Source organism: Haloferax larsenii, assembly GCF_024730625.1.
Taxonomy (GTDB): Archaea; Halobacteriota; Halobacteria; order Halobacteriales; family Haloferacaceae; genus Haloferax; species Haloferax larsenii.
In genome coordinates this window covers 1681192-1792892 of record NZ_CP078063.1, presented here as the reverse complement: position 1 = coordinate 1792892, position 111701 = coordinate 1681192, and the positions used below count along the sequence as shown (strand labels likewise).

General features: G+C 62.6%; 117 protein-coding genes and 2 tRNA genes (2 of these 119 only partly in view). 59 read left to right on the top strand and 60 right to left on the bottom strand.

The window, feature by feature from the left end; translation table 11 throughout:
- Positions 1 to 550, top strand: the 3' portion of a protein-coding gene (locus KU306_RS09360; RefSeq protein WP_258301786.1) for a S1C family serine protease. It extends 485 nt beyond the left edge of the window; the window shows 550 of its 1035 coding nt (coding positions 486-1035); its start codon lies beyond the left edge, outside the window; its stop codon occupies positions 548 to 550.
- Between the two features lie 24 nt (positions 551 to 574).
- On the opposite strand, the gene KU306_RS09355 is transcribed toward KU306_RS09360, so the two are convergent.
- The 6 genes from KU306_RS09355 to KU306_RS09330 all read right to left on the bottom strand — a co-directional run bounded on the left by KU306_RS09355 (position 575) and on the right by KU306_RS09330 (position 4371).
- Positions 575 to 1006, bottom strand: coding sequence for a universal stress protein (locus tag KU306_RS09355; protein WP_258301785.1), 432 nt, complete (start codon positions 1004 to 1006; stop codon positions 575 to 577).
- Positions 1007 to 1111: 105 nt separating this feature from the next.
- Entirely contained in the window at positions 1112 to 1336 is a 225-nt protein-coding gene (locus tag KU306_RS09350; RefSeq protein WP_258301784.1) for a hypothetical protein, read from the bottom strand.
- Between the two features lie 243 nt (positions 1337 to 1579).
- A complete protein-coding gene (locus tag KU306_RS09345) occupies positions 1580 to 1777 on the bottom strand; it encodes a hypothetical protein (protein WP_007538970.1) in 198 nt (65 codons plus the stop codon).
- The gene (locus tag KU306_RS09340) at positions 1774 to 3546 is read right to left on the bottom strand and encodes a b(o/a)3-type cytochrome-c oxidase subunit 1 (protein WP_258301783.1); all 1773 of its coding nucleotides are present in this window, start codon (positions 3544 to 3546) and stop codon (positions 1774 to 1776) included. Before KU306_RS09340 ends, KU306_RS09345 begins: the two co-directional genes overlap by 4 nt.
- Positions 3546 to 4079, bottom strand: a complete 534-nt coding sequence (locus tag KU306_RS09335) for a cytochrome c oxidase subunit II (RefSeq protein WP_007538966.1) — start codon at positions 4077 to 4079, stop codon at positions 3546 to 3548. The genes KU306_RS09340 and KU306_RS09335 overlap by 1 nt, the downstream gene beginning before the upstream one ends.
- A gap of 1 nt (position 4080) precedes the next feature.
- Complete coding sequence (locus tag KU306_RS09330) at positions 4081 to 4371, bottom strand: hypothetical protein (protein ID WP_049918529.1); 291 nt, start codon at positions 4369 to 4371, stop codon at positions 4081 to 4083.
- 99 nt (positions 4372 to 4470) lie between these two features.
- On the opposite strand from KU306_RS09330, the gene KU306_RS09325 reads away from it, so the two are divergent.
- From KU306_RS09325 to KU306_RS09295, 7 genes are all read left to right on the top strand, one after another.
- Positions 4471 to 4683, top strand: a complete 213-nt coding sequence (locus KU306_RS09325) for a DUF8131 family protein (protein WP_258301782.1) — start codon at positions 4471 to 4473, stop codon at positions 4681 to 4683.
- 57 nt (positions 4684 to 4740) lie between these two features.
- A complete protein-coding gene (locus KU306_RS09320; RefSeq protein WP_258303391.1) occupies positions 4741 to 5535 on the top strand; it encodes a sulfite exporter TauE/SafE family protein in 795 nt (264 codons plus the stop codon).
- 2 nt (positions 5536 to 5537) lie between these two features.
- Positions 5538 to 8015 carry a heavy metal translocating P-type ATPase gene (locus KU306_RS09315; RefSeq protein ID WP_258301781.1) on the top strand — a complete coding sequence of 826 codons (2478 nt, stop codon included), beginning with the start codon at positions 5538 to 5540 and terminating at the stop codon, positions 8013 to 8015.
- A gap of 50 nt (positions 8016 to 8065) precedes the next feature.
- Positions 8066 to 8395 carry a hypothetical protein gene (locus KU306_RS09310; RefSeq protein WP_007538950.1) on the top strand — a complete coding sequence of 110 codons (330 nt, stop codon included), beginning with the start codon at positions 8066 to 8068 and terminating at the stop codon, positions 8393 to 8395.
- Positions 8396 to 8424: 29 nt separating this feature from the next.
- On the top strand, positions 8425 to 8904 hold the full coding sequence (locus KU306_RS09305; protein ID WP_007538949.1) for a universal stress protein: 480 nt from the start codon (positions 8425 to 8427) through the stop codon (positions 8902 to 8904).
- A gap of 117 nt (positions 8905 to 9021) precedes the next feature.
- Positions 9022 to 9462, top strand: coding sequence for a pyridoxamine 5'-phosphate oxidase family protein (locus KU306_RS09300; protein ID WP_074791858.1), 441 nt, complete (start codon positions 9022 to 9024; stop codon positions 9460 to 9462).
- A 62-nt stretch (positions 9463 to 9524) separates the two neighbouring features.
- Entirely contained in the window at positions 9525 to 12230 is a 2706-nt protein-coding gene (locus KU306_RS09295; protein WP_258301780.1) for a cation-translocating P-type ATPase, read from the top strand.
- Here KU306_RS09295 and KU306_RS09290 read toward each other — a convergent pair.
- On the bottom strand, positions 12205 to 12912 hold the full coding sequence (locus KU306_RS09290) for a TVP38/TMEM64 family protein (RefSeq protein WP_007538943.1): 708 nt from the start codon (positions 12910 to 12912) through the stop codon (positions 12205 to 12207). The genes KU306_RS09295 and KU306_RS09290 overlap by 26 nt on opposite strands.
- 76 nt (positions 12913 to 12988) lie before the next feature.
- Here KU306_RS09290 and KU306_RS09285 point away from each other — a divergent pair, with 76 nt between their 5' ends.
- Complete coding sequence (locus tag KU306_RS09285) at positions 12989 to 13432, top strand: universal stress protein (protein ID WP_258301779.1); 444 nt, start codon at positions 12989 to 12991, stop codon at positions 13430 to 13432.
- A 57-nt stretch (positions 13433 to 13489) separates the two neighbouring features.
- On the opposite strand, the gene KU306_RS09280 is transcribed toward KU306_RS09285, so the two are convergent.
- A complete protein-coding gene (locus KU306_RS09280) occupies positions 13490 to 13933 on the bottom strand; it encodes a universal stress protein (protein WP_258301778.1) in 444 nt (147 codons plus the stop codon).
- A 48-nt stretch (positions 13934 to 13981) separates the two neighbouring features.
- Positions 13982 to 14677, bottom strand: a complete 696-nt coding sequence (locus tag KU306_RS09275; RefSeq protein WP_049918526.1) for a helix-turn-helix domain-containing protein — start codon at positions 14675 to 14677, stop codon at positions 13982 to 13984.
- A 264-nt stretch (positions 14678 to 14941) separates the two neighbouring features.
- Between KU306_RS09275 and KU306_RS09270 the strand changes: the two genes are divergently transcribed.
- From KU306_RS09270 to KU306_RS09260, 3 genes are all read left to right on the top strand, one after another.
- Entirely contained in the window at positions 14942 to 15928 is a 987-nt protein-coding gene (locus KU306_RS09270) for a class I SAM-dependent methyltransferase (RefSeq protein WP_258301777.1), read from the top strand.
- A 101-nt stretch (positions 15929 to 16029) separates the two neighbouring features.
- Positions 16030 to 16102 (top strand) — tRNA-Thr (locus KU306_RS09265).
- A gap of 178 nt (positions 16103 to 16280) precedes the next feature.
- Positions 16281 to 16976 (top strand): hypothetical protein, encoded by a 696-nt coding sequence (locus KU306_RS09260; RefSeq protein ID WP_258301776.1) that lies wholly within the window; start codon positions 16281 to 16283, stop codon positions 16974 to 16976.
- 70 nt (positions 16977 to 17046) lie between these two features.
- Here KU306_RS09260 and KU306_RS09255 read toward each other — a convergent pair whose 3' ends face one another.
- From KU306_RS09255 to KU306_RS09245, 3 genes are all read right to left on the bottom strand, one after another.
- Positions 17047 to 17277 (bottom strand): Lrp/AsnC family transcriptional regulator, encoded by a 231-nt coding sequence (locus KU306_RS09255; RefSeq protein WP_007538926.1) that lies wholly within the window; start codon positions 17275 to 17277, stop codon positions 17047 to 17049.
- Positions 17278 to 17580: 303 nt separating this feature from the next.
- On the bottom strand, positions 17581 to 17781 hold the full coding sequence (locus KU306_RS09250; RefSeq protein ID WP_007538922.1) for a DUF7542 family protein: 201 nt from the start codon (positions 17779 to 17781) through the stop codon (positions 17581 to 17583).
- A gap of 106 nt (positions 17782 to 17887) precedes the next feature.
- Positions 17888 to 18430 carry a DoxX family protein gene (locus tag KU306_RS09245; RefSeq protein WP_258303390.1) on the bottom strand — a complete coding sequence of 181 codons (543 nt, stop codon included), beginning with the start codon at positions 18428 to 18430 and terminating at the stop codon, positions 17888 to 17890.
- 143 nt (positions 18431 to 18573) lie between these two features.
- Here KU306_RS09245 and dph5 point away from each other — a divergent pair, with 143 nt between their 5' ends.
- Positions 18574 to 19380, top strand: a complete 807-nt coding sequence (gene dph5, locus KU306_RS09240; RefSeq protein ID WP_258301775.1) for a diphthine synthase — start codon at positions 18574 to 18576, stop codon at positions 19378 to 19380.
- 36 nt (positions 19381 to 19416) lie between these two features.
- On the opposite strand, the gene artA is transcribed toward dph5, so the two are convergent.
- From artA to KU306_RS09225, 3 genes are all read right to left on the bottom strand, one after another.
- Complete coding sequence (gene artA, locus KU306_RS09235) at positions 19417 to 20349, bottom strand: archaeosortase A (RefSeq protein ID WP_258301774.1); 933 nt, start codon at positions 20347 to 20349, stop codon at positions 19417 to 19419.
- 182 nt (positions 20350 to 20531) lie between these two features.
- On the bottom strand, positions 20532 to 23126 hold the full coding sequence (locus KU306_RS09230; RefSeq protein WP_258301773.1) for an ArtA-dependent S-layer glycoprotein: 2595 nt from the start codon (positions 23124 to 23126) through the stop codon (positions 20532 to 20534).
- Positions 23127 to 23375: 249 nt separating this feature from the next.
- Positions 23376 to 24155, bottom strand: coding sequence for a VOC family protein (locus KU306_RS09225; RefSeq protein WP_258301772.1), 780 nt, complete (start codon positions 24153 to 24155; stop codon positions 23376 to 23378).
- Between the two features lie 135 nt (positions 24156 to 24290).
- Between KU306_RS09225 and KU306_RS09220 the strand changes: the two genes are divergently transcribed.
- Positions 24291 to 25733 (top strand): MATE family efflux transporter, encoded by a 1443-nt coding sequence (locus KU306_RS09220; protein ID WP_258301771.1) that lies wholly within the window; start codon positions 24291 to 24293, stop codon positions 25731 to 25733.
- 1 nt (position 25734) lies between these two features.
- Here KU306_RS09220 and KU306_RS09215 read toward each other — a convergent pair whose 3' ends face one another.
- Both KU306_RS09215 and KU306_RS09210 read right to left on the bottom strand, forming a co-directional pair.
- Positions 25735 to 26199 (bottom strand): TIGR04206 family protein, encoded by a 465-nt coding sequence (locus KU306_RS09215; RefSeq protein ID WP_258301770.1) that lies wholly within the window; start codon positions 26197 to 26199, stop codon positions 25735 to 25737.
- Positions 26196 to 27308, bottom strand: coding sequence for an OBG GTPase family GTP-binding protein (locus tag KU306_RS09210; RefSeq protein ID WP_008323484.1), 1113 nt, complete (start codon positions 27306 to 27308; stop codon positions 26196 to 26198). The genes KU306_RS09215 and KU306_RS09210 overlap by 4 nt, the downstream gene beginning before the upstream one ends.
- Positions 27309 to 27525: 217 nt before the next feature.
- Here KU306_RS09210 and KU306_RS09205 point away from each other — a divergent pair, with 217 nt between their 5' ends.
- The 6 genes from KU306_RS09205 (at position 27526) to KU306_RS09180 (ending at position 31580) form a co-directional block, all read left to right on the top strand.
- Complete coding sequence (locus tag KU306_RS09205) at positions 27526 to 27729, top strand: VNG_1110C family protein (RefSeq protein ID WP_258303389.1); 204 nt, start codon at positions 27526 to 27528, stop codon at positions 27727 to 27729.
- Positions 27730 to 27814: 85 nt separating this feature from the next.
- A complete protein-coding gene (locus KU306_RS09200) occupies positions 27815 to 28180 on the top strand; it encodes a DUF7541 family protein (protein ID WP_007538912.1) in 366 nt (121 codons plus the stop codon).
- A gap of 104 nt (positions 28181 to 28284) precedes the next feature.
- Entirely contained in the window at positions 28285 to 28635 is a 351-nt protein-coding gene (locus KU306_RS09195; RefSeq protein WP_007538911.1) for a DUF6684 family protein, read from the top strand.
- 107 nt (positions 28636 to 28742) lie between these two features.
- Positions 28743 to 30488 (top strand): cbb3-type cytochrome c oxidase subunit I, encoded by a 1746-nt coding sequence (locus KU306_RS09190; protein ID WP_049918544.1) that lies wholly within the window; start codon positions 28743 to 28745, stop codon positions 30486 to 30488.
- 358 nt (positions 30489 to 30846) lie between these two features.
- Positions 30847 to 31104 carry a DUF7520 family protein gene (locus KU306_RS09185; protein WP_007538909.1) on the top strand — a complete coding sequence of 86 codons (258 nt, stop codon included), beginning with the start codon at positions 30847 to 30849 and terminating at the stop codon, positions 31102 to 31104.
- A 74-nt stretch (positions 31105 to 31178) separates the two neighbouring features.
- On the top strand, positions 31179 to 31580 hold the full coding sequence (locus KU306_RS09180; protein ID WP_007538908.1) for a universal stress protein: 402 nt from the start codon (positions 31179 to 31181) through the stop codon (positions 31578 to 31580).
- Here the strand turns inward: KU306_RS09180 and KU306_RS09175 are convergent, their stop codons facing one another.
- From KU306_RS09175 to KU306_RS09145, 7 genes are all read right to left on the bottom strand, one after another.
- Positions 31581 to 32255, bottom strand: coding sequence for a thioredoxin family protein (locus KU306_RS09175; protein ID WP_258301769.1), 675 nt, complete (start codon positions 32253 to 32255; stop codon positions 31581 to 31583).
- 1 nt (position 32256) lies between these two features.
- Positions 32257 to 33000 carry an ABC transporter ATP-binding protein gene (locus KU306_RS09170; RefSeq protein ID WP_007538905.1) on the bottom strand — a complete coding sequence of 248 codons (744 nt, stop codon included), beginning with the start codon at positions 32998 to 33000 and terminating at the stop codon, positions 32257 to 32259.
- A complete protein-coding gene (locus tag KU306_RS09165; protein WP_007538903.1) occupies positions 32997 to 33755 on the bottom strand; it encodes an ABC transporter ATP-binding protein in 759 nt (252 codons plus the stop codon). Before KU306_RS09165 ends, KU306_RS09170 begins: the two co-directional genes overlap by 4 nt.
- Positions 33755 to 34921: a branched-chain amino acid ABC transporter permease gene (locus KU306_RS09160; RefSeq protein ID WP_007538902.1), complete on the bottom strand. Its 1167-nt coding sequence runs from the start codon at positions 34919 to 34921 to the stop codon at positions 33755 to 33757. Before KU306_RS09160 ends, KU306_RS09165 begins: the two co-directional genes overlap by 1 nt.
- Positions 34918 to 35886: a branched-chain amino acid ABC transporter permease gene (locus tag KU306_RS09155; protein ID WP_007538901.1), complete on the bottom strand. Its 969-nt coding sequence runs from the start codon at positions 35884 to 35886 to the stop codon at positions 34918 to 34920. Before KU306_RS09155 ends, KU306_RS09160 begins: the two co-directional genes overlap by 4 nt.
- A gap of 127 nt (positions 35887 to 36013) precedes the next feature.
- Complete coding sequence (locus tag KU306_RS09150) at positions 36014 to 37405, bottom strand: ABC transporter substrate-binding protein (protein WP_425499521.1); 1392 nt, start codon at positions 37403 to 37405, stop codon at positions 36014 to 36016.
- A 240-nt stretch (positions 37406 to 37645) separates the two neighbouring features.
- Positions 37646 to 39256 (bottom strand): long-chain-fatty-acid--CoA ligase, encoded by a 1611-nt coding sequence (locus KU306_RS09145; RefSeq protein ID WP_258301768.1) that lies wholly within the window; start codon positions 39254 to 39256, stop codon positions 37646 to 37648.
- Positions 39257 to 39452: 196 nt separating this feature from the next.
- Here KU306_RS09145 and KU306_RS09140 point away from each other — a divergent pair, with 196 nt between their 5' ends.
- The gene (locus KU306_RS09140) at positions 39453 to 39707 is read left to right on the top strand and encodes a hypothetical protein (RefSeq protein ID WP_007538898.1); all 255 of its coding nucleotides are present in this window, start codon (positions 39453 to 39455) and stop codon (positions 39705 to 39707) included.
- A gap of 12 nt (positions 39708 to 39719) precedes the next feature.
- Here the strand turns inward: KU306_RS09140 and acs are convergent, their stop codons facing one another.
- Complete coding sequence (acs, locus tag KU306_RS09135) at positions 39720 to 41714, bottom strand: acetate--CoA ligase (protein WP_258301767.1); 1995 nt, start codon at positions 41712 to 41714, stop codon at positions 39720 to 39722.
- Positions 41715 to 41875: 161 nt separating this feature from the next.
- Positions 41876 to 43576, bottom strand: coding sequence for an acyl-CoA mutase large subunit family protein (locus KU306_RS09130; RefSeq protein WP_258301766.1), 1701 nt, complete (start codon positions 43574 to 43576; stop codon positions 41876 to 41878).
- 113 nt (positions 43577 to 43689) lie between these two features.
- Between KU306_RS09130 and KU306_RS09125 the strand changes: the two genes are divergently transcribed.
- Genes KU306_RS09125 through KU306_RS09115 form a run of 3 tightly spaced genes read left to right on the top strand, consistent with a single transcriptional unit; the run spans position 43690 to position 47325 of the window.
- A complete protein-coding gene (locus KU306_RS09125; RefSeq protein ID WP_258301765.1) occupies positions 43690 to 45729 on the top strand; it encodes a NosD domain-containing protein in 2040 nt (679 codons plus the stop codon).
- Positions 45722 to 46501: an ABC transporter ATP-binding protein gene (locus tag KU306_RS09120; protein ID WP_258301764.1), complete on the top strand. Its 780-nt coding sequence runs from the start codon at positions 45722 to 45724 to the stop codon at positions 46499 to 46501. The genes KU306_RS09125 and KU306_RS09120 overlap by 8 nt, the downstream gene beginning before the upstream one ends.
- Positions 46498 to 47325: an ABC transporter permease gene (locus KU306_RS09115; RefSeq protein WP_258301763.1), complete on the top strand. Its 828-nt coding sequence runs from the start codon at positions 46498 to 46500 to the stop codon at positions 47323 to 47325. Before KU306_RS09120 ends, KU306_RS09115 begins: the two co-directional genes overlap by 4 nt.
- Positions 47326 to 47349: 24 nt before the next feature.
- Here KU306_RS09115 and KU306_RS09110 read toward each other — a convergent pair whose 3' ends face one another.
- Positions 47350 to 47994, bottom strand: a complete 645-nt coding sequence (locus tag KU306_RS09110; RefSeq protein WP_258301762.1) for an FAD-dependent oxidoreductase — start codon at positions 47992 to 47994, stop codon at positions 47350 to 47352.
- 284 nt (positions 47995 to 48278) lie between these two features.
- On the opposite strand from KU306_RS09110, the gene KU306_RS09105 reads away from it, so the two are divergent.
- Positions 48279 to 50042 carry a 2-oxoacid:acceptor oxidoreductase subunit alpha gene (locus KU306_RS09105; RefSeq protein ID WP_007538889.1) on the top strand — a complete coding sequence of 588 codons (1764 nt, stop codon included), beginning with the start codon at positions 48279 to 48281 and terminating at the stop codon, positions 50040 to 50042.
- Entirely contained in the window at positions 50039 to 50902 is an 864-nt protein-coding gene (locus KU306_RS09100) for a 2-oxoacid:ferredoxin oxidoreductase subunit beta (protein ID WP_007538888.1), read from the top strand. The genes KU306_RS09105 and KU306_RS09100 overlap by 4 nt, the downstream gene beginning before the upstream one ends.
- Here KU306_RS09100 and KU306_RS09095 read toward each other — a convergent pair.
- On the bottom strand, positions 50896 to 51621 hold the full coding sequence (locus KU306_RS09095) for a DUF6517 family protein (protein ID WP_007538886.1): 726 nt from the start codon (positions 51619 to 51621) through the stop codon (positions 50896 to 50898). The two genes, KU306_RS09100 and KU306_RS09095, sit on opposite strands and share 7 nt — an antisense overlap.
- Before the next feature lie 104 nt (positions 51622 to 51725).
- Entirely contained in the window at positions 51726 to 51938 is a 213-nt protein-coding gene (locus tag KU306_RS09090) for a hypothetical protein (protein ID WP_007538885.1), read from the bottom strand.
- A 209-nt stretch (positions 51939 to 52147) separates the two neighbouring features.
- Between KU306_RS09090 and KU306_RS09085 the strand changes: the two genes are divergently transcribed.
- Together KU306_RS09085 and KU306_RS09080 are read left to right on the top strand one after the other, a co-directional pair.
- Positions 52148 to 52930 carry an aldo/keto reductase gene (locus KU306_RS09085; protein WP_049918543.1) on the top strand — a complete coding sequence of 261 codons (783 nt, stop codon included), beginning with the start codon at positions 52148 to 52150 and terminating at the stop codon, positions 52928 to 52930.
- Between the two features lie 109 nt (positions 52931 to 53039).
- Positions 53040 to 53231 (top strand): DUF7333 family protein, encoded by a 192-nt coding sequence (locus KU306_RS09080; RefSeq protein ID WP_007538883.1) that lies wholly within the window; start codon positions 53040 to 53042, stop codon positions 53229 to 53231.
- Between the two features lie 11 nt (positions 53232 to 53242).
- Here the strand turns inward: KU306_RS09080 and KU306_RS09075 are convergent, their stop codons facing one another.
- The 3 genes from KU306_RS09075 to KU306_RS09065 all read right to left on the bottom strand — a co-directional run bounded on the left by KU306_RS09075 (position 53243) and on the right by KU306_RS09065 (position 56431).
- Positions 53243 to 54370 (bottom strand): DUF373 family protein, encoded by a 1128-nt coding sequence (locus tag KU306_RS09075; protein WP_007538882.1) that lies wholly within the window; start codon positions 54368 to 54370, stop codon positions 53243 to 53245.
- Positions 54371 to 54413: 43 nt separating this feature from the next.
- A complete protein-coding gene (gene sppA / locus KU306_RS09070; protein WP_007538881.1) occupies positions 54414 to 55415 on the bottom strand; it encodes a signal peptide peptidase SppA in 1002 nt (333 codons plus the stop codon).
- A 92-nt stretch (positions 55416 to 55507) separates the two neighbouring features.
- Positions 55508 to 56431: a coiled-coil protein gene (locus tag KU306_RS09065; RefSeq protein WP_007538880.1), complete on the bottom strand. Its 924-nt coding sequence runs from the start codon at positions 56429 to 56431 to the stop codon at positions 55508 to 55510.
- A gap of 298 nt (positions 56432 to 56729) precedes the next feature.
- Between KU306_RS09065 and KU306_RS09060 the strand changes: the two genes are divergently transcribed.
- Positions 56730 to 57155 carry a DUF371 domain-containing protein gene (locus KU306_RS09060; protein ID WP_258301761.1) on the top strand — a complete coding sequence of 142 codons (426 nt, stop codon included), beginning with the start codon at positions 56730 to 56732 and terminating at the stop codon, positions 57153 to 57155.
- Positions 57156 to 57178: 23 nt separating this feature from the next.
- Here KU306_RS09060 and KU306_RS09055 read toward each other — a convergent pair whose 3' ends face one another.
- Complete coding sequence (locus KU306_RS09055; protein WP_258301760.1) at positions 57179 to 58093, bottom strand: alkaline phosphatase family protein; 915 nt, start codon at positions 58091 to 58093, stop codon at positions 57179 to 57181.
- 140 nt (positions 58094 to 58233) lie between these two features.
- On the opposite strand from KU306_RS09055, the gene KU306_RS09050 reads away from it, so the two are divergent.
- Complete coding sequence (locus KU306_RS09050) at positions 58234 to 59037, top strand: endonuclease III domain-containing protein (protein WP_007538875.1); 804 nt, start codon at positions 58234 to 58236, stop codon at positions 59035 to 59037.
- Positions 59038 to 59066: 29 nt separating this feature from the next.
- Here the strand turns inward: KU306_RS09050 and KU306_RS09045 are convergent, their stop codons facing one another.
- From KU306_RS09045 to KU306_RS09030, 4 genes are all read right to left on the bottom strand, one after another.
- A complete protein-coding gene (locus KU306_RS09045; protein ID WP_258301759.1) occupies positions 59067 to 59963 on the bottom strand; it encodes a hypothetical protein in 897 nt (298 codons plus the stop codon).
- A gap of 207 nt (positions 59964 to 60170) precedes the next feature.
- Complete coding sequence (locus tag KU306_RS09040; protein WP_007538873.1) at positions 60171 to 60599, bottom strand: DUF7332 family protein; 429 nt, start codon at positions 60597 to 60599, stop codon at positions 60171 to 60173.
- Positions 60600 to 60661: 62 nt separating this feature from the next.
- Positions 60662 to 61045 (bottom strand): methylglyoxal synthase, encoded by a 384-nt coding sequence (locus KU306_RS09035; RefSeq protein WP_007538872.1) that lies wholly within the window; start codon positions 61043 to 61045, stop codon positions 60662 to 60664.
- Positions 61046 to 61159: 114 nt separating this feature from the next.
- The gene (locus KU306_RS09030; RefSeq protein WP_007538871.1) at positions 61160 to 63082 is read right to left on the bottom strand and encodes a beta-CASP ribonuclease aCPSF1; all 1923 of its coding nucleotides are present in this window, start codon (positions 63080 to 63082) and stop codon (positions 61160 to 61162) included.
- Positions 63083 to 63330: 248 nt separating this feature from the next.
- Here KU306_RS09030 and KU306_RS09025 point away from each other — a divergent pair, with 248 nt between their 5' ends.
- Positions 63331 to 63810 (top strand): DUF7984 family protein, encoded by a 480-nt coding sequence (locus KU306_RS09025; protein WP_258301758.1) that lies wholly within the window; start codon positions 63331 to 63333, stop codon positions 63808 to 63810.
- A 60-nt stretch (positions 63811 to 63870) separates the two neighbouring features.
- On the opposite strand, the gene KU306_RS09020 is transcribed toward KU306_RS09025, so the two are convergent.
- Complete coding sequence (locus KU306_RS09020; protein ID WP_258301757.1) at positions 63871 to 64371, bottom strand: HTH domain-containing protein; 501 nt, start codon at positions 64369 to 64371, stop codon at positions 63871 to 63873.
- A 179-nt stretch (positions 64372 to 64550) separates the two neighbouring features.
- Between KU306_RS09020 and proS the strand changes: the two genes are divergently transcribed.
- The 6 genes from proS (at position 64551) to KU306_RS08990 (ending at position 72964) form a co-directional block, all read left to right on the top strand.
- Positions 64551 to 66017 (top strand): proline--tRNA ligase, encoded by a 1467-nt coding sequence (gene proS / locus KU306_RS09015; RefSeq protein WP_258301756.1) that lies wholly within the window; start codon positions 64551 to 64553, stop codon positions 66015 to 66017.
- A gap of 160 nt (positions 66018 to 66177) precedes the next feature.
- On the top strand, positions 66178 to 70731 hold the full coding sequence (gene gltB / locus KU306_RS09010; RefSeq protein ID WP_258301755.1) for a glutamate synthase large subunit: 4554 nt from the start codon (positions 66178 to 66180) through the stop codon (positions 70729 to 70731).
- Positions 70732 to 70905: 174 nt separating this feature from the next.
- A complete protein-coding gene (locus KU306_RS09005) occupies positions 70906 to 71127 on the top strand; it encodes a hypothetical protein (RefSeq protein WP_007538865.1) in 222 nt (73 codons plus the stop codon).
- A complete protein-coding gene (locus KU306_RS09000) occupies positions 71114 to 71497 on the top strand; it encodes a hypothetical protein (RefSeq protein WP_007538863.1) in 384 nt (127 codons plus the stop codon). Before KU306_RS09005 ends, KU306_RS09000 begins: the two co-directional genes overlap by 14 nt.
- 84 nt (positions 71498 to 71581) lie before the next feature.
- On the top strand, positions 71582 to 71893 hold the full coding sequence (locus tag KU306_RS08995; RefSeq protein ID WP_258301753.1) for a nucleoside triphosphate pyrophosphohydrolase: 312 nt from the start codon (positions 71582 to 71584) through the stop codon (positions 71891 to 71893).
- Between the two features lie 81 nt (positions 71894 to 71974).
- Complete coding sequence (locus KU306_RS08990; protein WP_258301752.1) at positions 71975 to 72964, top strand: NAD-dependent epimerase/dehydratase family protein; 990 nt, start codon at positions 71975 to 71977, stop codon at positions 72962 to 72964.
- 49 nt (positions 72965 to 73013) lie between these two features.
- Here KU306_RS08990 and KU306_RS08985 read toward each other — a convergent pair whose 3' ends face one another.
- Complete coding sequence (locus KU306_RS08985; protein ID WP_007538856.1) at positions 73014 to 73703, bottom strand: HD domain-containing protein; 690 nt, start codon at positions 73701 to 73703, stop codon at positions 73014 to 73016.
- Between the two features lie 305 nt (positions 73704 to 74008).
- Here KU306_RS08985 and KU306_RS08980 point away from each other — a divergent pair, with 305 nt between their 5' ends.
- Both KU306_RS08980 and KU306_RS08975 read left to right on the top strand, forming a co-directional pair.
- Positions 74009 to 74737: an alanyl-tRNA editing protein gene (locus tag KU306_RS08980; protein WP_258301751.1), complete on the top strand. Its 729-nt coding sequence runs from the start codon at positions 74009 to 74011 to the stop codon at positions 74735 to 74737.
- Positions 74734 to 75693, top strand: coding sequence for a DUF3179 domain-containing protein (locus tag KU306_RS08975; RefSeq protein ID WP_258301750.1), 960 nt, complete (start codon positions 74734 to 74736; stop codon positions 75691 to 75693). The genes KU306_RS08980 and KU306_RS08975 overlap by 4 nt, the downstream gene beginning before the upstream one ends.
- Before the next feature lie 45 nt (positions 75694 to 75738).
- Here KU306_RS08975 and KU306_RS08970 read toward each other — a convergent pair whose 3' ends face one another.
- Positions 75739 to 76515, bottom strand: coding sequence for an FkbM family methyltransferase (locus KU306_RS08970; protein ID WP_007538847.1), 777 nt, complete (start codon positions 76513 to 76515; stop codon positions 75739 to 75741).
- Between the two features lie 135 nt (positions 76516 to 76650).
- Here KU306_RS08970 and KU306_RS08965 point away from each other — a divergent pair, with 135 nt between their 5' ends.
- Positions 76651 to 76932 (top strand): hypothetical protein, encoded by a 282-nt coding sequence (locus KU306_RS08965; protein ID WP_258301749.1) that lies wholly within the window; start codon positions 76651 to 76653, stop codon positions 76930 to 76932.
- Between the two features lie 182 nt (positions 76933 to 77114).
- On the opposite strand, the gene KU306_RS08960 is transcribed toward KU306_RS08965, so the two are convergent.
- Positions 77115 to 77187: transfer RNA gene (locus KU306_RS08960), tRNA-Gln, on the bottom strand.
- Between the two features lie 280 nt (positions 77188 to 77467).
- Between KU306_RS08960 and KU306_RS08955 the strand changes: the two genes are divergently transcribed.
- The 4 genes from KU306_RS08955 to KU306_RS08940 all read left to right on the top strand — a co-directional run bounded on the left by KU306_RS08955 (position 77468) and on the right by KU306_RS08940 (position 80074).
- Complete coding sequence (locus tag KU306_RS08955) at positions 77468 to 77866, top strand: hypothetical protein (protein WP_258303388.1); 399 nt, start codon at positions 77468 to 77470, stop codon at positions 77864 to 77866.
- Between the two features lie 69 nt (positions 77867 to 77935).
- Positions 77936 to 78184: a sulfurtransferase TusA family protein gene (locus KU306_RS08950; RefSeq protein WP_258301747.1), complete on the top strand. Its 249-nt coding sequence runs from the start codon at positions 77936 to 77938 to the stop codon at positions 78182 to 78184.
- Positions 78185 to 78256: 72 nt separating this feature from the next.
- On the top strand, positions 78257 to 79405 hold the full coding sequence (locus KU306_RS08945; protein WP_258301746.1) for an NAD(P)/FAD-dependent oxidoreductase: 1149 nt from the start codon (positions 78257 to 78259) through the stop codon (positions 79403 to 79405).
- Positions 79406 to 79414: 9 nt separating this feature from the next.
- Positions 79415 to 80074 carry a helical membrane plugin domain-containing protein gene (locus KU306_RS08940; protein WP_258301745.1) on the top strand — a complete coding sequence of 220 codons (660 nt, stop codon included), beginning with the start codon at positions 79415 to 79417 and terminating at the stop codon, positions 80072 to 80074.
- A 27-nt stretch (positions 80075 to 80101) separates the two neighbouring features.
- Here KU306_RS08940 and thrS read toward each other — a convergent pair whose 3' ends face one another.
- The 7 genes from thrS to KU306_RS08905 form a co-directional block, all read right to left on the bottom strand.
- Entirely contained in the window at positions 80102 to 82042 is a 1941-nt protein-coding gene (gene thrS, locus KU306_RS08935) for a threonine--tRNA ligase (RefSeq protein WP_258301744.1), read from the bottom strand.
- Positions 82043 to 82200: 158 nt separating this feature from the next.
- Entirely contained in the window at positions 82201 to 82653 is a 453-nt protein-coding gene (locus KU306_RS08930) for a metal-dependent transcriptional regulator (RefSeq protein ID WP_258301743.1), read from the bottom strand.
- A gap of 4 nt (positions 82654 to 82657) precedes the next feature.
- Positions 82658 to 83149 (bottom strand): hypothetical protein, encoded by a 492-nt coding sequence (locus KU306_RS08925; RefSeq protein ID WP_007538836.1) that lies wholly within the window; start codon positions 83147 to 83149, stop codon positions 82658 to 82660.
- Between the two features lie 142 nt (positions 83150 to 83291).
- Complete coding sequence (gene sufD / locus KU306_RS08920; RefSeq protein WP_258301741.1) at positions 83292 to 84500, bottom strand: Fe-S cluster assembly protein SufD; 1209 nt, start codon at positions 84498 to 84500, stop codon at positions 83292 to 83294.
- Positions 84501 to 84503: 3 nt separating this feature from the next.
- A complete protein-coding gene (gene sufB / locus KU306_RS08915) occupies positions 84504 to 85934 on the bottom strand; it encodes a Fe-S cluster assembly protein SufB (protein WP_007538834.1) in 1431 nt (476 codons plus the stop codon).
- A 12-nt stretch (positions 85935 to 85946) separates the two neighbouring features.
- The gene (locus tag KU306_RS08910; protein WP_258301740.1) at positions 85947 to 86852 is read right to left on the bottom strand and encodes an ABC transporter ATP-binding protein; all 906 of its coding nucleotides are present in this window, start codon (positions 86850 to 86852) and stop codon (positions 85947 to 85949) included.
- Between the two features lie 218 nt (positions 86853 to 87070).
- A complete protein-coding gene (locus KU306_RS08905) occupies positions 87071 to 91096 on the bottom strand; it encodes a DNA polymerase domain-containing protein (RefSeq protein ID WP_258301739.1) in 4026 nt (1341 codons plus the stop codon).
- Positions 91097 to 91226: 130 nt separating this feature from the next.
- Between KU306_RS08905 and KU306_RS08900 the strand changes: the two genes are divergently transcribed.
- Genes KU306_RS08900 through KU306_RS08890 form a run of 3 tightly spaced genes read left to right on the top strand, consistent with a single transcriptional unit; the run spans position 91227 to position 92399 of the window.
- Positions 91227 to 91412, top strand: a complete 186-nt coding sequence (locus KU306_RS08900; RefSeq protein ID WP_007538830.1) for a DUF7331 family protein — start codon at positions 91227 to 91229, stop codon at positions 91410 to 91412.
- A gap of 50 nt (positions 91413 to 91462) precedes the next feature.
- The gene (locus tag KU306_RS08895; protein WP_258301738.1) at positions 91463 to 91951 is read left to right on the top strand and encodes a DUF7322 domain-containing protein; all 489 of its coding nucleotides are present in this window, start codon (positions 91463 to 91465) and stop codon (positions 91949 to 91951) included.
- Positions 91952 to 91976: 25 nt separating this feature from the next.
- Entirely contained in the window at positions 91977 to 92399 is a 423-nt protein-coding gene (locus KU306_RS08890; RefSeq protein WP_007538827.1) for a DUF7346 family protein, read from the top strand.
- 47 nt (positions 92400 to 92446) lie between these two features.
- Here KU306_RS08890 and rad50 read toward each other — a convergent pair whose 3' ends face one another.
- The 4 genes from rad50 to KU306_RS08870 are packed head-to-tail and all read right to left on the bottom strand — an operon-like array spanning position 92447 to position 97138.
- Positions 92447 to 95128 carry a DNA double-strand break repair ATPase Rad50 gene (rad50, locus tag KU306_RS08885; protein ID WP_258301737.1) on the bottom strand — a complete coding sequence of 894 codons (2682 nt, stop codon included), beginning with the start codon at positions 95126 to 95128 and terminating at the stop codon, positions 92447 to 92449.
- A complete protein-coding gene (gene mre11, locus KU306_RS08880; RefSeq protein ID WP_258301736.1) occupies positions 95125 to 96492 on the bottom strand; it encodes a DNA double-strand break repair protein Mre11 in 1368 nt (455 codons plus the stop codon). Before mre11 ends, rad50 begins: the two co-directional genes overlap by 4 nt.
- Complete coding sequence (locus tag KU306_RS08875) at positions 96489 to 96842, bottom strand: DUF7966 family protein (protein ID WP_258301735.1); 354 nt, start codon at positions 96840 to 96842, stop codon at positions 96489 to 96491. Before KU306_RS08875 ends, mre11 begins: the two co-directional genes overlap by 4 nt.
- Positions 96843 to 96868: 26 nt before the next feature.
- Positions 96869 to 97138 carry a MarR family transcriptional regulator gene (locus KU306_RS08870; protein ID WP_007538821.1) on the bottom strand — a complete coding sequence of 90 codons (270 nt, stop codon included), beginning with the start codon at positions 97136 to 97138 and terminating at the stop codon, positions 96869 to 96871.
- Positions 97139 to 97309: 171 nt separating this feature from the next.
- On the opposite strand from KU306_RS08870, the gene pan1 reads away from it, so the two are divergent.
- The gene (gene pan1 / locus KU306_RS08865; RefSeq protein WP_074791722.1) at positions 97310 to 98527 is read left to right on the top strand and encodes a proteasome-activating nucleotidase Pan1; all 1218 of its coding nucleotides are present in this window, start codon (positions 97310 to 97312) and stop codon (positions 98525 to 98527) included.
- A gap of 144 nt (positions 98528 to 98671) precedes the next feature.
- On the opposite strand, the gene KU306_RS08860 is transcribed toward pan1, so the two are convergent.
- On the bottom strand, positions 98672 to 98896 hold the full coding sequence (locus KU306_RS08860; protein WP_258301734.1) for a hypothetical protein: 225 nt from the start codon (positions 98894 to 98896) through the stop codon (positions 98672 to 98674).
- A complete protein-coding gene (locus KU306_RS08855; RefSeq protein WP_258301733.1) occupies positions 98893 to 99582 on the bottom strand; it encodes a DUF998 domain-containing protein in 690 nt (229 codons plus the stop codon). The genes KU306_RS08860 and KU306_RS08855 overlap by 4 nt, the downstream gene beginning before the upstream one ends.
- A gap of 139 nt (positions 99583 to 99721) precedes the next feature.
- Between KU306_RS08855 and nth the strand changes: the two genes are divergently transcribed.
- Complete coding sequence (gene nth, locus KU306_RS08850; RefSeq protein ID WP_007545312.1) at positions 99722 to 100405, top strand: endonuclease III; 684 nt, start codon at positions 99722 to 99724, stop codon at positions 100403 to 100405.
- A 20-nt stretch (positions 100406 to 100425) separates the two neighbouring features.
- On the opposite strand, the gene KU306_RS08845 is transcribed toward nth, so the two are convergent.
- The gene (locus KU306_RS08845) at positions 100426 to 100908 is read right to left on the bottom strand and encodes a DUF7321 family protein (protein WP_007545310.1); all 483 of its coding nucleotides are present in this window, start codon (positions 100906 to 100908) and stop codon (positions 100426 to 100428) included.
- Between the two features lie 156 nt (positions 100909 to 101064).
- Here KU306_RS08845 and KU306_RS08840 point away from each other — a divergent pair, with 156 nt between their 5' ends.
- The 8 genes from KU306_RS08840 (at position 101065) to KU306_RS08805 (ending at position 105869) form a co-directional block, all read left to right on the top strand.
- Complete coding sequence (locus KU306_RS08840; protein ID WP_258301732.1) at positions 101065 to 101895, top strand: DUF7319 domain-containing protein; 831 nt, start codon at positions 101065 to 101067, stop codon at positions 101893 to 101895.
- An 84-nt stretch (positions 101896 to 101979) separates the two neighbouring features.
- Positions 101980 to 102636, top strand: coding sequence for a halocyanin domain-containing protein (locus KU306_RS08835; RefSeq protein WP_007545306.1), 657 nt, complete (start codon positions 101980 to 101982; stop codon positions 102634 to 102636).
- On the top strand, positions 102636 to 103022 hold the full coding sequence (locus tag KU306_RS08830; protein ID WP_007545304.1) for a DUF7318 family protein: 387 nt from the start codon (positions 102636 to 102638) through the stop codon (positions 103020 to 103022). The genes KU306_RS08835 and KU306_RS08830 overlap by 1 nt, the downstream gene beginning before the upstream one ends.
- Before the next feature lie 3 nt (positions 103023 to 103025).
- Positions 103026 to 103820, top strand: coding sequence for a cytochrome b (locus KU306_RS08825; RefSeq protein WP_007545302.1), 795 nt, complete (start codon positions 103026 to 103028; stop codon positions 103818 to 103820).
- A gap of 10 nt (positions 103821 to 103830) precedes the next feature.
- Positions 103831 to 104595, top strand: a complete 765-nt coding sequence (locus KU306_RS08820) for a cytochrome b family protein (RefSeq protein ID WP_007545300.1) — start codon at positions 103831 to 103833, stop codon at positions 104593 to 104595.
- Positions 104596 to 104634: 39 nt separating this feature from the next.
- Positions 104635 to 105021: a DUF7315 family membrane protein gene (locus KU306_RS08815; RefSeq protein ID WP_258301731.1), complete on the top strand. Its 387-nt coding sequence runs from the start codon at positions 104635 to 104637 to the stop codon at positions 105019 to 105021.
- The gene (locus KU306_RS08810) at positions 105014 to 105295 is read left to right on the top strand and encodes a DUF7314 family protein (protein WP_007545297.1); all 282 of its coding nucleotides are present in this window, start codon (positions 105014 to 105016) and stop codon (positions 105293 to 105295) included. Before KU306_RS08815 ends, KU306_RS08810 begins: the two co-directional genes overlap by 8 nt.
- Before the next feature lie 130 nt (positions 105296 to 105425).
- Complete coding sequence (locus KU306_RS08805; protein ID WP_258301730.1) at positions 105426 to 105869, top strand: DUF7313 family protein; 444 nt, start codon at positions 105426 to 105428, stop codon at positions 105867 to 105869.
- 180 nt (positions 105870 to 106049) lie between these two features.
- Here the strand turns inward: KU306_RS08805 and KU306_RS08800 are convergent, their stop codons facing one another.
- Together KU306_RS08800 and KU306_RS08795 are read right to left on the bottom strand one after the other, a co-directional pair.
- Entirely contained in the window at positions 106050 to 106820 is a 771-nt protein-coding gene (locus KU306_RS08800; RefSeq protein ID WP_258301729.1) for an NAD(+)/NADH kinase, read from the bottom strand.
- Positions 106821 to 106929: 109 nt separating this feature from the next.
- Positions 106930 to 108237 (bottom strand): M28 family peptidase, encoded by a 1308-nt coding sequence (locus KU306_RS08795; protein ID WP_258301728.1) that lies wholly within the window; start codon positions 108235 to 108237, stop codon positions 106930 to 106932.
- Positions 108238 to 108415: 178 nt separating this feature from the next.
- Between KU306_RS08795 and KU306_RS08790 the strand changes: the two genes are divergently transcribed.
- Positions 108416 to 109582 (top strand): thiolase domain-containing protein, encoded by a 1167-nt coding sequence (locus tag KU306_RS08790; RefSeq protein WP_258301727.1) that lies wholly within the window; start codon positions 108416 to 108418, stop codon positions 109580 to 109582.
- A complete protein-coding gene (locus KU306_RS08785) occupies positions 109582 to 109962 on the top strand; it encodes a Zn-ribbon domain-containing OB-fold protein (protein WP_258301726.1) in 381 nt (126 codons plus the stop codon). Before KU306_RS08790 ends, KU306_RS08785 begins: the two co-directional genes overlap by 1 nt.
- A 90-nt stretch (positions 109963 to 110052) precedes the next feature.
- On the opposite strand, the gene KU306_RS08780 is transcribed toward KU306_RS08785, so the two are convergent.
- The 3 genes from KU306_RS08780 to meaB all read right to left on the bottom strand — a co-directional run.
- On the bottom strand, positions 110053 to 110268 hold the full coding sequence (locus tag KU306_RS08780; protein WP_258301725.1) for an ABC transporter substrate-binding protein: 216 nt from the start codon (positions 110266 to 110268) through the stop codon (positions 110053 to 110055).
- Positions 110265 to 111191: an alpha/beta fold hydrolase gene (locus KU306_RS08775; protein ID WP_258301724.1), complete on the bottom strand. Its 927-nt coding sequence runs from the start codon at positions 111189 to 111191 to the stop codon at positions 110265 to 110267. The genes KU306_RS08780 and KU306_RS08775 overlap by 4 nt, the downstream gene beginning before the upstream one ends.
- Before the next feature lie 77 nt (positions 111192 to 111268).
- Positions 111269 to 111701 carry the 3' end of a methylmalonyl Co-A mutase-associated GTPase MeaB gene (gene meaB, locus KU306_RS08770; RefSeq protein WP_049918895.1) on the bottom strand. 656 nt of this gene lie beyond the right edge of the window, so the window shows 433 of its 1089 coding nt (coding positions 657-1089); its start codon lies beyond the right edge, outside the window; it ends in the stop codon at positions 111269 to 111271.

The window sequence follows — 111701 nt, the reverse complement described above, 5'->3', positions numbered from 1 at the left end:
GCCGCTCGTGGGTCGTATCGCCGATGGAGAGAGCGACCCGGCGTACGAAGTCGTCGGCGTCAACCGCGCGAAACAGGGTGACAACATCGGGTTCGCCATCTCCCCGGCAATCGCCTCGCGCATCGTCCCGGACCTCGTCGCCGAGGGTCGGTATCGACACTCCTACCTCCGCGCTCGCACCCTCGACGTGACGCCGACAGTGGCCGAAGCGAACGGTCTCGACGCGCCTCGGGGTGTCCTCGTCGTGAACGCGGTCGGGCCGGACGGCGGTGAGGCGTTCCTGAACGGTTGCCACGAGGCAGTTGCCCACCGCGGTGCCGAGATTCCCGTCGGCGGCGACGTTATCGTCGCAATCGAAGGCAACCCAGTTCGGACGCACGAGGAGTTGATGCGCTATCTCATCACCGAGACGCGGCCCGGAGAGCCCGTCGCTGTGGATGTCTACCGCGACGGCGACCCGGCGACGCTCGTGGTCGAACTCGACGAGCGACCCGTCGCTGGCGGCCGCGACCGTGACGGCGACGGTGGGAGTCGAATTCCAATCGAGTAGTCGGTCGATTCAGCAGGCCCGGCGTTACTCCCGGACGGTCAACACGGGCACGTCGGCGAGTCGGACGACTCGCTCTGTCGTACTGCCGAGGAGGGCGTGTTCTAACCCCGTTCGGCCGTTGGTCGCCATCACGACGATGTCGGGACCGGCTTCCACTACAGCGTCCAGAATCTCTCGGTGCGGGACGCCGATTCGGATTGTCGTCTCGCAGGGAACGTCGGACTCTGCTGCGAGGATGTCGATTTCTTCGACCGCCATCTCGGCAGCGTCTCTGAGGCTGGCCTGTACTCGGTCGACTGGAACGTCGGCAGACGTCCACAGGCCGAGGTCGCTGGCGTCGATGACCGAAAGGGCCTGAATCGTGGATCCGTAGGTCGCCGCGAGGTCGATAGCGCGACGGGCGGCGGCGCGCGACCGAGCACTCCCGTCGGTCGGAACGAGGACTGTTTCGTACATAGCTGAGGATTGGTCTGGCAGTGTCATTGCTGTGACGACCGAGTCGGCACCAGTCGGTGAGTCGGGTCGCGGAGAATGGAGGGTACGGACGTGCTTTCGGCGGCGTTAGACGCGGGTCCGCGGCGTCGGTGCAATCTTCGAGACGCTGGCGGCGGCCGCGAGCAGCAGCACGCCGAAGACGATGCTCACGAACAGTTCTGGCGCGATAGTCAGCCCCGAGATACCGCCGACCGTTGCGAACAGTGCGTATCCGGCGACGCCCGTCAGGACGAGTCCGATGACGACCGCAACGCCGATTCCGACCTTCATCAAGTCGAGCTTCATGGTCATCTATACGTAGTCCAGAACAACCCATATATACGCAGACTGGTTCCCAGAGTGCGGGAAAATATCGACCTTCGGATAGTTCTCATGCAGTGACTGACCGAAGAAGACAGTGGACAGCAGTCGCTGTCGGCGACTGATGTCAGAAAAATGGTCGTCTTCGACGCCAGCCCCGACTCCGCGAGGTGAGACGGGTCAGGGTGAGTCGGCTCCGGACGGGACAGAACGGAGGTCGAACTCCGAGGCCAGTTATTGAGCTGCGGGAGTTGACTTCTCGCCGTACAGCCCGTACAGGACGAACAGCAGGGCGAGGAACAGGAACTCGATTACGACGACCCCGATGAGGGGGAGGTCGTAGTTGAAGAATCCTGCGACCGTGCGGAGTTCGATTGCGACCGGAATGCTGAACGCGATCAGTATGAGCGCTTGTGCTTTGGTGAATCTCATAGTAACACCCCCGCGAGCGCGGCAAGCGCACCTGCGAGAACTGTCTTCACTAACTCTACGTCGGGGAACACCGTAACTGGGACGGGTAACCCACCGCCGAACAGTCCTCCGCCGTTTTGGATGATTCCCGCGATGGGGAGCGTGTAGGCGAGGATGACGAGGACGACGGCGATACCGGTCCACAGTCCGAGGTTGTCGAGGACGCGCGGGCTTCCCTCCGGTCCAGAGAGGGGTGCCGGGAGGAACTCGTCGACCGGGCGCTCGGACTTCTCACCGAACGCGGTCAGGAGCATGTTGAAGAGGAACAACACCACCGACAGGAACAACAGCAGCCCGCCGAAGGCAATCTGGACGCGAAGTTCGAAGATGCTGCCGATGGGCGTCACGAAGTCGAAGTTCTGGTACTGCGGTTCGGCAGTCCGGCGCGGAATACCGGCGAGACCGGCGCGGTGCATCGCGTTCGACATGAAGACCATGCCGACGAACCACAGGACGACCTGCAAGAGTCCAATCGGGCGGCTGTAGAGCTTCGTGCCCGTGAGCTGTGGGACGAGCCAGTACGCCGCGGCCATGAAGGTCAGCGCGACCGCCGTTCCGACGGTCATGTGGAAGTGGCCGGGGACCCAAAGCGAGTTGTGGATGAGGTAGTTGATGTTCATCCCGGCGTTGATCATGCCCGAGAAGCCACCGGCGGCGAAGATGAGGCCGGCGAACGCCATTCCGGCGAACGCGGGGTCACGCCACGGAAGCGCACCGAGCCAGCGGAGATAGCCCTCACCGCCACGCTGTCGCGCACCGTGTTCGATGCTCGCAACTGCGGTGAACGCCGTCAGAAGCGACGGGAGCAGGAGGAACATCGTGTTCGTCATGGCGATGAACTTGAAGCCCTCTGCGATACCCGGGTCGAGATACTGGTGGTGGATGCCGACCGGGGTCGAAAGCAGGAGGAACAACAGGAACACCACGCGTGCGAGCGGGTCACTGAACAGGCGACCGCCAGCGAGCTTCGGCAGGACAGTGTACCACATCATGTACGCCGGCATGAGCCAGAAGTACACGATAGGGTGACCGAAGAACCAAAACAGAGTTCTGGTCAAAAGCGGGTTGACGCTCTCGATGAGGCCAAGCGACCACGGGATGAGGAAGAACACCACCGACACGGCCACGCCGACGGTGGCGATGTACCACATAATCATCGTGGTCAGCACCATGAAGGCCTGTAGTGGGATTCGCTCGTCGGGGTTGTCTTCACGCCACGCGCGGTACGAGAGGAACCAGTCGGCACCCGAAAGCCACGTTCCGACGATGAACATCGCCAGTCCGATGTAGAATATCGGGTGTGCCTGTAGTGGCGCGTAGAAGGTAAACAGCACGTCTGCACTGATCCCGAGATTCGGGACCAGTCCACCGAGGATGGCGACTGAGGCGAGAATCGTCCCAGTCGTCATCAGTCCGAACCACGCCCACGAGAAGAGACTGCTCACCGCGGGTTGGTCGAGACTCCGCGCGGTCGCCCAGTGGAAGAACGCCGCGAGGCCGAAGATAGTAAACACGATGGCCAAGAGCACGCCGTGGCCGGTCAACAGCGTGTAGTAGTCTGCCGAGTCGATGATTCGGAGAATGTCGGTCCGGTGGAGCGCCTGTACGAGACCGAAGAACGCCCCGATACCGAGGGCGACGAACGCGACGAGCAGGTTCGCTTTCGCGACGGCTGCCTCGTCGGGGAACCGCTCGACGAACAGCGGTTCGTTACCAGCTGCGGTCGCCATCAGTTCTCACCCTCCTGATTTTGTTCTGCGTACCAACTGTCGAATTCACTCTGTTCCATCACGACTATGGACCCTTCCATCACGTGGTGGCCCGACCCACAGTATTCGTTACACACAATCCCGTACTCCCCCGGTTCTTCGAACCGAACGGTGAACTCGGCGACCTGCCCGGGAATCGCCATCGTGTTGGCGTTCGTCCCGACGACGTCGAATCCGTGGATGACGTCAGCAGCGGTCACGTGGAACGTGACGGTGCTTCCCGCGGGAACGCGGAGCGGTTCGGACGTTCCGGGCTCGAAGACGAACTGGCGAGCGACGAGATACACGTCGTAGCTGTTCTCACCGGTCTTCTCGATACCGGGGTCACCGAACTTCGGGTGGTCGTCGAGCGTCGCCGGGTCGACGGTGCCACCCTTGTCGTCTATCATCTCGATACCCGCGCCGGCGGCACCGTAGGTGATGGTGCCGATGAAGCCGACGATGAGCACGAGTGCCAGCGCCAACCAGAGTTTCTCGTAGGCGTGAATCTCCATCTCAGCCCACCACCGTCACGCCGCGACCCAGGAACTCGACGAAGTACATGAACACCCACATCCCCAGGAGGATGGCCATGTAGATGAGGACGAGTATGAGCGTCCCAACTGGGTCGAATTCGTCGTGCCCAATTTCGCGGACGATGCTGTCGTCGGCCGTCCCGACGATAGAATCAGTAGGCGGCTCAGAGCCGCTCTGGTCCACCACGTTTACCCCTCCATCTCCGACCAACTCGGAGTCGTCAGAGGTAGGGGACGCGGTGCTCCCCTCTGTTGTCGAATCAACGGCCATACCCGGTGTTGGGTATGACCAAGACTTCAAGATAAGACCCTATTCTCACGGTGTTAGAATCGGCGAAATCCGAAACAGTACCCACAGTAACTCACTGATATGGAACTCACTCCGCGCCGTGCCGGAACGGTCGCACTGGTCGCGCTCCTGCCAGCAATCGTCTTCGGCGTGACGAAAAACCCCCTCGCAGGGGTCGTCACGGCCATCAACGTCCTCATCATCTCTACTGTCATCTACCTGCTTATGAGTCCGACAGAGGGAGGACACGGACACGAGAGTGACCACGACTCGGACCACGAACACGCAGCCTGAGATGGCCGAGAGAATGGTGGTCGGGAGCCGCCTGTGCTCCGGGAGGGCAGGAGCATGATGGACGGTGGCATCACCGCCCCCACGTGGGTCGCAGAGTCGCCGGAAGCGGTTGCGTTCCTCTTCGTCGGACTGCTCGGCGGTGCGCACTGTCTGGGGATGTGCGGGCCGCTCGTGAGCGTCTACGCCGACAGACTGAGCGAGCGCGAGCAGACTGACTCACTCACGCTCTTTCAGGTTCGACAGCACGCCCTGTTCAACGTCGGTCGGGCGCTGAGCTACGCGGCACTCGGTGCCGCCTTCGCCCTCGCCGGAAGCCTGATTTTCGGCGCGGTCGACGCGCTTTCGCTCTTCGGAACCGGTGTTCGCGGAACGATGGGCCTGCTCGTCGGGAGCGCCATCATCCTCACCGGCGTCGGCTATCTCGCCGGGCGGTCGAGCGCGATGGACCGGTTCACGCCGACTCCCGTCACCCGTCTCTTCGGTCGCATCAGTGGGTGGGCGACAGCCCGCGTCGACCGTCTCGTCGGCGGACCGCGAATCCTCGGACTCGGTGCGATACACGGCTTGCTCCCGTGTCCAATCATCTATCCGGCGTATCTCTATGCGTTCGCGACGGGTGCGCCGGCCCGGTCGGCCGCCCTGCTCGGACTGCTCGGCCTCGGGACGATACCGACGCTGTTCCTCTACGGGACGCTCCTCGGACAGGTGTCTGCGCGGCGGCGCAAGACGCTCCACCGCGCACTGGGTGCGTCGTTCCTCGTTCTCGGGTACATCCCGCTTTCCCACGGGCTGATGCTTCTCGGCGTCGCGGTCCCACACCTTCACGTTCCCTTCTACCAACCGTTGGGGTGACGATGGCGACCAAAACGCAGCCCCGTCGGTCTGCTGGCCAGTCAGGTGACGCCGATACCGACGGCTGCGACCTCTGTGGCCTCCCGACACCGTCACCGCCGATTACGGGCGACGACGTAGACGGGGCGTTCTGTTGCCGCGGGTGTCTCGAAATCACGCGTACGCTCGGGGATGCTGCCACGGCAGACCCCGAGACGGTCGAACGCGAACTCGCCGGGGAAGAAGAGACCGTCCCCGACGGAGCCGAACGAACCTACATGGCCGTCGACGGGATGCACTGTGCGACCTGCGAGGCGTTCGTCTCCGGGACGGCCCGGAACTGCGAGGGTGTCTACGCCGCCGACGCGAGCTACGCCAGCGACATGGTTCGGGTCTCGTACGACCCGGAGCAGACCGACCTCGACGACCTCTCGTCGACACTCGCACGCTACGGGTACGGCACCCGCGACCCCGAAGAACGAGCGGCCGCCGAGCGAAGCGACAATCAGGTCGCGCGCTTCGTTATCGGCGGCGGCGTCTTCGGGATGATGGTGATGATGTGGTACGTCCTGTTTCTCTACCCGACGTACGTCGGCATCTCGCCGGTCGTCGAACTCGGCTTCTTCGATGGGATGTACATCCTCGGCAACATCTGGCTCATGACCTCTATCGTCCTGTTCTATACGGGCTTTCCCATCCTTCGCGGGGCCGTCGTCAGCCTCCGCGCGGGCCAACCGAACATGGACTTGCTCGTCTCACTCGCGGCGACCAGCGCGTACGTCTACTCGACCGCCGCTGTCGTCCTCGGTGAGAGCCACGTCTACTTCGACGTGACCGTCGCCATCATCCTCGTCGTGACGCTCGGCAACTACTACGAAGACCGTATCAAGCGCAAGGCGGCCGGTATGCTCTCGGACCTCGCGGCGTCTCGCGTCTCAGAAGCTCGCCGTCGCACTGCGGAGGGTGTCGAGACAGTCCCCGTGGACGCCCTCGAACCCGGTGACTCAGTTGAGGTCCGCCCCGGCGAGCGCGTCCCAGTCGATGGGACCATCGCCGAGGGGACCGCCGCCGTCGACGAAGCACTCGTCACGGGCGAGTCGATGCCGCGAACCAAACGCCCCGGCGACGAAGTCCTCGGCGGGACCGTCGTCACCGACCGCCCGCTGGTCGTCGAAGTCGGCGAGGACGCCACCAGCACGCTCGACCGACTGGTCGAACTGCTCTGGGACATCCAGAGCGCTCGCTCGGGCGTCCAGCGCCTCGCAGACAAACTGGCGACCATCTTCGTCCCGACGGTGCTCGTCCTCGCGGTGGTCGCCTTCGGCGTGACGCTCTACGGCGGCCAGTCGGCGACCGCGGCACTCCTCGTCGGCCTCACGGTGCTCATCGTCTCGTGTCCGTGTGCGCTGGGACTCGCAACCCCACTGGCGGTCGCCTCGGGTATCAAGACCGCTGCGAGCCGCGGCATCGTCGTCGCCTCGGAAGCCGTCTTCGAGGCCGTCCCGGACGTCGACGTGGTCGTCTTCGACAAGACGGGGACGCTGACTGACGGCGACATGGCGGTGCTGCGGGTCGAGTCCGGCGGGGATTGCGACACCGATTCTGCCCTCGAAGCGGCCGCCGCGCTGGAACGCTTCTCTGCGCACCCGCTCGCGACGGCCGTCGTCGAGGCGGCCGAGGAGCGCGAACTCGACATACCCGACCTCCCCGCAGACGCCGTGACTGTCCACGACAGGGGAGTCTCGGGCGTCGTCGAAGGGTCCGAAGACGACACGGGAACCGTCGAAGGTGCCGAGAGCGACACGGGAGTCGCCGAGAGCGAACGAGTCGTCGTGGGCCACCCGGCACTCCTTCGAGACGAGGGAATGGCCATCGGCGACGACCTCGCCGCGGCAATCGATGCCGCCCGCGAGGAGGGTGCGGTCCCCGTCGTCGTCGGCCGGGGAGACAGCGCACAGGCCGTCCTCGTGGTCGGCGACGAACCGCGAGACGAGTGGGACGACGTGGTCGCCGCCGTCGCCGACGACGGCCGACGCGACGTGGTCGTCCTGACTGGCGATTCCGAGCGCGCCGCGCGCCGCTTCCGTGACCACCCGGACGTGACCGACGTGTTCGCGGGCGTGCCCCCGGAGGCGAAAGCCGAGACGGTCGACCGCCTCCGGAGTCGCGGGACGGTGGCGATGGTCGGCGACGGGAGTAACGACGCCCCGGCGCTCGCGGCCGCCGACATCGGTATCGCACTCGGCACCGGGACGGACATCGCTGGAGACGCCGCAGACGCGGTGCTGGTCGGCCGCGACATCGACGCGGTTCCCGACGTATTCTCGCTGTCGGCCGGGGTGAACCGCCGTATTCGCGGGAATTTGACGTGGGCGTTCGGCTACAACGCGGTCGCCATTCCGCTCGCGGTGCTCGGCGTCCTCAACCCGCTTTTCGCCGCCATCGCCATGGGCACGTCGAGTCTGCTCGTCGTCGCCAACTCGTCTCGGTCGCTCGACTAACTGCCGCGAGCGCATTAGTCAAGTCACTGCGTGTCGTTCGTTCACGAACGATGACAGACGACCCCTTCTCGCTCTCGCTGCCGGAGGGGTGGACAGTCGAACTCGACGTGGACGCGAGCGTCGACGACCCCCGGTCGCAAGTCGTCTACGAGTCGCCAGACAGTCGCTTCCGTGTCACTATCACGGAGTTCTCACGCGGACTCACACTCTACTGGTGGGTCGATATCTTCGCCCGGGCGGGCGGCGAGTGGCACCGCCGCGAGACCGGGCTCGGCGATTCGTTTCGAGACCCCGAGGCTGTCGCGGCGGCCGCACAGGACGCGCTCGACCGTCTCGGTGGGTCACTGGAATCTGAACTCGAATCGTTCGCCAACGACTGACTTATCAGGTTCCTGCCGAACTAGCCGGTATGTACATCGTCGCCTACAACGGGTCACAGCTGTCGAATGCAGCGCTCCATCGAGCCGCGACCTACGCGAAGCAGACCGGCGACGACGTTCTCGCGGTCGCCGTCGTTCCCGAGGATGCAGAGTACGCCGTCGAGCAGGGGTGGATACCGTCGAAAGACGACTTCGACCGAGACGATATCGTCAGCGAACTCCACCGCACCGCGGTGAAAATCGCACCGAGAGCATCGTTTCGGTCACTCGCTGCGGGCCGATTCCCGGCCCCTGGCGAAATCGTCGGGAAACTCAAGCGAGTGGCTCACAACGAAGACGCGGATGTCGTCTTCGTCGGGAGCGAAAACGCGGGCCGCGTCGTCACGCCACTCGCCAGCGTCGGCGGCAACGTCGCGAGCGGCAAGACCTACGACGTGCACATCGTCCGACACGCACCGCCGAACGTTCGAGAGCGGCTGCCCAAATCTGACTTCTACTTCACCGACTGACGGCGACCCACCCCATATTCTCCTCGGCAGCCCATTCAGTCTCTCACTCACTCGGCAGCCGATTCGCCTCACCAACTCGGCAGCCCATTCATGTGTCGGCGGCGCGAACCGACCGGTATGGACGATATCAGGTACGTCTACACGGTCGGGTTGGACGACGACGAGGTCGCCGAGCGACTGGCGAACGCCTCGTCGGGAATTCTCTCACTCGCCGACGACGGGAGAGCCTACGGCGTCCCGGTTCACGTCGCGTACGACGCGGAGGGTGGACGACTCCTCTTTCGCCTGACCGACGACGGCGACAGCGAGAAGTTCGACTTCGTCGAGGCGACGACCGAAGCGACGTTCGTCTGTTACGAAGACGCCGGGAAGGACTCTTGGAGCATCATGGCCCGCGGGTCGGTTCGAACGCTTCCAGACGACGAGGTTCCCGACGACGCCACCATCAACGAACTGTTCGGTGGCGTCCGTATCTTCGACGAAGAAATCGACGACCTTCAGGTTCATCTGGTCGAACTCGACTTCGACGAGTTGACGGGTCGGGAGACGGCGCGGTAACTACCACAAGTCTGTGAGAATCGCCGGTGGACATACCTTCTCGCGTGTCGTCCACGTGAAACGTGCACGAGCAGGCGACGCGTGAACGACCACTCGACGGAGAGGCGACGGACGTCCCGTGGCACGCACTCGAACCAGATGCGGCGCTCTCTCGACTCGACAGCAGTGCCGATGGTCTCGACAGCGACGAGGCCGAACGCCGACTCGAACGCTACGGGCCAAACAAACTCGTCGAAGACGAGTCCGTCTCTCCACTGTCGCTTTTGGTCTCACAGTTCACCGGGCCGCTCATCCTCCTGTTGTTCGTCGCTGCGGGCCTCTCGCTTGCGGTCGGCCTGCTTCCGGGGCGCGAACCGGAGTACACCGACGCCGCGCTCATCTTTCTCATCGTGTTCGGCAACGGCATCTTCGGATTCATTCAGGACTACCGCGCTGAGAAGGCGCTCGAAGCACTCAAGGAACTCACACTGCCGAGTGCGACTGTCCGCCGTGGCGGGTCGCTTCGTGAGGTTTCCGCGGAAGACATCGTCCCCGGTGACGTCCTCATCCTCGATGCGGGTGACGCCGTGCCCGCTGACGCTCGGATTCTCGACACCGCCGACTGCCGAGCAGACGAATCGACGCTAACCGGTGAGAGTACACCCGTCGAGAAGGGACCTGCATCGGTCGCGGAAGCGACACCACTCGCCGAACACCGGAGTGTCCTCCACGCGGGCACGACAGTCGTTCGGGGGCGGGCCGAAGCGGTCGTCGTCGGTACTGCCATGGACACCGAACTCGGAGACATCGCAGACCAACTCGAAAACGTCCGGCAGCGCAAGACACCGTTCGAGCGCGAGGTCGACCGACTCGGGCGGCGAATCGGCGTCGGCATCGTCGCACTCATCGTCGTCATCGCGCTCATCCAGTTGTTCGTCACGGCGACGGACCCGGTTGTCGTCCTCCTCGTCGCGGTCACGCTCGCGGTTGCCGCCGTCCCCGAAGGGTTGCCCGCTGTCGTCACGCTCACGCTCGCACTCGGGTCGCGGACGCTGCTCGAACGAAACGCGCTCGTTCGCAACCTCTCTGTGGTCCAGAGCCTCGGGGCGGTTGACTTCGTCGTCACCGACAAGACGGGGACGCTGACCGAGAACCGAATGACGGTCACGAGAGCGTGGGTGCCGGGAAGACGGGCTGTCGAATTCGGCGGTGAATCCACCGAGATGGACCCTGCACTCAGCGCCCTTCTCGCCTGCGGCGTGACGTGTAACGACGCGACGGTTCTCGACGATGGCACGCATCGCGGCGACCCGACTGAAATCGCGCTTCTCACGGCTGCCAAAAGCGCCGGTGTCGACGGTGTCGACGACAGACTCAGCGAGGTTCCGTTCACGTCGGAGCGGCGTCGAATGACCGTCGTCGTCGACGAGTTCGACGCTCCGGGAGACGGTCCGGTCGCACTCATGAAAGGCGGTCCGGAAGTCGTCCTCGACCGCTGTGACCGCATTCTTGTCGACGGCGACATCGAACCGTTGACCGAAGAGTACCGCAGTGAAATCGAGGCTGCGACGGCCTCGTTCGCCGACGACGCGCTTCGCGTGTTGGGGTTCGCGTACGCGCCCGCGGTCGACCCCGACGCCGACGGGGAGACGCTCGAATCCGGGTTGGTCTTCCTCGGACTGCAGGGGATGACCGACCCGCCGAGAGAGGGGGTCGCCGCTGCCGTCTCCGATTGCCAGTCCGCGGGTATTCAGGTCACGATGGCCACGGGCGACACCGCACAGACGGCTCGCGCCATCGCCACGCAGGTCGGTATCGACGCCGACGCGGTTCTCACGGGCAGCGATATCGCCCAGATGAGCGAGTCAGAGCTGCACCACGCAATCGAGGAGACCCACGTGTTCGCTCGCGTCGAACCCGAGCACAAGGTCCGTATCCTTCGGGCGCTCCAAGACGTGGGTTACACCGTGGCGATGACTGGAGACGGCGTCAACGACGCACCGGCGCTCGGGAACGCAGACGTGGGTATCTCGATGGGCGAACGCGGGACGCAGGTCGCACAGGGGGCGTCAGACGTGGTCCTCCGCGACGACAACTTCGTCACCATCCGAGACGCCATCGCCGAAGGCCGGGGAATCTTCGACAACGTCCGCAAGTTCGTCAACTACCTCCTGTCCGCCAACGCCGGAGAAGTGCTCGTCGTCTTCCTCGGAACGTTGCTCGGCGCACTGTTGTTCCCGGACGTGTTCGGCACAGGGTCTGGACTCGTCATCACGCCGGTTGCCCTGCTGTGGCTCAATCTCGTCACCGACGGCTTCCCGGCGCTCGCGCTCGGTGCCGACCCGAAGTCGGGTGACGTCATGAAGCGCCCGCCGCGCCCACGAGACGAAGGCGTCCTCGACGACCGGACCATCGCGTCTATCGTCGGTATCGGCGTTGCGCTCACCGTGACCGGACTGGGCGCGTTCTTCTATGCGCTCGCGGAATCCGGGAGCCTCGTCGTCGCACAGACGGTCCTGTTTACGTTCCTCGTGACCGCCGAGTTGGTTCGCACGCAGTCGGTTAGGCTCCGCTACCGACTCTCGGTACTGTCGAATCTGTGGCTCGTCGGTGCGGTCGGTCTCTCGCTGGCGCTTCACATGCTGCTTCTCTACACGCCCATCGCAGGCGCGTTCGGCGTCGTTCCGCTCGGCCTCCGCGAGTGGGGGTGGGTTGCGGGCGCGTTCGTCCCGTTCCTCCTCGCGAACCTCGTGGTCTTCCGAGTCAACGAGTGGCTGTTCGGTCGGTGACGAGGCCGAGGAGTCGCGTCCGATAGAGGTAGCCGAACACCGACGCGGCGGCGAGGAGTCCGATGGCGACGGCGAGAAGCGGTCCGTTCGCGTCGGCCGCCGCCGAGCCAGCGATGTTCACGAGAAGGAATCCCGGAAGCCGCCCGACGGCGGCGACTGCGACGATACGCCGGACGGGGATGTCGGTCAGCCCTGCGACGAAACAGAGCGCGTCGTCCGGTAGCCCCGGGACGAGAAAGAACAGAAACAGCACTGCGAGGCCGTGGTTTGCAACGAGCCCGTCGAAGCGGTCGAGCGTGTCCGTGGCGACGACTCGTTCGACGTAGGGGCGGCCAAAGTGCCGCGAGAGTGCGACGGCGAGTGCCGTTCCGACGACGATACCAATCATACTGTACAGCGTCCCCAGCGCCGCCCCGAAGAGATAGCCGCTGGCGAAGCCGAGTGCCTGTCCCGGAATCGGGGCGACCAGAATCTGGAGTATCTGGACGCCGACGAACGCGAGCGGCGCGAGCGGACCGAAGTCAAGGAGCCACGCACGAAGTGCTCGCGGGTCGGCGAGAATCGGGACGCGCTCGACGACGAGCGACCCACCGACGACTGCCGCGGCGACGAGGACACTTACGAGGACGAGCGTCCGCCATCGGTCGCGGGGAGATTCGAAGAGTGTTGGGACACGAACCACGCGTGTCACGTCTCGCGCCACCGAGAAAAACCCAGTCGCAGGAGTGCTTTTGTGTCGAGAGAGCGTAATTACGCACATGGCAGACACCATTCTCGTTCCCGTCGATGGCTCACCACTTTCGAAGCGTGCCTTCGAGGAGGCGCTCGGCGACGCCGAATCGACTGTCATCGCCTTCCACGTCATCGACCCGTCCGACCCCGGGTACAGCGCACCGCTGGACGTAGACGTGAGTCTCGAACCACTGCATGGGTCCTCGGAGTGGTACGAGAAAGCCGAGCAGATTGCCGACGAAATATTCGAAGAACTCACCGCCCTCGCCGACGGGACCGGTGTCGACGTCGAGACAGAGACACGTCGCGGCGACCCCGCTCGGGCTATCGTCGAGTACGCTCGGGGCACCGACGTGGACGCGATTTACGTCGGGAGCCACGGACGCTCCGGAGAGACGAATCTCCTCCTCGGGAGCGTGGCCGAACTCGTCGCGACGCGCGCGCCGGTCAGCGTGACTATCGTTCGCTGACTGACTCCCGTTTGCTGACCGACTACCGCTCGCTGACTGCAGTCTTCTCGCAGTCAGTCACCTCTCGTTCGCCGCGTCGTCCTCATCGGTCGGAGGGATACACATGACCGGAACGTCAGAGAGACGAATCACTCGTTCTGCGACGCTCCCGATGAGGTACCGCTCCAGTCCGCTGGTTCCGTGGGTTCCCATCACGACGAGGTCGACGTCGCGCTCGTCGCTGTATCCCACGATGGCCTGGTGTGGAACCCCAACCCGAATCTCCGTCTCGACGGGCACGTCGTGGTCGGACGCAACGTCTGCGACCGTTTGGACCGCCTTCTGGCCGCGTGTCTGTGACTCGGAGTCGTCGAGCGGCATGTCGGCGTGCGTGGTTCGGACGTCGACGACGTAGAGGACGTGGAGCGTTGCCCCGTAGGTCGCCGCAAGGTCACCCGCGTACTCGGCCGCCCGCAGCGCGTGCCGGCTCCCGTCTGTCGGAACGAGAATGTGGTCGAACATATCGAATCAAACGCACGACTGAGCGATAAAACCGGCCCAGAATGCACGTTACTCGCCGTCCCGAAGCGAAGGCGAATCGGGTCCGGTATCGAGGTTCGACTCCGGGGCGAGCGTCGCACTGACGAGTTGGTCGACGCCTCGGCGGAGGCGTTCGGACGTGGACTGCGCCGAGATATCCAACTCGTCGGCGAGTTCCGTCAGTGAGGCCTCTCTCGGAACCTCGAAGTACCCACGTTTCGCGGCGAGTGACAGGACTTGGCGTTGTTTGGGGCTGAGTCCGTAGCCGTTTTGGTCGGTCGTGTCACCGCGGTAGATTCGGTGGACGGACATCTCTACGTCACGTTCGGCACACCGCTGCCGGTAGCAGCGCAGCGCGTCGCGGTCGGGGAATCGCATCCGGGTGTGGAGACCGTCGACGGTGAACGAGGCATCGAGTCGAGACGCCCCGACTTCGGCGTCGGTCGGAAACACTGTCGTGTCTGCATCGTCGGCGACGAACAGACGATAGAGGCGCTGTTCGGGCAAGGATTCCATCAGTGTGGGGTCGACGACTGTCTCGTCGTCGTCCAAGCCAGCCTCGAAGGCGTCGAAGTCGCCGCTGTCGGCCCAGACGAAGAGCACCGGTCGTCCCGACTCCGTGGTAATCGTCTGTTCCACGTCGAGTCGCATCTCGGGTGCTCGCTCGAAGGCTCCCATCAACGGGAGGTCCCAACTTCGAATCGTAAACTCCGCGATACAACTCATCTATTAGTATCCCGCACCCCTGGTGCGTAAAATTTCACATTTGGAACTCGAATGTCGAGAAGTGAATGCGGAGAACCGAAATGTGGACCCGGGCAAGATCCACAGTGTCAGAGGCATGCCCACTGGCACGACGGATGCCGGTCGAGTTTGTGGGCATCGAGTCGTTCACGTGCCACCGACGTATACGTGCTCCCTGATTGGTCAGGCTGTTTTATACCAGTGGCGAAGCGTCACCCTTACTCGGTGGGCACGATTGGTGAGGGTATGAACGTGCCGTGCGTCCGCGTCCCTCGGGAATCGGGTGAAGAGACGCGGAAGCAACTCGCCGACGCTGACCTGCTGGACCACGACCACCAGATTTCGGTCGTCGACGGGGACCTCTACATCCCGGTCGTCGACGCCGACGCCGTGCCATCGGAATTCGAGGTTGTCGAGTACGAAGCACCCGACCGAGACACACAGACGAACCCCGCCGACATCCTCGGATTCGAGCCGTCCTACGAGCGGCTCGGCGACGTGGTTATCCTCGACGAAGACGACGACAAACGCGCCCGCGAGATTGCAGACGCTATCGTCGCCTCGGACCTCCGCGCCGAGACGGTCGTCAACCGCGCGTCCAAAATCAAGGGCGAACTCCGCGTTCGGGACTGGGACGTGCTCGTCGGTGACTCCACGGAGACGGTCCACCGGGAGTACGGCCACGAGTTCCATCTCGACATCGCGTCGGTCTACTTCTCGCCTCGCCTCGCCACCGAGCGCCATCGCGTCGTCGAGCAGATTCGACCGGGCGAACACGTCTTCGACATGTTTGCTGGGATCGGTCCCTTCGCCATTCCCGCGGCGGCCACCGGTGCCGAGGTCGTCGCGTGCGACCTGAACGAATCGGCTATCGAGTATCTTCGGGAGAACGCCGACCGCAACGACGTCTCCGACCGCATCACCGCGATTCAGGGCGACGTGCGCGAAGTCGCCGCCGACTACGAAGGGTGGGCGGAGCGACTCGTCATGAACCTCCCGCACAGCGCAAACGAGTTCGTCGAGACTGCGGTCAAACTCGCCGCCGACGAGTGTGTCGTTCACTTCTACGATATCCAGCACGAGGACGACCCGTTCGGTCCCGGACTCGATGCGATTCGAGACGCCGCCGAACCGGCGTTCGAGGTGGAAGTGCTCGAAGAGAAAGTCGTCCGGTCGTACGCGCCTCACGAGTACAACGTGTGTCTCGACGTTCGCCTGACGAGACGGCAGTAGGACAGTCGAGCGGCGTGCTGGCGACCACCAGACACCACGGTGATTCGCAAGCCTTAATTACGTAACCGGGGTACGGAAGAATGCGTTCGAAAGCCCACCGCGCCGGTGTAGCTCAGCTGGCAGAGCGATTCCTTCGTAAGGAATAGGCCGAGGGTTCAAATCCCTCCACCGGCTCTTTCTACCGAACACAGTGAGGTTGAAGAGCCTCGCGTGGAGGGATTTGAACAAAGGAGCGACTGCAAGGAGCGACTGTGGTTCACAATCCTCTCCACCACCACCGTACTACACCCTTCAACCCAACACACCACTATTTTCAACGGAACTAATTGCCGGGCGAGAAGCAGTCCACACGATGCCCTCCACGAACGACATCGAACGACCACAGGAAGTGCTCGCAGTCGCACAGCGATATTACAGGCGCGAGCGTCTGTTGAGTACCCTCGTCGTCGCACTCGTCACGTCCTTGTTCCTCGGGAGCTACCTGCTGACGTCACTGCTGCCCGCAGTCGTCGTCGCTGCAATCTTGGTGGTCGTCGCCCGCGCGCCAATTCTACAGTCGTACGGGACGGTTCGACTCCGGTCTGACGACGCTCCGGCGACTGTCGTCGACGCGTTCGCCAGCCCGACGCCACCGATGCTCGCGTTTCAGTGGGGCGTCGCGGACGAGGTAACGACGGGAGACGGAGAGGTAACGTACACGATTTCGTATCTGTTCGGGTTGCGCACTGCCGAACTGACCCTCCAGACACAAGCGGAGCCGACGCCAGACGGTGCACACCGAGTCACCGTCGAGGTGACAGTGAACGACCAGCCGTGGGCGACGTATCTCGCGACAATCGAGGGCGACGACGGAACCAACGGCAACGATGCCAGCGGGAGCACCGACAACAGCGACGGCCAGACGACTATCGACATCGAGTACACGTCGAATCGGCGATTCGGACTGCGACGTGTCCCGCAGCAGTTCATCGCGGAGCGATACCGCGGCGAGGCGCTGTCGGTGCAAGGGTACACAGTCGTCGAGCGCGATTCACACTTCGGTCTCTGAACGGGGGTTCTGGTGCGTCAGCCTCCGGAACCGGCCGACGTTAGGATACGGCTTCAACCCCTCAGTCGGCTCACCCAAGAACGATACACGTGCTCGTCCGGCCGACGCCTTCGAACTGTTGGATGTCGTCGGAGATGAGTCCGAGTAGGTCGCGCTCCGAGTCGGCTTCGACCTCGGCGACGATATCGAATTCGCCAGCGACGATACTCGCTTTCACGACGTTGTCGAGTGTGCGTAGCTGCTCGACGACATCCCGCGCGGTTCCTGCACCGGTCTGGATGGTGACGTATGCCTCGACCATTCGTGAATGTAGCCTGTCAGCAAGTATAAATTTACGTCTGACTGTGAGCAACCATCGGATGACCCGAACACTCGCGTTCTCTCACGCCGAGTCGAACAGTCGGTCCCAGACAGCGTGGCACTCTCGGCAGAGGTATCCCGTGAACCCATCGACCGTATGCCCGGTCACCGTGGTGTCGGCTCCGCATCGTTCACATCTCATACACTCGCGTTCCACTGACTATCGTATTGTAATGAGTCTCATAGGATCCGTCCAATCGAGCTCAAAAATCGGTTGTAACGGACTAAAACGACAGACAGCAGTTCAGTAGTCGCCTAGGCCGCACACACCCGCCTCGTCACCCATCCGCTCTACGCCGGGTGCGAACCGACCCAACTTCCAGTCTGGGTCGTGGCCTGTCTCCTCTCGATGGGCCTCGATTCGTTGCCGTGCTGCGGCGAGTTTTTCGAAGGTCTCTTCGAGCTCACAGTCCGGACAGCGAACCGTCGCACGAGGAGTCGTCATTGTCCGAATAGAGCACACCCATCGAGATAATTGCGTCGAACATGCTGTTAGATGTGCGGTCTGGGGAGTTCGTCCACTAAAATGAGGTCCGACGGTCCCGCGGTCGTCAGCCCATGACGAGCGACATCCAGCGGTTCCGACGGACGAACTCCAACTCTTCGAGGTACGCGTCGACTCCGAGGATGCGGCCCGCACCGAATGCGCCGAGGCCGAACAGGAGCACCGCGTAGACCATGTGGTCGTCTACAACCCACCCGTGGGCGAGGGGCAGACCCGTGAGGAGACCGCCCTGTAGCGATGCCGCCCAGTAGAACAGCATCATCACCGCACCCCAGAACGCACTCCATCGGACGAACGCGCCAAGGATGAGTGCCAACCCGGTGAGGGTCAGCCCCCACATGTTCAGCATGTCGATAAGCGGACTTCCAGCCATCGAACTCCACAGCCCCATCAGTGGGTTCCCCGGGGGAATCGCATTCGCAAGGAATCCCGCGGCGGTCCAGTTGTTCGACGGGTCGGCGTCGAGGTACGTGACGAGTTTCGTGACGCCCCCTTGGAACAGTGTCCATCCCATCACGACTCGGAGGAGGAACAGCGAATATCCGACCCACCGCTCCGAATACTCGAACCGTACGCTCTGTCCGAACATTTCAGTCTCTAGTGTGCGACTACTCGTTGCCATACTGGTGGACGTACGACCCTCAAGCCAAAATAACGTGGCTGTCATTCTCACACATTAAGAGAGACAACGAAGGTCACGCTGTTTATCATCGCCGACGACAGAGCACCAGCATGCTCACCTTCACCGGACTCGGTCTGTACGACGAGCGGTCAATCACAGTCGAGGGGGCGGAAGCCCTCGAAGCCGCCGACCGCGCGTTCGCAGAGTTCTACACCAGTCACCTCGTCGGCGCGAGTGTCTCCGATCTCGAATCGTACCACGACATCGACATCGAGGTACGCGACCGCGCCGGCGTCGAACAGGACCCCGAGGAGATTCTCGATGCCGCCGAAGACGAACACGTCGCCTTCCTCACCGCCGGTGACACGATGATTTCGACGACGCACGTCGACCTTCGACTCCGCGCCGAAGAACGCGGTATCGAGACGAGACTCGTCCACGGTGTGACGGCCCAGTCAGCCGCAAGCGGTCTCACCGGCCTCCAGAACTACCGCTTCGGAAAAGCAGTCACGCTTCCGTTCCCCTTCGTCCACGGGGGCGACCCCGTCCCACAGAGCGTCGTCGACTCCCTCGAAGCGAACCGCGAGCGCGGCCTCCACACGCTCGTGTATCTCGATATCAAAGTCGAATGGGAGGGCCGCCGCGGCGTCGAAATCGACGACGACGAATACATGACGGCCGACTACGCAGCTGAGTTGTTCGCCGAGCACTGGGACCCCGACGCACTCGGCGTGGCTGTCTGCCGAGCCGGCAGTCCGAACCCTGTCGTCGCCGCGGACCGACTCGAAGCACTCGCCGAGCGTGACTTCGGTGAGCCGCTTCACATGCTCATCATCCCCGGAGAAGTCCACCACGTCGAAGCCGACGCGCTGATGGCTCTCGGTGGGGCACCAGCGGACCGCTTCGACGACTTCTAAAAAGGATTAGTTCCGCGAAACTCGTCGCCGCCCAGACTATGCTCGCCGGTCGTCCGGGACGTCGATGCCGAGCTCGGCGCGCAGGTCGTGTTCTTCACCAGTGATCATATAGAGGACATCTTCGATGATGGTGAGCAGTTCTGGCACCTCTCGGACGACCAAGTACGTGATTCCGATGAGTGCAACCACAGCGAGCACTTGGCTGATGATTCGGTCGGAGATGAAAAACGAGACCATGTAGGGGTCAGACGACCCAAACAAGAAGAGAATCTCGTCGACGAACAGGTGGAAGTACTGCTTGCCGACCGAGATGGTGATAAACGTCGTCCGAAGCAGGTTCAGGGCGTAGATAATGGGAACCGCAATCGCGAGACCACGGGCCTTGCGACGAATCGGTGCGTCAACTGCCGCGATGAGGCCAGCGAAGATGGCGATACTTCCGAGGCCAGTGCATGCAAGAACGACCGAGACCTCGATTCGGTGGGTGCCCTGCATCCACAAGAAGGTATTCAGATAGCCTTCGTCGCCAGTAATCATCGTCGTCGAGTAACCGAGCGATTCGATGAGGAAGTTCGTCTGTGCGGCGACGGTCTCCATCAGTACTCCACGCGGTGCAGGAACCGTCGTTCCGAGAAGCGCCAACGCGGGTATCGTCTCGAAAGGCAAGTAGACCACACCCATGGCTGCAACGGCGCGCGAGAGGACGAAGAGTGAGTCTCGTCCGCTGTAGAGGAGCCACCCAGCATAGAGCGATGCTGGAACAGCGGCGATAGTCAACAGCCCCTCGATGTAGCTCTTGTGAACGAGCGTGAAGTGCGGAATGAGTTGGAGCCAAAAGAGTGCAAAGAGAACCCACCCAGCAGTCATCACGTTGCGGCCGAGTCCGCGGTCACGACCGGTCGCAACCACACCTGCCACGAAGGTCGCAATGACCACCCAAGCGAGGATATCAGAGAGCAGTCCGGGCATACGTGTTGGGATGTCGTGCAGTCACTAAATCCCTTGTCGTTGCGTGCGCCCAGTGCGCTCGACCGGTTGGGGTGGGTGACCTTCTGTGCGAACGGAGCCTGGCGCTATCGCTCGCGAGACGAGGCCAATAAAAGAACGTTGAGGGGACCGGGGAAGTTCCCGGTGGTAGTTAGCTATCGGAGTTAGTCGCGGCGGACTGCGAGGAGTGCCGCAGCGACGAGGGCGACGAGGGCCACAGCGATACCGAAGCCAGGCGTGCTGGATTCAGTGGTCTCTTCTGCGGGTTCCTCAGTCGCGGCTTCCGTAGCGGTTGCCGTCGGCGTTGCCGTGGCGGTTGCCGTCGGCGTTGCCGTAGCGGTTTCCGTAGCGTCCGTCGTCTCTGCAGGCGTGCTGGTCGTCTGCTCAGCAGCAGCGCCAACGACGCCGTCAGCGGAGGCGTCCTCAGCGGAGCCGGAGTCGACGGAGACGGTCACTTCGAACGTGTCGTTCTCGTTCTGCTCGGAGAAGTCGAACGTGGACGAGAACGTTCCGTCAGCCTGGACGTAGGCCGTCGAGGTCTTCAGGAAGCGCGGCTGGGTGTCGCCGTCGGACTTCACGCGGATGGTGAGAGCCGTACCGGGTGCGACCGAAGCCGTACCGGAGACGGTCTGATCAGCAGCAGCCGCGACACCGAATTCGTCCTGGTCAAGGTCGAGCGTCGGCTCGACAACTTCGTACTCTGCGGAGACGGACTCATCGTCCTCGGCGAGGTCGCCGTCTTCGAGGACGGTGAACGTCGCGTTGAACGCGTCGTCGTCTTCAACAGCGAACTGGTCGGCGTTGCTGTCGTAGTAGTCCGTACGCGAGGACGAGACGTCGTCGAGGTCGTAGGCGATGAAGTACGTGTCGTTGTCGCCGTCAGCGATGACCGTGGCGCTGGAGCTGTTGATGCCCAGAACCTTCGCGTTGCGGTTCGGACCAGGGTTGGTCTGCTCGACCGTGACGTTGAACTGCGAGCCCGTGAGGGCGTCGAAGTCAGACTCGTCGAATGCGCCTTCGAGACCCGTGGCGGAGACCTGCTGGACGACGAAGTCGCCGTTAGCGACAGCGTCGGATTCCGTCAGGTTGCCGTTGTCGATGGCGTCGTAGACGTCTTCGGTCTCAGTGAGGTCTGCGCCCGTCGGGGCCGTCCAGATCTTCTGAGACGTCGTGCTGCGTTCTTCGAGGACAAGCGTGCCGACGTTGTCGGCGTCGCCGCCCGTCGAGACTTCGAGGTCGTAGTCACCAGCGTCGAGCGTGGTCGTGACGCCCGTCGTGATGTTCGCGTCCTCGATGGTGACACTGTCGTCGCTGTCGTCGACACTGAACGAGTCAGCGTCGTCAGCGTCGTACGTGTTGAACAGGAGGATAACTTCGCCGTCGTCGTTACCGTCTTCGACGGTTGCGTTCGCGGTGTAACCGAGGTTGTCGCCGCCGATCATGACGTCGACTTCGTCCGTGCCTTCCATGGTCACGGTGATCTCAGCGATGTCGCCGACCTGTTCGGTGACGACGGAGGTACCGAAGTTGGACGTGGAGTCCTTGGCCTTCGAGACCGAGACCGTGTCAGATTCGACGGTGACACCGGAGAAGGTGTCCGTCACTTCGACGGTGTAGTCGCCGGCGTCCAGGGAGCCCAGGTCGAAGTCGGCTTCACCCTGACCGTCGAGCGTGAGGGTCTGGGAAGCGCCGTCGACTTCGTCACCGTCATCGTCGAGCGCGACGACGTCGACGGTACGACCGTCGGCGTGCGCCGTGATCGAGCCTTCGAGAGCGTCTTCATCCGTGATGTTGAGGTCGTCGACAGAGACTTCGAGACCGAGGTCACGGACGTCGACGGAGGACGTCTGGCTGTCGAATTCGAACTCGTAGGAGTCGAGTTCGCGGTCGGACGTGTCGAAGAGGAAGACCTTACTGTTCGTGCCGGTGGAACCGTCGAACACGTAGTCGTTGTCTTCGTCGACTGCGTCAACTGCAACGTCTTCGTTCGTGCTGTTCGAGACGACAGCAACAGTGGAGCCCTTGTAGGCCGTGTTGTTGTTGGTGCCGCTCACGTAGACAGGCGCGAACGTGACGTCTTCGGTGCCGGAGACTTCGTTACCAGCATCGTCTTCGACCGTGTACTCAACTTCGAGGTCCTGCGTGTAGACGTCGCTGAGCTGGAAGACAACGCGACCGTTGTCGTTGATGTCTTCGCTCGTGACGCTGAAGTCCTCACCATCGGTCAGGTTGATGGAGTTGATCTTGACGTTCTCGTCGAACGCGACCTCAACCTCACCGTCAGCCTTTGCGCTACCGTTCTGGTAGTGGATGGCGGAGAGGAGGGACGGCTTGGTGTCGTCAATAGAGATGGTGACACTGCTGTCGAACGAGTTGTCACCATCATTCAGCGAAGCATTTTCGAAGGCGTGAACCGTGTAGTCACCTTCGGACAGGCCAGCAATCGACAGGTTTGCAAAGTTAACCGGGTTTGCACTGTAAGAGGAGTTGCTGACATTCGCTTCGCCAGAGTCGAAAGCGCCGTTACCATTCTCGTCAACGAATACGTGCATGGCGCCGTCGCCGGAGCCAGTCGCATCGTCTTGAACCGTTACAGAAGTCAGGTTGGTCGTGTCCGACGTGAAGGACGTCGAAGAACCAACACTAACAGACTGAGCAGTCGCAGCAGCCGTGCCCGTGAACGCGATGGAACCGGCGAAGACCGAGAGAACCATCAGCGCAGAGAGCAGAACTGCGCGAATCTGTTTGTTGCGTGTCATTGTTTAGAGATGTTTCTGCAAGCGGCGAAGCAGCTTTCGTCCCAAATACGCCCAGGGGTAGGTCAGGGCGCGGGGTTACTCGCTGGAATCACCTTGGGTAGGGGTACACCCGGACCTATCTCAAGGGGATATAAATGCTTTGTGTATTCTATTGGTAACAATACACTCCAGAGATAAATACTGTTGTCTAGATGAAAATAAGTGCCAGAGATTGTTTGGTGCCGAACGCCGGAGTGAAGCTAGTACTAGTTATTCAGGCGATTCGAAGTCCGACGGCAGAATCTCTATCTCGTGGCCGTCGGGGTCCTTCGTGAAGGCGTACCGGTCGTCACAGGACGCTGGGTCACGGTAGTCTTCGGCTTCCCGTTCCATCAGCGCCTCCCAGTAGTCGCCGAGGTCGTCGGCACGGACGGCAAGGTGGCCCCACGCGTCGCCCATATCGTAGGTTCGACCGTCGTAGTTGTACGTAAGCTCGACAGCCATCGCCTCCTCTGCGGCGTCCTTCGGCTTCATGAAGTAGTTCGCGAAGGTGTCGGACTCCCAGCGACCGGTGTGTTCGTACTCGAACTTCCGCGTCCAGAATCCGAGTGCTTGGTCGGCGTCCTCGACTCGAATCATCGTGTGGTCGAGACTCCACTTAGCGCCCTGATTCCGCTGGACGATTTCGACTTCGTGGCCATCCGGGTCTTTCACGAACGCGTAGCGACCGCCGCACGACTCGGGGTCGCGGTAGTCTTCGACGCCCTCGTCCATGAGCTGCTGGTAGGCGTCTTCGAGTTCTCCCTCGGGGACGCGAACGGCGATGTGTCCCCACGCGTCACCCATCTCGTAGGTGTGGTCGCCGTGGTTGTACGTGAGTTCGAGGACCGCACCATCCTCGTGCAGGTCTTCCGGGCCGAGATAGACGTTGGTGAACGTCTCGGCTTCCCACCGACCTTTCTCCTCGTAACCGAGGTGGGTTGTATACCAGTCGAGCGATTCGTCGAGGTCTTCGACGCGGAGCATCACGTGGTCGAGGGTTCCGGACATACCCGAGTGGTGTAACTCACTGTCGAAAAGCATACCGGACCCGGAAGCCTTCGAATGTCGTTCACACGGTGTCTAGCCGGTGGTGTGTCGCTCAAGACGTGCCGCATAAGTACCCGCCATCGGAATACCATAGTCGTGTCTGCCCTCCCCAATCCAGTGCGGCTTCTCATCCTCGGTATCGGCCTCGCCCTCTCTCGGCTCGGCCTCGTCGACCGCGAGCGAGCGGTCCGTACGACCGACCTCGCGTGGCCTCGCATCGTAACGGGCATCGCCCGCATGTCGAAGAACGCCGTGGACGTTGCGATGGTTGGGCTTGCATCTGGGACCGTCGCAATCACCGGTGTTGGATTCGCGGGACCGTTCTGGGGACTCGCATTCGCCCTCGGTGGCGGTATCGCGGGCGGGACTATCGCACTCGTCTCACAACGATACGGGGCCGACGCACTGCACGAGTTGGGGCTGGCAGTGCGGTCGAGCGCGTTCTTGACCGTCGTGGCGACACTCCCCGTCACGGCGGTGTTCTGGATGTTCCCGACCGAGCTGTTGTCGCTTTTGACCGACAAGCCTGATGCTATCAGACTCGGCGCGGAATACCTCAAAATCGTCGGACTGGGCGTTCCATTCGCGGGACTCAACCTTATCGGAAGCCGCGTCCTCGTCGGTGCCGACGACGCCTACACCGCGATGACACTGCGCGGGAGCGGGGCCGTCATCAACATCGGCATCAACGCGGTGCTCATCTTCGGACTCGGTTTAGGCGTCCTCGGCGCGGCACTGGGGACCGTCCTCTCGAACGTGGTCGTAACGAGTGCATTCGTTATCGGCTTGTCTCGCGGACGACTCCCGGGTGTCGGAGCGTTCCCAGTCACTATCGACCCCTTCGGCCAGTTTGTCGACCCGGAGACGCTCCGCGACCTCGTCGACATCGGCCTGCCAGTGATGGGACGCGGCTTGGTGTGGACCGTCGCGGAGTTCCCGATGCTCGCTATCGTCGACAGTTTCGGCCCCGACGTCGTCGCGGCGTTCGTCATCGCACGGCGTATCTGGGGCCTCATGAACACGCCCGGTTGGGGCTTCGGACTAGCGTCGTCGAGTCTCGTCGGACAAGCACTCGGGAAAGACGACGAACGGACGGCGGAAATATACGGGCACGAAGTCATCCGGTTCGCCGTGGCGACGTACCTCGTCTCCGCACTCATCGTCGCGGTGTTCGCACGAACTATCGTTCTTGGCTTCGTCGACGACCCGACGAGTTCAGCGGTCCCTATCGCGGTCGACCTCGTACACGTCGCGTGTCTCGCCGTCATTCTGCAGGGGGTGTCCGGTGGGTCGGCAGGCCCACTCGACGCCAGTGGCGACACCCGATGGACGTTTGGGAGCCAGTTCGTCGGGATGTTCTTGGGGTCGATTCCGCTTGCGTACATCGGCTCTGTCACGTCGCTCGGTCTCGTCGGCCTCTACCTCGCGTTCGTCGCCGAGACGACGATTCCGGCGACGCTCAACTACTATCGGTTCCAAACGGGAACATGGAAAGCGGTCAGTCGGGACTACCGCCCAGAGTCACCAGCGGGCGACTGAATCACCGGTCACGCGACCAGTACAGGAACCCCGCGACGGCCCACAGGAGTACTGTCCCGAGTGGCCACGCAGTTCGTCCCGGTTGCACCGAAAATCCCCTTGCGACTTCGAGTTGGGTAAGCCCGGCACAGACGAGCCCAGCGACAGTAAGCCGAACGTCTTCGCGGTCGAAGAGCAGTCCAGACGTTACTCCTGCAAGTGCGACGAGATAGCAGGCGACGCCCAGCGGCCACACGAGGATGTACTCTGGAAGTCCCCGCGTGAATCGGAAGAAGAAGTCGGTAATCGTGGTGATACTCACCGGAGACGGTGTGAAGAGTCCCCACGCAAAGAGGAGCGTAATCGACCCGGACGCGTACGTCTGGATGGACCACGGAGCGATACCGGCGAAGAAGACGAGAAGGAATCGACCGAAGCGAGAGTCGTCGAGAGCTGAAGAAGAACCGTCCGTGGTCTGGGTGGTCACCGCTGGGCGATGATGCGGAGCACGTCTTCGTCGGCCAGTTCGTGGTCGCGGCCGACCTGCTGGTCGTCGTGCTTCGCACTCGGTCCAGAGACGCGGGCGAATCGGAATCGCTCGTCGAGTTTGGCCCCGAGTTTCTGGATGGCGTCGTCGATGGTGTTTTCGCCCTCGTGGAGGACGAGTGGCTCCTCGTAGTCGACACCGCGTCCAGGTTTGTCCATATAGACGCGAATTAGTCCGAGCGCGTCCCAAACCTCCTCTTTCAGCGAATCGAGGCCCTTCTCGGCCTCGGCGCTGATGAACGTCACCTCGTCGGGGTCGAGACCGACGTCGCGAAGGTTCTCTTCGACGGTCGGGAGATAGTCCTTGTCGATGAGGTCCGCCTTGTTGACGGCGACGATAGACGGCAGGTAGACGCGGTTCTCCATGATGCCGTCGATGAGTTCGTCGATAGTCGTCTCACCGCGGAGCGTCACTTCGGCGTTGACGAAGCCGTGTTCGCGAAGGATACCCTTTATCGTGTCCTCGTCGAGGTCGACACTGTCGCTCTTTGTGACGTTGATTCCACCTTTCCCTTTCTTCTTGATAGAGAGATTAGGCGGCGTCGTGTCGAGTCGAATCTTGTTGTTGTAGAGTTCTTCGCAGAGTCGTTCGTACCGCTCGATTTCGAACACCGAGAGCATGAAGACGACGAGGTCGGCGGTGCGGACGACAGAGAGGACTTCTTTTCCGCCACCTCGGCCGCCAGCGGCACCCTCGATGAGGCCCGGGACGTCGAGTATCTGAATGTTCGCACCTTTGTACTTCAACATCCCCGGGTTGACGTCGAGCGTCGTGAACTCGTACTCGCCGGTCTCGCTGTCGGCGTTGGTGAGGGCATTGATAAGCGTCGACTTCCCGACACTGGGGAACCCGACGAGTGCGACGGTCGCGTCGCCCGTCTTCTCGACTGCATAGCCTTGGCCGCCACCCGCCGAACTCTGGTTCTCGAGTTTCTCTTTCAACTCCGCGAGTTTCGCCTTCAATCGACCGATATGGCCCTCAGTAGACTTGTTGTAGGGCGTGTTGGCGATCTCCTCGCGGATATCTTCGATCTCTTCCTCCAGTCCCATCGTCACAAGTTCCGCCGCGTCCGTCGAAAAACCCTTTCCTTCCGACCCGAGGGAGTAGCACACCCCCGGACCTGCGTTCTCCGTCCATTGCTCGCGTCGACGACGCGTGTTCTCTGTATTTTTCTTTGGCGCTCTCGCGTGTGCGCACGAATCTCAATATGATGCGAATATATTCGGCACGATTATTGTGGGTGAATTCGACGCGCCGATGAAGGCAATGCCGGACCCCAGTACGTTCCGTGACAGCACCCAGATACTCCTCCCGTGCGAACTTCTCGCAGACATTCGTGAGGAGATAGAAACCGAGTTCGTCGTCACGATTTACGAACACGCACCGGGAATGTGTAGAATCATCGGGAGTCCGGTCGAGGTTCGCGCCGTCAGCGACTTTCTCGCACGGCGTGGTATTGCGACCCCCTGAAGACTAGTCTCTCGCCCCTGTGTATCCAGCGGCGTTCGAATCACAGTTCCGAAGGGCTTGTTATCTCACAGTCCAAGGGGCGGGTATGGACGAAGCGCCGGGTCTCTCTGACCAGTACCGCACTGCCAGCCCATGGCCAGTGTTCGTCGCCCTCGGCATCCCAATCTCCGAACTCGGTCTCCTGTTCGGTGTCTTTCCCCTCGCAGTCGGCGGACTGTTGTTGTTCTGCGGGAGCATCGCGGGGATGTTGAAAGAGTCGGGGTACGTCGAGTCGACGATACGCTCGCTGGTCGTTCTCTCGGCGATTCTGTTCGCCTTCGGCGGCGCACTGGCGTTCACCGAAATTAATCTGGTTACTCGCGGATACGCGACGATTGCCGCCGCCGCGTTGCTCCTCGTCGGTGGTGTCGCGTTCGAACTGTTCGTTTGGGACAACAAACAGGCAATCTGAGTCGGGTCAGGAGGTGCAGTTGGGGTCAGGACGAGAGTACAGTTGACTCGATACCGCGCGAGAAACCAACAATCTATTTGAACAGCCTCCCCGAGAGACCCAATATGGCAACCAAGACGTTCGACAAGGACACCATCCTCGACTTGACGGTCAACATGGTGCCGTTGGCCATCATTCTGTTCTTCGTGGTGGCCTTCGCCGTCGTCAACCCGTTCGGGTTCGAATCGCTCGCCTCCGGGCTTCAGTACACGCTGCTCATCGCACCGTTCGTGCTGCTCGCGGTGCTGACGTACCTCTCTGGAAAAGCTATCGCAGGGTCCGAGAAGTCCGGCACCGTGTACCCGCCGGGGCAGGCGACAGTTCCGGGCGTTGGACCGCTGCACGAAGAAGAAGAGAAGGCAGAAGCAGCGCTCGAAGAATCGGCCGACGCCGACGCGGAAGAGACTGCTGAATAACGGGCTTAAAGCCCCCTGTAGCGCAGGGCGTTCCCGAACCTTTCATTACCCTGCACTCCTCACCCACTTCCATGGAGGTTAACGGACAGTTAGCACTGACGGTGCTCATGGGGGTCTTCCTCATCGCCGTCGCCGCGTGGCTCGCGCGGATCGAAGATTGGCGGTCGTATACCCCTCTCGCTGGTGGTGGGGCCGTCGGAGGTACCAAAGAGCAGTACGTCTCGGAGGAGAAGCCTTCAGGACTCATCCGCTGGTTGACAACGGTCGACCACAAAGACATCGGGATGCTCTACGGCGTCTACTCGCTGATTGCGTTCGCCGTGGGTGGCCTGATGGTCGTCGCGATGCGCATCGAACTGGCTGACCCCTCGATGACGCTGCTCTCGAACACGTTTTACAACTCGTTGCTCACCAGCCACGGGATAACCATGTTGTTCCTGTTCGGGACGCCCATCATCGCGGCGTTCTCGAACTACTTTATTCCGCTTCTCATCGGCGCGGATGACATGGCGTTCCCGCGTATCAACGCTATCGCATTCTGGCTCTTGCCACCGGGAGCGTTGCTCATCTGGGCCGGGTTCTTCCCCATTCCGGACATAATCCCGGCACAGACTGCCTGGACGATGTACACGCCGCTTTCGGCGGGTGTCGGCTCCGGGAACCAGATGAACGCGGGTGTCGACCTGATGCTCCTCGGACTGCACCTCACCGGTGTCTCGGCCACGATGGGTGCGATCAACTTCATCGCGACCATCTTCACCGAACGCAACGAGAAGGTCACGTGGGCGAACCTCGACATCTTCTCGTGGACCATCCTGACGCAGTCGGGACTCATCCTGTTCGCGTTCCCGCTTCTCGGTAGCGCGATTCTGATGCTGCTTCTCGACCGGAACTTCGGCACGGCGTTCTTCTCGGTCGATGGCGGCGCAATCCTCTGGCAACACTTGTTCTGGTTCTTCGGTCACCCCGAAGTGTACATTCTCGTGTTGCCCCCGATGGGTATCGTGAGCCTCGTGCTCCCCCGCTTTGCGGGTCGTCGCCTCTTCGGGTTCAAGTTCGTCGTGTACTCCACGCTCGCAATCGGCGTCCTCTCGTTCGGTGTCTGGGCGCACCACATGTTCGCGACGGGTATCGACCCCCGTCTTCGCGCCTCGTTCATGGCCGTCTCGTTGGCTATCGCGATACCGAGCGCAGTCAAGACGTTCAACTGGATTACGACGATGTGGAACGGGAACATTCGACTCACGACGCCGATGCTCTTCTGTATCGGCTTCGTGTCGAACTTCATTATCGGTGGCGTCACTGGGGTCTTCCTCGCGTCGATTCCGATCGACCTCATCCTCCACGACACGTACTACGTCGTCGGTCACTTCCACTACATCGTCATGGGCGCGATTGCCTTCGCTGGCTTCGCCGGCCTCTACTACTGGTTCCCCATCTACACCGGCCGGATGTACCAGACCACGCTCGGTAAGTGGCACTTCTGGCTGTCGATGATCGGGACCAACCTGACGTTCTTCGTGATGGTGCTCCTCGGCTACGGTGGCATGCCACGTCGCTACGCGACCTACCTGCCGCAGTTCGCGACGATGCACCAGCTCGCGACCGTCGGCGCGCTCATCCTGCTCGTCGGTCAGATGATCTTCGTCTGGAACTTCGTCCAGTCGTGGCTCGAAGGCCCCAAGGTCGAAGACGGCGACCCGTGGGACCTCGGCGAGGACAACCTCACCACTGCGGAGTGGACTTGGTTCGAACGCAAGCTCCAGACCGCTGTCACCGACGGCGGTGAGGAAGAAGACGCAGAACTCGCGACCGACGGTGGCGAAACCGTCACCGACGCGGACGACGAGTAATCGCTGCCACGAACACTTCGGTTTCTTTCTTTCGACCGCTCAGTTCCGAGCGGTCGCTATCGAATTTGGTGACGACTGGGCAGCTGGGCAAGCGACGATTCTCGTGGTGACTGTGCGCTCTGTGGGCGCTGGCAGCGACCAGCGCAGTTGCTCGTTGGACGACGAGCCGAAAACGAGTCGAGTCTCAGACGACGAGCAGAATACCCACGACAAACATCAAGAGCGCGATTCCGCCGAGGATGATGCCGAGGATGTCCGTGTCCGACATACGCGACCGTTAGTGTGTGCGAAGAAAGGTGCATCGGTGTGTCCGCAGCGAACGAAAACCGCTAACTCCGTCGCCCACACATCCGGAGACGTGAGCTCGAACGTCCGCGGTCAGCGATTCGTCATCGGGTTGTATGCGGCGCTCGTCACCGTCGCCGGTGTCGCAGGGTTTCTCACGGGGACGTTCGTCTCGGGACTTCGACCGCCGAAGTTCCTCTTTCTCGTGGCGTTCCCTGCGACTCCCCTCGGGTTCGCGGCGTACGGCGCACTGACTATCGCACTCGTGTTGGGAATTCCCCTTCTCTTGGTCGTCTACGTCTCCAGCGAGATAGACGACGTGACCGAGTAATTCGAACGACGGTGTCGAGGTCGGGGGCCGAGAATCAGCACAAACACTAATATCGGCCCGTGGGACGTGATAGTATGTATCACATCGTAATCGGCGTCGACGACGACACAGAACACGCACTCGCCTGCGTCGAGGAGGTTGTAAATCTTCCTGGAGACTCCTCCGAAAAGGAGGTGACGCTCGTCCACAGTTTCACCGACAACCCGAGCGGTGCGTCCGCGACACAACTGCACTCGGTCAGAGAAGCGAGTGAGTACCTCGAAGACAACGGAATCGCCTACGACGTGAACGAATCCTCTGGCGACCCTGCAGACGTCATCGTCGAGTTCGCAGAGAAAGAAGACGCAGACCTCATCGTCACCGCTGGGCGAAAGCGGTCGCCTGCAGGAAAAGCACTGTTCGGCAGCGTCACGCAGTCGGTCATCCTGAACTCCGACCGCCCCGTCATGGTGACGGGTGAGACGAAGCGGCCGTAACTAGTACACGCGGTCGACGAGTCGTTCGACGTCGTCGGGCGACGTTCGGCCGGACGCTGATTCTCGCAGTTCTCCGTCGCGGAAACACAGCACCGTCGGCGCTGTGTCGACGTCGTACCGTCGACAGAAATCGTCTGTCGCCTCACCGTCGAGACCAGCGACGGCAACGTCCGCTGGGACCCGGTCGAGAAACCCGTCGAGGTCGTCTTTCATCTCGTCGCACGGCGTGCAGAAGCGTCGCCAGACGGTGACGACAGCGTCCGGGTTCGATTCGAGAAACGCCTCGAACGCGTCGTCGTCGAGTTCCGAGAGTTGGTCCGGGACCGGCGACGACGGCGTAATCTCGACCAGCAAACTGGCCATGACGGTGAGCAGGTCTTGACCGACCGGAACGTCGAGGAACGACTGGGCAGCGAGATACGCAACGACGTCTGTCCGGCCGACGTCGTACGCTTCGAGGTGGGCTTCGACGGAGTCAGGGTCGACGTCGAAGAGGTCGACGACCGTCTGGTGGAACTCCTCGGTCGATACCGCACCGTAGACGTCGTGGTAGATGGCCAGTACTTTCTCGAACTCTTCGGTCGTCGTCAACGTCCCGTCGGGTGCTTCGTCGACAGCATCGGCTGCGATGAGCGTGTCGAGGGCCGTCTCCGGGTCTGGGTGTGTCGCCGACATGTTAGACACCAAGGTATCGTTCGCGGGTCTCTTCGTCGTCGCGCAGTTCGTCTGCGGTTCCGTCGAAGACGATTCCACCCTGGTCGATGACGTACGCGCGGTCGGCGAGGTTGATGGCTGCCGCCGCGTTCTGTTCGACCAAGAGGATGGTCGTCCCGTCGTCGCTAATGCGCTGGACCGCGTCCTCGACGTCCTCGATAATCTTCGGCGCGAGACCCTCGTAAGGTTCGTCGAGGAGCAACAGGTCCGTATTCTGTTTCAGCGCGCGGGCGATGGCGAGCATCTGCTGTTCGCCACCGGAGAGCGTCCCCGCCCGCTGGTCTCGCCGCTCGTCCAGTCGCGGGAACTGGTCGTACACCTCTTCGGTGGTCATCCCCTCGTGGCCGAACGAGAGCGATCGCCCCCACGTGTTGGACTTGTTGTTGACGACTTCCGCGAGGTGAAGGTTCTCCGCGACAGAGAGATTCGGGAAGATGCGCCGTTCCTCTGGGACGAGCGAGATACCGTTTACCGACACGTCCTCGGCGGGAACACCGGTGATGTCCTTTCCTTTGAACCGAATCGAGCCGTCTTGAACGTCCGGCGGCGTCGCCCCTGCGATACACCGGAGCGTCGTCGTCTTCCCGGCACCGTTGCGGCCGAGAAGCGTACAGATTTCGCCCTCTTCGACGCTCATCGAGAGGTCGCGGATGATGTGGCTCTCGCCGTAGTAGGCGTCGATGTGGTCGATTTCGAGGAGACTCATAGTTCGACACCTCCGAGGTAGGCCTCTTGGACGGCCTCGTTTCCGCGAATCTCGTCGGGCGTCCCCTCGGCGATGATGCCACCGCGACTGAGGACGACGATGCGGTCGGAGACGCTGAAGACGATTTCCATGTCGTGTTCGACGAGGACGAACGTGAGTCCGTGTTCACGTTTGACCTGTTCGATGAGTTCTACCGTCGATTTCGTCTCCTCGGGGGACATCCCGGCGGTCGGTTCGTCCATGAGGAGCAAGTCGGGTTCGCTGGCGAGAGCGATGCCAATCTCCAGTCGGCGCTTGTCGCCGTACGGGAGGTCGGTCGCGACGGTGTCCGACCGGTCGAGGAGACCGACCGAGTCGAGCGTGTCGCGGGCGACTTCGTGAACGTCGGTGAGGCTGTTTCGGTGTTTCAGGAACTCGAACCCGAACGCGCCGCGTTCCGCAGCGAGCGCCGCAATCTCGGCGTTCTCTTTGACCGTGAGGTCCGGGAAGATAGACGCCGTCTGGAACGACTTCGAGACGCCCAGTTGGACTACCTCGTGCGGGTCGAGACCGACGATAGACTCGCCTTTGAATCGGATGTCGCCGCTCGTCGGGTCGAGTCGTCGCGTGATGAGGTTGATGAGCGTCGATTTCCCGGCCCCATTCGGGCCGATGACAGAGACGCGCTCGTCTTCCTCGACGGTGAGGTTCACGTCGTCGGTGGCGACGAGGCCGCCGAACTCTTTGACGAGGTTTTCGGTCTCTAACAGGGGCATCAGCGGTCACCCCCGAGTTTGGCGGAGACGAACTCGCGGATACGACTGAGGATTCCCCACAGGCCGTCCGGAACGACCCAGACGACGACGAGGAAGATGGCCCCCAGAAGCAGGTGCCAGTAGAACCCGAAGTCCTTGATGAGCACGATGTCCGTGAAGGGAATCGTCAGCGCCTGAATCGTACTGACGATGTTCTCGACGTAGAGGTACAACCCGACGCCGAGGACGGGGCCGAACATGGACCCCGCGCCACCGAGGACAGTCATGACGACGATGTCACCGGATTCCGTCCAGAACAGCGACTGAAGCGGAACGTACGACCCGTGGATGGTAAACAGGCTGCCAGCGACACCGGCGAACGCCCCCGAGATGATGAACGCCATCAGCTTGTAGCGCCAGACGTTGAGGCCGACGAACTCGGCGCGCTGTTCGTTCTCGCGAATCGCACGGAAGACCATCCCGTACGGCGAGTTGAGGATGCGGTAGGCGACGGCCACCGCACCGACGAAGAACAGGCCGACGAAGGCGTAGAGCCACGTACCGAGGAGCATCCCGCCGAACGCGGGGATATCAGCTTCGAGGTGAATCATCCCGAAGAGACTCCCGACTTCGACGCCGGTCAGACCGTTTTCACCGTTGGTCAGGAACGCAAGTGGCGACGCCGCCATGAAGTACATCATCTGTGCGAACGCCAGCGTGAGGATGGCGAAGTAGATGCCACCGCGACGAAGCGAGAGGAATCCGAGAACCCACGCCAAGAGGACGGCAAAGAGCGTCCCCGAGACGACCATCACGATTGGGTCGCCGGAGACGTTCTTCGCGACGATACCCGAGGCGTAGGCGGCGCCGCCCCAGAAGGCCGCGTGGCCGAACGAGAGCAGCCCGGTGTAGCCTAACAGCAGATCGAAGCCGATGGCGAAGATGCCCCAGATGAGGATGAGCGTCGCGAGGCTCTGGTAGCCCTGCACGAAATCAGAGATGACCGGTGCACGGGCGAAGAGCCACGGGAAGACGGCCACGAAGATTGCCGTCAGCCCGACCACCGTACCCTCTCTGCCGCGGAGTTGCTCCCAACGCTCGGAGAGACTCCCGCCGAAGGCGGTCTCGCTCTTCGTACTCGTCGTGGTGTCTGTGCTCGCAGTCGCAGTGTCTGTCTTTTCGCTCATGGTGCCACCTCCTCGTCACCGAGGAGTCCCTGTGGCCTGGTGAGGAGGACGATAGCCGCAATCGCGTACAGTCCGACCTGCGACCACGCCGGTGCGAAAGCGACGAGAGTCGCCGTGGCGAGTCCGAAGATGACACCGCCGAGGACTGCCCCCGCGATACTGCCCACGCCGCCGATGACGACGGTGAGGAACGCGGGCACGAGGATGTTCGTCCCGATAGTCGGGTTGACGACGTTCAGTGGGCCGCCCACGACGCCAGCGATGCCGGCGAGTGCGGCACCGATACCGAAGACGACGATGTACGGACGGGTGATTTTGATGCCGAGGAGTCGGACCATCTCGGCGTCACGGGTCCCGGCGCGGACGACGAGACCGAAGTCGGTGAACTCGACCAGCACGTAGACGAGCAAGACGAGTACCGCGGTGATGCCGATAACCCACAGTCGCCACTGCGGGAAGTTGCCGACGATGGGGAGTGCAACGGGACCGGAGACCGGAATCCCTGCGAACGACCCGACCGAGAGGATGCGTTCCGGCTGCTCGAACGGAAGGCTGTTACTCCCGAAGAGGACGCGGAACAGTTCTTGGACGACGATTGCGAGACCGAACGTGACCAGAATCTGGTCGGTGTCCGGGCGGTCGTAAAACGAGCGGGCGAGGAAGCGTTCCATGAGGAGTCCGGCGACGAACACCACGAGCGGGACCAGCACCAGTGCGGCGAAGAATCCCCAGTCGAGGCCGAAACTCGTGAATCCCCACTCTTGGAGTTTTCCATTGGATAGCGGAACGCTCAGCGCGACGAACAGCCCCGCGTACGTCCCGAGGAGATAGAGCGCGCCGTGGGCGAAGTTGACGAACTTGAGCGTCCCCAAGATGATAGAGAGCCCGACAGCCAACAGAACGTATATCGCTCCCTGCTGAAGCCCGTTGAGCAGGATGACGACGATGTCGGCCAAGAGGCTCACACTTTCTCACCCCCCTTGGAGTCGTTCGAATTATGCGATTTCATGGGTGTGTTAAGCATACTCATTTACGTGTGCGCAATTGTCTGTAGTTAATTTTCATTAAGATACCAGTGTGGGAACCGAGGTCTTACTCGTAGGACCCGAGTTCACACTCGGCGGCCGGGCCTGCGTCACAGCCGTATCCGAGGTCGTCGCGACTCGTGACGTTGACAATCTCGAAGTACTTGCCGGCCTCCTGTTCAGACGCTGGAAGCCCCTGAACGACGGGCACGTCCCGTTGTGCTTGGTGGTCACACCCGCGCATGGTCTCTGCGCCCATGCCGACGTTGTCGTACTCGTAGTCCTCCAGTTGCTTGATGACCTCCGGTGGGTAGAAGGTCCCCGCACGCTCGACTGCAGCAGCGTACTGGAGCGTCTGAGCGTACGCGAGTTGTGCCGGACCGGACGGCGTCCGGTCGTACTCGGAGCTGAACGCGTCGGTGAACTCCTGAGACGGAGTGTTGTCGATTTGGGAGTCCCACGCGACGGTTCCGTAGACGCCCTCGATTGCGCCGCCTGCCGCCTCGGCCATCGGCCGGTTGTACAGCGGGACGAGAATCTCCATATCCTCGTCGATGCCCGCGTCGACGGCCTGCTGGACGGAGTTCGCACCGTCGAGACCGTAGTGGTTGAGGATGAGCACGTCTGCACCGGAGTTCTGCGCCTCCGAGAGATACGTCGAGTAGTCCGTCGTCCCGAGCGGGGTCGCGACGGATTTGACTTGCTCCCATCCAGCAACTTCGGTCATAAACTGCTCCATCGACGCTTGCTGCGTCTGCCCCCAACTGTAGTCGGCGTACAGTTGGTAGAACTTGAGGTCGCTCCCGTAGGCCTCCTTGACGACCGGTGCCAGCGCCTGCCCGGTCATGTAGGCGTTGAACATCTCGCGGAAGGAATAGCGGACACAGTCCTTCCCAGTGGTGTCGTTCGAGTGCGTCAAACAGGCCATGAACATGACCTTCTCGTTTTGACACAGCCCTTGCACTGCGATTGCAACCGCAGACGACGACCCGCCGGAAATCATGATGGCGTTGTCGCGCTCGACCATCCCGGACGCCGACTGCCGCGCTTGGTCGGCGTCGGTTGCCGTGTCGCCGTCGACGTAGTCGATTTCGTAGCCCAGCACGCCGTCACCGGAGAGGTCGTCGAACTGCGAGTCGACCCAGCCGCCACCGTTGTTGAGGTGCTTCACCGCGAGCTGATACGCTCGGAGTTCGTCTTCACCTTCAGACGCGTACGGTCCGGACTGCGGGACGTTGAATCCAAAAATCGCCTTGTCGCCTTCGATGGGGAAGTTGCCCAATGCGGGGTAGTCGTCACCACCCCCGCCGCCACCATTACCGCCTCCGTCGCCGCCATCTCCGCCGTCGCCACCGCCGCCGCCTGTACAGCCAGCCAGCCCAATTAAACCAGCCGTACCAACAGCCCCGGTCGCCTTCAACACATCTCGCCGATTGAGTGGCTTGGTATCCCGTGCCATGGCACTACCGGCGGATACTTCGTTAATAATTGTTATGTACATACCACCTACAACAATGATAACATGTGTCAAAGGTGTTGACTCATATTGGTATGATAATACTTACCACACCCAACAACATTCCCTGATAATATGTTTTCACCAGGAAATTACAACCTCTAGAACACTACCACGGTCTGCCGATTCGACATACAATCGCTGAAACGCCCGTCAAAGTCGCTTGACGGGATATGGGGACGACTACCCCTCTCCGACCATCCGACCCTCGTCTTCCCACTCGCGTTCTCGTAGCTCGTATTTCTGAATCTTTCCGGTCGCGGTTTTCGGGAGTTCCTCGACGAACTCGATTTCTTTCGGCACTTTGTAGGTCGCGATTCGGTCACGACAGAAGTCGATAAGTGCCGTCTCGGTCACGCCGGGGTTGTCCGAGTCACCACTAATCGGGACGACGAACGCCTTCGGTGACTCACCCCACTCATCGGACGGGACCGGGATAACCGCGACATCAGACACCTGCTCGTGGTCGAAGAGCGTGTCCTCCAGTTCGATGCTGGAGATGTTTTCGCCGCCGGAGATGATGATGTCCTTCTTTCGGTCTTGAATACTGATGAAGCCGTTCTCGTCGACGACCGCGAGGTCTCCCATGTGATAGTACCCCTCTCGTCGCGCAGTGAACGCCTCTTCTGTCTCTTCTGGCTTGTTCCAGTATTTGTCCATCACCTGATTGCCCGCGACGACGATTTCGCCGATTGTCTGGTCGTCCCACGGCACGTCTTCGCCGTCGTCGTCGACGACACGAACGTCGGTGCCGAGGTAGCCGATTCCCTGTCGTTTCTTGATAGAGAATCGGTCCGCATCACCGTCGAGGAAGCGCTTGGCTTCCGACGTGGTGATGAGTGGCCCCGTCTCGGTCGCCCCGTAGACGTGCATCAGTCGCCAGCCGAACTCGTCTTCGACAGTGCGAATCGTCGCCTCTGGTGGGGTCGCGCCCGCAGTCGCCGCCCGAACGGGGTTCGCCCCGGTCGTCTCGACACCGCCTTCGTCGCGGTAGTGTTTCATCAGGATGTTGAGCACGGTCGGTGCCGCACAGAGATACGACACGTCCTCGGTTCGAATCGCGTCGAGGACGTCTGCCGCCTCGACACCGCGAGTACAGACGTGTTTCGCGCCGTGTCCGGTGATGGCGTAGATGTGACCCCAACCGTTGACGTGGAACATCGGAAGCGTCCAGAGGTAGACGTCGTCGTCCGAAATCTCCTGATGCATGGAGATGAGGTACGCGTGGAGCGTCTCGGCGCGGTGGGTTCGACAGACCCCCTTCGGGTCACCCGTCGTCCCCGAGGTGTAGTTGATGGTGATGATTTCGTCTTCGGACATCTCCGGGCGGTCGTAGTCGGTCGACTCGGCGACGGCCTCGTCGAAGTCCAGCCACTCGCCGTCCACCTCGTCGGTGTCGTTGGTGATGAACACCTCCGTCGGAATCTCGTCGCGAATCTGTTCTATCTTCTCCGCGAAGGCGTAGTCCGCGTAGATGGCCTTCACGTCGGCGTCGCTCAGCATGTACTCGAAGTCGGCCGGAACGAGACGGTAGTTCAGCGGCATGTGGACCGCACCCACCTGCATCGACCCGTAGGCCGCTTCGAGGTGGTAATGCGTGTTCGGGTCCAGAACCGCCACCCGGTCGCCTTTCTCGATGCCGCGTGCCTGCAGTGCAGCAGCGAACCCGTCTGCTCGCTCACCGAGTTCGGCGTAGGAGAAGCGTTCACCTGTCGTCGCCACGACCGCCTCCTCGTCGGCGTAGTACCGACGAGCGCGGTCGAGGAAGTCGGTCACGAGAAGTGGTTTTTCCATGTGTGGGTTTTCCTTCAGTAACATTCGGGATAAATATGCAGGGTGGTTCCAAATGTCGTAGGACAACCGCCCACTAGACGATGTGAATAGTTCGCATAGGTAGCAGACAATACCCCTCGAATACCGTGGCTAGAGACTATATTTCTACAATAACTATACAAGAAAATAACTTAGTCGTGGAAGCCGTAGCCGTCGTATGGCTCTGTCGGATTACACCGGACTCACCCTCGCCGGCGACGGCGAGACCATCGTCCGCGTCGCGCCGCATCGACTCTGGCGACCGGGCGACGACCGAATCGAACCGTGCGCGTACAGCGGCGAACACATCGACCTCTCGGAGAAACACCTCATGGTCGTCCTCGAACGCGACAGCGTCCGCGAGCGACTGTACTTCCGTGACGAAACCTCGCTGTCCGCCTGGATAGAAGAAAACGAGCAGGCAGACCGCTGAGGTCTGCGTCGGTTATCTGGCGTCGGCCTTGCGCTGGATTTCCTCGACGATTTCGGGGTTCCGAAGCGTCGTCGTGTCTCCGAGTTCCTCGCCGTTCGCAATCTCTTCGAGGAGACGACGCATGATTTTGCCCGAGCGCGTCTTCGGCAGTTCGGGCGTGAACAGAACCTGTTCCGGCCGTGCAATCGGTCCGATAGCGTCTTCGACGCCTTGCACGATTCGGTCGCGCATCTCGTCGTCTTCGGCTTGCCCCTCTTCGGTGATGACGTAGGCGTAGACAGCTTCTCCTTTCACGTCGTGTTTACCACCCACGACGGCGGCTTCGGCGACGCCTTCGACGCCGACGATTGCCGACTCGATTTCCATCGTTCCGAGGCGGTGTCCGGAGACGTTGATGACGTCGTCGACGCGGCCGAGAATCGTGATGTAGCCGTCGTCGTCGATTTTCGCCCCGTCTTCGGGGAAGTACACCCAGTCGTCGGGGTCGTCGCTGTCGGTATCGGAGTACTCGCGCCAGTACTCGTCGATGAACCGCTCGTCGTTCTTGTACAGCGTCCGAAGCATCCCCGGCCACGGCTTGTTGACCGTGAGGTAGCCAGCGCGTCCGGCCTCGACCTCTTCACCGCCCGTATCGACGACCTTCGCATCGACACCGGGAAGTGGCGGTCCGGCAGAGCCGGGCTTCATGTTGCCGACGCCGGGGAGCGTCGTAATCATCATCCCACCCGTCTCGGTCTGCCACCACGTGTCCACGACTGGGCACTCTTCGTCGCCGATGTGCTTGTAGTACCACTTCCACGCACGCGGGTTGATTGGCTCGCCGACCGTGCCGAGGAGGCGCAGACTCGACAGGTCGTGTCTCTCGGGGAACTGCGTACCCCACTTCATGAACGCCCGAATCGCCGTCGGCGCGGTGTAGAAGATATCGACTGCATACTTCTCGACGAGTTCCCAGAGGCGCGACCGGTTCGGGTAGTCGGGGGTGCCTTCGTACATCACCGTGGTCGTGCCGAGTGCGAGTGGCCCGTAGACGATGTACGAGTGACCCGTAATCCAGCCGATATCCGCTGCACACCAGTAGGTGTCTTCCTTCTCGATGTCCAGCACCGCGTGAGAAGTCCACGCCGCATACGACAGATAGCCCCCCGTCGTGTGTTTGACGCCCTTCGGCTGGCCCGTGGTTCCTGAGGTGTACATCAGGAAGAGCATGTCCTCGGCGTCGCGCTGGACTGGGTCTACCCGGTCTCCCGAGTGCTCGTCCAGCAGGCCGTCCCAGTCGTGCTGATTGCCCCGTAGGTCGTGGCCGAAGCCGTCGTCGCCGAGACGGTCGACCACGACCGCCGCATCGACGCCGTGGTCGACGCCGTCGAGTCCCTCGTTCGCCTTGTCGAGGTGGTCGAGCGGGTCGCCGCGGCGGTAGTAGCCGTCACACGTGACGAGGAATCGAGAGTCCGCGGAGTTCATCCGCGTCGCGAGCGCCTCGGCCGAGAATCCAGCGAAGACCACCGAGTGCGGCGCGCCGATTCGGGCACACGCCAGCATCGCGATGGGTAACTCGGGAATCATCGGCATGTAGAGCGTCACCACGTCGTCTTCCTCGACGCCGAGGTCGCGAAGGGCAGCCGCGAACTCGTTGACCTCGCGGGAGAGGTCCTGATACGTGTACGTCCGTGTGTCTCCGTGTTCGCCTTCCCACTTGATGGCGACCCGGTTCTTGTCGCCGTTTTCGACGTGTCGGTCGAGGCAGTTGTACGAGGCGTTCAGTTTGCCACCCGTGAACCACTCGTAGAACGGCGGGTTCGAATCGTCGAGTACTTCGTCGTAAGGAGAATCCCAGTCCAGCAACGCCGCCGCTTGCTCCCAGCACCCCGGCCAGTTCTTCTCGAACTCGTCGTATATCTTCGGGTCCGAAACGTTCGCCTGCTCGACGAACTCCCGCGACGGTTCGAACTCCTCTTGTTCCACCAGCCGTGCCTCGAGTTCCCCATCTCCGTCACTGTCTACCATAGTGTGTGTTAACTAGCACTATCATACGTCATAAACCTATGTAGTACCCACCGATGTCAGGCGATTTGGGCGGGGGCAACGCGTCGAGTCGAGTCTCTCGACCAGTCGAAAAAGAGATTCAGGAGAGGTGTGTGTGAAGGCGAAACGAGCGCTACCCGACGTTACATCACGCCGATAGTCTCACGGTACGTACCGTACTCGTCGGCGAACACGTCCATGATTTCGCCCATCGTGACGTACGTCTTGACCGCGTCGACGAGGACGGGCATGACGTTCTCGCCAGCTTCGACCGCTTCTCTGAGTTCGTCGAGCGCTTCCTCGACCGCCTCGTCGTCGCGCTCGTCTTTGACCGATTCGAGGCGCTCTATCTGGCGGTCCTGTACCTCTTCGCCGACGTGCAGCACGTCGGGGCGGGTGTCTTCGTCCGACGTGTACTTGTTGACGCCGACGACGACCTCTTCGCCTTCTTCGACGCGCGACTGGTACTCGTAGGAGGCGTCGCTGATTTCGCGGTGGAAGTACCCTTCGTCGATGCCGTGGAGGATGCCGTCGCGAACCGAGCCGTCGCCCATCTCGCGAATCTCCTCGATGTAGGCCATCGCCTCTTCTTCCACTTCGTCGGTGAGTTTCTCGACGAAGAAACTCCCGCCGAGCGGGTCGATGACGTCGGCCGCCCCGGACTCCTCGGCGATAATCTGCTGGGTCCGGAGGGCGACGGTGACTGCTTCCTCGGTGGGCAGCGACAGCGCCTCGTCGAAACTGTTGGTGTGGAGCGACTGCGTGCCGCCGAGGACGCCCGCGAGGGCCTGAATGGTCACGCGAACGATGTTGTTGAGCGGTTGCTGAGCCGTCAGCGACTGCCCGGCCGTCTGGGTGTGGAACTTCAGTTGCTTCGAGCGCTCGTCTTCGGCACCGTACCACTCGGACATGACGTCGTGGTAGATTCGCCGAGCGGCGCGGAACTTCGCGACCTCCTCGAAGATGGAGTTGTGGGAGTTGAAGAAGAACGACAGTTGCGGCGCGAACTCGTCGATGTCGAGCCCGCGGTCCATCGCGTCCTCGACGTAGGCGAAGCCGTCAGCCAGCGTGAACGCGAGTTCCTGAATCGCCGTCGAACCAGCCTCACGAATGTGGTATCCGGAGATGGAGATGGGGCGGATTCGAGGCGTCTCCTCGGCCGCGAACTCGACGGTGTCGGTGACGAGTTTCAGCGAGGGTTCCGGCGGGATGACCCACTCTTTCTGCGCGATGAACTCCTTGAGCATGTCGTTCTGGAAGGTCCCGCCGATTTGCTCACGGGACACGCCGCGATTGTCGGCGAGCGCGACGTACATCGCGTAGATGACCGGCGCAGAGGGGTTGATCGTGAACGACGTCGTGACTTCGCCGATGTCGATGCCGTCGAAGAGAATCTCCATGTCGCGGAGCGTGTCGACCGCGACGCCCTCTTTCCCGACTTCGCCGTCCGAAAGCGGGTCGTCGGAGTCCTTCCCCATCAGCGAAGGCATGTCGAACGCCGTCGAAAGCCCGGTCTGGCCGTTCTCGATGAGGTAGTGGAACCGTTCGTTCGTCTCCGTGGCGGTCCCGAAGCCGGCGAACTGTCGCATCGTCCACGTCCGCCCGCGGAACATCGTCGGATACACGCCGCGTGTGTATGGTGCCTCGCCGGGGAACCCAAGGTCCTCCTCGTAATCGAGGTCCGAAACGTCGTCTGGTGTGTAGAGGTCGTCGACCTCGTGGTTCGAGACGGTCGCAAAGCGGTCTTTCCGCTCGCCACCCTTCTCCAAGAACGGGTCGCGAGTCTCCTCCTCCCACTCGTCGCGAGCCTCTCGAATCGATTCGAGGTCCTCGTCGTCGTACATACACAGGGAGTCGTATGGACGATGATTAAGGATTCGGGTATCCGACAACCCGCTTCGACGGCCAGACCATCGCGCCTATCACTGACCCCATCCCTAGAGGAGACGAACACTCGATGGCGTTCGTAACCCCGACTGCGACGCGATGGGTCGCTGGCGTGGCCGCACTCGTGCTCGTCCTCGCCAGCGTCTCCTTCGTCGTCCCAGTGTCGGGCACCGTCTCGCCCGTTTCCTTCGACGACACCGTGAAAACTGGCGGGACCGCAGTCGACGTCCAGCAAGCCAAGACCGACGGATTCGAAGTGCCGGTCGCGCAGGCGCACTTCTCCCGGTATCGGTACATCATCGGCTACTACGGTGTCGGAACCGCCGCCGCGGATGTCGCGTCACCAGAGAGCGCTCGTCAGTTCGGCGACCCGCTTGCGGTGTTCGTCAGCGACTACGCCACCGTCTCGCCGGTCCTCGACGAAGACGACTATCTTCGGACCGAACACAACCGCCATCCCGGCTGGGTCGAGGCCTCCGATGCGGTGTTCGTCGTCGATTCTGACGCCCGCATCCCATCTGGGCCAATTGTCGTTCCCTTCTCTGACCCCACGGCAGCACGGTCGTTCACCGACGAATACGGTGGAACGGTCGTCGACTGGGAAACGCTCCGCGAGCGGTCCGAAAGCTCGCTCTCGGGGCGACTCGACGCCTTCGAATCGTCCGTCGAATCCCACCACGACTGGGCCGACCAGACCACTGCTGCACGTGAACCGCTGTTCGACCGTCCGGTCTCGACTGTCGTCGGCGAGGACGCACCAACCATCGAGGCGGCCGTCGAATCCGCGCCCGAGGGAACCGCAGTCTACGTCCCGCCGGGCACCTACTCCGTCGACAGCATCGACGTGAATCGGTCGATTACGCTCCTCGGCGCTGGGAACGCGACGCACCTCGTCGGCGACGGAAACGGGACGGTGGTCCACGTTCGGGCCGACGAAGCGGCAGTCGGGAATCTCTCGATTTCCGGTGTCGGCAGCGTTGGAACCCGGCGCGTTCGCGCCACGAACGAGTCGGTCGATTGGGACACGCGCGTCCAACTCGCCTACGGCCGCGGCGACGCCGGTGTCGTCCTCGACGGAGCCACCGACTCGGCGCTCCGCAACGTCAGCATCGACACGCCCGCAAGCGGCGTCATCGTCCGCGAGAGCGCCGACAGCGTCCTCGACAATCTCACTATCCGCGGGGCCGCGACTCCCTCCGAGGGCTTCATGGGTATCGTGCTCATCGGCGAACCGTCGGTCGTCCAGCACTCGACGCTCCTCGAAGGCCGAGACGGTGTCTACACCCACCGCGCCGACGGGAGCGTCGTCCGCGACAACTACATGAAGGGCGGTCGCTACGGCGTCCACGAGATGTACACCTCGGATATGCTCGTCGCCGACAACGTCGTCCGAGACGAGCGAATCGGGGTCATCATCATGACGCGACCCGTGGGCAATCTCGTGGTCGGAAACGACATCCGTGACTCCGACTTCGGGTTCATTCCCGCCGGGAGCAACACCTACGTCGCCGACAACGTGTTCGCCAACAACGAGTACGGCATGGACGTCAGCGGTGACCGGCAGGTGTACACGCGAAACGTCGTCGTCGGCAACGATATCGGCGTCCGCGGCAGTTCGACGTTCCCGACGAACGTCGTCGTCAGAAACGACATCGTCGGCAACGACGTGCAGGTCGAATCGACGCTCGGTCCCATGCGGACGTGGACGACCGACGGCGAGGGGAACTACTGGGGCGACCTGCCACTCGCCGACGAAGACCGGGACGGTGCGTACGACCGAGCGTTCCAGCCATCCGGCCCCATAGACGCCGAACTCGGTCGCCACCCGGGAGCGCTCGTGCTGTCGCGGTCGCCCGTGATGGACGCCCTCCGAAGCGCCCGCGACGAAGTCGCCGGGCTCCGGGGGTCGGGCGTCGTCGATGCGGCACCGCGAACCGAGCCAGTGCGGCCAGCGACGCTCGCGAGCATTCTCGGGGGAGACGGCACACTGCTCGGCAAAGGCGGCACAACCCTCGACAGAGACGACACAACCGCCGCGAGAGAATCGACTGCAGCGCGAGGAACGAATACGACAGCAGAGACGACCATGACGGAGGAAGCTAATGTCTGATGGAGAGAGCGCGGTCAGTGAAGTTGCGTCCGAACCCGACTCGACAGTACTCGCCGACACAGAGTCCAAGTCGCCTGTAATCGACGCGTCCGGACTCTCGCACGCCTTCGGCGACGTGGTCGTCCTCGACGACCTCTCGCTGACGGTCGAACCGGGCGAGATTGTCGCGCTCGTCGGCCCGAACGGCTCGGGGAAGACGACGCTGCTCCAGTTCCTCTCGAAGGTTCGGGCACCGAATGCTGGGACTGTCACGGTCGGCGCAGGAGACCGAACTCGCGTCGGCTACCTCCCGCAGCGCCCCGAATTCCGCGAGGGGTTCACCGTGGCCGACACGCTCCGGTTCTACACGCAGTTCGTCGAGGAGGATGTGGACGTCGGCACCACGCTCGACCGCGTCGGCCTTAGCGAGGCTGCGGACCGCCGCGTCGAAGCCCTCTCGGGTGGGATGACGCGACTCCTCGGACTCGCCCGGGCACTCGTCGGCGACCCGGACGTGGTCGTCCTCGACGAACCCGCAAGCGGGCTCGACCCGGGGATGGTCGAACGGCTCTTCGAAATCGTCGCGGAACTCGCAGCCGAGGGAACGGCCGTCGTGCTCTCGTCGCACAACCTCGGTCCCGTCGAGCGGACGGCCGACCGCGTCGTCGTCCTCGACGGCGGGCGCTTCGTCGCAACTGGGTCGCCGCAGGAGTTGGTCGAATCGGCGGAGGCAACGGACCTCCAGACTGCGTTCGGGACGCTCGTTTCGACCGAGGAGGTAGCGGGTCGATGAGCGCCGCCGAGGACCTCACGAGCGCCGTCGACGACCTCGTCACCATCGCGACCCGCGAACTCCGGACCGTCGTTCGGACGCCTGCCGTCGTCGCGCTCTCGGTCGTGTTCGCCTTGACTGTCGTCGGCGTCGCGGCCGCCGGCTCCGGCGCTCGCGGCGGGTACGTCCCACTCGTCCTCGACTTACTCCCGTTCGTCGAGGCGCTCGTCCCGCTTCTCGGGTTCGCACTCTGTTACCGCACGGTGCTTTCGGACCGACGGAGCGGCGAGTTGGACGTTCTGCGGACGTTCGGTGTGTCCCGGCCCGCCTACGTCGGCGGCGTCTTCCTCGGCCGGAGCCTCGCACTCGTCGCCGTCGTCTTCGGGTCGCTCCTCGTCGCGGCCGCGACCGTTCCCGTGTTGTCACCGGAGAAACCGACGTTTTTGGCACTGAATGCGGCTGCCGATTCGCCGGTCGCGTTCGCCCGCTTTACCGTGCTCGCGGTCGTGTTCGCGCTCTCGACTGCATCGGTCGCGCTCGCCGTCTCCGCCGCGGCCCGAACCGCACGGCAGGCAATCGCTCTCGCCGTCGGCTTGCTCGTCGCCTTCGTCGTCGGCATCGACGCCGCGGCAGTCGCCGGACTCGCAACCGGGCAGTTCGGCATCGACACTGTCCCGTACCTGCTCGCCCTGAGTCCGAACGGGGCGTTTCGGTCGCTCGTCTTCGGTGTCGCTGTGGAGACTGGTCAGGCGACGACGCCACTGGTGGCGCTCGTGGGGCTCGGCGGCTGGCTCGCAGGGGCGCTCTTCGTGGCAGTGGTGACGGCGTGGAAGCCGGTCGAGTAGCGAACTCGGAAGAGAAGAACCCGTTCAGCCGAAGTTCTCGACCTTCGCTGCGTCGGCGTCGCCGTCCGCGGCTTCGATAGCGTCGGCGGCGGCTTCGACGAACCCGGCGAACCCGTAGACGAACACCTGTTCTCCCTCGGCACCAGTCAGCGCGTCAGCGACTGCGTCCGAAAGGTCGGCTTCGTCGTCGGTGACGACCACGCTCGCACCCTCCTCGCGGAGCGCGTCGAGGCGGTCTTCGTGCGCGGGCGCGTCGTCGACGTAGACGACCGCGGCCTCGTTGCCGTCAGCGCGCGCGGCCTCTGCGATGCCGACCGCCGGGCCGACACCCGGGCCGCCAGCGAGGACGACGACGCGCGCGTCACCGTCGTAGTAGCTGTCGCCGAACGGTCCAGAGAGGTCGATGTCGTCGCCCGCGGCGAGCGATTCGAGGTGCTGACTGAACGGGCCGCCCTCTTCGGGGTCGATGCCGACCGTTACTTCGAACGTCTCCGTGACGCCCGGCGAAGAAAGCGTGTAGAAGCGGGCGTACGACTCGCCGTCGATGGTTGCAGAGAGCTTTACGAACTGACCCGGCTCGGCATCGAATTCGTCGGGGGTCTCGAACTCGATAGCGACCGTGTCGGGTCCAACGTCGCGGACTGCGGCGACGGTGACGGTTGCGTCCATGCGACCCGGTTGGAGGCAGGGTCACAAGGGCCTTGCCTTCGTTAACGTATCAATAAGTTATGACGTATCGAAGAACCTGCTATACTTGCCGCGAGAGCCCCGAATACGAAATAATTGGACACTTGTCCACCACATGGCGATACAGTGCCGGTTCGGGTTACTGAAACTATCGAAATGTACACTCACAAGCCCCCTAAAACGGGTTTTCGTTTATGTATTGGAGTGGCGTTTTACACAAATTTTCAGAAGGCTTTTGACCCGGCTATGGGTAGATTTCAGTCAGCATGCCAGCGGACTTCAACTGGGCCATCGGCGGCGAGGCTGGCGATGGCATCGACTCCACGGGGAAGATTTTCGCTCAGGCACTCTCCCGGGCTGGACGACACGTGTTCACCTCCAAGGATTTCGCTTCGCGAATCCGTGGCGGATACACTGCGTACAAGGTTCGGACTGCCATCGACCCCGTACAGAGCGTCGTCGACAGACTCGACGTGCTCATCGCACTCACACCACGAACTATCGAGGAAAACCTCGACGAACTCCACGACGGGTCGGTCATCATCTACGATGGCGACCGGTCGACGATGGCGGACGTCGAGATTCCCGAGGGGATGGTCGGGCTGGACGTTCCCCTCAAGGCACTCGCAGAGGAAGCGGGCGGCGCAATCATGCGCAACGTCGTTGCGCTGGGTGCGGCGTGCGCCGTCACCGACTTCCCCATCGAGAACCTCGACAGCGCCCTCAAGAAGCGATTCGGCGGCAAGGGCGAGGCAATCGTCGAGAACAACAAGGAGGCGGCCCGCGCAGGGCTCGAATACGTCCACGAGGAGTTCGACCACGAGTTCGACTACGACCTCGATACGACGGACAACGACTACGTCCTGCTCAACGGTGACCAGGCAATCGGTATGGGCGCCATCGCTGCCGGCTGCCGCTTCTACGCTGGCTACCCCATCACGCCCGCGACGAACGTGATGGAATACCTCACTGGACGCATCGAACGCTACGGCGGCCACGTCGTGCAGGCGGAAGACGAACTCGCGGCCATCAACCTCGCGCTCGGTGCGGCACGCGCCGGTGCGCGCTCGATGACGGCCACGTCCGGTCCGGGTATCGACCTCATGACCGAGACGTTCGGTCTCGTCGCGACCTCCGAGACGCCGCTCGTCATCGTCGACGTCATGCGCTCGGGTCCCTCCACGGGGATGCCGACCAAGCAGGAACAGGGCGACCTGAACATGATGCTCTACGGCGGTCACGGAGAGGTTCCGCGCTTCGTCGTCGCCCCGACGAGCATCGACGAGTGTTTCTGGAAGACCGTCGAGGCGTTCAACTTCGCCGAGAAGTACCAGGTTCCGGTCTACGTCGCGGCCGACCTCGCGATGGCCGTCACGGAACAGACGTTCCCGCCGGAAGCCTTCGACATGGACGAAGTCGAAATCGACCGCGGCAAGGTCGTCGACGACGACTCCATCGACGAGTGGCTCGACGACAAGGGTCGATTCCAGCCACACGCGATTACGGACGACGGCGTCAGTCCGCGTGCGTTCCCCGGCACGGACCAGGGTGCACACATGTCGACCGGTCTCGAACACGACGAACTCGGTCGCCGGACCGAAGACACCGAGATGCGCGTCGAGCAGGTCGACAAGCGCGACCGTAAGGTCGAGACCGCGAAGAACGACGAAGACCTCTCGCCGCGTGAGTTCGGCAACCCCGACTCGGATAAACTCGTCATCTCGTGGGGCTCCAACGAAGGTGCGATGGTCGAGGCCATAGAGTTCCTCGAAGAGGACGGCGTCGACGTGCGTTTCCTCTCTGTCCCGTACATCTTCCCGCGACCCGACCTCTCGGACGACATCGAGGCAGCCGACGAAGTCATCGTCGTCGAGTGTAACGCGACCGGTCAGTTCGCCAACGTCATCGAACACGACACGTTAACCCGTGTCAAGCGCATCAACAAATACAACGGCGTCCGCTACAAGGCGGACGAACTCGCAGAGAGAATCAAAACCACCCTCGAATCCGAGGAGGAGGTTTCAGCATGAGCTCCGACGTTCGCTTCACTGACTTCAAATCCGACAAGCAACCGACCTGGTGTCCCGGCTGTGGGGACTTCGGGACGATGAACGGCATCATGAAGGCGCTGGCCAACTCCGGCAACGACCCCGACAACACGTTCGTGGTCGCCGGTATCGGCTGTTCCGGCAAAATCGGGACGTACATGCACTCGTACGCCATCCACGGCGTCCACGGGCGCTCGCTCCCTGTCGCCGCCGGCGTCAAACTCGCCAACCCCAACCTGACTGTCGTCGCCGCCGGTGGCGACGGTGACGGGTACTCGATTGGTGCGGGTCACTTCATCCACGCCGTCCGCCGCAACGTCGATATGGCCTACACGGTCATGGACAACCGCATCTACGGGCTGACCAAGGGTCAGGCCTCGCCCACGTCGCGCGAGGACTTCGAGACCTCGACGACCCCCGAAGGGCCGCAGCAGCCCCCGGTCAACCCGCTCGCGCTCGCGCTCGCCGCTGGCGGCACGTTCATCGCGCAGTCCTTCGCGACTGACCACAAGCGTCACGCCGAAATCGTCCAGCAGGCTATCGAGCACGACGGCTTCGGCTTCGTGAACGTGTTCAGTCCGTGTGTCACGTTCAACGACGTGGACACCTACGACTACTTCCGCGACAACCTCGTCGACCTCGCGGACACCGACCACGACCCGACCGACTACGACGCGGCCACCGACAAGATTCTCGACTCCTCGAAGGAGTACGAGGGCGTCATCTACAAAGACGAAAGCTCGGTCTCCTACGAAGAGAAGTTCGGCGTCACCGAGAACATGTCCGACATCCCGTCGGGCGCACCCGACGACGCCATGGACCTCGTTCGCGAGTTCTACTGAACCGCGTTCGACTCCCCGAATTCTCCCGTTCTTTCGACCGTCCCCGGATGTTCGACAGCGCTCGCTAACGCCTCGACTGCGTCCGTCTCGTCGACGTCTGCACCGTGGACGGCGATGACGACGATAACGTCGCCCTCGTGTTCCACCGTCGCGAGATGGATGCGAACGTCGACACTCCCCCCTTCGTGCGTCACCGACTCGCCATCGACAGTCGTCTCGCCGGGTTCGACGACGACAGTCCCGGCGTACGTGACGAGTTCAGTCTCCTCGCCGAGCATCGTCACGGGCCGCGAGTCGACCTCGCGGAGGCCGTTGACCTCAGAGACGTTTCCCAGCGCCTGCACATCCGAGAGGATGTCGAGACCAGCGCCGACCAGTTCGCGGTTCCCGAGACTCGCCAGCGGATTCACCGACTGACCGGCGACGCGGACGTTCGGCGACGAGATGACGGCCAGCCCGGTGACGTCCTCGTCGGCGGTCGTCTTCGAGTAGCCGGAGACCCACACTTCGACGCCCACCGTACGCGACACCGGACCGACACCGACGCGTTGGCCGAGCGGAACGAGCGTACTGTTTCCGTGGACGTACCCGTGTGATTCGTACGCCGAAGCCGGAATCGTCGCCGGTTCGGCCGTGAACGTCGTCGCGCCGCCGAGGCATCCCGAGAAGAGAACGACAAACGCGAGTGCGACGGCCGGAGCTGTTCGTTTGTGTGGCATGCTAGCATAATAGGTTCTCGACAGACATGAAGAGGTACTCTCGGCGACACAGTCGAACCGAGAGAAGTGCTCTCGGACCACTCCTACGGCGCTACAGCGACTTCCTACTCGGGTGTTGGCTCCTCGACGACGTCCACGCTGAGTCGGTAGCGCGTCCCGCATTCGAGACAGCGGGCGTCGTCCGACTCGATGAGTTCCGTCAGGAGCACCTCGCCGAACTCGCAGTTCGGACACTCGTAGACGAGTGAGTCACCCGCGATGCGGTGTGCGAACGCGTTCGTGTTCTCCTCGGTCAGTGGCTCAGATGTAGTGGACATCCCAAATCACCCAACATACTATATGCTACCACACCACATGAAAACTCTGTCGCCGACTTCTCGGGCGACGACGAGGCGACTCGGTATCGAACTCACCCACGAAGGCGGAAATCCAGTACCCTTTCGTTACCCCTTTTCAACTCGCTGCCGTGGTCACGGGTATGTCACAACAGGCGCTCTCTGCGGACGACGTGCCGATAGCCAACGGGATGCCGATGCTCGGTCTCGGGACGTGGGAGAACACGGACCCCGACGCGTGTGCGAACGCGGTGCAGACGGCGCTGGAGATGGGCTACCGTCACATCGACACGGCCCAGATATACGGCAACGAGGAGGACGTTGGCGCGGGTATCGCCGCCGCCGACGTCGACCGCGAGGACATCTTCCTCGCGACCAAGGTCTGGATAAACGAACTCGGCCACGACGACGTCATCGAGAGCACGAAAGAGAGCCTCGACAAACTCGGCGTCGACTACGTCGACCTCCTGTACGTCCACTGGCCCGCCCGGGCGTACGACCCATCGGAGACGCTTTCTGCCTTCGACGAACTCGTCGAGCGAGGGCTCACGAAGCGCGTGGGCATCTCCAACTTCGAACCCGAACAGGTCCGCGAAGCCGTCGAGCGCTCGGACGCCGGTATCTTCGCGAACCAAATCGAACTACACCCCCTTCTCCAACAGGACGAACTGCGTGAGGTCTGCGCCGAGGAGGGCGTCGAAATCGTCGCGTACTCCCCGCTCGCACGCGGGACCGTCTTCGACGTCGACGTCCTCTCCGACATCGCCGACAAACACGGCGTGAGCGAGGCGCAAGTGTCGCTCGCGTGGCTCCGCGAGAAAGGCGTCACCGCCATCCCGAAAGCGACGAGCGAGTCGCACATCCGCGACAACTGGGAGTCGCTCGCGCTCGACCTCGACGACGAAGATATCGACGCGATAGACGCTATCGAGCAGGTCGACCGCCGCGTCGACCCCGACTTCGCGCCCTGGTAAGTCGGCGCGTTATCCCCGCCGTCTGGCTGCGTTCTTCCCGCCTCGAACGGGCTTCGAAAACCAACCCGCAGCCACAACCGATTTGTTACCTGCGTACCGACGGATTCGTATGGAGTTCACCCTTCCAACGACAGTTGCACTACTCGTCGGCCTCGTCGCGCTCGGAACCGCGGCGCTCGTCGGGATGGGCGTGATGGCGACGAGTACCGTGTTGATGATGGTGACGCCAGCGATGCTCGTGTTCGGTGCGCTCACGCTCGCTATCGGTGTCAAACACGGTGAGTTCCGGGCGAGCAACTGACGGCAGACTTCTCACCCTTCGTTTCTCCCGTTGACCACCTCTTCGAGCGTCTCGTCCGAGACGGTCGCAGAGATGCGGACGCCGACGAGGCTGATGACGATACCCGCGAAGATGAACATCGTCAGCCGTTGTATCGGCGTGAGTTCGAACCGCCCGAGTAAGACCAGGTGGGCGAGTTCCGCCTGCCGTTCGAGCAGGAAGCCAGCGAAGCCGCGGACGACGAGTCCGATGGCGATGACGCCGAACGGGAGGTTCATATAGGACGTCGAGATGGATTCGCTCCCGATGAGTTCGTCGAGGAGACGCCCGGCACTGGCCGTGAGCGCGGCGAGCGCCAGCCACGGGACGCTGTGATACACGAAGAGGAGTGACGGAACCAGCACTTCGTCGCCCGCAACGTCGAGCGTCCGAATCGAGAGCGCGCCGAGAAACAATCCGACGATGGCGAGTCCGGCCGCGACGGCGTAGGTGACCACGGACACCTGCCCGGAGTAGAGGGCGTCACGGGCTTGTTCCGGGGCGTTCGACAGCACCTCGTCGATGGCGAGTCCCTTGTAGAGGAAGACGGCACCGAGAAGTGCCGCCAGACCCGCCATCGCGACCGCCGGAGTGAACTGGACGAGCAACAGCGGGACGAGAAGCAATCCGACACCGACGGGGACGAGAACCGTCGACCGCAACTCCTCGTCTGCGAGGAACTGCTTGAGCAGGTAGTACGTCGATTCGATGTCGTGGGCCTGTCTGACGACCACTCTGTCCACGGCGTCGACGCGCAGGCGACTCTCGACGACGGGGACGAGTCGTTCGTCTTCCGCACTGTCGATGACGACGACGGCGGACTCCACGTCGTATCGCTCGACCAAGTCGTCGAGTTGCTGGGCGACCGCTCTGTCGGCACCCACAGTCGACTCACTCGACCCCGAGATGACCGCGACTTCCGCAGACTCGCGGTCGTCGCGGAGTTCGCGAGTCACACGCAGCGCTTCGAGGAGGCAGTTGACGCTCGAATCCTCCGGGTCGGCGAGGCCGACGTCCGTGACGAGCGACCGAACCGCTTCCCAGCCGACGACGGGCGTCGAGAGCCCCGTCTTCCGGCCGATATCGTTCGCCCGGTCGACACAGAGGACGAGCGTTGTCACGTGGAAGCCAAATGCGACCGGGGGCTAAAAACCCTCCCGGTTGTCAAAACCTGAAGGTGAATCCGTCGTCGGCGTCGAGCGTCGAGGCGACGCCGGCACCGAACGAGTACGCGACGCCTTCGGCTCCGCCGCGAAGTCGCGCCATGAATCCAGCCTCCGGCGTGAACTCCTCGACGGTCACGTCGTCGCGGTCGAGCAGGTCGGCAAGTCTGTCTTCGACGTCGTCTCGGGTTCCGAGGTCGTCCACGAGTCCGATTTCGTGTGCCTCGTCGCCGAGGTAGACGCGTGCCTCGGTCTCTCGAATCGTCTCGGGGTCCATCCCGCGGCCTTCGGCGACGGTCTCGACGAAATCGTCGTAGTAGTCGTCGATGAGCCCTTGGAGGTACTCGCGTTCGTCCTCGCTCGGTTCCTTCAGCACGTTGCCCGCGTCTTTGTACTTCCCGGCGGCGAAACGCTCGTAGGAGATACCGAGTCGGTCCGCGAGTTCCGACGCGTTGACCGACGAGCCGATAACGCCGATAGAGCCGACGATGCTCGCGTCGTGGCTCCAGAGTTCGTCACACCCACTTGCAATCCAGTAGCCACCCGAGGCGCACACGTCGGTCGCGTAGGCCACTGTCGGCCCGTCGAAGGACTCGGCCGCGCGTCGGATGTCGTCGCTCGGGAGTACCTCACCGCCCGGCGTGTTGAGCTTGAGAAGCAGCGCCTCGACGTTGCTGTCGTCGGCAGCGGTTTCTATCTGTTCGACGATATCGTCGGCTGGCGTCCCGATAGCACCACCGGGAATCGGTCCGCGTCCACCGTCACGGGTAATCGGTCCCTCGACCGCGACTTCCGCGACGTCGTAGGAGGGAAACGCCGACGCGGCGATTCGCCCCCCGAGTTGAATCGCCACGACGACTGTCGCGATGACCAAGAGAACGCCAAAGAGGTCCGCGAGACTCCCCGGAAGTTCGAAAAAGACGATCCATCCGACGACCGCCGCGACGACTGCCGCGACGAGGATAATCGCAAATTGCAGTACGCGAGTGAGTGTGTCAGTCACGGTAAATCACGTAGCCGACGCTCGGGGCGCGGTCGTCTTAAAAACAGGGTCGTCGCAGACGCGACGAAGAGAGAGAAATAACCTGACCGGGTTTAGAGAAGCCCCGCCTTCTGGAGCTTCATCAGGTCCTCGGTTTCGAGCGTCTCGCCTTCCTTGAACTTCTGGTAGATCTCCTCGGCCTCTTCCTTGGCGGCTTCGCGTTCCTCGGCACGGGAGTCCTTGCGCTGACGCTCTTCCTTCTTGTCCAGTTCGCGGAGGCGCTTCTGGACGCGGACGAAGTCTTCGTGGTGACGGTCGGCGGCTTCCTGGGCTTCGACGAAGAGCTCGTGCATCTCGTCGGCCTTGTCACGGATGTCGTCGGCCTCGCGGTAGGCCTCGATCATCTGGTTGTGGTGCTCCTGTGCGTCGTCTGCCAGCTCGGTCACCTTCTGGTGGTGCTGGGACGCTTCGGAGCGGACCTCTTCGGCCTCTTCGATGAGTTCTTCGAGGTCACCGCTCTCTTCGACCTTGTCCTTTTTTTGGCGAAGCTCGTCGCGCTTGTTCTCGATCTTCTCGATGAGTTCGCGCTCGTCTTCTGTCGAGAGAACTTCGGTCTGCTGACGGAACTCGAGTTGCTCGATCTCCTCTTTGAGCTCGTCGATGTCCTTGCCGTCGTCGAGTTCGAGGTCGCTCTTCATCTCGTCGACCTCGTCGAACAGCTCGTTGGCCTTCGCGTTGAGCTCGTTGCGCTGCTGCTTGTGCTCCTGCACCGCAGCGTTCATCTCGTCACGCTGCTCGCGGTGCTTCTGCGCCTCGTCGACCTTCTCGCGAGTCATCGCGTTGAGGTCGTCGCGCTTGGAGGCGCGCTCAGAAGCCATCTGGTTCAGCTCGTTACGTCGGTCGCGGAGTTGACCGGCAAGTTTGATGAGCTCTCCCTTCGAGCCGCTCTCGAGTTTTTCTTCTGGGAGATCGATGTTGTTGTTTTCTGCGAGTTCCTGTACGTCGAATTCTTCTAGCACTTCCTGCTTCGTTACCATTGGTTAATCAAGCCTCGATACCATCACCACTCCGTGCGTGGCGGCTGCTCTTTGGAGTGCGACCGACCGTGGATAAGAATTCCCGATCATTCTGCGTGCTATGCCGCCGGAACGCCGGAGGCGCTCAGGTATATGTCCATACAGGCGTCGAAGTAATAAGTACTTCGGTGCTGAAACGGGTGAAAACAGTTACCACACCGCTTCTTCTCCGGGAATTCACCATGTGAGTTGTTCACACATCAATATAAAAAGGGAGCAAATCGAGGGGGCTAAACCGCGTCGTTACAGACGGGCACCCATGAGAGAGACGATTCGCGCACTCGGCCACGAACACGTCAGCGCCGAACACGCGAGTACGTTCGAGGTCACGTCGGACGACTGGCTCACCCCCGCTGGTGATTGCATCCTCGCCGTCGAGGCGGACCGGACGCCGGCGGACTTCGACGACGCGTTCGTCGAGGCGTGCCAGTCCCACGACGCGACTATTCAGGTGAGCATGGAGGTAGACTCGGGCGCACGCACGTACGAACAGGTCGTCACTGGCCGCGGCCACCCCGACCTGACGTTCGAGGGCGACCGGAGCATCGTCTTCCGAACGAGCGACTACGTCGACGACCGAACCGGAATGGTCGGCGCGGAACACGCCGCCGCGGGCTTCGACCGCGAACTCGTCGATGCGCTCGCGGATGGAGCAGAGCTAACGCTGACGATACAGGTCGAGTAGCACCCGCTGGGCGGCGTCGGCGGTCAGCGATAGCCAAGGTCGACCAAGCGCTCTTGGACGATGTCGTGTTCGACAGGGTCCTGTTCGACGTGCGACCGCGTTCCCGCGACGATGTCGCGTCGGCGCTCGTAGGGCAGTTCGACCCACGGAACTTCGACGAGTGCGGGAATGTAGTTGCTCGGCGGGTGGCCGTAGGTCTTTATCGGGACCGGGAATCCGCGTTCACCCATCGCTTGTCCGTGGTCAGAGCTGATGACGACCTTCCCGTCTATCGACCCGGCTAAGCGCTCGACTTCCGGGAGCGTCACTTCCAGCGTCTCTCTGTACGCCTGCCGTACGATTTCGTCGCTCGCTCCCTCCCGTGTCTCCCAGTCGAACGCGAGACTGTCGCCGCGGAAGTGCTTCTGGGCGGTGGGACCGAGAAACGGCGCGTGCGGTTGGATATAGTGGACGATAATGCGCTTGTCGGGGTACGTCTCGTGGGCCTCGATGGCGGCGTCGGTGACGCACTCGGGCCGAACAGTTCGGACCTCGTCGTCCCAGTTGTCCTTCCAGACGTCTATCTGGGCGTAGAACGTCACGTCGACTTCGCCGCGGTCGTACACCCCGTTGTTCAACCGATACAGTTGCGGGTTCGCCGTGACGTAGACCGTATCGAGGAGGTCTTTGTCCTCGAACGTGCCGCGGAGGAACTCGATAGTCTGTGAGCCGCGCGACGTGCGCGTTCCGACCTCAGCGTCGAACGGGTTGCACTCGCGGAGCACGTCGGCGCGACAGGCGTCGAGCAGGACGAGCGTGTCCCACTCTTCGGTGATGAAGTCGACCCCGTCGTCGTTGTACGACTTCGACCCGAACCGTGAGTTGTAGAGCCGGTTAACCTCCTCGGCGATTAACCGTGGCCTCCGCAACCCACGTGCGACCTGCGCAGCAGAATACATAGGAATGGTAACGTTTGGCAGGTATTTGTTTGTTGTTCTACTATATCTCTGCAGAGAATAACCACCATTCTGATACGTTTCGCACGCTGGCGATAGCTGCCGACAGGTCGTTTATCCCCACGGAATCGTAACTGACAGCTATGCCAGACGAACCCGACGAGAACATCAGCGGCGGTCCCGGCGGTGGCGGCCAGGAAGTCGCGGTCGACCTGTCGGAGTCGGCGACCACGCGCGCTGCTGTCGTCGTCGACCGCCTCGGCGACTTGTACTGGCAGAAAGCCTACGGCGGACAGGGCGGGTTCGAGTGTCTCGTCCGCACGATTCTCAGCCAGAACACGAGCGACAAGGCCAGTCAGCCCGCACACGACAGGCTGATGGAGCGCTTTGGCGGCGGAGACTTAGCCGAGGCGCTCGCGGCGGCCGACCGCGAGGCGCTCGTCGAGGCGATTCGCTCCGCGGGGTTGTACAACCAGAAATCGAAACTCATCATCGGCGTCGCCGAAGCGGTGCTTTCGGACTTCGGAAGCGAGGCCGACTTCGACCAGTGGGTCCGCGAGGGCGACCCCGAAACCGTCCGCGAGCGACTCTTGGAGATGAAGGGCGTCGGCCCGAAGACGGCCGACTGTGTGTTATTGTTCGCGGGCGGGCGCGACGGCGTCTTCCCCGTCGATACCCACGTCCACCGTATCTCGCGTCGCATCGGTCTCGCCCCCGCAGATGCGGACCACGAGGGCGTCCGGGAGCGACTCGAACGCGACGTCCCCGGCGAGGCGTGCGGCTTCGGACACACTGCGATGATTCAGTTCGGCCGCGAGTACTGTACGGCGCGCAAGCCCGCGTGTCTGGATGGCCCGGAAGCCTGCCCGATGGACGACGTGTGCGACAGTGTTGGCGTGTCTCCGGAGACGAGGGACGTGTGCGACCCCGCTGACGTTCGGGAGTGAGAGAGCGAAGTAACGGGCTAATTCCTCAGTCACTCGCCGATTTCGGTTCGCATAATGTCGTATTCGGCGGTCAGTTGGTCTCTGGTTTCCCGCAGCTTTTCGAGAAGCGTCTCGGTCTGGTCTCGAAGGTTCTCGTGGTCACGGAGTAACTGCTGGTATATGTCCCGCTCCGCTCTGACTGCCAGCAGTTCGTCTCGATACTCGGAGAGCAACGTGTGCTGGTACGGGTAAGACTGCTCGGCTGGGTCTGTGAGTTCAATCAGGTCCCGCGCTAGCTGTGTGGAGTGCTCGACGTCGAAATCAGCGAACACACCCGCAGTCCACCAGTCGGCCAGCTCAGATTGTTGTGTCTCCGTCCACTCGATTGCATCTTTCACGGTGTCATCGAACTCTTCTACGTCGTCGGGAACGTCCCTGTTCGCGACCGTGATGTTGGTTTCGAGTGTCCACGAGAGTGCCTCTATCGCGTCTTGCCGCGTTTCGTGGTATTTCTCTCTCAGCTCGTTACACGTGGCTACGTCTTCGGCGAAGTCAGGGTAGACGGTTCGGATGTCGAAGACGTGTTTCTGATTCGGGTCAGGAACACTGGCCACCGGAAGGAACGCGCTCGGTTTGTCGTTCGACTTGGGAGTGTCGAGTGTCTGTACATTCGCTGCTGCTCGGTCGAGAGTCGGACGAATTGTCTCTTCGAGTATCTCGTGAATGACGGGGCGCTTTCGGTCTTTTCTCCCCTCCACGACGAGTGACTGCGTGTAGATGACGTACAAAAACGTGATGACGACCAGAATGGCGGTATTGAACGCACCCGCTGTCGCACCGGATACGTAGTTGAAGTAACTAAGTGCGGGAAGCGACAGTGCGACCGCACCAACGGCTGCGATTGCCACCCACTTCTTGTTCCCACTCCGTGAGTATTCCAGATTCATGCGTGCGTTCTCCTGTCTGCGACGGACACCCGAACGTCCTATTTCACACCTCTCGGCGGCCTGCTGTCGTGAGACGAGTCAAGTCCCAGCGACTCTTTGTTAAATATTCAACAGCAAACAGGTTAAATTCTTGCCACGACTCGGAAGCACGCGTTTTTACACAGATATGTGAGTTGCCGGCGCAGACAGCGCTTCGCCTCTCTCTGACTAACACTCCGTCGTGTTCACGCCCTTCACCGGCGACCCGTCGTCTTCGTAACTCGAATCGATGCCCGACCCCGAGAACATCGGGAAGTCGAGCGAGAAGTCGTAGACGACGCTAAAGCGGGAAAACGGATTCGAGAGGAAGTCCGTCAGTGGACCGACGCCATCGAAGACGACACCGGCACGAAGTTGGATAATCTCCTGGTCGCCGATACCCCCAGCCGCTTCGAGGCCGAAGCCACCGGGACCACCGAGATTCTCGACGATGGAGAGAAAGACCACGAGGTCGATAGTGCTGCCCTCGTCACCGATGTCGAATTGGTGTCCCTCGCCGGGGAAACACGGAGATGTCGCGTTCGCGGCCGCGGCGGGGGCGGACGCCACGGTGAGTACCAGCACCGCCACCACCAGGAAGCGAAACGCAGTGTGCATACACACCACTACCGCGAGCGCTTACTTAACATTCCGCGACAATTATCAGCAGTGATACGCGGCTACGGCTGGTCGGAGAGCTGGTCGAGCAGTTCGTCGAGAACCGCGTCTGCGCTGGCGAGGTTGGTCGCCAATGGCGTGCCGTGAACGTCGCAGATGCGCAGAAGCGCCGTAATATCGGGTTCGTGCGGTTGGGCCGTCAGCGGGTCCCGAAGGAAGATAACGCCGTCGCAGGTCTCGCTGGCAATCTCAGAACCGATTTGCATGTCGCCGCCGAGCGGTCCCGACTGTTTGCGCTCGATGTCGAGTCCGGTGGCGTCGATGAGTCGTTGCCCGGTCGTTCCGGTTGCCATCAGTTCGAACTGTTCGAGGTCGCCCTTCCGATTTTGGGCGAACTCGATGAGGTCCGGTTTCTTTTCGTCGTGCGCGATGAGTGCGAGACGCATAGGTTTACTCGTGAGAGTGTACTCATGAATCTTACTCGAACAGTCGCCGCTGGCGAGAGACGGCCAACAGAGATACCGGAGGGCGAGAAACGTGCTCTCTGAGGCGACGCGCCGTTACTTGAACCGGAACGTTTCGAGGTTCTTCGGCGCGAACGTTCGCATGTTGTAGTCGTGGTAGAGCGCCGACGAGAGGTCCTGCACGGAGCGCTCGTCGCCGTGAACACACAGCACCTTCTCGGGACGTGGGTTCATCGTCTTGACGAAGTTTTCGAGGCCCTGGCGGTCGGCGTGACCGGAGAACCCGTCGACCGTCTCGACGTCCATCTTGAGCTTGAGAGTGTCAGAGCGTCCGCGGCCGTCACCGTCGTTGACGGGAATCTCGTCCCAGCCGTTCTGGATACGGCGGCCGAGAGTCCCCTGTGCCTGGTAGCCGACGAAGACGAGACGCGAGTCCGGGTCGGGACCGACGTGGCGAAGCCACGACATGATGGGGCCGCCAGTGACCATCCCGGAGGTCGAAAGGATGATGGCTTGGTCGCCGTCGGCGACGTCCTGCCGCTCTTCTTCGCCGCCGTCGATGTGGTTGAACTCCTCGGCGAGGAACGGGTTTTCGTCCTCGTGGAAGATACGGTCGCGGAGGTCGTCACGAAGGTACTCGGGGTAGGTCGTGTGGATGGCCGTCGCCTCCCAAATCATCCCGTCGAGGTGGACGGGCATGCTCGGAATCTTCCCGGAACGCATCGCCTCTTCGAGGACGAGCATAATCTCCTGTGACCGACCGACTGCGAACGCCGGGATGACGACCTTCCCGCCGCGTTCGTACGTCTCGTTGATGACGTCGATGAGCTTCTGCTCGGAGTCTTGCTGGTCGGTCTGGTAGTCGTTGCGACCACCGTAGGTCGATTCGAGGACGAGCGTCTCGACGCGCGGGAAGTCGTTGACGGCACCGTTGAACAGGCGGGTGTCCTCGTAGTGGATGTCGCCGGAGAACGCGACGTTGTAGAGACCGTCGCCGATGTGGAAGTGGGTGACCGCCGAGCCGAGGATGTGGCCCGCGTTGTGGAACGTGAGCTTCACGTCGGGCGCGATGTCGGTCACGTCGCCGTATTCCAGCGGGATGGTGTGCTTGATGGCCTCGCGGACCATCTCGGACTCGTACGGCGGGGTGCGGCCTTCCTTGGACGCGACGTCGAGGTAGTCGAGCGTCAGGAGACCCATCAGGTCGCGAGTCGGTTCGGTCGTGTAGATGGGGCCGTCGTAGCCGTACTTGAACAGAAGCGGAATGAGCGCGGAGTGGTCGAGGTGAGCGTGCGTAAGCACGACGGCGTCGAGCGAGTTCGCGCCCGACCCGAGCGCCTCGGGGACTTGGAGATACGGCACGTCCTCGGACCCGGGCTTGTCACCGCAGTCGACGAGGATTCGCGTCTCGGGCGTCGAGACGATAAAGGAAGCGCGACCGACCTCACGGCAGCAGCCGAGCGTCGTGATGCGCACCCATTCGTCGTCCGACAGTTGCTCGCGGTGAATCTGTCGGCCAGTGCGTTCGAGAATACGGCGGCGGTCTTCGCGTTCTTGTTTCAGGAAGTTGCGGACGTTCGAGACGGTCGAAGATTCGATAGGAGGAGTGCGGACGACTTCGGGTGTCCAGCCGACTTGCTGTGTAATCTCTCGGAGGGTCGAGCCGTGTCGGCCGATGACCATCCCGGGCTTTTCGGCTTCGATGACGACTTCGCCCGTGTCAGCGTGGAAGTCGAGGTCGGTGACGCCCGCTTCCTCGGGAATGACGTTGAGAATCTTGGGTTCGGCCTCGCGCGGGTCCGACAACACGTCGGGGTCCGGGCGAACCGTGATGCGCTTTCGGAGCTTGCTCGCCAGTTTTCGGATGAGATCACCGTTCTTGGCGAATCGCTTGGGGTCACGCGTGTAGACGACGAGTTCAGGACCCTCGTACTTCACGTCGGAAACCGAAATGTCGCGTGGGAGTTCGTTCGTAATCTCTGCTTTCAGATTTTCGAGTTGTTTATCTACTGAGCTCATAGTTACGAGCAATCCGCCCGGTCCAGCGCCGGCGGACTTCGGGAACCGCTGCCTCAGGAGCGCGGCCGCGAGACTCTCCACACGTGGTGGTGCCAGTCTCGGGCAACTGCGGAGAGAGCATAGTGAACTGAATACGGTGGTATCTCGACTGCGGGAAGAGGCAGGGAAAACCCGCTTATGCGACCCTACCACATCGTCAGTATAAAACCCTTCGCAAAATCGAAGCACATCGGCCCCAATCAGCGGGTATGGAACTCACTCCAGCGGCCGTCGCCGACGAACATCAGTGGGTGCGCGACCGGTCAGACGACATCGTTCCGCTCATCAACGAGACGCGCGACAAACTCGGCGACCTGTTCGACACTGACGTGGGTGTCGTCGACGAAGCCGCCTATCTCGCGGCCGTCGACGACGTGTTCGTCCGCGGTGACGTAGCCGTCAACGTCGCCGCCTACGTGCGCATCCTTCGGACTCTCGATGTAGAAGACGACTATCCCGGATTCGTCGTCGACGAGGTTATCGGCCGACGACTGGCGGCGACCATCGCCGGTGGCGACCCGCTCGGGTTGCTCGCAGAGGCGACCTTTCACTTCGCAGACGTCGCCGTCCACACGGACGGAGTCGCCGGGGAAGACGACTTAGACGCCGCACTGGCGGCCGGTTTTCAGACGCGACTCCCCGGATGGTCGTGGCAGGAAGGCGACAGTCCGTTCGAGAGTCGGCTGTGAGAAGAGGTATTCGAGCTTCGGACGTCGGGAGAGAAGACCGAGACCGAACTCCCGAGCCGATTACGACTCGACGGTGACTGGTTCGACGGGGTGCGTCCGGTCGAACTCGTCGTCGAGGTCGCACACGCGGTCTCGGAGCGCGCCGACGCACTCTTCGCACGCAGTGACGCGCGCGAGGACGCCATCTTCGTACTCCGCGAGGACGGCTCGCGGCGCGCGTCTCGTCAGTCGTTCCGGTCCCATCCGACCGACGCCCTTGACGACTGGCTCGCCCAGCCCCGGGAGCTGTTCACCGTGGAGGGCGGCCCACCGCGCAAACGACGTCAGTCGCTCTCTGACCGTCTTCTCGCGAGGCGACAACTGGCCCGACAGGTCCACTTGTCGGTCCCAGTCCTCGACGGAGAAACCATCTATCACGCCGCGTCGTTCGGCCTCCTCCAGTCGGTCGATGACCGCCTCGAACTCCCCCCGCTTGCCACACGGAACCCAGAGTTCGACCCGGACCGACCCACCGCCTCCACGGGGGCGCTCACTACTCCATGTCGTGTCTGTTGCTAACATGCCACCACCAGTTCGGAGGTACGATAGCTCACGATATGTAACTATGCGTCCGTCGCAACGAGCGACAGTCGGAGCGGATTGGAGTTCGTCCAGACATATCTTAACTCGCGTCCGAGTGAGGTAACGAGTCGCCGCCCCCTTCGGGGCGTTTAAGGGCGCGCTGCGGCTATCGGAGGACAATGAGCGACGAGCAGGAACTTGGGATAACCAAGTCGAAGGAGTACAACACCGGAGAGTGGTACGCGGAGGTCGTCCGTAAATCGGGACTCGCGAACTACGGCCCAGAGGGCATGAGCGGTTTCATCGTCACTCGCCCGCGCGGGTACGCGCTCTGGGAGGCCGTCCAGAACTTCCTCGACAGCGAGTTCAAGCAGACCGGCGTCCAGAACGCGTACTTCCCGCTTCTCATCCCGGAGAGCTACCTCGAACGCGAGAAGGACATCGTCGAAGGCTTCGACCCCGAAGTCGCGTGGGTCACCCACGGCGGCCACGAGGAACTCGAAGAGCGCCTCGCAGTCCGACCGACGTCCGAGTCCATCATCGCGCCGTACATGGCGCAGTGGGTCCGCAGCCACCGTGACCTCCCGCTTCGCGTGAACCAGTGGGCTTCGGTCATTCGCTGGGAAGCGACCGAGACCAAGCCGTTCTTCCGGACGAAGGAGTTCCTCTGGCAGGAAGGCCACACGGCCCACGAGACACGCGACGACGCGTGGGACGAGACGATGACGCGCCTCTCGCAGTACCAATCCCTCTACGAAGACGCACTTGCGATTCCGGTGCTCCGCGGCGCGAAGCCCGAACACGACAAGTTCCCCGGTGCGGACACGACCACGACCGTCGAGGCGCTCATGCCCGACGGCAAATCCGTGCAGGCGGGGACCTCGCACTACCTCGGCACCTCGTTCGCCGAAGCGTTCGACATCACCTACACCGACGAGGCCGAGGACGAACAGCCCGCCCACACGACCTCGTGGGGCCTCTCGTGGCGTTCACTCGGCGCGCTCATCATGACCCACTCCGACGACCAGGGTCTCGTCCTCCCGCCGACTATCGCGCCCGAACAGGTCGTCATCGTCCCTATCTGGCAGGCAGACACCCAAGAGAAGGTCCTCGACTACGCCGAGGGCATCGCAGACGAACTCGAAGACGCCGGCGTCCGCGTCGAACTCGACGACCGCGACGAGCGCAATCCCGGCTTCAAGTTCAACGAGTGGGAACTCAAGGGCGTCCCCGTCCGCTTCGAAATCGGCCCGAACGAGGTCGACGACGGAGTCGTCACCGTGGTTCACCGCCCTGACGGCGAGACGGTCGAACTCGACCGCGAGAACATCGCAGAGGGCGTCCAAGAGCAGTTCGACGAAGTCTACGCCAAGCTCTACGCCGCCGCCGAGGAGAACCTCGAATCGAACGTCCGCGAAGCCAGTTCGCGCAACGAGATTCTCGGCACCATCGGCCAACACGGCGGGTACGTGAAGGCCCCGTGGTGTGGCGACGAGTCCTGTGAAGAGGAGATTAAAGACCAAATCGCCGCGGAAATCGTGATGGTTCCCCTGAACGACGAAGACGCGGAGATTCACGACGGCGAAGACTGCGCCGTCTGTGGCGAGGCCGCAGACGAAACTGCATATTTCGCTAAATCCTACTAAACAACCTGTAGAAGAGTTCTACACGGTCTTTTATATATTTCGTCGGCTGTCGAATTATGATTAGTGTACATTCCAACACTCATTACATCCTTATATGGTATTGAAACACCCTTATGGTTTCAGGAAAAGGGGCTTATGTTGGTAGTGAATTTTTGGATGCATGACCAAGCCACACATAGACGCACCCTCTGCTCGAAGCGGGTTGGCCGACCCGACCGACGAGCGGTCGAACTGCGGCGTTGGGGCCGTCGTAGACCTCGAGAACGGCGCTTCGCACCGCGTCGTCTCGGACGGTATCGAACTACTGGAGAACCTCGAACACCGCGGCACCACCGGAGCCGAAGAAAACACCGGCGACGGCGCGGGCATCTTGCTTCAGCGCCCGGACGAGTTCTTCGAGGCAATCGTCGAAGACGACCTCCCCGAGACGTACGCTGTCGGCTCCGTGTTCATGCCGACCGACGACGAGGTCCGAGAGCGCGTCGCCGCCGTCTTCGAGGACGCCCTCGCCGAACACGGCCTGTCTGTCTTCCACTGGCGCGACGTCCCGACCGACAACTCTGGCCTCGGTGCGACCGCACTCGAGTCCGAACCGGACGTCTGGCAGGTCTTCGTCGAACCCGACGAAGACGCGTCGGCCGCGGGCGACTTCGACACCGACGACTTCGACCGCGCACTCTACGTCGGTCGCCGCGCCGCCGAGAAAGCCGTCGCAAACCTCACGCTCCCCGGTGCGGGGCGCTTCTACGTCTGCTCGCTCGACCGCAAGACCATCGTCTACAAGGGACTGCTCACCGCCGAACAACTCCCGAACTACTACCCTGACCTCTCCGACGAGCGCATGGTCTCGGAACTCGTGCTCGTCCACGCGCGCTTCTCGACCAACACGCTCGGCGCGTGGCATCTCGCCCACCCGTACCGCCAAGTCATCCACAACGGCGAGATAAACACCATCCGCGGCAACGTCAACTGGATGCGCGCCCGCGAGACCGACCTCGAACACGAGGACTTCGGCGCGGACCTCGACACGCTCCGGCCAATCACCAAGGCCGACCAATCCGACACCGCGAGCGTTGACAACGCGGTCGAACTCCTGCTCAAGGGCGGCCGCGACCTCCCGCACGTCCTTCGGATGCTCATCCCCGAAGCGTACCGCAACGACGACGCGATGAGCGACGAGCGCCGCGACTGGTACGACTTCCACGCCTCGCTGGTCGAACCGTGGGACGGCCCCGCGCTCGTGGCTGCCACCGACGGCGACCGCATCGCTGCCGTCCTCGACCGCAACGGTCTCCGCCCGTGTCGCTACGAAGTGACCACCGACGGCCGCCTCATCGTGGCCAGCGAGGTCGGCGCGCTCGACACCGACCCCGCGGAAATCGAGTCGCGTGGCCGTCTCCGTCCGGGCGAGATTTTCATGGCCGACCCCGAGGAAGGCCGCGTCATCCCCGACGCCGAAGTGTTCGACGAACTCACCGACGAGAAGTACGGCGAGTGGGTGCGCGAACAGCAACGCCACCTCGACGACATCGCCGCGGACGACGACCCGACCTCCCGCGGCGAAGTCGAGAGCCTGCGCGCGGCACAGGCGTCGTTCGGCTACACCCACGACCAACTGAACCACATGATAGAGCCGATGGCCCGCGACGGGAAGGACCCCGTCGGGTCGATGGGCGACGACACGCCGCTTTCGGTGCTGTCTGACCTCAACCGCCCGCTCTTTACCTACTTCAAGCAACTCTTCGCGCAGGTCTCGAACCCGCCTATCGACTACATCCGCGAGAAGTTGGTGACGAGCCTCGAAGCCCGCCTCGGCTACCAGCGCAACCTGCTCGACGAATCTCCCGAGCATGCACGCCAACTCGTCCTCGACTCCCCCGTCCTCACGGACGCGCAGACGGCGGCCATCAAAGACCTCGACGACGACATGCAGAGCGCCGTCGTAGACATCACCTACGAGAAGGGCACCGACCTCCGCGAGGCTATCGAGGCCGTCCGCGACGAGGCCAAGGCAGTTATCGAAGACGGCGCGGACATCGTCGTCCTCTCGGACCGCAACGTCGGCGCGGAGCGCGTGGCGATTCCGAGCCTCCTCGCGACGGGCGCGGTCCACCACAGCCTCGTCCGCAACGGCCTGCGCAACCACGCCGGGCTCGTCGTCGAATCCGGTGACCCCCGCGAGGTCCATCACCTCGCCACCCTCGTCGGCTACGGCGCGGGCGCGGTGAACCCCTACCTCGCCTACCAGACCATCGAGGACGTCGTCGCCGGGCCCGACGGCGCAGACCCGGCGGAAGCAATCGAGTCGTACGTTCACGCGCTCGAAGACGGCCTCCTCAAGACGATGGCCAAGATGGGCATCTCGACGGTCGAGAGCTACCGCGGTGCCCAAATCTTCGAGGCGGTCGGTCTCGACTCCGACTTCGTCGCCGAGTACTTCGAGGGCACCGAGATTCGCACCGAAGGCATCGGTCTCGACGAAATCGAGTCCGACCTGCTGACGCGCCACGCCGCCGCGTTCGGTGCCGACCCCGAACTCGACCGGCAAGGTGAGTTCGAGAACCGCTCCGGCGGCTTCCACCACGGCTGGAACCCCCAAACCGTCGGCACGCTCCAGCAGGCCGTCCGCGCTGGCGACTACGAGAAGTACCGGGAGTTCGCCGAACTCGTCAACGACCAATCGGAGCAACTTCAGACGCTCCGCGGCCTCCTCGAATTCGACCCCGACCGCGAACCCGTCGACATCGACGAGGTCGAATCCGTCGAGTCCATCGTCGAGCGCTTCTCGACGGCCGCGATGTCGCTCGGGAGCCTCTCGCCCGAGGCGCACGAGAACAACTCCATCGCGATGAACCGCATCGGCGGCAAGTCCAACTCCGGCGAGGGCGGCGAACCGCCGGAGCGCTTCGGCACCGAAAAGGAGTGCAACGTCAAGCAGGTCGCATCCGGCCGCTTCGGCGTCACCTCCGAGTACCTCTCGTCGGCCGACGAGATTCAAATCAAGATGGCCCAAGGCTCGAAGCCCGGCGAAGGCGGCCACCTCCCCGGCAAGAAGGTAAACGAGATGATTGCCCACGTCCGCTATGCGACGCCGGGCGTCGGTCTCATCTCGCCCCCGCCGCTGCACGACATCTACTCCATCGAAGACCTCAAACAGCTCATCTTCGACCTGAAGTCGGCCAACCCCGACGCCGACATCAACGTGAAACTCGTCTCCGAGGCGGGCATCGGCACTATCGCGGCCGGTGTCTCGAAGGCCAAAGCCGACGTGGTCCACATCTCCGGCCACGACGGCGGGACCGGCGCGTCGCCGAAGACCTCCATCAAGAACGCGGGCCTCCCGTGGGAACTCGGCCTCGCCGAAGCCAACCAGATGCTCCGTGCGACCGGCCTGCGCTCGCGCATCCGCGTCTCCGCCGACGGCGGGATGAAGACCGGCCGCGACGTTGCCGTCGCCGCGCTCCTCGGCGCTGAGGAGTACGTCTTCGGGACGGCGTCGCTCGTCACCTCGGGCTGTGTCATGGCCCGTCAGTGCCACGAGAACACGTGTCCGGTCGGTGTCGCCACGCAGGACGAGAACCTGCGCCGCCGCTTCCCCGGCCAACCCGACCACGTCATCAACTACATGACGTTCATCGCGCAGGAACTCCGCGAAATCATGGCCGAACTCGGCTTCCGCACGCTGGACGAGATGATTGGCCGCCCGTCGGTCCTCCGCCAGCGCGAGACCGACCACGAGAAGGCCAAGCACCTCGACCTCTCGGCCGTCCTCGCGGAACCCGACTCCGGCGCGCGTCGGAAGACCGAAGACCAGACGCACGCGGACGTAGACACCCACATCGACCACAAACTCATCGACGAGGCGAGCGCGGCCATCGACGACGGCGAACCTATCGTCATCCGCCGCGACCTCTCGAACGAGGACCGCGCCGTCGGCGCGATGCTCTCGAACCGCATCTCGAACGAACACGGCGGTGACGGCCTGCCGGACGACACCATCCGGTGTGAGTTCTCCGGCGTCGCTGGGCAGACGTTCGGTGGCTTCCTCGCGAGTGGCGTCACGATGCGCCTCACCGGAGCCTCGAACGACTACGTCGGGAAGGGCCTCTCGGGCGGCCGCGTGGTCGTCCAGACGCCTGCGGAGGCGAACTACGACGCCGCCGAGAACATCCTCATCGGCAACGTCGCGCTCTACGGTGCGACCCAGGGCGAAGCCTACGTCAACGGCGTCGCGGGCGAGCGCTTCGCCGTCCGCAACTCCGGCGTCAAGGCTGTCGTGGAAGGCGTCGGCGACCACGGTTGTGAGTACATGACCGGTGGCGTCGTCGCCGTCCTCGGCGAGACGGGGCGAAACTTCGCCGCAGGCATGTCCGGCGGTGTCGCGTACGTCTACGACCCCGACGACGAGTTCGCCGCGAAGGCGAACACCGGCATGGTGACGCTCGAAGACGGCCTCGACGAGTCCGACGAACAGATGCTCACCCGCCTCGTCGAGAACCACCTCGCGTACACCGACTCCGACCGCGCGGCGGAACTCCTCGACGACTGGGACGCCGCCCTCGGCGACTTCGTGAAAGTGATGCCCGACGCCTACGCCGCGGTCATCGAAGAAGACGCCCGGCAGGACGTGCGCTCCGAACTCCCCGAGAGCGCGGGTGCAGTCGTCGACGTGCCTGCAGAGAAAGTCGGTGCAGCAACGACGAGCGACGACTGAGCGACGACTGAGCGACACCGTCGACGGAGACCTGTTTTCGTCGATGCGAGACGGCTTTTTCGTCGTCGAGGCGGCTATACTCGGGTCACAGTGGATAGCCGCGTGTCTACAAAGAGGCACAGTAGGCAGAATCGTCAACTAGTCTATAAGTATGGGGAGACCATACAGCAGTGTATGAGCGACGCCGAAGCGTCCCAAAACCGCATCGACGAAACGACCACATGGCCAGACCTCGCAATCAGTCTCTACGACCGACTCACCGGACGTAACGCAGAGATTACCTACGCCTTCGAAGATATGGCTGTCGACGTTCCGAGTGGCACCGGCGAGGACGCCGAACACGCCCACTGGCGACTCGACGGAACGGTCCGGGTCACCACCCGTGAGCGAGAATAATCTGGTCGCGCCGCTGACGGTCGACACGGACGACCTCACCCTAACCGTCGCAGGCGTGTCGATGCCCGTCTCCTCGACCGGAGACCAGTTGTTCGTAGAAGTGCCGACCCTGTGGAGCGCGATACAGGTCGCTCGTGCTGTCAACTTCGACGTGGAGAGACTCACCCGCGTGCTGACGACGACAGACTTGACGACCGAACTCAGGGTCCGAGGGCGGACTGTCGCGGTCGTCGGTACCGGTGCCCGACCGGGGGTCGTCTCTCGCGAACTGGGTATTGCTCCGGCTGAGTTCCGGGTTGGCGGCGCGCTCACGGCACTCGGCAATGGCGTAAGTGCCGCCGTCGGGCGCGTCGTTTCGGTGCTGCGCTGAGACATTACAGCAGACTCGTCGGGCAGTGACCGAACGATATCGATACCCTCGACTCATTTTACTACAGACCACAGAAGTACTGGCGTGCCCCGCGAATACGACAAACTGGTCCGCGACGACATCCCCGAGGTAATCCGCGAATCCGGGGAAACGCCCATCACCCACGTCGCCGACGGAGACGAGTTCGACCGCCAACTCCGCGAAAAATTGGTCGAAGAGGCCGACGAGTTCGCCGAAGACGGTCGTATCGAAGAACTCGCCGACGTGTTCGCCGTCATCGACGCGATTCTCGACCGGCGCGGCGAGGACTGGGAGACAATCGAAACGCTGGCGGCCGAGAAAGCCACCGAGCGCGGCGGGTTCGAAGACGGCGTGGTGCTCGAACGCGTCGAGTGAACTCACTGTGAGCCACAGAGAGCGGCGGAATCCGCCGCCGGTTCTCTCACGTTTTTCACGCCGCACGCCTTCGACCCAGACATGGATACTGCACTCGTCATCGGCGGCACCCGATTTATCGGCCGCCACCTCGTCTCGGACCTCCTCGACAACGGCTACGACGTGACCCTGTTCAACCGCGGGAACCACGACAATCCCTTCGCCGACGACCCGCGCGTCCAGCACATGCAGGGTGACCGGGCCGACGACGAGGCCCTCCGGACGGCCAAACTGACGGTCGAACCCGACGCCGTCTTCGACTGCGTGGCGTACAAACCCAGCGAGGTCGCGTCGGCGGTGGACATCTTCGCCGACGTTGACGCCTACGTCTACATCTCCAGCGGGGCAGCCTACGGCCGCGAAGAGATTCCCAAGCGCGAGGGCGTTACTCCTCTCTGCGACTGCACCGACGAACAAGCACGCGACGACTCGCCGGAGAGTTACGGCCCCCGCAAGGCCGAGGGCGACCGCGTCGTCTTCGAGGCGGCATCTCGCGACATCAACGCGATGTCCGTCCGCCCCTGCATCGTCTACGGCCCGCACGACTACACTGAGCGCCTGGACTACTGGATCGACCGCGTGCTGAACCACGACCGCGTCGTCGTCCCCGGCGACGGCACGAACGTCTGGCACCGCGCCTACGTCGAAGACGTGGCGAGCGCGATGCGCGTCGTCGCCGAAGAAGGCGAGGCGGGCGAGGCGTACAACGTCGGCGACAGGCGTCTCGTGACGCTCGAAGAGATGGTCGAGGTCATCGCCGACGTGGCTGGGACGGACGTCGAAGTCGTCCACGCGGGCGAGCGCGAACTCGCCGCAGGTGGTCTCGACCCCACTGACTTCGTCCTCTATCGAGAGTACCCACACGTCCTCGCGACGAACAAGCTCGCCAGTCTCGGATGGGAGTCGACGCCGGTCGAAGACGCGATGCGTCGTTCCGTCGAGTCACACCGCGATAGCGACCGAGACGGGTCTGAACACGACCCCGGACGCGACGCCGAAGCGCGCGTGCTCTCGATTCTCGATACGCTCTGAAGACGAGGTTGCGACTACAAACAGCGGCGAGTTCTGAGACGCCCCGCCCTTAGAGCAGGCCGTCTTCGTGGTCCATCTGCGGGACCTCGTCTTCGAGCCACTCGCGGAACCACTTGACGCGCTTGAGGCGCTGGTGGGCGAGGCTCTGGCCGCGCTCGGTGACGATTCGGCGCGACGCGTCGTGGCCACGCTGGAAGACGCGTTCGACCATCTCCGCGGCGTCCATGTGGGTCCGCGCCTCGTAGCCCATCCGCAGGAGCATCAACGCAGTCCCGTTGGCACCGATTTTGTCGAGGATGTCCGCCTCGATGAGACACCGCATCTCCAGCGAGACGTCCATGAGCGACCCCTGATACGAGTGGTCGGCGATGATTTGACACACCTGGTCGACGAACGACGCCGGGTAGTCGCCGTGGGTTTCGAGATACTCGCGTGCGACGCGAGCACCTTCTTCGGCGTGGACTTCCTGTTCGGCTTCGAGTTTGGAAATGTCGTGGAAGAGCGCCGCAACTTTGACCACGTCGACGTCTGCACCCTCGTGTCTGGCGATGTCGGCCGCGAGGCCGACGACGTTCAAGATATGGTTGAACCGGTACTCCGCGGAGTGCCACGGGTACCACCGCATCCGACCGCCGTCGTCTTCGTTCTCGACGCTGGCGGCGAGATAATCCGAGACGAATCGCTTCATCTCGGCGAATTCCGTATCAGAGACGGACGACTCTTTTATCTCAACGCCCACGGTGACACCTCCGTGGGAGAGGGCACGTATGTATTCTCATTATACCGAATGAGGACCGTTTTACTCTTAGGCGTTACGACACCCTGAGTTCCCGAATCGCCGACATCGACCGAACTCGGCGCGTCTCACGGTTGCCCCCGTCACAGTGTAACACTCTCGAATCCGAGAAATACAGGCCAGTCGAAACGCCCACCGCCCAGCCACCTCAACTCTCAATACCGGGCCACCGCGACACTCACCACCCAGCCACCACAACCCTCTCTGCCCGGAGTCACACCTAACTCCGTTCGACACCTGCTTCGCCTGTGACCGACGCACGCTATCTCGACGACGCCGACCGCCTCACGTTCGATGCCACTGTCGAAGCGGTTCGAGGGACCGACCGCGTCGTCCTCGACCAGACGTACTTCTACCCGACTGGTGGCGGGCAACCCCACGACACGGGAACGCTCTCGACGGCCAAACAGGAGTGGACCGTCGCCGACGTCCAGAAACGCGACCGAATCGAACACGTCGTCGAGGTCGGAAACGGCGACCCACCCGAGCCGGGAACGACCGTAACAGGCGACATCGACGCCGAGCGCCGCCGAGCGCACATGCGCTATCACACGGCGCAGCACCTCCTCTCGGCAGTTCTGCTCGACGAGTACGACGCCGAAACGACCGGTAATCAACTGTACACCGACCACGCGCACCTCGACTGTGCATACGAGCGATTCAACGAGACTGACCTCAGCCACATCGAGTCGCGACTGAACGAGTTGGTCGATTCGGACCTCCCTGTCCGGTGGTACACCCTCGACCGCGACGAAGCCGAGGCGACGCTCGACCCCGAGCGAACCCGTCTACACCTCCTCCCCGACTCGATTCGCAAGGTCAGAATCGTCGAAATCGGCGACGAAGCCGACCCGTTCGACCGAACCGCCTGTGCTGGTACTCACGTCCCCTCCACGGGTGAGATTGGGACGGTCGTGGTGACTGGGCGCACGACACAGGGTTCTTCACACGAGCGCGTCGAATTCGTACTTCGATGAACGTCCGGCAAGTCATTCCGAAGGATACGATTCCGAGTGTGGACGACCCACAGTTCGTCCCGTCGTACGACGGCCCCGGTGACGACGAGGTCATCGCGCTCGATATCGAGGGCACTGCCCGTGCGTACCCGATTCGCTACCTCCACTACCACGAAATCGTCAACGACGTCGTCGCCGGTGTCCCCGTCGCCGTCACGTGGTGTCCACTCTGCGGGAGCGCCGTCGTGTACGACCGCCGTGTCGACGGCCAGACGCTCGAATTCGGCGTCTCGGGAAAGCTCGCGGACGACGACCTCGTCATGTACGACCGCGAAACCGACTCGGAGTGGAAGCAGTCGCTCGGCGAGTGTTTCGCGGGCGAGTTGCAGGGAGCGTCGCTGACTGTCCTGCCCGCCGCCGTGACGACGTGGGCCGCCTTCGAGGAATCGAACCCTGACGGGCGCGTCATGGCACCGCCGGGCGGAGAAAGTGAGGCCGCTGGCGAGGGCGACGACCCCGAGCCAATCGACTACGACCTCGAACCGTACGAGCGCTACTTCGAGATGGATGGCTTCGGTCTCGGTGCGCACCGCGGGACCGGCGGCCGCGAGTGGGACGCCGACGGACTCGACGGTATCGAACCCAAAGACGTCGTACTCGGACTCGAACGCGACCGCGAGGCTGTCGGCGTCACCGCTGCTGCTGTGGAATCGGTTGGCGGCGTCCTCTCACTGGACGTTGGCGACGACCGCGTCGTCGTCTTCGCCACCGACGCCGGCATCCACGCCTTCGCTACTCCGGGGTACTCCTTCGACCCGGTCGGCGATGGTCGGCGTTTCAGCGCCGACGGAACGCGGTGGGACGGCGCAACGGGTGTCGCCGAGGACGGCCGCTCACTCGACCGCGTCCCCGCGCGACGACTCTTCGCGTTTGCATGGTACGACGACCACGGCGCGGACGCGTTCTATCGGACGTGAATACGAACACGCGAGAGGTGAGCACAGTCGCGTTCGCGCTCACGCTCACGCCGACTTCGGCGTCGTGGTCTTGGCCGTCGGTTCACCGACCCATCCTTCTCGGACGGGAATGAGTTCGTATCCAGCCTCGCGGAGGAGATTCTTCGCGACCGACTCGTCGTGACCACCGCGCGAGTCGTGCTGTTCGAAGTACACCGTCGGCCGGTGCGTGCGCAGCACGCGCCGCGCCCCACGGAGGACGTTCACGCCGAACCCCTCGACGTCGATCTTCAGGTGGTCCGGTGGCGGCACCACGTCGGATTCGACCAGCGAGTCGAGACTCCGCATGGGCACCGGCGTCGTCTCGACGACTTGCGCTTCCCACGCGCTCGCGTGGGCCGACGAGAACGACCCCAACTCGTCGTAGTTCGAGAGGTGGAACTCCCGCGTCTCGTCGGTGTGGCCGAGTCCGCACTCCAGCACTCGGATGCGGTCGTCGAACGGGTTGGCCTCGACGTTCGCCCGGAGTTGGCTCGCGACCTCCGGGTTCGGTTCGACTGCGACGACTTCGGCCGACGGGGCGTTCGCCGCCGCCGCGAGCGAGTACGTCCCGGTGTTGGCACCCACGTCGACGACGACGTCACTGCGGTCGAGGTTGAGTAAGAGCGCCTTGAGAAGCACGTCGCTTCCGTGGCGGTTGTACAGCTCGTAACTGCGGAATTTCGTCTGTCCAACCCGCTTTTTCGGTGCGACCAGTCGGTACTCGTAGTTCTTGCGGACGAGTGCGTAATGGAGCAGATAGCCGTAGTGTCGCAGTGTCGTAAGCGGGTGGCGGAAAGACACCTTATCTGGTTGTCATTGTGAGAGAGTAAAAATTGTTCGTTGGGGTGGCGGCGAAACCCCCGGCGTATTCGGCGACGGGTCGTGGGATGACTCGAGGGCAAAGGTAATCACGCTACTGCGACTGTTGTCAATTAGATGGAACAAGATGGAGAATATGGTGGGTGGTCGAAAATTTCGGACAGTGGTGTTGCCATTGGGATGCTCGTCGTCGCCGTCTGGATGTTCATCGACGGGAATACGCTCACCAGTATTTCGCTCTCGACTTTCGGCGCGGTTGCGGTGTTGCGATTGCAATCGCACGGTGTACGTGAATGGACCGACGAGCACGCGTGGCTCTTTTTTGCGCTGTTGACGCTCCTTGCTTTGCTCGCGATTGCGGGGGTCTATCCGGTGGAGCCGCTGCCCCAGAGCACATAGCGACTCCTCGGCGTTCTTCTCGTCAGAGGTGCGAGATACAATCGATATAGAAACGACTCAGACCGGTGGGTATCTTTCGGGTTTGGAGAATATCGCTCGTGTCAGGCGGATTCGAACCTCGGTCGCTGTCGCTCCCTGCTTCGAATCCGCGTCGTGACTATTTGCTCACTTCGTTCGCAAAATAGTCCCAGGCGGATTCGAACCGCCGTCAGCGGCTCCAAAGGCCGCTATGATTGGCCACTACACCATGGGACTTCGCGCATTTCGTTCGCTCGCTCCGCGTTCGACTGCGGAACTTCGCACTTTGAGGTAGCGAGGTGACGGCACAATAAGCTTACTTTTCGAGTCGTGCGGTTCGGTCCCATATTCGCCGGACGTGACTGGATTGCGACGACGAACGTCACACACGGTGTCCAGCGTCTCACCGAAAGACCGCTCGCTCGAAGCCCTCTTAACCACCAACTCGTTTCCCACAATCTTGGAACATCTATACAATAATATAGTTGGTCGGAACCACCCTTTACCTGTGAACACCATGCCTGGATATGCAATCGTCCTCGAATCCGCACGACTCGAACGGCTCCAAGCGGTTGGCAACATCGCGGCTATCGCCGCCGCGTCTGAGGTCCCGGTAGACATCTTCGCGACCATGGGCGGCCTCGAAGCGTTCGACAACGAACGCATGGCGTCGATGGACTACGAAGTCGGCAACGTCGGCCGCGCGATGCTGGCCGCCGAAGACGTGGACATGCCGATGTTCTTCGAGAGCATCGCGCAAGCGAAGGAAATCGGCCCGCTGCACGTCTACGCCTGTGAACTGTCGATGGACATGCTCGGAAAGTCCCTCGACGACTACCACGAGGTCTTCGACGACGTCCTCGGCGTCTCGGGGTTCCTGACTCACGCCCAAGACAAACAGGTGATATTCGTCTGAGGAGGTTGTCCACAGCCACCGACCGCCACGCACTGCTGTTCGAACAATCCACACAACCACACTAAGACAATGACCGAATCAATCACCCCCGACGTAACAATCGACTCCCGCGGTGCGACCTGCCCCGGTCCGCTCATGGACCTCATCGGGAAAGTCAAGAAATCCGACCCCGGCACCGTCGTCGAACTCATGACGACCGATACGTCGTCCAGCCACGACGTGCCCGAGTGGGTCGCCAAGGCCGGCCACGAGACGCTCGACGTCGTCGAACACGAAGACGAGGGCTACTGGTCCGTCTTCATCGAGACCACGAAGTAACGCTTGGGTCGACCCAGACACCCGCGTCGCCCGGCCTCCCGGCCGAACTACACCCACTTCACTCACAACACCATGACAGAACGAATCGTAATCGTCGGCGGCGGCACGGGTGGCACCGTCCTCACCAACCGCCTCACCGACGACCTCGCCGCAGAAATCGACGCCGGTGACGTCGAGGTGACGCTCGTCAACGACACGCCTGAACAGACGTACAAGCCGGCGTTCCTCTACGTCGCCTTCGGCAAGAAGACGCTCGCAGAGGCGCACCGACCGCTCACCGACTTAGTCGACACTCGGCGCGTCGACCTCGTGGTCGACCGCGTTAGCGGCATCGACACCGAGAACAAACACCTGACACTGGACGCCGACGACCGCGGACTCGACTACGACTACCTCGTCCTCGCGACGGGGGCGAATCTCGTCCCCGACGAGGTTCCGGGGTTGAAAGAAGGCGGCCACCACTTCTACGGCCCCGACGGTGCCGAACACCTCCGCGACGCGCTCGCGGCCTTCACCGAGGGACATCTCGTCCTCTCGGTCATCGGCGTGCCGCACATGTGCCCCGCCGCACCTGTCGAGTTCGTCCTCATGGCCGACGCGTGGTTCCGCGAGCGCGGCCTCCGCGACGACATCGACATCACGTACACCTACCCCATCCAGCGCGCCCACGGCATCCAGTCGATTGCCGACTGGGCGACCGACCTCTTCGAAGAACGCGACATCAATCTGGAGACGTTCTTCAACGCCGAGGAAATCGACCCCGACGCGAAGGTCGTCGAGACGATGGAAGGGACCGAACTCGACTACGACCTCCTCGTCGGTATCCCGCCGCACGCGGGAAGCGACCTCGTGACCGACGCGGGACTCGGCGACGACGGTTGGGTCGCAGTCGACAAACACACCCTCGAAGCTGCCAACGCCGAGGACGTGTACGCCATCGGCGACGTTGCCGACCTGCCGACGTCGAAGGCAGGGAGCGTCGCCCACTACGCGGCCGGAACGGTTGCGGACCGCCTCGCGAGTCGCGTCCGCGGGCTCGTCCCCACGGCGACCTACGACGGCAAGACCATCTGCTTCATCGAGAGCGGGATGGACGAAGCCACGTTCGTCGAGTTCGCCTACGGAGACGAGCCTGCAGTCCGTGAACCGTCGAAACTGCTCCACTGGAGCAAACTCGCGTACAACGAATCGTACTGGCTCACCGCTCGGGGGCTCATCTGAGGTGATTCGATGAGTGATTCAAGCACAACCACGAGCGGACAAAGTCAAGAACGAGCGCCGAGAGAGGCGCTCGAAGCCGCAATCGCAGAGCACCCGGAGGAGGTCGTCGCGTTCGTCGAACGAGTCGGTCTCGTGAACGAACTCCTCGATACGACCCAACTGGCCACCGCCGCGATGGACGACGAGATGGTGACGAGGCTCGCCGGCACGTCTTCGCTCCTCCTCGAATCGGCCGATGGCTTGGCCACCCGCGAGACGGCTTCACTCGCATCGTCGGTGGGGGAGAACGCCGAGGATTTGGAGAGCGCACTCCAGACGCTCGTCCGACTCGAACAGACCGGCACGCTGGACGAACTCGCCCAGATTGCCGACGCAGTCACGCTGCTCACCGCCGCGTTAGACGACGAGATGGTGGCGACACTGGCCAAGACGGGTAGCTCGCTCGGCGAAGTCGCTGACACCGCGAGCGACCCGGACACGGTCCGTGCCGTCCAGACGATGCTGCGCGGGATGGGTGACGCCGGACGCGAACCGCCGAAGCAAATCGGAACCCTCGGAATGGTTCGCTCACTGCGCGACCCAGACGTCCAGCGCGGGATGCACTTCCTCCTCGCGCTCGCCCGGGGTATCGGCAGCGACCTCGACGACCACGACGAAGCGCGTGCATAGTGCCCGCGCTCTCGTGGCGGTGTTCAGTTATCCGAGGAAATCGACCTCGGTGCGCTTTTCTGCTCGTTCGGCTTCGATGTGGTCACGGAAGGCGTCGACAGGCACGTCGTTCTTCTCGCGCTCCTGGCGGTCGCGGACCGACACCGTCCCCGATTCCGCCTCGTCGTCGCCGACGATGAGCATGTAGGGGACGCGGTCTTCGTGCGCCTCGGCAATCTTCCGACCAATCGTCCAATCGCGGGCTTCGACCTCGACGCGGAAGTCAGACAGTTTCTCGGCGACCTCGTGTGCGTACTCGTGGTGTGCCTTCGATATCGGCAAGACACGAACTTGCTCGGGGGCGAGCCACAGCGGGAAGTTGCCCTTGAAGTGCTCGATGAGGACGCCCATGAAGCGCTCGAAGCTTCCGAGTAACGCGCGATGGATAGCCACTGGCCGGTGTTCTTCGTTGTCCTTCCCGACGTAGACGAGGTCCAGTCGTCGCGGGATGTTGAAGTCGACTTGAACCGTTCCAATCGTCCACTCGCGACCGAGGGCGTCGCGCACGTCGAGACCTATCTTCGGTCCGTAGAAGGCGGCCTCTCCCTCCTCAACATCGTATTCGATGCCCTCGTGTTCGAGGGCGTTTCGAAGCGAACTCGTCGCCGTCTCCCAGATTTCGTCGCTGCCAATCGCGTCGTCGCCTCTCGTCTCCAGTTTGTAGAGCACTTCGAGGTCGAACTGTTCGTATATCTCTTCGATGACCCGGACCGTCTGGCGAATCTCGTCTTCGATTTGGTCTGGTCGCACGAACGCGTGGCCGTCGTCCTGCGTCAGCCCCCGAACCCGAAGCAACCCGGACAGCTCCCCGGACTGCTCGTTTCGGTAGACCGTCCCGAACTCGGAGTATTTGAGCGGAAGGTCACGATAGGAGTGACGTTCGTTCCCGTATATGTGGGCGTGGTTCGCACAGTTCATCGGCTTCAAGCCGTACTCGGCGTCGTCTTGCTCCCACGCGAACATCTCGCCTTCCTCTTTGAACGCGTCGTAGTGGCCCGTCGGCTTCCACAACTCGGCTTTGTTGAGTTCGGGCGTCCACACTTCCTGATACCCGAGTTCTTCGTTCTTCTCTCGGATGTACGCCTCCAGTTCGCGGCGAATCGTCATCCCGTTGGGGTGGTAGTGGACACACCCCGGCGAGTAGTCGCGGACCGAAAAGAGGTCCATCTCGCGGCCGATTTTCCGGTGGTCGCGCTCTTCGGCCTCCCGGCGGCGTTCGAGGAAACGCTCCAGTTCGGACTCGGACTCGAACGCCGTGCCATACACGCGGGTGAGTTGTTCGTTCTCCTCGTCGCCACGCCAGTACGCAGCCGAAATATCGAGCAACGCGAACGCACCAATCTCCCCCGTCGATTCGACGTGGGGTCCCTGACAGAGGTCGTCCCAGTCGTCCTGCCGGTAGAACGAAACCGGGTCCTCGCCTGCGGCTTCGTTCTGGAGAATCTCGCGCTTGAACCGATTCTCCTCGTAGCGGTCGAGCGCCTCTGCTCGGTCGACGAGCACGCGCTCCATCTCGTAGTCGGCCGCGACGATATCGGCCATCTCGGCTTCGATGTCGTCGAGGTCGTCGCGGTCTATCTCGACGCCGTAGATATCGTAATAGAACCCGTCGTCCGTCGGGGGGCCGATTGCGAGCTTTGCATCCGGATACAGTCGCTGGAGCGCCTGTCCGAAGACGTGGGCCGCGGTGTGTCGCAGACAATCGAGATACTCGTCGCTGGCGGCGGTGACGATTTCGACCCTCGCGTCCGAGTAGAGCGGCGTCGCCTTGTCGACGAGGTCACCGTCGACGACACCTGCGACGGTGTCTTGACCGAGACCGGGACCGATTTCGAAGGCGACGTCCTCGACAGTCGCGCCTGCGTCGACTTCGAGTTCAGAACCGTCTGGAAGCGTTACCACTATCTGTCCGTGTTCTTGCGTAGACATGGTCGAGAATCGAGGATGGAAGTGGCTAGGTGTGCGGGCTTAAACCCGGCGTGTAAAGCAGCCACCAACCATCATTGCAATTTCACTTTGCGGTCGAGGAGTATAAGCGTGTCTCAGAAGGGTCCCGAGAGCGCACCGAGCGTCGTCAGTCGGCGGCTTCAGTCGGCGGCTTCAGTCTCGGTTTCCGCCTCGGCGTCGCACACCTCGAGGTACTCGCAGGCGTCACTCTCCGGGTCGAAGCAGTCTGGACACTCCGATTTCCGGTCGATGATGGTGTCGAGTCGACCCGCAATCATGTCGTCGATGACCGGTTCCAGTTCGCGGGCTTCCGCGCGGAAGTCCTCGACGTCGAGGACGTTCGAGAGGAACCGCTCGATGATACAGTACGTCTGGAGCGCGTCGCGCGCCTGGACGATTCCCTCGTCGGTCAGCGAGACGCCTTTGTACTTCTCGTGCTCCGCGAGGCCGCGGGATTCGAGTTTGCCAATCATCTCGTTGGCACTCGCCGGGCTCACGTCCATCTTGTCTGCGAGCGTCCCCGTCGCCGCAGGACCGTTTTCTATCTGCTGCAACAGGTAAATCGCTTTGACGTATTGGTCTGCCGTGTTCATTGTTTCACTCGCGCCCTTCCATGATTCGCGTCACCTCTTCGACGCCATCGGCCTCTTCCTCCCGAAGTTCTCTGAGCGTCGTGAGGAGTTCTTCGCGGTCGATGGTAAACTGTGCATCACTCGCCTCGATGGCCTCGATAACGTCGTCGTAGAACTTGTACGCCGTCTCCTCGTTGCAGAGTTGGTCGTAGAGGACACCGTCGAAGTCTTCGGGCTTCGTCTGCCCGTACTGTGCTTCGACGAGCGCCTCAATCTCTTCGAAGGGGACGCTGTCCACGTCGAGTCGGTCGATGACCGCTTCGAGACGTTCTCGGTGTTCGTTCGACTCCTCGGCAGCGTGCGAAAGCAGGTCTCGAATCTCCTCGTCGAGCGAGTCGTCGCCCATCTCCTCGTGGTGGTGGTAGGCGCGAGCCTCCACGACCTCTTCGAGGACGATACCAATCTGGAGCAACCGCGCGAGTTGGTGGTCCGAGGTTACTTGGTAGCCCACACTCACGCGAGACACCCCTGATTCGAGCGCGATACCTCGTTCATGTCTCTGCATCTGTGGGGGATTGACTTAACTCCTCCACGTTCTGTGCTGCACTGACCGACGCTGTCGGCCACAAAAGAAAGCGGAAGTCGATGGTGAGGTGCGCTTACTGCAAGCGCGCGGCGATGAGTTCTTCGAGGTCGTCGCGGAACTCGTCGACTTCGATTTCGTCGAGGACGGGGACGAAGAAGCCTTCGACGAGCATGTTGCGAGCCTGCAGTTCGGGGATGGACCGAGAGACCATGTAGAAGAGGTCCTCTTTGTCCACCTGTCCGACCGTCGCGGCGTGCGACGCTTCGGTGTCGTGGTTGTGGATGATGAGCTTCGGCGACGCGTCTGCCTCGGACTCGTCCGAGAGCATCAGCGTGTTCTCACGCTGGTAGGAGTTCGTACTCCACGCGTCGCGGCCGACGTCCTGTACACCCTCGTAGACCGAACGGGCCTCGTCGTCGAGGACGCCGCGAGTCACGAGGTCTGCGGTCGTGTTCTCGGCCTGGTGCCAGACGCGAGCGTTCACGTCGAAGTGCTGGTCCTCGTGGCCGAAGAACGCGCCGACGATTTTCGTCTCGGAGGCGTCACCGTTGAGTTCGGTCTCGATGTCGCTGCGGGTGAGTCGAGAGCCGAGGTTGCCTTCGATCCAGTTGATGGTGGCGTAGGTGTCCGCGTCACCGCGCTTGAGCGTGTACGTGTAGGTCTCCTCGTCGAGGTTCTGGAGCGACCCGTACTGGACGTAGGAGTTCTCGCCCGCGGCGATTTCCACGAGGTTCGAGAAGTATCGGTCCTCGTCGGCGTCCTCACCGGAGGCGATACTTTCGAGGATGGTAACCGACGACGACTCCTCGGTCACGACGAGCGTGTGGCTGAAGAGCGACCGAGAGTTCATCTCGGCGCGAACCTTCACGTCCTGTGCCTCGACGCCCTCGGGGACGTAGACGAACGTGCCCGTCGTGAAGAGGGCGGCCGACAGCGCCGTCAGGTAGTTCTCTTCGAGGTCGATGACGGAGCCGAATCGCTCCTCGATGAGGTCGCCGTGTTCGTCGAGCGCCTCCGTGAACGGAAGGACGACGACGTCGTCGGGTGCCTCACGAACGGTCTCGTCGGACTGGTTCAGCGGGTCGACGAGCGACTCGAAGTCGAGGGCTTCGAGGTTCGTCCAGCGACGGCCGGGCGTCTGGATGACGTCCGGCAGGTCGAGTTCGTCGAGCGCGGCGAGGGCTTCGAGGCGGGCCTCGAGGAGCCACTCCGGCTCGTCCCGTGCGTCCGAAATCTCTCGTACTGTCTCTTCAGACAGGTTTGCGGGAAGTTGCGCACTCATTGGTTATCCGAGGCTACCCTCCATCTCGAGTTCGACCAGTCGGTTGAGTTCGACTGCGTACTCGATGGGCAGTTCCTCCGTGATGGGTTCGATGAACCCGGAGACGATCATCTGCTTCGCGTCGTCGTCGTCGAGACCGCGCGACTGGAGGTAGAACACGTCCTCGTCGCCGATCTTCCCGACGGTCGCCTCGTGAGCGACGTCCACCGTGGACTCGTTGATTTCCATGTACGGCATCGTGTCCGAGGTGGACTCGTTGTCGAACATCAGCGCGTCACACTCGACCGAGGTCGAGGAGTTCTTCGCGCCGTTGGCGATGTGGACGAGACCGCGGTAGTTGGTGCGGCCGCCGTCCTTCGAGATGGACTTCGACTCGATGGTCGACTTCGTCTCGGGGGCGTTGTGGTAGACCTTCGCACCGGTGTCGATATTCTGACCCTCGCCCGCGAAGGCGATGGTGATGTGATTGTCGGAGGCACCGCGACCCTTCAGGATGGACGCGGGGTACAGCATGGTGGCCTTCGAGCCCATCGAGCCCGAAATCCACTCCATACGACCGCCCTTCTCGACGATGGCGCGCTTGGTGTTGAGGTTGTACGTGTTCTTCGACCAGTTCTGGACGGTCGAGTACTGGACGTGAGCGTCCTCGCCGACGAACACTTCGACGCCGCCGGAGTGAAGGTTGAACGCGGAGTACTTGGGTGCGGAACAACCCTCGATGTAGTGGACTTCGGAGCCCTTCTCCGCCACGATGAGGGTGTGCTCGAACTGGCCCATCCCTTCGGAGTTCATGCGGAAGTACGCCTGCACCGGCATGTCGACGGTGGTGTCCTCGGGGACGTAGACGAACGACCCGCCGGACCAGATGGCACCGTGGAGTGCGGCGAACTTGTTGTCGCTCGGAGGGACGCACTTCGTCATGAAGTACTCCTTGACGATGTCTTCGTGCTCCTGGACCGCCTGGTCCATGTTCATGAAGACGACGCCTTTCTCCTCCCAGCGCTCCTGCATGTTCTGGTAGACGACTTCGGACTCGTACTGAGCGCCGACACCAGAGAGGGCGTTCTTCTCTGCTTCCGGGATGCCGAGTTTGTCGAAGGTGTCCTTGATGTCGTCCGGCAGGTCGCGCCAGTCGTCGACACCGCCGCGCACTTCCACGTCGGGGCGGATGTACGGGACGATCTGGTCGACGTCGACCTCGGAGAGGTCGGGCTGGCCGGGCCAGTCGGTCGGCATCGGCATCTTCTGGAACTGCTTGAGGGCGCGGAGACGCCGCTCGAGCATCCACTCGGGTTCGTCTTTGTCTTCGGAGATGACCCGGATGGTCTCTTCTGTGAGACCCTTTTCGGCCGCGAACGCGGCCTTCTGCTCCTTCTTGAACTCGAAGCGAGCTTCGGTGTCAGTCTCTTTGAGGTGGTCTTGTTCGGAACTCATGGTGTGTATGGTTTACGCGGTCTCGTAGACTTCCTCACGGACCCAGTCGTAGCCCTTGTCTTCGAGTTCGGACGCGAGGCCCGCGTCGCCGCTCTTGACGACCTTGCCGTCCAGCATGATGTGGACGTGGTCGGGCTCGACGTACTCGAGGATACGCTGGTAGTGAGTGATTTGGAGGATACCGGTGCCCTGCTCGTCGCGGAGGGCATTGATCCCCTTCGATACGTCCTGCAGACGGTCGATGTCGAGACCGGAGTCGATCTCGTCGAGAACGGCAATCGAAGGCTCGAGAATGGCGGCCTGAAGCACTTCGTTCTGCTTCTTCTCACCGCCGGAGAAGCCGGCGTTGAGGTACCGCTGCATGAACTTCTCGTCCATGTCGAGAAGCTCCATCTTCTCTTTGAGGAGCTTCTGGAACTCGGCGACACCAATCTCGCCTTCGTCGACGTTGCCCTCCATCGGGGAGGTGTCGTAGCCGACGTCTTCGTCTTCTTCTTCCTCGTCCTCGCCGAAGAGGAGTTCCTCGCGCTCGTCGATTTTCGCGTTGAGCGCGGTTCGGAGGAAGTTCGTCATCGTGACGCCTTCGATTTCCGCGGGGTACTGGAAGCCGAGGAAGATACCGAGCGCGGCGCGCTCGTTCGGCTCCAGTTCCAGAAGATTCCACGTGCGGGCGTCTTCAGGAATTTCGATGTCGCCGAAGTCGTCTTCCTCCAGGTGGAGGAGGATTTCGCCTTCGGTGACCTCGTAGGCCGGATGTCCGGCGATTACTTTGGAGGTTGTCGACTTTCCGGACCCGTTGGGACCCATAAGCGCGTGGATCTCACCGGAACGAACTTCAAGGTCGACGCCTCGCAGAATCTGCTCACCATCGTCCTCCGCGACACGTGCGTGGAGGTTTTTGATCTCGAGAGTTGCCATCGTTGGTTCGTTGCCTCGTATTGAAAGCGTAGGGAGTATCGGCCATAATGCTTGCGCATTTACCCCCGCCACCTTTTGTAGATAGAAAATTTGTTTTCAAAAGGAGAAAGAAGAATAGGGGTTTTGAGACGTGTGTCCGGGTTTCGGTGAACCGAAGGATACCACGCTATCTGTCCAAATGTAATCGAATTCGGTTACTTAGCGCGTGATACCGGTGATTAGACGAAGCTTCCGAGCCCAGTCTGTTCTTGGCCGCTCTTGACCTCGTCCCACGACATCCCGAGCGCCTCGATGATACGCGAGATTGGCCCTTCGAGCGTCTTGTCGAGCATGGTGTCCCAGTCGACTTCGAACTCGTCGGGAATCTGGTCTGCGTACTCGAAACAGATGACGTCTGGGTCGCGTTTGAACGCCCGGTAGCGGTCGTCTCGCTGCGGGTCGAAGCCCTCTTCGTCCTCCATTTTCCGGAACCACGACGGGTGAACTTTCTTGAGATAGAGACGCTTCGGTTTCGAACCCCGGCCGAAGTTGGTACCGAGGAAGGCGTTCGCGTACTGCGCCCCGCGCACGTGCGCGGTGGGAGTCTCGTATGCCGTGAGTTTCTTCCCGATTCCGCCGGGGATACCGACCTCCTCCAGCGGGAGGTTCCCGGCTTGGAAGTCCGTGATGATATCGTAGAGGTAGTCTTTGATGACCTCGGTGTCCTCACCGTGGACAATCATGTCGATGACCTCCTTCTGAACTTCCTTCGTAATCTGTGCGATGTCCGACCGCTTGTACTCGAAGCCCGTGATGTCGATGTCGTCGACGTCTTTGCCCTCTTTCCAGACGATGTGCCCAGCGTAGCGCTTTTTCTTGCCCGCCTGGAAGAACCGTCGGTAGAGCTTCTCGAACTCGATTTGGAAGCGGTGGTGGTGGGCGTCTAACTCCTCGAGGGCGAACTCGTCGTACGACCCGTTGATGTGTTCTTCTAACTCGTATCCTTTCTCGATGGTCGCGGCGAGGGACTCGAGTTCTGCTTCGGACATCTCCGGGTGGGCCTCGCGCATCTCGTCTGTCACTTCGATGTCGCCCTCGACATCTTCTGGCGAAATGTGTCCGACCTCCAACATGACGCTGTCGGTGTCTCCGTAGGCGACGTCGTAGCCCGCATCGTTCGCGGCGGACTCGGTGTGCTCGATGACGCTCCGTCCGGTCGCCGTCACCGCGGCACCCATCTCCTTATCGTACAGACGGAAGCGGTCCCACCCCAGAACACCGTAAAGTGACTGACCGACGAACTGGAACGTTCCGTTACGTCCGGCCAGAAGGGTGTGGTTGTCGGCGACAGTCACGCAGTACGCGCCGTCTTCGGCCTCACTCTGTCCGCCCGAACGGTGCATTCGGAAGCTGTTTTTCGCGTCTTCGGTGCAGTAGACGCGCCACGAACCACTGTCGTGGTTGTAGCTCGCGGTTTTCCCGAGGTGTGCACAGAGCCTGAGGACGTCGTCTCGAAGTCGCTCGCTAGACGTCGTGTAGCGCCAGCTGTTCACCTGCCTGTCACCGTCGCCAGCGACGAGTGTGTCCAAGAAGCGCTCTTTCTGCTCGTGGCTTGCGTCGAACACGAGGTCAGGAATCCGCTTTTCGAAGCTGTTGTCACCGCAGGTGGTCTCCAACCAGCGACCGAGTACTCTCGATGTGAACTGGAACCCCTTCCCGTCGACGTAGTAGTCGAACCCCATTCGGTCGAGGAGTTCACCGATAGCGGTGTGGTCGTCGTGTCCGCCGCCATCCGCGACGGCGTCCTGTGCGATGTTGACTGTCGTCGACGAACCGCGGAAGTTCTCGCCAAACGCCTTGTCCTCGGACGTGTACACCGACCCCTCCGTGATGTACCACGCGAGGAGTTCGAGGAAGTCGTCACCGTCGTAGAACCGCGGAACCCACTTTCGGCCGCGTTCGCTGTGGACGTAGAACTCCGAACAGACCTCGTCGAGATACGCCCTGTGTTCTTCGAACTCCTCGGCTGAGAACACGTATCCGGTGCCGGGTTCGCCCTGTTTCTGCATCTTGTCGGGGTACCACCCGAGTTCGGCCGCGAGGGTGTGGCCGTGGACCTCGTTTTTGGCCCATACCTCGTAGTCGCCGTCGAGAAGTTCGGTGAGGTCGACAGTCTCCAGGCTGGTTCCCGTGGGTCCCTCCCATCCGTGTGGGAGTTCGTAGTGCGACGACTCGTTTAGGTCTCCGGCCTCGACGAACTGGAAGTCGTCCCACGACGCGCCGTTTTTGTCGTCTTTTCTGACCAGCATCCGATGGTTTGGCGTGACGCTGAAGTCGATTTTGCTCGTCTCGATGTCGACCATCTCCCCGCGATAGTCGGGGTACTCGTGCGTCTCGACGACCGGTTTTACCTCCATCCGCATCGTCTCCGGGTCGAGCGAGTACACCTCGTCGCCGACATCGAGGTCACGGATGTTCCGGACTCCACTCGGAGTGAGCACGTCGGTATCCGACGAGAAGCAGTTCATGATGACCTTCACTGCGGCCTGCTGCCGGTCGAACTGCTCGTACTCGGACGTGCCGGGTTCGTGGTCGTTACGGAGACCCTTCTTCTCCTCGCGCTCTGCGAGGAGTTCGTCGACCATCTCCCGAATCATGCCGTCCGGTTCCTGCCGGAAGTGCGTCCCGTTGGGGGCGTGGAAGGTCTCCCCGTCGTAGGTCTCGGGGTCGACCTTCGTCTCCGGCGACGCGTTGACAGTCACCATACACATCGGGTACAGCGACTTCAGGTCCAGCACCGTCACGTTCTCTTTGACGCCCGTGATGGGGTCGAAGACGGCACCGCCCTCGTAGTCTTCCGACTCCTGTTTGCCCTTCGAGGGGAGGGCGAACTCGCCGTGAACCTTGTGGAGGACGTAGATGTCGACCGTGTCGCCGGGTGTCGGCGCGTCTTCCAGTTTACACCCGACGAAGGTTCGCACCTCGTCCCAAAAGGCGACGATGTCCTGTTTGCGGTCGATTTCGACACACAACTCGACGTCGCGAAGGTTGTACTCCAAGAGACGCTCCGGGTCCTGTTCCCAGAGGTCCCCGATGTCGCCGGAGTACCGTTCCTTGCCGACGTCGAGTTCGAGTTCGCCGACGGCGTCGAGTCGGTAGGATTCGAGTTCGGTGAACTGCGTTCGCTTGTACGCATACAGCAGGTCGAAGACGACGCGACCCTTGATGTCCGGGCCACCCCACCCGCTGCGCCAGACCTCACCGAGGCGAGACATGCGGTCCGGGTCGAGGTCGTAGTCACTCGTCGGGTTCCGCACGTCGAGTCGGTCGAGGAAATACGGTGCGTCGAAATCTTCAAAATTCCAACCAGTTAGAATGTCTGGGTCGGTTTCCTCGATGTACGTGAGGAACGCATCGAGCATCGCGTCCTCGTCGTCGAAGGTTCGGACCTCGACCTCAGAGTCGTCGTTGAGGAAGTCGTAGTTCGGCAGCGACTCGGGGCGCTTGCCGAGTCCCTCGTCGGCGACGGCGTGCCAGACGATGTACTCGTCGAGATAGGAGTCGTGACTGGTGAGACAGATAATCGGCTCTTCGCCGTCTTCGGGGAAGCCGTTGCGGTCGTTCACCTCGATGTCGAAGGTGTTCACCCGGAGGTTCGCTTCGACGTCTGCCGGTTCGACTTCCTGATGCGGAACCTGAATCGACCCGTCGTCGAGGCGGCGGTCGGGGACGCGGACGCCGCTTTTGATGTCCTTGTCGATGAGAAGGCGGTTCGGGAACAGAATGTCCGCCTCGTAGTGGTCGAACTCGTCGCGAATCTGTCCAACGTCGCGGGGGGTTCGCGTGTGAATCCTCGTCAGTTCCTCACCGCGGATACTCTCGTATCCATCCTCTGTTCGCGTGATGACGTCCTTGTCGAGGAGGTCGTCGTCGAGGCTCTCGGTCGGCGCGTAGAAGTACGGTTCGAACCCGAGGACGCGAATGTGCTCGGGCGTGTCGTCCTCCGCCGTCCGACCGAAGATGTGGATTACGGGGTACTCGTTTCGGCCGCTTCCCTCGATAGTGTAGTCTACCTGGGTGACAGCCAGCTCGACCGTCCCCTGGGGGTCGGGAAATCGTACCTCGTCCGTGTCGATGATGTCGGCGACGTACTGGTCGGCGTCGCCAGCGACAACTTCGGCGATAGCGGCTTCTCCGTCCGGCCGCGCGTCGCCGACGCTGTCGGCATCGTTCCCCCCGAATTCGGTCAGACCCGTCTGCGTCATGGCAATCGATTTGGCGGGCCCGATTAAAATCCCCGCGCTTCTGTGGACCCTAGCTTTCAGACTACTCTCTACTCGTTATTCAAATTACGGAAAGACATTTATATATGTGTGACATTCATTGACACGCGATATGACCGACCACGCAACTTCGGAACGGTGGGATGGCACGATCGACGGCACTGGACCCAGTGGTCCGACAGGAGCCGAGACGATCGAATCCTACGATATCGACGGAGGCGTGGTGTTCTACGATGCGGAGAACCCACTTGCTTGGGTCGAGGCCACCCGGTCGATGAGCCTCGACGACTGCGCCTGATTGGTACTCGAAACGGTCCCTTTTTCTCGGCACGGTATCTCGGTGAGAGCGTGACGGACGACGAGCGGCGCGATGAGGACGACGCTCCCCAAATCGACCCTATTGCTCGCTGGGGGGACCCGGAGGAGCGGTGGGGAGACCCTGAGAAACGCTGGGGAAATCCCGAAACCGACCTCCCGAACGTCCCGCGCGTCGACATCCCCGGCGAGGATGCGAATTCCGACGACGCCCCCGAGGTCACCGCCGACATCAACCCCGAGCAGTCGCGGCTGTTCTGGGCCAGCGTCATCCTCGCAAACGTGGGTGTCGCGGGTGTCACGGTCGGCCCGATGCTCATCTACTTCCGCGGTGAGACGCTCGTCGGCGGCGGTGCGACACTCCTCGGCGTGCTTGCGCTCACCCGTGTGTATTCTCTCTACCGAGAGTACCAGGCACACGACTGGTCGAGCGACGAGGACAGTGACGACGGCGAGGGCGACGACAGCGGCGAGAAAGGCGACGCCGACGCCCACGCCCACGCCGACGAGCGCAACCGCTAACAGTCGCCGACGCTTTCGACCGACCATGCGCACGGTCCGCGGGCCTGACGGCCGCACGTACTTGCTCGTCAAACGCTCCAGCGACGCCAGTCGCGTCCGCGACCCGAAGACCGGCGAGGAGCGCCACTTTCCGAACGCCGAACTCGAAGACGTGGGCGGCGAGTCACCACTCGAAACCGCCGCACGCGCCGTTCCCGAATCAGCCCGCCGAGTGCTCGTCGCCGTGCCGACCGAGCAGGCACTCGGACTCCTCGTCGAACTCGTCGAGCGCGGCCCCCTCTCTGTCGTCGAACTCATGGACGCCTACGACCTCTGCGAGAGCGACCTCCACGGCCTCCTGACGGAGTTCAAAATCGCGGGACTCATCGAAGAGACGCGCGTGTACGGCGAGCGTGGATACGAGGCGACGGCAGTCGCTCACGAGGGTGTCTCTCACCTTCGGCGCTGAAGGGACGGGAGTCCGGCCCTAAGACCACAGACGGCGACAGCGCGGTGTTAGTCGTCTGCCAGCGCGCTCTGGAGGTCCGGCGCGTCGGTTCGTTCGACCGACGACCGGTTGGTCGTCGGGTTCTTCTCGACGCGCACGAGGTCGTCCGCCGCGCCGACGAGTTCGTCGTCGTGGCTGACGATGAGAATCTGCTTGACGCCGCGGCGTTGCATCTCTTCGACGAGGTTCACGAGTCGGGAGACGTGACCGTCGTCGAGGAAGACGGTCGGTTCGTCGAGGATGAGCGGTGGGAGGGGTGCAGCCCCGTCGATACCCTCAGCGAGAAGTCGGTAGATAGCACACCGGAGGCTCAAGTTAAACAGGGCTCGCTCGCCACCCGATAGCTGCTCGGGTTGGAGCGCAGTCCCGTCTTTCTGGAACACTGTAAGCCCATATTCGCCGTCGAGGCGGATGCGCGAGTAGGCGTCGTTGCCGTAGACGAGGTCGAACGTCTCGTTGAGCATCCGTTCGAGAATCTCGACGTTCCGCTGGCGGAGTTCCGCCCGGAGGTCGCCGTAAGTCGATTCGAGGTCCGTCACCTCGTCGTGGAGCGACTGGAGGGCGTCGACGCGCTCGGCGAGTTCCTCGCGACGCTCTCGGAGTTCCGAGAGGCGTTCGAGGTCGGCTTTCACCCCGCCAATCTTGCTCTGGAGGTCGTCGCGCTTCTCGCGCAGGTCGGGAAGCACGTCAGATTCGACCTGCTCGATGTACGATTCGGCCTTCTGCTTGCGCGAGCGGGCGTCTTCGACCGCGTCTTCGTCGACCGCTTCGCGAAGGTCGGCACGGCGGTCGCGGCGGTCCTGCAGATGTTCACGGCGCTCGTCGTTGACCTCGGCGAGCGTCTCGCGCTTCTCTCGGAGTCGGTCCCGGTCGTCGATTGCCGCCTCGCGGTCGTCGAGCAGCGATTCGACTCGGTCGAGGTCGTCACGGCGGTCACTGAGTGCTTCGAGGTCGGATTCGAGCTCTGTGACCGTCTCTTTGACCGTCGCCGCGCGGTCGGCTTGCGTCGCGGCCGCCTCGCGTTTCTCCTCGGCGTCGGCTTCGAGTTCCGTCGCCTCCTCTCGCTTCGTTTCGGCCGCGTCGCGGCGTGATTCGACCGTCTCCTCGTGGTCGACGATTCGTTCTTCGGCGAGCGAGAGACGGTCTTCGAGAGATGCGGCGCGGCTCTCGGCGTCTTCCAGTTGTTTGGCCGCCTCGACTGCCGACCGGCAGGATTCGACCTTCGATTCGAGCGACTCGCATTTCGCTTCGAGTGACTCGACCGCCGCCTCCCGTTCGGCGATGGCATCGACGTGTGGCGACTCGTCGACCGGCTGCCCGCACTCGGGACACTTGCCAGCGTCGCGGAGTTCGCGGGCTTCCGCCAGTCGCTCGCGCGCGTTCTTCAATTCGGTCTCCGTCTCGGCGAGCGACTCGCGGGTCTCCGAGAGCGTGTCTCGACGCTCGGCGAGGAGGTCGGCCGCTTCCCCTCGTTCGACAGGCGCGTCTTCGAACCTTTCGTCGATGGACGCCAGCGACGACTCGATATCAGCCCGCGTCTCGCGAAGTTCGTCCAGGTCGGCCGCCGCGTCGCCCGCGGCCGCCTCGTCCTCGTCGGCGCTCTCGCGTTTCTCCTTCGCGCGCGATTCGAGGTCCTCGGCCCGCTCTTTGAGGCGGTCGGCCTGCGTCGTGAGCGCCTGGGCCTTGGTGCGCGCATCCGACAGTTCTTCGCGAATCTCGGCTTCACGGTCGTCGAGCGTCTCTCGCGCTGCTGCGAGCGCGTCGTCGCTGGCCTCGTCGAGGTCGGTTTTCGAGACGGCTGCCGCGATGCTATCGTCGAGTTCGTCGACGTTCTCGTCCAGTTCGCGGATTCTCTCTGTGAGTCGGTCGCGCGTCGTCTCGTCGTCTGCGATTTTCTCTTTGAGTTCGTCGATGGCAGATTCGACCTCGGCCAGTCGCTCGCGTTTCTCCTCGTGTTCGTCGAGTGTGGACTGGGCCGCTTCGAGTGTCTGCCGTGCCTTGTCGCGCTGGTCTTCGTAGCGCTCGATTTTCGACGTGACCTCTGAGAGTTCTGATTCGAGTGCGTTGAGCCTGCTGTGGAGGTTCTCGTCCTCCTTGGTCTCGATTTGCGACTCGACGTCTTCGAGGACACTGCGCTTGCTCGTCAGCACGTCCTGAACTCCCAACCGGGCGTCGCCTGCACGTTCGCGGTAGGTTTCGAGTTTGCCGAGTTGCAGCAGACCGTCTATCATGTCCTGCCGCTGGGAAGGCGTGGCGTTGATGAGCTTGTTGACCTCGCCCTGCTGGACGTACGCGCAGTTGACGAACGCCTCGTTGTCCATTCGCAGGAGCGACGCGACGGCCTTGCGAACGTTGCGCGCACCCTCGATAGTCTCGTCGGGGCCTTCGAGGACGCACTTGGCCGTCGTCGCGCGGTCTCCCGAGACACGAACCCGGCGGTCGATGCGGTACTGGCCGCCCGCGTGGACGAACTCCAGTGTTATCTCGGCGTCGTCTTCGCCGGTCGTCACCACGTCTTCGAGCGTCCCGTCGAGTGCCTTCGACCCGTAGAGCGCGAAGAAACACGCTTCGAGGAGGGACGATTTTCCGCTCCCGTTGACGCCGTGGATGACCGTGACGCCGTCTCGGAGGTCGAGTTCGGCGTCCTCGTAGGGCTTGAAGTTCCGGAGAGAAACGCGCGTGAATCTCATGCGAAATCACCCAGCGAGCTGTCTTGGGCGGCGTTCGGTTGTTCCGGTGGCGAGTCGTCTTCGGACTCCGTCTCGACTGTTTCGCCGTCAACTCCCTCGGGATTGTCCTCGTCTTCGACTACCTCGGGTTCGGTCTCACCTTCGACTGCCTCAGGTTCGCCCTCGTCCTCGACTGCCTCAGATTCGTCAGCACTGTCGTCGGCCTGACCGGAATCTCCCGCACCGCTCTCGCCGCCTCCATCGTCCGCGGCGACGAGCGCGTTCGGGTCGTCCGAAAGTAGGGTGGTGACGCGCTCGCGAACCTCGTCACGGACGTTCGAATCGGCCGTCTTGCTCGCCCGAACCGTCTCGTCGACGTCGAAGGCGGCGCTCGACAGCCCCATCTCGCGGATTCGGTCGTTGACCGCGTCGTCGGGGTCGGCGAAGGAGACGTCCGCGAGTTGCTCCGCTTCGGTGTCGACTTCGCGGCGGTCGGTCACGCGCGCAACGAGCGCCCCCTGCTCGACCGCGAACGTCTCGACCGCGGCGGGCGTCACTGACTCGCCGTCACCGGTCAGTTCGACGATAGCGACCGCGTCTTCGAGGTCGAACTCACGGACGCGCTGGCGGACGCGCTCGATTCCCTCACCCTCGGCGAGGTCGACCGTGATGAACGCGAACGGTCGGGTTTCGAGCGTCCGGTGGCGAATATCGACCGTGTCGTCCTCGAAGGTGACAAAGTTGTACCCGCGCGGGTCGCGCTCGCTCGCGCTGGCGCGCTCGGTCGAGCCGCAGTACGTGACCCACGTGTCGTCGACGGTCGTCACGTCCGCGACGTGGTTGTCGCCGAGGAGGACCGCGTCGAACTCGACGTTCGACTCTTCGAGGACCGTCTCGGTCTCCCAGTCTGCGTGTGCGAAGGGCGTGAAGAGTCCGTGCCCGACAAGAGTGGCGTGGGGCGCGTCGTGTGGCTCGAACTGGTAGTCCAGTTCGTCGCGTCGGGACCGCGGCACGTGGTCGAGTCCGTAGAAGGCCACGTCGCCGACGAGAGCCGGGTCGTCCCCCAGACGGGTCGCCAACCCGAGTCGCTCGAAGAGGTCGAGCCACTGGCCGCCGCGCGTGGATTCGTGGTTCCCGACGATAGCCAGAAACGGGATACCTGCGCCGTCAAGCCGACGCAGTGCAGAGAGCGTCCCGAGTAAGTCGGGGAGTTCGGGTCGTCGGTCGTGATAGAGGTCACCCGCGTGGACGACCGCATCGACGTCCTCGTCGATGGCGTCGCTCACCACCTGCTCGAACGCCGCGAGGAAGTCCTGCCGTCGGTCCGGCGAGTGGTACTGCTGATACCCGATGTGGGTGTCGCCGGTGTGTATCACCCGTGTCATCTATCCGCTGCTTCGCCGCCGCCGCTGAAAACGGTTGTGCGACCGGACTGAACGGGGCGTCTCTCGGAGACGGAGTTGGGACTGTCGAGAGACGAACGCAGCGAGTCGAGTGCATCGAGTAACGCTCGACCCTCGCGCGCAACGTCGTGGTCGCCCTGTCGCGCTGCGGCGCCGACAGCACGGCGAAGTCGCTCTTCACCGCCTTCGTCGAGAAAATCGGCCGCGCGTTCGAGCGTGGAAAACGCGTCTCGCGCGGCGGCAACGACGGCTTCGTGTTGGCGACGCCGAGAAGGAGCGTCGCTGTCGGCGAGTTCGCGGAGCGCGCGGCCGACAGTGGCGTGGTCAGTCATGGGCCGACGTGGGCCCGTCTTTTGATTTAAAGCTGCAGGGTGTAGAGCCGCTTGCGCGCGTCCGAGAACGAAAACCGGGAGTCGACAGCGCCTTCTTCTTCGAGGCGGGAAAGCGCGTACCGAACGGTACGTGGCGGCAACAGCGACTCCTCGGCGATTTCGCTCTGGGTGAGTGTGTCCTCGTAATCGAGGATTTTCGCGACCAATTTCGCGCTCGGAGGCATGTCACGAACCGTTTCCCAGCGGTCTTCTGAGTGAGGTTCGGATTGGCGTTCGACTGCTTCGGTGGTGCTCATCGTACCACACACGATGAAATGCTATTAGATAATATTTGCTATCCAGATTTATTACTGTAGGGAATTTGTATGACACGTGTCAGACTCGTTATCCCCCGTAAAGAAGGTCTACAGGCGGCGAAGCCCACACACACCCGAAGCCTCTTATGAGCCTGCGTCCTACCCCGGGTGATGACCGACACTGTGGACGACGTCGACCTTCCTTACGACAAGGACGCGGCGTCGCAGCAGGAGAAGATCACCGCCCTTCAAGAGCGGCTCGAGGTTCTCGAATCGCAAAACGAGGAGATGCGGGACAAACTTCTCGATGCGAACGCCGAGAATAACAAGTATCAACAGAAGCTCGAGCGTCTGACGCACGAGAATAAGAAGCTCAAGCAATCACCGCTCTTCGTTGCGACGGTACAGGAAATCACGGACGAGGGGGTCATCATCAAGCAGCACGGTAACAACCAAGAGGCCCTCACCGAAGTGACCGACGAGATGCGCGAGAAGCTCGAACCTGACGCGCGTGTCGCGGTGAACAACTCGCTTTCTATCGTCAAGCGACTCGACAAAGAGACCGACGTCCGGGCGCGTGTCATGCAAGTCGAACACAGCCCCGACGTGACCTACGAAGACATCGGCGGACTCGAAGACCAGATGGAAGAGGTCCGCGAGACGGTCGAGATGCCGCTCGACCGCCCCGAGATGTTCGAGAAGGTCGGTATCGACCCGCCGTCGGGCGTCCTCCTCTATGGGCCGCCGGGCACCGGGAAGACGATGCTCGCGAAGGCCGTCGCGAACCAGACCAACGCCTCGTTCATCAAGATGGCCGGGTCCGAACTGGTGCACAAGTTCATCGGTGAGGGCGCGAAGCTCGTTCGCGACCTGTTCGAAGTCGCTCGCGAGAACGAACCGGCAGTCATCTTCATCGACGAGATCGACGCCATCGCGTCGAAGCGGACCGACTCGAAGACCTCCGGCGACGCCGAGGTCCAGCGGACCATGATGCAACTCCTCGCGGAGATGGACGGGTTCGACGAACGCGGGAACATCCGCATCATCGCAGCGACCAACCGCTTCGACATGCTCGACCCCGCTATCCTCCGCCCCGGTCGGTTCGACCGCCTCATCGAGGTGCCCAAGCCGAACGAGGACGGCCGTGAGATAATCTTCCAGATTCACACCCGGAAGATGAACGTCTCCGACGACGTCGACTTCGTGGAACTCGCCGAGATGGCCGAGAACGCCTCCGGTGCCGACATCAAGGCCGTCTGTACGGAAGCCGGGATGTTCGCTATCCGCGACGACCGCACGGAAATCTACATGCAGGACTTCGTCTCTGCCTGGGAGAAGATTCAGAAGGAAGCAGACGACGGCGCAGAAATCTCGCGCGCGTTCGCGTAACCGGATTCTTCCCCTCGTCTCAATCGACTTTTCAGCCGGCTCGACACACTAAGCTCCGGCAGTGACCGACGAGCGGTGTGTCCGTCAGCGACGACTTACGGAAAATTCGAGGCGAAAGCCTCGCGCTTTAGCGCGGGGAGGGTGTCAAAGCGCCGTCACGACGATAAACGGGAGCACGAACAGGGCAACGAACATTCCGGCGAGGATGAGACCGTACCCGCCGAGCGTCGCTGCCGCGGTCAGCCACGCTTCACGACGACCGGGGAGTTCCATCGCAGACATGGTTGGGGTGTCGCAGTCGTCAATGATAAATCGTTGGTCTTCGTCGGCGCGGGCACCGTCGAGCACCGGAACTAGAAGCGGCGTCACGCCGCGTCCTGCTCGGGGACCGGAGCCATCAGATAGCCACCGAACCCGAGCGTCCAGAGGAGCGTCGGATACGCGACGTACCGTTCGACGCCACCCATCCCGAGGAACGCCAGTGGGTGTGGGATACCGAGCAGCCCCAACACGATGAGACTCCCAAGAAGCAGGAGGACGAATCCACCGATTGCGACAGAGAGATACTTGAACGGTGTCTCAATTACGCGGGACGCGACGACTGCCGACACCGCGCCGGAGAAGAACGTCAGCAGTGCGAACATCCCATGCATCGGGGCTTCGCTGCCGTCGAAGACACCGACGCCGAGGACACCGAGGCCGAGCAGTCCGAGGGCGATGGTAACCGCGCGGTCACGGAATGCCTGGTGTACAAAGTACGTCGCCGCGAGGGCGAGCACGCCCGAGACCATCATCGTCGTGTTGAAAATCGACGCGGACGGCTGGAGGATGACGCTGTTCGGTGGTCTCGTCGCTCCGAGGTCGCTAATCTCCTGTACACCGGCGTTGTACCCGGGATAGAACGCCTCGGCGGTGATGATTCCCATGAGGGCGACGAGTCCGAAGAGGAACAACAGCGCGCCAGCGAGGAACCGCTGGCGAGCAACGCCGTAGACGACTCGTGACTCCGATGCGTGCTGTGTCGCCTGTGTGTGTGGTCGTGTCGAGTTTGTCATGGGTATTCCCTCACTAGTACAGACGCGCGGCAGAGAGAACTTCGAACGCGATGGCTCTCAGTCGATGAGAACCGATTGGGGCCGCCGACCATCCGCCTCAACCCGAACAACTGAAATCGAATCGGTCGCACCCACTGGTATGGGCACGCCACTCGACTCCCGCGAGGCGCAAGCCGAGGAAGTCCTCGACAGATTGTACGAGGAGTACCCGGACACCACCATCTCGCTTTCCTACTCGAACCGGCTCGAACTCCTCATCGCAGTCATGCTCTCCGCGCAGTGTACCGACGAGCGCGTCAACAAGGTCACAGCGGAGTTGTTCGAGAAGTACGACGGTCCCCAAGAGTACGCCGACGCCGACCAAGACGAGTTGGCCGAGGACATCAACTCCATCACCTACTACAACAACAAGGCGAAGTACATCCGAAGCGCCTGCACCGACATCGTCGAGAAACACGACGGCGAGGTGCCGGATACGATGTCCGAACTGACCGACCTCGCCGGCGTCGGCCGTAAGACCGCGAACGTCGTCCTCCAGCACGGCCACGACATCGTCGAGGGAATCGTCGTCGACACCCACGTCCAGCGACTCTCGCGGCGACTCGGCCTCACCGAAGAGGAGTACCCCGAACGCATCGAAGAAGACCTCATGCCAGTCGTCCCCGAGTCGGACTGGCAGCAGTTCACCCACCTGTTCATCAGCCACGGGCGCGCCGTCTGTGACGCCCGCAACCCAGACTGCGACGACTGCGTTCTCGAAGACATCTGTCCGTCGTCAAAACTCGACCACAGCGTAGACCTCGCCAGCGCAGAACAGTGGTGACCTCGCGGGGAGTTTTCGGGTCAGACTAGGATATAGCCCGTCACGTACCGGTATACACCAAGTATCCACGCGAGGAACCAGAAGATAACGTAGCCGAAGACGCCGACTCTGAGACGCCCGCGCCACGCACCCATGTTCTCGTGGAGGTCGTCGAGAGCGATATCCTGGTCGGGGTCGCGATACAGGTCAGCTTTCCACTTTACTTGGAAGATACGGACGATACCCGTGAGCGCGAACACGAGCATCGCGTACGCCTGTAATCCGAGGATAGCGTGGAGAGCAGTGAGGCCGCTCAGTTGTTCGAACAGTCGGGGAAGCATCCACGTCACGACGGGGACGGTGTTCAGGATGAGTCCCGGGAAGATGATTTTCAGGTGGTAGACGAGCACGTCCCACGACACCGTCTCGGCGTCTATCATAATCCACGCACCGTAGAGGTAGAATGGAAGACTGGCCGTGACGGTGACCGCGGCGAGCGTCGCGAAGGTCGTCTCGTCTGCCATCGCCCGGCGTTAGAACCCGGTCGGCCTAAAGGAACCGATGCGGTGATTCCCATTCGAGCGCTAGACCAATTTTGGCAGTCGATTCGGGTAGACAGACGCCGGTGGCGACCCGCACGGGTCGGAACACGTTTAGGTTCGTGGGACTTACCCCGGGCAATGGCAGATTCGTCTTCCGCACCGGCTGAGGGACCCGAGTCGTCCGAGGCGGGTGTCGACGACACGGTGTCCGAGGACGAACTCGAAGCACTCCGCCGCGAGGTGGAGTCGAAGTACGACTTCGACAACTTCGGCCCGGCCGATATGGCCGAGATGTCCGTCGAAGAGTGGGAAGCCGCCTTCGACCCCGACTCGTGGATTGTCGGCGAGGAGTTACTCGACCGCGTCGAAGAAGAGCTTCGCTACCGCGTCGCGATTCGCGAGGTGTTCGCCGTCCTCGAACGCGTCACCGAAGACGGAGCGCCACGGATTCTCGCGTACTCCGACGAAGGGTACGCAGTCGTCTACCCGGACGGAAGCGTCGAAGGCGAGGGAACCGTCCTCCGTGACGTGAAACCGACGGTCGCGCTCTGTTCGATGGACGATTTCGAGGTCAACAGTGCGCCGGCGAACGTCACACTACCCGCCCCCGACGAAGTCGCACAGGGAACGGGCGACTTCGGGAACAAGATGCTCCAAATCGTCGCATTTGGACAGGTACTCGGCGGGCTCGCACTCATCGCGTCGTGGCCGTGGCTTCCGAGTCCGAAGACAATCGCCGCGCCGATTGCTGGCTTCGGCTTCCTACTCGTCGGCATCTTCCTCTTTGTCGTCGTCGCGAACGCGCGCTTGTCCGACCGATTCCGGGCCGAAGAGTACCGCGACCGTCTCCGCGTCATCGGGCTCGAAGAAGGAGAGCGCCCAGCGTTCCTTCCCGAATTCGACGACGCCGAAATAGAGCCGCTCGTCGAGTCGCCGACGAACGATACCCCTCATTCTGAGGGGCAGTAACCGCTCTTCTTTGCGTCCTCGAATCACCCTCCGTGACGGCATAGTCGGTGGGTTTAAGCGCGAGGCATCCTGACGAACGGCTGTATGAAAAGGCGGGAGTTTCTCCGAACGGCTGGCGGTGCCACAGCCGCCGCGACCGCTGCCGCCGGGACCGCTGCGGCTTCAGAGGAAGGCGGCGGCGGTGGTGCGCAGGTGCAACCCGACTTCGGTGGTTGGCTCGACGGTATCGAGGGAGGCTACGAAGACCTCCGCGGCCAAAGCGAAGTCACCATCGAGGTTGGTGCCTCCGGAAACGGTGGCGCACTTGCGTTCTCCCCGGCTGGCATCTGGATCGACCCCGGAACGACAGTGACGTGGGAATGGACCGGCGAGGGCGGTGGCCACAACGTCAAGATGGAAGAAGGCCCCGCGAGCCTCGACTCCGGCGCGGCAGTCGCTGAAGCCGGAACGACCTACGAGTACACCTTCGAAGAGGGTGACGCTGGCATCTCGAAGTACTTCTGTGCGCCACACAAAGCACTCAACATGAAGGGCGCAGTCGCCGTCGGCGGCGATGTCGCGACCGTCGAAGTCGGTGGCGGTGGCGGACGAAAGGAGCTTCACGAACTCGGTGTACCGATTCAGGCACACTGGGTCGGGTCGGCGACCATCCTCGGAATCATCGTCACGCTCGTCTACACGTTCTACATCCTGAAATACGGCGAGTCGCCCAACACGGGTAACACTGGAGGTGGCGAATAATGTCCTCGACAGGAAGCACGTACGGCGATATACACCGATACGAACCGGCACGCGAGAGCACTGCGGCGGCCATCGCAATCGTCCTCTTGACGATTATCGAGGTCGTGTTCGTCTTCCTCTTCACCTACGGATTCGTCTCCGGGTGGGGCCTGACGGACACGGGTAACATGTTCCTCGGTGGTATCCTCGCCGTCATCTTCGTGGACCTCGCGTTCATCCTCGCACTGTACCGCAAGGAGTTCCTCCCAGACGTCATGATCGTCAAGAAGCGGCGTCGCAAATGGGAAGACCTCTACGTCCGCGAGGAGGACGTCGACGGGAACACGCTCGGTGACGGCGCGTGGGAACAGGTCAAGCGCGCGGTGTACCCCTACTACAAGCGATAAACCATGAGTCTCGAACGCAAAGACGACCACGACCACAAGGCCTGGATGAAGAAGAAGGACCTCACACCGATCGAGGCCACCTTCCTCACCACGCTCATCTGGCTCGACAAGCGACTTCGCATCGTCGACTACCTCGAGCTGCTGGAGACGCTCTACTACAGAGTCAACCTCCAGATGCCCAAGAGCCACACTGAGCAGTACAACTTGGACAACAAGTTCTGGTACTGGTACCCGCTGTACACGCTCGGGCTCTTCTCGACGCTCGCGTACGTCGTCGCAGCCATCAGTGGTGCACTCCTCGGGTTCTACTACTCCCCGGCGACATCGGGTGACCCGACGACGGCCTACAACAGTATCGAATTCATCATGCGCGACCTCCAGTTCGGCTTCATGCTCCGGTCCGTCCACCGGTGGGCGGCACAAGTCATGGTCGCCGCAGTGTTCCTGCACATGCTCCGTGTGTACTTCACGGGCGCGTACAAGGAACCGCGCGAACTGAACTGGCTGCTCGGCATCGTCCTGATCAGTCTGACCATGGTGTTCGGGTACACCGGGTACCTCCTGCCGTGGGACCAGCTGGCCTTCTGGGCCGGTCAGATTGGCGTCGAAATGTCGCTGTCCGTTCCGCTCGCCGGTGAGTGGGTCGCACAGCTCCTGTTCGGCGGCTTCACGCTGAGTCAGGCGACGCTCCAGCGTATGTACATCCTACACGTCTTCCTGCTCCCCTTCGTCGTGACGACGCTCATCGCGATCCACATCGGCATCGTGTGGGTGCAGGGCATCGCGGAGCCGCACTAAGGTGATAGAAATGAGCGACAACGAATCCCAACCCAAGGAAGTTCGAACGGACGGCGGGGGCATCGTCGCCCCGGACAACGAGACGCCCACGTGGAGCGAGCGCAAGGCTCGAAAGACCGGGCTGTCCCGACTGACGTACGAGTACTTCGAGCGCTCCCGGCGTGAAGATCAGGACCTCCGCACGGAGTCCGACTACGTCGAGCGCGACGTGCTCGCGTTCCCGACGTGGCCCCACGAGACGGTTCGGAACCTCTCGATTGCGTCGTTCTTCGTCGGAATGATTCTGTTCCTCGCGGCGACGATGCCACCACACATCGGCGCGCCCGCGAACCCGAGTCAGACGCCAGCGATTATCCTGCCCGACTGGTACCTCTACTGGTCGTTCGGGCTGCTCAAGCTCAACCCGCTGAACCCCGAACTCGCCATCCTCGGCGGGCAGAAAATCATGGCCGACCGTACCTACGGCGTTCTCGCGAACGGCGTCGTCGTCGGCTTCATCGCCATCGTTCCCTTCCTCAACAAGGGGAGCGCGCGGCGTCCCGTCGAAGAACCGCTCTGGGCGGCAATCGGCATCTCGGGCGTGGTCTTCGCGATGACCATCTCGCTGTTGGCAGTCAAGAACCTCATGCCGATGAACGTCGACCTGCTGTTCGACCTGACGTTCCTGCTCCCCATCGTCTTCGGGACCATCACCTACGCGGTGCTCAAGACGATGCGTGAGGGCTACATGTTCGACCTCAACCGCCGCTACTACCGGCTTCGTCCGCCGAAATAGAGCGGAACCACTACCAACTATCCCTTCGTAGAGTCACCAATGACAGATAGCGACGCGACCAGTCGAACCGAGGCCACGGACGGCGGTGCGTCCCGTCGTGGTCGCCGCGATATCGTCGTTCCGATGCGGCTCTACAAGACGATAACCGTCTTCTCGACGCTCATCGCCGTCGTCGCCGTCGTCCTCGGATTCGTCTTTCTCGACGCAGCGACGCTGCAAGTGAGCGCGCTGCGGTCGCTCACGGCGAGTCTGTTTCAGGCCGTAGGTGTCGGCGTTGCGGACGGAATCCTGAGTACGGTCTTCGCCGTCATCGGACTGACGAGTATCGCGTTCGGGGCGGTAGTGTACACACTCGGGACTCGGTTCCGTGCTCGTGGAATGGGAAAGTCTCAAGAGGACTCCGGCGAAGGTTCGAACAATGGCTGACGAATTCATCAAAGGGCTTGGTATCCTGACCGGGGCCGGTCTCGCGTGGATGGTGCTTGCGTCGTGGTACCGGACGAGCAGTTTCGAGAGCACGGAGCAGCTCATCGAGCCGCTTCAGTCCGGGGCGACAGAGGGAATCTTCAACCTCATCGGCATCACCCTGATGGACGCGTTCCTCTGGTTCGCGCTGCTCGGGACGCTCACGTTCTGGGTCCTCATCCCGGCCGGTCGCCAGGTGATGGACGCCCTCGAAGAGCGGAAGAACGCACAGTAAGAACCACGCGGTCTTTTTCGTCTTTCTTCTCTCGGTGTATAAGAACCCCCTCAAGATAGCGGCTGCTTTCGCGTCGGTGAACCGCGACTGATTGGAAAAACTCTAATGAGTCTCGCTCTGAGAATCCTGTATGCAACCACTACAGTTCCTCGTCCCGCTCGACCAGTTGGCGGCGGTCGAACCGGTTGTGCCTCACATCGCGCTCGCGCTCGTGGTGGCAAACCTAGCGACCCGTTTCCTCGGACACAAGGCACACGTTCGACAAGCGGAGGAAGGTGGCGAAGAGGCGCTCTCGCGGTTCCTGCCGCACACGCTGACGAGCGGCGCGCTCGTCGTCACGTCGTTTCTCTTCTTGCTCCTCGAACCGCACGGCGGGATGGTGCTGACCGTCCTCGTCCTCGGGATGTTCCTCACCGACTTCTTCGAGTTCGAAGCCCGCAAGGTCGAAGCGCGGAACGGTCGTCCGCTCGACCGACCGAACGGCGGCCTCACGGCGTCGGCAATCGTGCTTCTGTACGCCGCGTACCAGAGCCTCTTCTTCCTCATCGCCGACGTCTGGAACGCCGTCATCTGAGCCCCGCGTCGGTCGTTTTCTCTTCGAAGTCCGCAGCGGCGAGTGTGCGGTAGCTGCCGATAGCGTGCTGTAGCGTAGTGTGCTGGTAAGAGTAGCGTGCCGGTAAGAGTAGCGTACCAGTAGAGACTCGAATACGCAGGCGAGCGCGGCGCGTGCGGCGAACGCCTCGAAGCGCCTCAGTTAGCCGACGAGGAGCGACGCCGTTTCGACGACTTCGACGACGACTGATTCGTGCGGGGCGACGGGACGGGCGACCGTGTCGTCGACGACGAGCGAGACGGGGGCGTCGTCGCGTTCGACCGAGAGGCGAAGCGGCGGGTCGAACACCCACGAGTCGGTCCGGGTCGCGTAGGGCGACACAGGCACGACGCTGAGCCCCGCGCCGACGCCGACGACGGACCCACCCGCAGCACGGGCGTAGCCGCTACTCCCGAGAGGCGAGGCGACCACGACGCCGTCGGCGCGGAACTCGTCGGCGACTCGCCACTCGCCTGATACCGCAGTCGCGTCGGCCGCCACGTCGCGGTCGTTCTCGTCGTGGTCGTTCTCGTCGTGGTCGTTCAGGACTGCCTCACCCCGTCGTCGGTGGGCAACCGCGTACTCAGAGATTCGCGCCGGTTCGCTGGTGACGAGCATGACGTCGAACAGCGCTCGACCGACGTGGTCGCCGCCAACACCGACAGAGAGTATCGGGTGGTCGACCGCTCGAATGTCTCCTGCGAGAAGCGAGTCCACGGTGTCGCCGAGGACGCGACGCGGGACCGACCACGGCGTGCCGCAATCGACCGGAAGCACCGGGGCGGACGAGTCCAGTGCGGCGTCGACGACCGCTTCCTCGCCGACCGCGACGACGATATCGCTACTCGTCGCTTCGTCGGGGTCGACCACCGTCGCACCAGTGGCTCGAATCGCCCCGACGACCGACTCGTCACCGGTAACGGCGAGTCTCATCGCCGCCCTCCTGCGGCACGGCCCTTGCGCATCGTCACGTGCTACGCCGCCCCGAATAAAAGCCCTCGTGGTTCGAACCGAACGGCGCGAGGGAGCACAGTCGCGGTCGTTAGAACGGCCAGTCGCCGGTGACCTTCATCCCCTCGGCTTGGTCTTCGTCTTCCAGCGCCGCGGCGATGTCGTCGGGGTCGGCGTGGGGAGTCTCGCGGTCCTCGCGTGCGAGTTCGACGGTGAGTTCGGTGAGGAGAATCGCCTGCTCGCGGAGCGTCCGCGATTCGAGTTTTTCGATGGTGTCGGCGTGGGTGTGCCCCCAACCGCGTCCACGTCCCTCGCGCTCGCTGCCGACCATGAAGGCGGGAACGCCGTAGGCGACGAACGGCCAGTGGTCGCTGTGCGGGAGTTGCTCCGGAATCGTCGAGATGTCGTGGTCGAAGCGGTCTTCGACCGTCTGGACCGTCGCTTCGAGTTCGTCGAAGCCGTGGGTGTGGAGTTTGAGCGTCCGCCCGGCGACGACGCCGTCGTTGTTGACGATGGCTTTCACGTTTTCACGGTCGTCGCCCAGTCGCGTCGCCTCGTGTTCGGAGCCGACGAGACCGACTTCTTCGGAGCCGAAACAGACGAATCGGACGCGCGTTTCGAGTTCGTCCTCGCGGGTGGCAAGTGCACGCGCGAGTTCGACCACCATCGCGGTGCCAGCGCCGTTGTCCATCGCACCCTCCGCGATGTCGTGGGCGTCGAGGTGGCTCGTGACGAGTACTTCCTCGTCGGTGTCGGGACCGAGTTCCGCGTGGACGTTCCCGCTGTCGGTCGCTGGTGTCTCACAGGTCACTTCCACGGTAACTTCCTCGCCCTCGAACCGGCGACCGAGTCGCGCGCCGACTTCTTTGCTGACGCCGACGGCCGGGATGTCACCGATTGGTGCCTCCGCGGTCCCGACGCTTCCCGTCGGCGGGAGTTGACCGGGGACGTGGTTGGCGAAGACGAACGCCTCTGCACCGGCCTCGACCGCGTAGTAGTACTTCTCTCGGCGGTGGATGAAGCGGTCGTAGTGGTCGGGAACGGTCGAGGAGACGACGACGACCTTTCCCGAGAGGTCGCGGTCGAAGTCTTCTGGAAGTCCGTAGCCGAGGTCGACGAGTTCGCCCGTCGCGGTTTCGGAGGGGCTGCGCGGGAGCGCGATACACTCCTGTGTCGTGTTGTGTGCGAAGATGGCGCTGTCGCCGCGTTCCCAGCCCTGAATGTCGAACGAGTCGATGTGGGCGTTGCGCGCGCCGACAGATTCGAGGGCGTCGCGCGTCGCCTCCATCGCCTCGCGCTCGCCGGGCGACCCGGCCATCCGATTGCCGATGTCGACCAAGCGTTCGAGGTGCGTCCACCCGACGTCGCTCGTGAAGGTGTCTCCAATCCAGTTACTCATACGCGCAGGTCACGCGGTCGGGGGGTAATTTTTGCGATGGCGGCGCAGTCGGGTGGGTTTTCGGCGCGAGCGCCGGCCACCGCGCGTTAGAGCAGTGTGCTCGTTAGTATCCGCCGGTCGGCTGGACGTTTACAGAGTAACGGCAAGTTCAAGGGCCATCTATCACGTACAATAATCCATGAAAGACGTGCGAATCGCCGGTGTGGGATTGACCAAGTTCGGGAACCACCCCGAGCGGACCGGTCGAGACCTGTTTGCCGAGGCAGCGCTCGCCGCCCGGGACGAGTCCGGTGTCTCTCGTGACGACTACGACAGCATCTTCTACGGGAACTTCATGGGAGAACTGGCCGAGTCGCAGGGCCACCAAGGGCCTGTGATGGCCGAGGCCGCGGGGCTGGAGTGTCCCTCGACGCGATACGAACAAGCGTGTGCATCCGCCGGCGTCGCCTTCCGGCAGGCCGTCCAGACGATTCGAGGCGGTGGCGCAGACGTCATCCTCGCCGGTGGAATGGAACGGATGAACAACCTCGGGACTGCGAAGGTCACCCAATCGCTGGCCATCGCAGCCGACGAGTTGTTCGAAGTCCGCGCGGGTGTCACCTTCCCGGGTGCGTACGCGCTTATGGCCCGCGCCTACTTCGACGAGTTCGGCGGCGACAACGAGGACCTCGCCCACATCGCGGTGAAGAACCACGCTAACGCGATGAAAAACGAGTACGCGCAGTTCCACCGCGAAATCACGCTCGACGACGCCCTCGAAAGCCCCGTCGTCGCCGACCCGCTGCACCTCTACGACGCCTGTCCCATCACCGACGGGGCGAGCGCCATCGTCCTCGTCAGCGGCGAGTACGCCGACAAACACGGCATCGACGCGCCAGTCTCTGTCACCGGAACCGGACAGGGCGGCGACAAGGCCGCGCTTCAGGACCGCGAATACGTCGCACAGACGCCCGCCGCGACGAAGGCTGCTGAGATGGCCTACGCGGACGCCGGTATCTCGCCCGACGACGTCGACGTAGCGGAAGTCCACGACTGCTTCACCATCGCCGAAGTGCTGGCACTCGAATCGCTCGGCTTCTACGAACCCGGCGAGGGCATCGGTGCTGCCGCCCGCGGCGAGACGACCCGCGACGGCGACTTGCCCGTGAACCTCTCGGGCGGGCTGAAGGCGAAGGGCCACCCCGTCGGCGCGACGGGCACGGCACAACTCGTCGAGATGACGAAGCTCCTGCGCGGTGACCACGCCAACAGCGACGCCGTCCCGGATGCGGAAGTCGGCGTCACCCACAACGCGGGTGGGACCGTGTCCAGTGCGGTCGTCCACGTGCTGGAGGTGATGAACTGATGGCAGACACTGGCTACGACGAGTGGCTGGCCGCCATCGCGGAGGGAGACGGCTACTACCTCGCGTGCCCCGACGGACACGGGTCGCTCCCGCCTCGGCGCTCGTGTCCCAACTGCGGGTCGTCCGAACTCACCGAGGAACCGCTGTCGGAGACGGGCGAAATCGTCACCTACTCCGAGGTTCACGTCCCGGCGCCGACGTTTGCCGACGAGGCACCGTACGTGACCGCCATCGTGTCGTTCGGCCCCGTCCGACTCACGGGCGTGTTGCGCGACGCCGACCCATCGGCAGTCGACGTCGGCATGGAGGTCACGGCCGACGTGGGCGAAAACGCCACGTCGGGCGACAGACTGCTCGTGTTCCGACCGGCCGACAAGTAGGCCACCCGGTCACCCGGCCGCTCGTCTTAGAAACCGGCTTTTTTCGGCGCTCACTCGGTCGCGACGCTCCGTGATTCCGCTGCATCGCAGTTACTCAGCGTCGCGGTCAAACCCCGCATCGCGGTCCAGTGTCGTCTCACGGTCGAGTGCAGCGTCGTGTTCCTGTACAACGTCGCGTGGCGAGGGCCAGCCCAACAGACGAGACCCGGCAATCCACAGCCAAAAGCCGAGTGCGAGGAACCCGATGGCTCCGTAGAGGAGAATCGACACGAGGTCGAGGAGGGCGAGTTCCTCGAACACGGTCACACGAGCGCGTCGCGGACCGTGTCGACGAAAGCGGCCGGGAACTCCACGTGGGGCAGGAGCATCGCGTCGTCGAACACCACGAGCGTACAATCTGCCGCCTCTGCGAGCTCTCGACCCTGTTTCAACGGCGTGATGTCGCTCTCGCGGCCCCAGACGAGCGTCGTCGGCACGTCGAGGTCAGAGAGGGCCGCTTCGAGGTCTATCTCGGAGTTCAGATACCCGGAGATGAACGACGCCGGCGCGAACCGCGCGCCCTCCTGATGTGCGGTCCGCCACTCGTAGTCTTCCCACTCCTCGCTCACCTTCGAGGAGTCGTAGTAACCGTGGTCGTCGTTGAAGTACCGAATCGACGGCCGCGACGCGACGAGATTGAACGCCGCTTGGCCGACGACGGGTGCGCGGAAGAGTTCGCGGAGCCACTCTTTCGGTTCGGGACCGCCGCGCTCGGACGGACAGACGAGGACGAACCGAGAGACCGAAACGTCGTCGCGGGCGGCCGCCGCGACAGCGTAGGACGCGGTGAGCGACGACGCGAGGACGGCCGGGTTGTCGTACTCCGAAAGGAAGTCGCCGACGAAGTCCTCGTAGAGGGTCGCAGAGTAGTACAGCGCCGGGCGGTCCGAGAGGCCGAATCCGGGCAGGTCGGGTGCGACGACGTGGTAGTCCTCGGCGAGGTCGTCGAACACCTCCCGGAATTCGCCCGACGACGCGGCGGCGTTGACGCCGTGGAGGAGGACAAGCGTCGGGGCGTCCGTGTCGCCCGCCTCGACGTACGAGACGGACATCCCGCGCCAGCGGTAGGTTCCGTGGTCGCCAGAAAGCGGCGGTTCGAGGGGTCCGGCACGCTTCGAGAGAGCGGCGTTCGCGACAGCAGCGACACCGACACCGGCAGTGAGCGCACCGATAGCTCGTCGGAGTTTCATGTCATCCAGATAGTGCGCTGAGGCCTTAATTCGCCCGCCGGAATCGGGGTGGCCTCACAGAACGCCGGGCGGCCGCGTCAGTCGTCGCGGTCGCCGAGACAGTCACGGAGCGGTTCGAGAACCTCCTCGGTGACGGCGTACGGGTCTGTCTCCTTTTCGACCACAGCGGCCGCAAAGTCGTCGACGCCGCCCTGTGCGTCAAGTTCCCGTTCGAGCAGTTCACCCACGTCGCTTCGGAGCAGTTGGCGAATCTCCTCGGCGGCGCGCTGTCGGGCCTTTTCGTCCAACTCGCCAGAATCGGTCAGGTAGGTGTAGTGGTCGTCCAGCGTGTCCACGAGGGTTTCGATTCCCTCACCCTGCGTGGCGACTGTCTCGACGACCTGCGGCGTCCAACTCGGGGGCTCGCTGTCCGCGTCGGTCGCCTCGTCGGTCCCGTCTGTGTCAGTCTCCGAGCCGTGGTCGTCGTCGAACGCGTCGTGGCCGTGGTGGCCCGTATCGAGGTTCGCCCGC

Excerpts from the sequence above, each read along its gene's own strand:
- pan1 (WP_074791722.1), top strand. The coding sequence starts at position 97,310 with ATGACCGACACTGTGGACGACGTCGACCTTCCTTACGACAAGGACGCG.
- KU306_RS09325 (WP_258301782.1), top strand. The coding sequence starts at position 4,471 with ATGGAACTCACTCCGCGCCGTGCCGGAACGGTCGCACTGGTCGCGCTC.
- KU306_RS08810 (WP_007545297.1), top strand. The coding sequence starts at position 105,014 with ATGGCTGACGAATTCATCAAAGGGCTTGGTATCCTGACCGGGGCCGGT.
- KU306_RS08890 (WP_007538827.1), top strand. The coding sequence starts at position 91,977 with ATGCGCACGGTCCGCGGGCCTGACGGCCGCACGTACTTGCTCGTCAAA.
- KU306_RS09165 (WP_007538903.1), bottom strand. The coding sequence starts at position 33,755 with ATGCCCCTGTTAGAGACCGAAAACCTCGTCAAAGAGTTCGGCGGCCTC.
- KU306_RS09285 (WP_258301779.1), top strand. The coding sequence starts at position 12,989 with ATGGCAGACACCATTCTCGTTCCCGTCGATGGCTCACCACTTTCGAAG.
- acs (WP_258301767.1), bottom strand. The coding sequence starts at position 41,714 with ATGGTAGACAGTGACGGAGATGGGGAACTCGAGGCACGGCTGGTGGAA.
- KU306_RS09065 (WP_007538880.1), bottom strand. The coding sequence starts at position 56,431 with ATGGTAACGAAGCAGGAAGTGCTAGAAGAATTCGACGTACAGGAACTC.
- KU306_RS08875 (WP_258301735.1), bottom strand. The coding sequence starts at position 96,842 with ATGACTGACCACGCCACTGTCGGCCGCGCGCTCCGCGAACTCGCCGAC.
- KU306_RS09150 (WP_425499521.1), bottom strand. The coding sequence starts at position 37,405 with ATGGCACGGGATACCAAGCCACTCAATCGGCGAGATGTGTTGAAGGCG.
- KU306_RS08845 (WP_007545310.1), bottom strand. The coding sequence starts at position 100,908 with ATGGCAGACGAGACGACCTTCGCGACGCTCGCCGCGGTCACCGTCACG.
- KU306_RS08900 (WP_007538830.1), top strand. The coding sequence starts at position 91,227 with ATGACCGACCACGCAACTTCGGAACGGTGGGATGGCACGATCGACGGC.
- gltB (WP_258301755.1), top strand. The coding sequence starts at position 66,178 with ATGACCAAGCCACACATAGACGCACCCTCTGCTCGAAGCGGGTTGGCC.
- KU306_RS09090 (WP_007538885.1), bottom strand. The coding sequence starts at position 51,938 with ATGTCCACTACATCTGAGCCACTGACCGAGGAGAACACGAACGCGTTC.
- mre11 (WP_258301736.1), bottom strand. The coding sequence starts at position 96,492 with ATGACACGGGTGATACACACCGGCGACACCCACATCGGGTATCAGCAG.
- KU306_RS09200 (WP_007538912.1), top strand. The coding sequence starts at position 27,815 with ATGGACGAAGCGCCGGGTCTCTCTGACCAGTACCGCACTGCCAGCCCA.
- KU306_RS09175 (WP_258301769.1), bottom strand. The coding sequence starts at position 32,255 with ATGTCGGCGACACACCCAGACCCGGAGACGGCCCTCGACACGCTCATC.
- KU306_RS08835 (WP_007545306.1), top strand. The coding sequence starts at position 101,980 with ATGAAAAGGCGGGAGTTTCTCCGAACGGCTGGCGGTGCCACAGCCGCC.
- KU306_RS08950 (WP_258301747.1), top strand. The coding sequence starts at position 77,936 with ATGACCGAATCAATCACCCCCGACGTAACAATCGACTCCCGCGGTGCG.
- KU306_RS09020 (WP_258301757.1), bottom strand. The coding sequence starts at position 64,371 with ATGTTAGCAACAGACACGACATGGAGTAGTGAGCGCCCCCGTGGAGGC.
- KU306_RS08805 (WP_258301730.1), top strand. The coding sequence starts at position 105,426 with ATGCAACCACTACAGTTCCTCGTCCCGCTCGACCAGTTGGCGGCGGTC.
- KU306_RS09205 (WP_258303389.1), top strand. The coding sequence starts at position 27,526 with ATGCCGGACCCCAGTACGTTCCGTGACAGCACCCAGATACTCCTCCCG.
- KU306_RS09355 (WP_258301785.1), bottom strand. The coding sequence starts at position 1,006 with ATGTACGAAACAGTCCTCGTTCCGACCGACGGGAGTGCTCGGTCGCGC.
- KU306_RS08840 (WP_258301732.1), top strand. The coding sequence starts at position 101,065 with ATGGCAGATTCGTCTTCCGCACCGGCTGAGGGACCCGAGTCGTCCGAG.
- KU306_RS09060 (WP_258301761.1), top strand. The coding sequence starts at position 56,730 with ATGAGAGAGACGATTCGCGCACTCGGCCACGAACACGTCAGCGCCGAA.
- KU306_RS09345 (WP_007538970.1), bottom strand. The coding sequence starts at position 1,777 with ATGAGATTCACCAAAGCACAAGCGCTCATACTGATCGCGTTCAGCATT.
- KU306_RS09225 (WP_258301772.1), bottom strand. The coding sequence starts at position 24,155 with ATGTCCGGAACCCTCGACCACGTGATGCTCCGCGTCGAAGACCTCGAC.
- KU306_RS08930 (WP_258301743.1), bottom strand. The coding sequence starts at position 82,653 with ATGAACACGGCAGACCAATACGTCAAAGCGATTTACCTGTTGCAGCAG.
- KU306_RS08785 (WP_258301726.1), top strand. The coding sequence starts at position 109,582 with ATGGCAGACACTGGCTACGACGAGTGGCTGGCCGCCATCGCGGAGGGA.
- KU306_RS09085 (WP_049918543.1), top strand. The coding sequence starts at position 52,148 with ATGCCGATGCTCGGTCTCGGGACGTGGGAGAACACGGACCCCGACGCG.
- KU306_RS09115 (WP_258301763.1), top strand. The coding sequence starts at position 46,498 with ATGAGCGCCGCCGAGGACCTCACGAGCGCCGTCGACGACCTCGTCACC.
- KU306_RS09080 (WP_007538883.1), top strand. The coding sequence starts at position 53,040 with ATGGAGTTCACCCTTCCAACGACAGTTGCACTACTCGTCGGCCTCGTC.
- KU306_RS09025 (WP_258301758.1), top strand. The coding sequence starts at position 63,331 with ATGGAACTCACTCCAGCGGCCGTCGCCGACGAACATCAGTGGGTGCGC.
- nth (WP_007545312.1), top strand. The coding sequence starts at position 99,722 with ATGGGCACGCCACTCGACTCCCGCGAGGCGCAAGCCGAGGAAGTCCTC.
- KU306_RS09190 (WP_049918544.1), top strand. The coding sequence starts at position 28,743 with ATGGGGGTCTTCCTCATCGCCGTCGCCGCGTGGCTCGCGCGGATCGAA.
- KU306_RS09145 (WP_258301768.1), bottom strand. The coding sequence starts at position 39,256 with ATGGAAAAACCACTTCTCGTGACCGACTTCCTCGACCGCGCTCGTCGG.
- KU306_RS09110 (WP_258301762.1), bottom strand. The coding sequence starts at position 47,994 with ATGGACGCAACCGTCACCGTCGCCGCAGTCCGCGACGTTGGACCCGAC.
- KU306_RS08775 (WP_258301724.1), bottom strand. The coding sequence starts at position 111,191 with ATGAAACTCCGACGAGCTATCGGTGCGCTCACTGCCGGTGTCGGTGTC.
- KU306_RS08790 (WP_258301727.1), top strand. The coding sequence starts at position 108,416 with ATGAAAGACGTGCGAATCGCCGGTGTGGGATTGACCAAGTTCGGGAAC.
- KU306_RS09300 (WP_074791858.1), top strand. The coding sequence starts at position 9,022 with ATGGACGATATCAGGTACGTCTACACGGTCGGGTTGGACGACGACGAG.
- thrS (WP_258301744.1), bottom strand. The coding sequence starts at position 82,042 with ATGTCTACGCAAGAACACGGACAGATAGTGGTAACGCTTCCAGACGGT.
- sufB (WP_007538834.1), bottom strand. The coding sequence starts at position 85,934 with ATGAGTTCCGAACAAGACCACCTCAAAGAGACTGACACCGAAGCTCGC.
- KU306_RS09330 (WP_049918529.1), bottom strand. The coding sequence starts at position 4,371 with ATGGCCGTTGATTCGACAACAGAGGGGAGCACCGCGTCCCCTACCTCT.
- KU306_RS09255 (WP_007538926.1), bottom strand. The coding sequence starts at position 17,277 with ATGGTCGAGGCATACGTCACCATCCAGACCGGTGCAGGAACCGCGCGG.
- KU306_RS09095 (WP_007538886.1), bottom strand. The coding sequence starts at position 51,621 with ATGCCACACAAACGAACAGCTCCGGCCGTCGCACTCGCGTTTGTCGTT.
- KU306_RS08820 (WP_007545300.1), top strand. The coding sequence starts at position 103,831 with ATGAGCGACAACGAATCCCAACCCAAGGAAGTTCGAACGGACGGCGGG.
- KU306_RS08800 (WP_258301729.1), bottom strand. The coding sequence starts at position 106,820 with ATGAGACTCGCCGTTACCGGTGACGAGTCGGTCGTCGGGGCGATTCGA.
- dph5 (WP_258301775.1), top strand. The coding sequence starts at position 18,574 with ATGCTCACCTTCACCGGACTCGGTCTGTACGACGAGCGGTCAATCACA.
- KU306_RS08975 (WP_258301750.1), top strand. The coding sequence starts at position 74,734 with ATGAACGTCCGGCAAGTCATTCCGAAGGATACGATTCCGAGTGTGGAC.
- KU306_RS08955 (WP_258303388.1), top strand. The coding sequence starts at position 77,468 with ATGCCTGGATATGCAATCGTCCTCGAATCCGCACGACTCGAACGGCTC.
- KU306_RS09195 (WP_007538911.1), top strand. The coding sequence starts at position 28,285 with ATGGCAACCAAGACGTTCGACAAGGACACCATCCTCGACTTGACGGTC.
- KU306_RS09040 (WP_007538873.1), bottom strand. The coding sequence starts at position 60,599 with ATGCACACTGCGTTTCGCTTCCTGGTGGTGGCGGTGCTGGTACTCACC.
- KU306_RS08825 (WP_007545302.1), top strand. The coding sequence starts at position 103,026 with ATGAGTCTCGAACGCAAAGACGACCACGACCACAAGGCCTGGATGAAG.
- KU306_RS09245 (WP_258303390.1), bottom strand. The coding sequence starts at position 18,430 with ATGTTCGGACAGAGCGTACGGTTCGAGTATTCGGAGCGGTGGGTCGGA.
- sufD (WP_258301741.1), bottom strand. The coding sequence starts at position 84,500 with ATGAGTGCGCAACTTCCCGCAAACCTGTCTGAAGAGACAGTACGAGAG.
- KU306_RS08940 (WP_258301745.1), top strand. The coding sequence starts at position 79,415 with ATGAGTGATTCAAGCACAACCACGAGCGGACAAAGTCAAGAACGAGCG.
- KU306_RS09140 (WP_007538898.1), top strand. The coding sequence starts at position 39,453 with ATGGCTCTGTCGGATTACACCGGACTCACCCTCGCCGGCGACGGCGAG.
- KU306_RS08870 (WP_007538821.1), bottom strand. The coding sequence starts at position 97,138 with ATGAGCACCACCGAAGCAGTCGAACGCCAATCCGAACCTCACTCAGAA.
- KU306_RS08945 (WP_258301746.1), top strand. The coding sequence starts at position 78,257 with ATGACAGAACGAATCGTAATCGTCGGCGGCGGCACGGGTGGCACCGTC.
- KU306_RS09105 (WP_007538889.1), top strand. The coding sequence starts at position 48,279 with ATGCCAGCGGACTTCAACTGGGCCATCGGCGGCGAGGCTGGCGATGGC.
- KU306_RS08855 (WP_258301733.1), bottom strand. The coding sequence starts at position 99,582 with ATGACAAACTCGACACGACCACACACACAGGCGACACAGCACGCATCG.
- KU306_RS09180 (WP_007538908.1), top strand. The coding sequence starts at position 31,179 with ATGTATCACATCGTAATCGGCGTCGACGACGACACAGAACACGCACTC.
- KU306_RS09340 (WP_258301783.1), bottom strand. The coding sequence starts at position 3,546 with ATGGCGACCGCAGCTGGTAACGAACCGCTGTTCGTCGAGCGGTTCCCC.
- KU306_RS09210 (WP_008323484.1), bottom strand. The coding sequence starts at position 27,308 with ATGGGACTGGAGGAAGAGATCGAAGATATCCGCGAGGAGATCGCCAAC.
- KU306_RS09270 (WP_258301777.1), top strand. The coding sequence starts at position 14,942 with ATGAACGTGCCGTGCGTCCGCGTCCCTCGGGAATCGGGTGAAGAGACG.
- KU306_RS09350 (WP_258301784.1), bottom strand. The coding sequence starts at position 1,336 with ATGACCATGAAGCTCGACTTGATGAAGGTCGGAATCGGCGTTGCGGTC.
- KU306_RS08795 (WP_258301728.1), bottom strand. The coding sequence starts at position 108,237 with ATGAGTAACTGGATTGGAGACACCTTCACGAGCGACGTCGGGTGGACG.
- KU306_RS09120 (WP_258301764.1), top strand. The coding sequence starts at position 45,722 with ATGTCTGATGGAGAGAGCGCGGTCAGTGAAGTTGCGTCCGAACCCGAC.
- KU306_RS08965 (WP_258301749.1), top strand. The coding sequence starts at position 76,651 with ATGGAACAAGATGGAGAATATGGTGGGTGGTCGAAAATTTCGGACAGT.
- KU306_RS08815 (WP_258301731.1), top strand. The coding sequence starts at position 104,635 with ATGACAGATAGCGACGCGACCAGTCGAACCGAGGCCACGGACGGCGGT.
- KU306_RS09050 (WP_007538875.1), top strand. The coding sequence starts at position 58,234 with ATGCCAGACGAACCCGACGAGAACATCAGCGGCGGTCCCGGCGGTGGC.
- KU306_RS09055 (WP_258301760.1), bottom strand. The coding sequence starts at position 58,093 with ATGTATTCTGCTGCGCAGGTCGCACGTGGGTTGCGGAGGCCACGGTTA.
- KU306_RS09170 (WP_007538905.1), bottom strand. The coding sequence starts at position 33,000 with ATGAGTCTCCTCGAAATCGACCACATCGACGCCTACTACGGCGAGAGC.
- KU306_RS09280 (WP_258301778.1), bottom strand. The coding sequence starts at position 13,933 with ATGTTCGACCACATTCTCGTTCCGACAGACGGGAGCCGGCACGCGCTG.
- KU306_RS09320 (WP_258303391.1), top strand. The coding sequence starts at position 4,741 with ATGGACGGTGGCATCACCGCCCCCACGTGGGTCGCAGAGTCGCCGGAA.
- KU306_RS09100 (WP_007538888.1), top strand. The coding sequence starts at position 50,039 with ATGAGCTCCGACGTTCGCTTCACTGACTTCAAATCCGACAAGCAACCG.
- KU306_RS09250 (WP_007538922.1), bottom strand. The coding sequence starts at position 17,781 with ATGACGACTCCTCGTGCGACGGTTCGCTGTCCGGACTGTGAGCTCGAA.
- artA (WP_258301774.1), bottom strand. The coding sequence starts at position 20,349 with ATGCCCGGACTGCTCTCTGATATCCTCGCTTGGGTGGTCATTGCGACC.
- rad50 (WP_258301737.1), bottom strand. The coding sequence starts at position 95,128 with ATGAGATTCACGCGCGTTTCTCTCCGGAACTTCAAGCCCTACGAGGAC.
- proS (WP_258301756.1), top strand. The coding sequence starts at position 64,551 with ATGAGCGACGAGCAGGAACTTGGGATAACCAAGTCGAAGGAGTACAAC.
- KU306_RS09230 (WP_258301773.1), bottom strand. The coding sequence starts at position 23,126 with ATGACACGCAACAAACAGATTCGCGCAGTTCTGCTCTCTGCGCTGATG.
- KU306_RS09335 (WP_007538966.1), bottom strand. The coding sequence starts at position 4,079 with ATGGAGATTCACGCCTACGAGAAACTCTGGTTGGCGCTGGCACTCGTG.
- KU306_RS08905 (WP_258301739.1), bottom strand. The coding sequence starts at position 91,096 with ATGACGCAGACGGGTCTGACCGAATTCGGGGGGAACGATGCCGACAGC.
- KU306_RS09125 (WP_258301765.1), top strand. The coding sequence starts at position 43,690 with ATGGCGTTCGTAACCCCGACTGCGACGCGATGGGTCGCTGGCGTGGCC.
- KU306_RS09160 (WP_007538902.1), bottom strand. The coding sequence starts at position 34,921 with ATGAGCGAAAAGACAGACACTGCGACTGCGAGCACAGACACCACGACG.
- KU306_RS08990 (WP_258301752.1), top strand. The coding sequence starts at position 71,975 with ATGGATACTGCACTCGTCATCGGCGGCACCCGATTTATCGGCCGCCAC.
- KU306_RS09275 (WP_049918526.1), bottom strand. The coding sequence starts at position 14,677 with ATGAGTTGTATCGCGGAGTTTACGATTCGAAGTTGGGACCTCCCGTTG.
- KU306_RS09305 (WP_007538949.1), top strand. The coding sequence starts at position 8,425 with ATGTACATCGTCGCCTACAACGGGTCACAGCTGTCGAATGCAGCGCTC.
- KU306_RS09035 (WP_007538872.1), bottom strand. The coding sequence starts at position 61,045 with ATGCGTCTCGCACTCATCGCGCACGACGAAAAGAAACCGGACCTCATC.
- KU306_RS08830 (WP_007545304.1), top strand. The coding sequence starts at position 102,636 with ATGTCCTCGACAGGAAGCACGTACGGCGATATACACCGATACGAACCG.
- KU306_RS08910 (WP_258301740.1), bottom strand. The coding sequence starts at position 86,852 with ATGGCAACTCTCGAGATCAAAAACCTCCACGCACGTGTCGCGGAGGAC.
- KU306_RS09310 (WP_007538950.1), top strand. The coding sequence starts at position 8,066 with ATGACAGACGACCCCTTCTCGCTCTCGCTGCCGGAGGGGTGGACAGTC.
- KU306_RS09260 (WP_258301776.1), top strand. The coding sequence starts at position 16,281 with ATGCCCTCCACGAACGACATCGAACGACCACAGGAAGTGCTCGCAGTC.
- KU306_RS09045 (WP_258301759.1), bottom strand. The coding sequence starts at position 59,963 with ATGAATCTGGAATACTCACGGAGTGGGAACAAGAAGTGGGTGGCAATC.
- KU306_RS09030 (WP_007538871.1), bottom strand. The coding sequence starts at position 63,082 with ATGAGCTCAGTAGATAAACAACTCGAAAATCTGAAAGCAGAGATTACG.
- KU306_RS09130 (WP_258301766.1), bottom strand. The coding sequence starts at position 43,576 with ATGTACGACGACGAGGACCTCGAATCGATTCGAGAGGCTCGCGACGAG.
- KU306_RS09005 (WP_007538865.1), top strand. The coding sequence starts at position 70,906 with ATGAGCGACGCCGAAGCGTCCCAAAACCGCATCGACGAAACGACCACA.
- KU306_RS09315 (WP_258301781.1), top strand. The coding sequence starts at position 5,538 with ATGGCGACCAAAACGCAGCCCCGTCGGTCTGCTGGCCAGTCAGGTGAC.